Raw genomic sequence first — 113338 nt, forward strand, 5'->3', positions numbered from 1 at the left:
TGGCGTACGGTTACCGGGATAGCGAATTCTTTTTCATGAAGATCAAGAGCGTCTTTCCCGGTAATCCGTGAAGAACCTTTTTTACACCTCCAGTTCGCCCCAATCCCTTGTAGGAGCGAGCTTGCTCGCGAAGGTCTTCAGGACTGCGCGTTTATTCAGAATATTCGCGTTTTCGTTGACGTCCATCGCGAGCAGGCTCGCTCCCACAGGGTTTTGTGGCGGCCTCGATGAAATTGTGGAAAACAAAATTCCCAAGCTCTGAAAGCGCGACATAAAGCCGCTGCAAATAACTGTTTTGTCACGGTTTTGACTTGTCCCCGTTTGCTGTGGAGCTGGCTGTGAATAACGTGGGAGTAGCTGGCTGAACGCCTTTGAATTCGAGGCCTGCAGGCGTGTGGTTGTTTTTTGATCAGGCGTTTTTGCGCAGCGATGAGACCGCTTTGTCAACCTTTTTATTGGCGTCGAAAACCGCTCGAAAAGGCGTGGACAAGCCTGTGGATAAGTCTGTGACTAAACTCTGGAAAGACCCGGATAAAGGCCGTGGTTACAGGCTTGGCGCCATCATCGACTTGACCGCCCGGTCGGGTTGTTTGCCCTTTGGTGCACAGCAGACCAATGAGGGTCAAGTAAAAAAATTTCAAAATCCGTCGCAAAGCCTTGTGGATAGCGGCTTTCAGCTTTTTCCACTTGCCCCCAAAGACTGTGGACCCACCTGTGGATAACATGCGCGCACCTGTCTGCAGGCCACGCTGGTCAAGGGGTTGCAAGGTTTGATCGTTTTTTGTACAGCTTGGGTGGTGGTTGCCGCTGTGGACAAGGCCGGGCATGCTGCCTGCTGATTTTCTATTCCAATGGCTGTCGATCAGCCGAAGCAAGGAGAACACGATGTCCAACACCCTGTTTATTACCGGCGCGACTTCCGGTTTTGGTGAAGCCTGTGCCCGTCGTTTTGCCGAGGCCGGCTGGAAACTGGTGCTGACCGGTCGTCGTGAAGAACGCCTCAACGCGCTGTGCGCCGAACTGTCGAAGCAGACAGAAGTTCATGGCCTGGTCCTCGATGTGCGTGACCGCAAGGCCATGGAAGAGGCTATTGCCAACCTGCCGCCGTCCTTCGCCAAGCTGCGCGGCCTGATCAACAACGCTGGCCTGGCCCTGGGCGTTGACCCGGCACCCAAGTGCGATCTGGATGATTGGGACACCATGGTCGACACCAACATCAAAGGCCTGATGTACAGCACCCGTCTGCTGCTGCCGCGCCTGATCGCCCACGGTCGTGGTGCCGGCATCGTCAACCTGGGTTCCATCGCCGGCAACTACCCGTACCCGGGCAGCCACGTGTATGGCGCGAGCAAGGCGTTCGTCAAACAGTTCTCCCTGAACCTGCGCTGCGATCTGCAAGGCACGGGCGTGCGGGTCAGCAACATCGAACCTGGCCTGTGCGAGAGCGAGTTCTCGCTGGTGCGTTTTGCCGGTGATCAGGAGCGTTACAACGCCACTTACGCCGGTGCCGATCCGATCCAGCCGCAAGACATTGCCGACACCATTTTCTGGGTCCTCAATGCGCCGGCCCATATCAACATCAACAGCCTGGAGCTGATGCCCGTGAGCCAGACCTGGGCCGGGTTTGCCATTGATCGCAGTGGTGGCAAGGCTTAAGACCGCATCGCGGCCAATCGCGAGCAGGCTCGCTCCCACAATGGATCTGCATGCACAGGACCTGGTGTGGGAGCGAGCCTGCTCGCGAAAGCGCTTGAACAGTCAGCGCAGATATTCAGCCAACCCGCGATAACAGGTCGCCAAGTGATAAGGCGTGGTCGACGGCATGTCCCGACGGCTCACTTGTCCCTGCTCGTCACGGCACTCGTACCAGCCTCGCGAGTGCAGCGAATGCTGTTGCAGCGCCTGCAACTGGCGCAGCACCGCGGGCTCGCTGTGCGGACGCAGGGTCAACGCGCGCAGGTATTCGGCCTGGGCCCAGATGCGCTGTGTGGCGTCCCGAGAGCCGCCGTCCGGTCCGAAGTCGAGCATGGCCCGCACCGCACCGGTCTGGTGATCGACCCCCAGTTGCTCGGTGAAGGCAAAGGCGCGTTCCAGGGACGCATGCAGTGTCGAGCCGCGTAGCAGCGGCGATGACTCCAGCAGGAAATACCATTCGAACTGGTGCCCCGGTTCAAACCAGTTATCCACAGACCCCAGCGGTTTTTCCATCAACACCCCATGTTGCGGGTCGATGAAGCGCTTCTGCATGGCTGTGCATAACTCGAGGAGTGCCCGTTGCACGGCGCGGTCTTCGCGGACTGCCAGGGTGGCGAGAAAGGCTTCCGCCAGGTGCATCAACGGGTTTTGCAGCGGCCCGCTGCCCAGGGACGACCAGTTGCGGTCGAGGCTGGCTTCGTAGAGGCCATCACCCGTGGCGAATCGCCGGGCGATCACTTCCAGCGCGGCGTTGAGCACCGACTCCACCAGCGGCTCGCGGACTTTGTCCCAGTAATGGGCGCAAGCGAAGAGGATGAAGGCGTGGGTGTAGAGGTCTTTGCGCTGATCCAGCGGCGCGCCGTGCGGGTCGATGCTGTAGAACCAGCCGCCATGCTCGGCGTCGTGAAAATGCCGCTGCAAAGAGCGGAACAGGGCTGCCGCGCGTTCTTCGGCGGCCGGCACCTGGCCGATCAGGCTGGCAAACAGGTACAGCTGTCGCGCACAGGCCATGGCCCGGTAGCGCTGAGGGGGCAGGGGCTGATGCTCGGCGTCCAGCGCCTCATAGGGCAGCGCCATGTCGGCATTCCAGCCGGGGCCTTGCCAGAGGGGCACGATCACGTCCTGAAAGTGCTGTTGCACCGAGGAAAACAGGGCGGTCAGTTCAGGCTGGGAGGCGGAGCGGGAAACATGCGGCATTGGCTGGCGTCGTCACGGCTGGGGCGATTGCGCGACATGTTAGCAGGCCTGAGCGGTGTGTTGTCTGTCAGGCCGCTTTCGCGAGCAGGCTCGCTCCCACAGGGGTAGGCATTTCATTGTGGGAACGAGCCAGCCCGCGAAGAGGTCATCACAGGCTATGGAGAATCAACCTGCCAGCAACCACGCCCCCGTCGCCGCCGAAGCCGCACCCGCCAGTCGAACCAACGGCGCTGCCGCCCGTGGCAGTACGCGCACCACGGCATAACCCGCCGCATGCAGCGCAGCTGTCGCCACTACAAAACCGGCGGCGTACGTCCAGGGGCTCGACATGTCCGGCAGTTCCAGGCCATGGGCCACGCCATGGAACAGCGCGAACAAGGCTGTTGCAGCCACCGCCATGCTCAACGGCGGACGCACCGCCAGCGCGACGGCCAGGCCCAGCGCCAGCACGGACGCGGCAATCCCGCTTTCCAGCGCCGGCAGGTTCAGCCCTTCAAAGCCCAGCAGCCCGCCCATCAGCAGGGTGCCGACGAAAGTGCACGGCAGCACCCAGCGCGCGGCGCCTTGTTGCTGCGCCGCCCAGAGGCCGACGGCCAGCATCGCCAGCAAGTGATCGAGGCCGCCGAGCGGGTGGCTGATGCCGGCGATCAAGCCGTTGTCGCCGTGCCCGGGGTGGGCGAAGGCGATGGCCGGGGTCAGCAGCAGTGCCAGGGTGCCGAGGATGCGTTTGAGTGTCATGGATAAGCTTCCTTGTTGATAAGTGATGATCAGGCTGCCGTCAGCAGGCCCTGGCGCTCAATGAAGGCGATGATCTCTTCCAGGCCCTGGCCGGTTTTCTGGTTGCTGAAAACGAAAGGCTTGCCGTTGCGCATGCGCGTGGTGTCGCTGTCCATCAAGGTCAGCGATGCCCCCACCAGCGGTGCGAGGTCGATTTTGTTGATCACCAGCAGGTCGGATTTGCAGATCCCCGGCCCGCCCTTGCGCGGCAGCTTGTCGCCGGCCGACACGTCGATCACGTAGATGGTCAGGTCCGACAGTTCCGGACTGAAGGTGGCCGACAGGTTGTCGCCGCCGGACTCCACCAGAATCAGGTCCAGGCCTGGAAAGCGCCGGTTGAGTTGATCCACGGCCTCAAGGTTGATCGAGGCATCTTCGCGAATCGCCGTGTGCGGGCAGCCGCCGGTTTCCACGCCAATGATGCGTTCCGGCGCGAGCGCTTCATTGCGCACCAGAAAGTCGGCGTCTTCGCGGGTGTAGATGTCGTTGGTGACCACCGCCAGGTTGTAGCGGTCGCGAAGGGCCAGGCACAGGGCCAGGGTCAAGGCGGTTTTGCCGGAACCGACCGGGCCGCCGATGCCGACGCGCAGAGGTTGTGTGTTCATGTGACTCTCCAGAATAAAAGGTCCTAGGAACGGAACAGACGGCTGTACTGGCGCTCGTGGGCCATGCACGCCAGGGACAGGCCGAAAGCGGCGCTGCCATAGTGTTCGGGGTTGATTCGCGTAGCGTCCTGCTGGGCTTGCTGCAACAGCGGCAGCAATTCGCTGGTCAGGCGCTGAGCGGCTTGCTGGCCCAGCGGCAGGGTTTTCATCAGCACCGCCAGTTGGTTTTCCAGCCAGCTCCAGAGCCAGGCGGCCAGCGCGTCCTGCGGACTGATCTGCCAGGCCCGAGCGGCCAGCGCCCAGCCCAGGGCCAGGTGCGGTTCGGCGCGTTGTTCGAGGAAGGTGCGAGCCGGTGCATCGAGTTCGGGCAAGCCATTGAGCAGTTGTTGCAGGGAGTAGCCCATTTGCCGGCTTTCCTGATGCAGCTCGCGGGTTTCCCGACTGGCGCGGTGTTCTTCGCAGCGTTGCAGCAGTTCGCTCCAGTTGTCCTCGGCCGCCGCCATGCAATGGGCCAGTAACAGCGGGGCCTCGAAGCGGGCCAGGTTCAACAGCAACTGATCGCTGATCCAGCGCCGAGCGCTGGCAGGGTCATGAACGCGACCGTTCTCCACGGCCATTTCCAGGCCTTGGGAATAGCTGTAGCCGCCAATCGGCAATTGCGGACTGGCCAGACGCAGCAGCGCCCAGGCCGGGTTCATGGGCGTACGCCGAACTGGTGCATTTTGGGCGGGTAGTTGAAGTCTTCATCGCCGTGGCGCGAATGGTGATGGCCTCCGCCGTAAGCCCCGTGTTCCGGCTGGAACGGCGCTTCGATGTGCTCGGTGGTGGCGCCGAGTTGTTCGAGCATGGCCTTGAGCACGTAGTCATCGAGCAGGCGCAACCAGCCGTCGCCGACCTGCAAGGCGACGTGACGGTTGCCCAGGTGATAGGCGGCGCGGGTCAGTTCGAAGGCATTGGCGCAGGTGACGTGCAGCAGTTGTTCGGGGCGGGCGCAAACGCGGACGATGCGCCCGTCTTCGGCCTGCAGGCATTCGCTGTCATAAAGAGGCGACTGACCGCGTTCCAAAAACAAACCGACGTCTTCGCCCTCGGCACTGAAACAGCGCAGCCGGCTTTTGCTCCGGGCTTCGAAGGTCAGGTGCAACTCGGCGGCCCAGACGGGTTGAGGGTCGATTCTGCGGTGAATCACCAGCATCGGAAAGCTTCCAGCAATGGACAATGCTCAGGCTAGAGCAAGGGGCTTGCCAATCGACGCCAATTGTAGGAAATGCCTGTGGGAAAGGTAGGGCGAGGTCAGTCTTGGTGCAGGTTTTGGCTGATTTTGGTGCGTTGTTTTTTTAAGTGCACCGATTTAATGCGCGACGATTTGCTGAGGGAGCGGACCTGCTCGACAGGCTTATTCGGTGCTGCCGAGCCCTTGCCAGTGCTTCAAGCCAATAAAGATGAACCGCAGTTGCTGGGTAATCTTGGCCTGAGGGGTCAGGTGTGCAGGCAGCGCCTCGAGAGGCGGGTCGATAATGTCTGGCAACGTGGCGAACACGCTTTTGACGATCAGGTCCGCCATAACGCTCAGGCCGGCGATGTCCAGGTGTTGCAGCTTCGGCATCAACGACAGGTCGGCGGCCAGGTCCGAGCTGATGTCCTCGCGAAGGCGACCGATGGCCTGGCGCACCGGCAGCGAGCCGCCGTACTGCTCGCGGGCGAGAAACAGAAATTGCGAGTGGTTGGCACTGACGACATCGAGAAAGATCCGCACCGAGGCGTCGATGATGCCGCCCATGACAAACTCGTTGTGCCGCACCAGGCGGATGGTTTCACGGAAGGTCTGACCGACTTCGCTGACCAGCACCAGACCCAGTTCGTCCATGTCGGCGAAGTGCCGGTAAAAACCCGTGGGCACAATCCCGGCGGTTTTCGCCACTTCGCGCAGGCTCAAACTGCCGAATCCTCGGCCGCCTTCCATCAAATGGCGAGCAGCGTCCATGAGGGCAATGCGGGTTTGTTGCTTCTGTTCGGCGCGGGGCAGCATCGCAAGGGCGTTTTCTGGAGAAGGAGAGCGGCGCACTCTAGCAAATAGGCTTTGCTGGCGTCGAACGACGAGAGGAGATCAACTGCACGGAGGTGATTTCGATCAGGTGAATCGCCAGAAAATCAAAAGCCCAATCGAGTGATTGGGCTTTTTTCATGGCCGCCATGGGCTTAGCTCATAGCGCTGTTGCGTTCGATCACACGATCACCACCACCTTCGGCCAGGGTTTGACCAGGAGTGCGGTCAGAACCGTCAGCAGCCAGGGTTTGGCCTGGGGTACGGTCAGAACCATCGGCAGCCAGGGTTTGGCCTGGGGTACGGTCGGAACCGTCGGCAGCCACAGTTTGGCCCTGAGGGGTCTTGTCGTATCCATCTTCGGTGATCAGACCTTTTTCTTTCAGGCGATCGTTACCGCCTTCGGCCAGGGTTTGACCAGGAGTGCGGTCCGAACCGTCAGCGGCGAGGGTGTGGCTGAACACCGAGTGGCTGTCTTTCACTTGTGGAGTGGCTTGGTCGGCGGCCGGCAGTGCGAATGCAGTGCTGGCCAACATAGAGAGTGTCAGGCTAAGCAGAAGTTGGCGTTTCATGTTCGGGTGCTCCGTAGGAGGGCGATAAATTGGGTACGAGGGCAATGCTACTCTCGATAAGTCGATATAAAAGTTCATAAACGCAATGGTAATAATCAACGGAATTGATTGTTCCCTGCAGCCCTTGTAAAACGGGCCTTTGCGGTGCACCGAGGTGGGTATTTTCGACTCACTGGCGCCACGCAAAAGTGCGGGGGAGGTAACGCTGGGGGGCGCAAGAGCGCTGCGTTCGGTGGGGCGATTGCGGCAAAATCGGCTTTTCGATTAAACCTGCGGGCGGTTTTTCAGTCGTAGATTCCATAGCGGGCCGGTTCTGGCCCCGCGTTTCTCATGTGCGTCGCGGTCGGGGCGCTCAGTCGTATCAGGAGCCCTGTGCAATGACGCGCACTCGTAAAATTCTCGCCTGGAGCATCGTCAGCCTGGTTGTTCTGCTGGCGGCCCTGGTTCTGATCATCGTGTTCTTCGATTGGAACCGGATCAAACCACCCCTCAATGCCAAAGTCTCTGAAGAACTGCACCGTCCGTTCGCCATCAACGGCAACCTGGCGGTGGTCTGGCGGCGTGAACTCGATGAGGGCGGCTGGAGGGCGTGGGTGCCCTGGCCGCATGTGGTGGCCGAGGACCTGAGCCTGGGCAACCCGGACTGGTCGAAAACGCCGCAGATGGCCAGTCTCAAGCGTGTTGAACTGCGCATCTCGCCCCTGGCCCTGCTGGCGCAGCGCGTGGTGATCCCGCGCATTGACCTCACTGAGCCCAATGCCGAGTTGCAACGCCTGGCTGACGGTCGCGCCAACTGGACCTTCAAGTTCGACCCCAAGGACCCGAATGCCCAACCGTCTCCGTGGGTGGTGGATATCGGCGCGATCGGCTTCGACAAGGGGCACGTCACCCTGGATGACCAGAGCCTGAAGACCCAACTCGACCTGCTGATCGACCCGCTGGGCAAACCGATTCCCTTCAGCGAGATCGTTGGCGACAAAGCCGCGAAAACCGCGCTAGAAAAGGGCGGCGCCCCCCAGGACTACGCCTTCGCCTTGAAGGTCAAAGGCCAATACCACGGGCAGAAACTCGCGGGTCAGGGCAAGATCGGCGGCTTGCTGGCCTTGCAGGATGCCGCCAGACCGTTTCCGCTGCAGGCACAGGCAACGATTGCCGACACCAGCATCGAACTGGCCGGCACCCTGACCGATCCGCTGAATCTTGGCGCCCTGGATCTGCGTCTGAAACTGGCCGGCACCAGTCTGGGCAATCTCTACCCGCTGACCGGCGTGACCCTGCCGGACACACCGCCTTACGCCACCGACGGTCACTTGATCGCCAAGCTGCACGAGCCGACTGGCGCGGTGTTCCGCTATGAGGACTTCAACGGCAAGATCGGCGCCAGCGACATCCACGGCAGTCTGGCTTACGTCGCCAGCCAGCCTCGACCGAAACTCAGCGGCTCGCTGCTTTCCAATCAACTGCTGTTTGCCGACCTCGCCCCATTGATCGGCGCCGACTCCAACGCCAAGCAAAAGGCCCGGGGTGGTGAGAGCAAGCAACCGGCAGACAAAGTGTTGCCGGTCGAAGCATTCAAGACCGAGCGCTGGCGCGATATGGACGCGGATGTCGAATTCACCGGCAAGCGCATCGTCCACAGCGAAAAACTGCCGTTCAACGATCTTTATACGCACCTGGTGCTCACCGATGGCGTCCTCAGCCTCGAGCCGCTGCGATTCGGCGTGGCGGGCGGCAAACTGGATGCGCAGATTCGCCTGAACGGTCAGACCGAGCCGCTGGAAGGCAAGGCCAAACTCACGGCCCGGGGGTTCAAGCTCAAACAGTTGTTCCCGACCTTCGAACCGATGAAAACCAGTTTCGGTGAACTCAATGGTGATGCCGACATCACCGGTCGCGGCAACTCGGTGGCCAAGTTGCTGGGCAGCGCCAACGGCAATCTGAAGATGCTGATCAATGACGGTGCCATCAGTCGCGAATTGATGGAGCTGGCCGGGTTGAACGTCGGTAATTACGTGGTCGGTCGGATCTTTGGCGACAAGGAGGTGAAGATCAACTGCGCGGCCGCCGACTTCGACATCAAGACCGGCTTGGCCACCACGCGGCTGTTCGTATTCGATACCGAGAACGCGATCATCTACATCGATGGCACGGCGAACATGGCAACCGAGCAACTGGACCTGACCATCACCCCGGAATCCAAGGGCTGGCGCTTGATTTCGTTGCGTTCGCCGCTGTACGTGCGGGGCAAGTTCATCAAGCCTGATGCCGGGGTGAAAGCCGTGCCGTTGATGTTGCGCGGTGCCGGGATGGTCGCATTGGGCGTGATCGCCGCGCCGGCGGCGGGCTTGCTGGCGCTGGTGGCGCCGAGTGGGGGCGAGCCGAATCAGTGTGCGCCGCTGCTGGAGCAGATGAAGTCGGGCAAGGCGCCAAAGGTGGTAAGAGGGACGAACTAGTGTTCGCCTCGTGAACTTGTTTTAGATATTAACAGTGTTGTGAATATTGCATTGTTGGTGGGTGCTTGTTTGGTTTTTAGAGTTTTTGTTTGTGAAAGCCAACTTTGATGATTTGGAAATAAGCTGTCATGCACCCGTTGTAGAAGTTATGGAAGATGGTTGCTAAGTTGGCGTTGTCAGTCAGGTGGCTGATTGAGAGCTTAATAACTATTTATAAGATATGGAAGTTGATATGAGTATTTTAGTGCCAAGTTATGAAGAGAGTCAGTTATTTTTTAGGGCTGCGCAGATAGCACCAATTGTCGAGGTGCCAAAAAGCCGCAGTTTGTCCGATGAAAAAGAAGGTGTCGCTCAGCAGGATCTGCTGGTGGGTAACGAAACGCCCTCCGTGATCGGTTTTGCAGATAACCTTGATGAAGATAAAAGGCAGGCAGCGGCGGACAGCATCCATTTTTCCGAGCGTTATGCAAATTTCAACTCGGACATCAAGGAGAGGCCCGTTGAATGGCATGCGAAATACAGTGAAAGCATGCGGCATTGTGGTTGGACGCTGACCAATAGCAAGTATGTGGACCATGTCAGCAAACAAGTCGATGTGACAATGGAGTCCATTGTCCTGGATATGATTGCAGCGGTTGCTGGCAGGAATGCAAATGCCATGTTGACGCTGTTGCAAGGGGCTTTCGATAAGATCAAGTCGGAAGAGTCATTAATTAATTTGTTTGATAGCAACAGCAAAAAAGGAAAAAATGCAGAGTTTCGGATTGTACCGTGCCTGCAATCATCCGAGGGTGCCGCGATAACAGCGTTCCTGGCTGTCGACTGTGAACTTCAGACACAACAAGGTGGTGCCTGGTTCTGGAAATGGAAACTGTCCAACTTGAAAATGAAAAAAGTGGCGACCATGGTGGAACTGAATATGCTTATGCACGAACGCAGGCGAGATTTCATCTATGAGGCGCTTGATAAGAGCTCTGAGGAGTTCTTTAGTGGTGTCAAACTTAAGTAAGAGTGTAGGGCCGGGTTGCTCAGGGAGCAACCCGCTTTGACTTTCCGGAGTTGTTGAAATGATCAAGGATGATATTTGTCTGGTGGCAGGTAATTTGCTTTTGGTTGCCGGTGGATTTTCGCAACGGTTGCGCGAGGATCTGCTTGACTCCGTACTTTTTTCTCAGTTGTATGCAGGTGCGAAAGTTGTGAAGTGGTCGGATGCCGAAAGCTGGTATACGGAATGCGCCACTGCGATGGAAAGGGTCAAATGGCAGCGTGCAGTCTATAAAAACAGCAGTTTTGAACCAAAAGATGATGCCGGGTTTTCAATACGGGACTCTGTTGTAAACCAGGTGCATTCTCTTTTTGGCAAAAATCTGGTCGAGAAGTTCGAGCAGTTAATCAACTGCATTGAGCATTCGTTCGTCGAGGAGGCGGCTGGCAGGGTATTGCGAGAGCATGCCGTGGCCACTGAAAAGACATCGGATGACGCTGATTTTTCGACTATTGCCCTGCAGATGGGGGTCTTGGGGCCAGGCCCTGTTCTTTATTCCGGGTTTGTATGCTTTAAAACTTCCGAAGAGGTTGAGGTCGACTTTTTGAATCAGTGTTTTTCCGGCACGCATATTGTGGGCGAAGTCAGTATCGACTTTGCGAAGCAACAGCTGGATCGGGCTGCTTTTGAAAGAAGTCGGATGCGGGAAAAAATAATCGCTCAACTCCCTGACTCAAGAGACGGTCTGATTCTTGAGCTCTGCCCAGGATGCATTGGTTGATCTGATTGGATCTGCACGGCGGTTCAAAGGGGCGTGGGCTTTACCTGGTTTTGTAGCCACTGCCCAAAGCGCGGACTCAACGCAAGGCATGGCCCGAAATCCGCGCCTCTTCCTCCAGCCACGCAAAAAACGCCCGCACCGGTGGATGCCGCTCGCGTCCCGGTACGCACAAGGCGCTATAACCAGCGCCATCCACTTGAACCTCCCCCCGATAAGGCACCAGCAACTCGCTGGCCACGCTCTCTGACACCAGGATATTGCTCGCCAGTACCAAACCTTGCCCGGTAATCGCCGCTTGCAGGGCGTAATGCTCTTCGTCGTATTCGCGCATGGCCGGCTGGCCGGCCAGCCAGGGTTCGCCAGACTGTGCGCACCAGGCTTCCCAGCCATGGGAATAGAGCCGGGAGTTGTGCCAGCGCACGCTGATCAGCGTCGGTGCGCGGTGGGAGGCCAACGCCACTTGTTCGGGTGAGCCATATACGCCGAATGACTCGTCGAACAGGCACAGCCCATACAGGTTCGGATAGTCGGCAAGGCTGTAACGCAGCACCAGATCGACGCTGGCGTCCTGATGCAAGTCGATGACTTCGCAATGGGTGTCCAGGCGCAGGTTGATGTTCGGGTGTCGCGCATAAAAGCGTCCCAGGCGCGGCACCAGCCACAGGGCGGCGAAGGCCGCGGTGGTGGATATCGTCAGGCTGCTGCCGCTGCGTTGCGGGCGTAGCGTATCGATGCTTTGCGCCACGTCCAGCAGTGCGCCGTGCAAGCTGTGGAACAGCCGTTCGCCGCATTCGGTCAGACGTACCTGCCGCGGCAGGCGTTCGAACAACGGCACGCCGAGCCAGGTTTCCAGCGAGCGGATCTGATGCGATACCGCTGTCGGCGTCACCGAGAGTTCCTCAGCGGCGGCCTTGAAGCTCAACAGGCGAGAGGCGGATTCAAAGGCCCGCAGGGCGGTCAGTGGTAATGAGGCGAACATCGCGTACTCCATGGATGAAATGGATTCATCCAGACTGATTTTTGCTCATTTGAAGCAGGACAGCTAAGAGCTTCAAGCTGAAAGCCATAAGCAGTTTGAGTTTAAACCTGGAGGATATTCAGATGAGTAAAACTCTTGCGATTCATGCCAGTCCCCGTGGCGAGCGTTCTCACTCCCGGCGCCTGGCCGAGGTTTTTCTATCGGCCTTGCAGGCGCGAAATCCACAATGGCACCTGACCCGCCGCGAAGTCGGGCGGGCGTTGATTCCTCCGGTCAGCGAAGCTTTCGTGGCCGCCGCGTTTTACCCCGAGCCCGAAGCGCGACCGTTGTCGATGCAGGCGGACCTGGCACTCAGCGATGAACTGGTCGGCGAATTGCTGGGCCACGATGTGCTGGTGATCTCCACGCCGATGCACAACTTCAGCGTGCCCAGCGGCTTGAAAGCCTGGATCGATCAGATCGTGCGCCTTGGCCTGACGTTCAATTACACGCTGGACAACGGCGTAGCTCAATACGAACCCCTGGTGCAGGGCAAAAAGGCGCTGATCATCACCAGTCGCGGCGGGTTCGGTTTTGGTCCGGACGGCGAGTTGGCCTCGATGAACCATGCCGATACCTTGCTGCGCACGGTGCTGGGTTTCATCGGTATCACCGACGTCACGGTGGTCGCCGCCGAAGGGGAAGAGTCCGAAGCACGCACTTTCGCGGTGTCCGCCGCCGAGGCTGAACGGCGTCTACTGGCGCTGGTCAGGGCGTTTTAGATGGCCTGGGTGTGTCTGCTGATCGCGGCCGGGTTTGAAGTGACCTTCGCCATGGGCATGAAATACGCCGAGGGCTTCACGCGGCTCTGGCCGTCGCTGGTGACCGTCGTGGCGGCGGTGGGCGGAATCTACTTCCTGACCCTGGCCATGCGCGAGTTGCCGGTGAGTATCGCCTACCCGATCTGGACCGCCATCGGATCACTGGGCACAGTGTTTCTCGGGTTTGCACTGTTGGGCGAAAGCCTGACTCTGATCAAAGTGCTGTCGGTCGGACTGATCGTCGCCGGGGTGCTGGGGCTGAAGTAGGCTGGATGGCATAAACTGTTGTATGAGTTGTCATCTTTGCTGGCGATGCTAGGCGAGTCTTTTACTTTGCGCCTTGCATCAGCTCACTGTTCATCAGGATGTCCGCCCATGTCGCAAGATTCTGCCCCGCGCTACCCGCTGGTGCTGGTCCCGGGAATGCTCGGGTTTGTCCGGTTGCTGCTTTATCCCTATTGGCACGGGATCATTTCCGCGCTGCGTCAGGGTGGGGCGGTGGTGATTGCGGTACAGGTCTCGCCGCTGCACTCCAGCGAAGTGCGCGGCGAGCAACTCCTGGCGCGGATCGACGAGATCCTGCGCGAAACGGGGGCCGAGAAGGTCAACCTGATCGGTCATAGCCAGGGCTCGCTGACCGCCCGATACGCCGCCGCCAAACGCCCCGACCGGGTGGCGTCAGTGACGTCGGTGGCCGGGCCGAATCACGGCTCGGAGCTGGCGGACTACCTGCACGAACACTATCCCCATGACAGCGTCAGAGGGCGGATGCTGAGTAGCCTGCTACGGTGGATCGCGGCGCTGATGAGCCTGCTCGAAACCGGCTATCGCGGGCCTAAGCTGCCGGTGGATATCCATGCGTCCCATCATTCACTCACCAGCGCAGGCGTGGCGTTGTTCAATCAACGTTATCCACAAGGCCTGCCCGAGTGTTGGGGCGGGCACGGACCGGAAGAGGTCAACGGCGTGCGTTATTACTCCTGGTCCGGGACCTTGCAACCGGGCAAGACCGACCGGGGACGCAATCCGCTTGATGGCACCCATCGCAGTTGCCGGTTGTTCGCCAAAACCTTCGTTCGCGAATCCGGGTATTGCGACGGGATGGTCGGGCGCTACAGCTCGCACCTTGGAAGGGTGATTGGCGATGAGTTTCCGCTGAACCATTTCGACATCGTCAATCAGCCCTGGGGGTGGGTGGGCAAGGAGGCCGAGCCGATCCGGCTGTTTGTCGAACATGCGGCCCGGCTGAACGCGGCAGGCCTTTAGACCGCGTTCTTGTTCATTGCGGGCCACATGGCGCGATCCCTGTGGGAGCGTGGTTTGCCCGCGATGAGGCCAGGTCAGGCAACGCTTGTCTTGCGGCCCAACACCGTGGTCCACCGCTCGGACAGAATCACCCCGCCCAAGGTCAACAATCCGCCCACCAGGTGATACAGCGCCAACTGCTCATGCAGTACCACCGCCGCAATCAGCGCGGTGATCAACGGCAGCAAATTGAAAAACAACGTGGTCCGGCTCGGTCCCAGGCGCACCACGGCCTGCATCCACGCCAGGGGGGCGACCATCGAGGCCAGCAGGCAGGCATACAGCACCAGCGGAATGTTCTGCAAAGTCGGTCCGACTTTCGGTGAGGCGAGAAACAGTGGAAACAGCACCACCACCGCGACCAGTACCTGCAAGTACAGCAACACCAAGGGCGGCAAGCGCAGCTGCCATTTTTTCAGCAGCGTGCTGTAGATCGCGTAGGCCAGGGTGGCGATCAGCATCATCCCATCGCCCAGGTTCACACCATGCTCGAGCAGTACACCCAGGCTGCCGGACGAGATCACCACCAACACCCCGGCAAACGACAGCACCGCACCGGCCAGTGCGCCCATGGTCAGGCGCTGGCCGAGGCTGATGATCGCCATGGCCAGTGACATCAAGGGCATCAACGACAGGATGATGCCCATGTTGGTGGCCGAGGTCAGGCCCGCGGCGAAGTAGGCCAGGCTTTGGTAAACCGCCATGCCGAGCACGCCGAGGACAAAGATCTTGCCCAGGTTCGGGCGGATCGCCGGCCAATGGGCGATCACCGGTTTGAGCATGAAGGGGGTGAACAGCAGTCCGGCCAGCAGCCAGCGGTAGAAGCCGATCTCGGCGGGGAAGATCGCCCCGGCCGACATTTTGGTGATCACGGTGTTGCCGGCCCAGATAAAGATGGCCAGCAGGGGATACGCGTATTGCATCAGGGAAAAACCAGAACGTTAATGAAAGGTGATTATCCCCTGTCTGGATACAAGCCTATACTTCGATCCAGACAACCCGCCCCTGATTCCGGACAGCATGAACCGAAAACACATCGACCTGCTGGATTTCAGCGAACTGCCTTCAGCGGTCTACTTCCGCTACGCCGACTTCGATACCCATGAATTCGCCGCGCCGCACCGTCACCCCTGGGGCACGCTGGAGTATGCGGCCCACGGGGTGCTTCACATGGACGTCGACGGCAGCCGTTTCATGTCGCCGCCGCAATATGCGGTGTGGGTGCCGCCGCAAATCGAGCACAGTTTCTATAGTCATCAGCCGATCAATTACCGCGCTGTTTGCCTGGCGCCGACGGTCTGTGCCGATCTGCCACAGCAGGGTTGCACGCTGGCCATCAGCGACATCCTCAAGGCGATCCTCAAGGACTTCGCGACCCGGGATGTGAAGATCCCCGAGCGGGAGGCCGACAAACGCCTGGCCCAGGTATTGGTAGACCAGTTGCAACAGGCGCCGGTGCATGAGTGCTACTTGCCCTACGCCAGCACGCCCGGGCTGCTGAGCATACTCGAAGCGCTGCAAGCCGAACCCGGGGATAACCGGCCACTGGCGGATTGGGCCGGGCAAATTCATGTCAGCGAACGCACCCTGGCGCGGCAGTTTATCCGCGAGCTGGGAATGAGTTTTGGTGAATGGCGCCAGCGTTTACGGTTTTTGTCCGCGATAGAGGCGCTGGACAGCCAGCGCAGCATTCAGGAAATCGCCTTTGATATGGGGTACAGCACCGGATCTGCATTCATTGCGATGTTCCAGCGCCAGGCCGGGTGTACGCCTGACTACTACCGGCGCAACAAGATGTTTTAACGAACTCATCGAGAGGGGGCGTTTATGTCTGGAGGAAGGTGTAACAAGGCTTGACTACACTCCTCGGGGAGGCTGCATCGTTCGATGCGGCGACAAGGAGAAAACTCCATGAAGATAGTGCGTGTCCCGTTGTTGATAATCGGTTTGCTGCTCTGTTCCCAGGGCTTCGCTGCCACTGAGCAACAGAACAAGATGACTACCTGCAATGCCGAAGCTACCGCTAAAAACCTCAAGGGCGATGAGCGCAAAGCCTTCATGAGCAATTGTCTGAAAGCCGCGCCAGCGGCCAACGATGCCGGCAAAGCCCTGACCCCTCAGCAAGAGAAGATGAAAACCTGCAACGCCGACGCCGACGCCACCGCCAAAGCCCTCAAGGGTGACGCGCGCAAGGCGTTCATGAGTGATTGCCTGAAGAAAAAATAAACATTCAGCTGACAGTGTGGGGGCGATGAGGGCCTCTTCGCGAGCAGGCTCGCTCCCACAATGGAACTGAGCACACAGGACAAAATGTGGGAGCGAGCCCGCTCGCGATGGGGCCGGTCAAGGCTCTGCAAAAAAAGCCAGAACTTCCCGACCAAGGCCGTCCCACACAATCTCTAGTGCTGCCACCGGATCGCTGGCAGACTGCCCATCCTTTTACGCCGTTCGTTTTGAGGCTGTATGCCAACGTTTTCTCAGCGTCAAGTGTTGCTGGTCATCAGCTGGGTCATCATTTTCGGCGGGCTGCTGCTGGTGATTCCGCTGCGGTTGCTGCCCAGCCTGCTGGCCGGGTTGCTGGTGTTTGAACTGGTCAACATGCTCACCCCGCAGCTGCAGCGGCTGATCGAAGGGCGGCGCGCGCGCTGGCTGGCCGTGGCGTTGCTGGGGACATTAGTGGTCAGTGTGCTGACGCTGATCTTCGCCGGCGCCATCAGTTTTCTGCTGCACGAGGCGGAAAACCCAGGCGCTTCCCTCGACAAATTCATGCACGTGGTCGACCGCGCTCGCGGACAGCTGCCGCCGTTCATCGACGCTTACCTGCCGGCCAGCGCCGCCGAGTTTCGCGTGGCCATTGGCGAGTGGATGAGCAAGCACCTCAGCGACTTGCAACTGGTGGGCAAAGACGCTGCGCACATGTTTGTGACGCTGCTGATCGGAATGGTGCTGGGCGCGATCATTGCCTTGCAGCGCGTTCCGGATCTGACCAAGCGCAAGCCATTGGCTGCGGCGCTGTTTGATCGCCTGCACCTGCTGGTCCAGGCGTTCCGCAACATCGTGTTCGCGCAGATCAAGATTTCCCTGCTCAATACATTCTTTACCGGGATTTTTCTGGCGGTGATCCTGCCGCTGTTCGGCATCAAGCTGCCGCTGACCAAAACCCTGATCGTGCTGACCTTCCTGCTGGGACTGTTGCCGGTGATCGGCAACCTGATGTCAAACACCCTGATCACCATCGTCGGCTTGTCGCTGTCGATCTGGGTGGCCGTGGCGGCGCTGGGTTATCTGATCTTTATCCACAAGCTCGAATACTTCCTCAACGCGCGCATCGTCGGCGGGCAGATCAGTGCCAAGTCGTGGGAGTTGCTGTTGGCGATGCTGGTGTTCGAGGCCGCGTTCGGCCTGCCGGGGGTGGTGGCAGGGCCGATTTATTACGCGTATCTGAAGAGCGAGCTGAAGCAGGTGGGGATGGTTTGATCGGGAAATGTATTGCCTGATCTGACGTCATCGCTGGCAAGCCAGCTCCCACAGATATGGCGTAGCCGCGAGAACGGCGCTGTACCTGTGGGAGCTGGCTTGCCAGCGATGGAGGCGACTCGGTGTCGGATCAGCCCATCGGGCCGTAGCGTTTTGCAGCCTCGATCGCCAGACCGCTGCCGATGCTGCCAAAGATGTTCCCTTCCACGTGCCGCGCATTCGGCAGCATCGCCGAAACGCTGTTGCGCAGGGCCGGAATTCCGCTCGAACCACCGGTGAAGAACACGGTGTCCACCTGATCGACCCGCACATCGGCGTCCGCCAGCAACCGGGTCACGCTGTCGCGCACGCGCTCGAGCAGGTTCTCGATGGCTGACTCGAACAGTGCACGGCTCAATTCCACGCTCAGGCCCGGTTCGATGCGGTCCAGGGCTACGTGGCGGCTGTCGGCATGGGTCAGCTGGATCTTGGTTTCTTCCACTTCCATGGCCAGCCAGTGTCCGGCACGTTGTTCGATCAACTTGAACAGGCGATCGATGCCACCGGTGTCTTCGATGTCATAACGCATGCTGCCCAGCGCCAGGGTCGACTTTTGCGAGTACACCGAGTTGATGGTGTGCCAGGTCGCCAGGTTCATGTGGTGGCTGGTGGGCATGTAGGCGCCGCTTTTCATCCGGCTGCCGTAGCCGAACAGAGGCATCAGGCCCTGCAGGCTCAGCTGCTTGTCGAAGTCGGTCCCGCCGATGTGCACGCCACCGGTGGCCAGGATGTCGTCGTGACGGTTGTCGTGGTTGCGACGTTCCGGGGACAGACGCACCAGGGAGAAGTCCGAAGTACCACCGCCGATGTCGACAATCAGCACCAACTCTTCTTTTTCGATGGTCGACTCATAGTCGAATGCTGCAGCGATCGGTTCGTACTGGAAGGACACGTCTTTGAAGCCGATGGCGCGGGCCACGTCCACCAGGGTGTTTTCCGCTTCCTGGTCGGCCATTTCATCGTCATCGACAAAGAACACCGGGCGACCCAGCACGACTTCTTCGAATTCCCGACCAGCGGCAGCCTCGGCACGCTTCTTCAGCTGCCCGATGAACAGCCCGAGCAGGTCCTTGAACGGCATCGCCGTGCCCAGCACGCTGGTGTCGTGCTTGATCAGCTTGGAACCCAGCAGGCTCTTGAGCGAGCGCATCAGGCGCCCCTCGTAGCCTTCCAGGTACTCGTGCAGCGCCAGCCGACCGTACACCGGGCGGCGTTCTTCCATGTTGAAGAAGACCACCGAAGGCAGGGTGATCTTGTCGTCCTCCAGCGCGATCAGCGTTTCCATGCCAGGGCGAAGCCAGCCGACGGTGGAGTTGGACGTGCCAAAGTCGATACCGCAGGCACGAGCTGGAGATGCGTTTTTCATGTCTTTCAAGTTCCGGTTAAAAAACGGCCGCGCAGTGTATGTCAGTGCGGCACAGAATCGAAGGCCGACCATCCGCTAAATCTGCCGATCAACCGCTTGAAAGACGCGCGATCACCCCCAAACTACCCTGCATCAACCGGACAGCCGCAGGGCAATCGCAAGAAGTCCCGCCGGCTGCCGATAAACTTATGAAGCGCTGCCCGGTCACAAACTTGAGATCGGTCAAACTCTGTGCGGCAAATAAGGCGCATGCTGTGTCAGGTGGCGCGATTTCGATAACGGATGGTGATTCCCACGATGGACTTCAAAGACTATTACAAGATTCTCGGTGTGGAGCCGACCGCAGACGACAAGGCGATCAAGGCTGCCTATCGCAAGCTGGCGCGCAAATACCACCCCGACGTCAGCAAGGAAAAGGACGCCGAGGCCAAGTTCAAGGATGCCTCCGAGGCCTATGAAGCGTTGAAAAGCGCCGACAAACGCGCCGAATACGACGACTTGCGCCGCTATGGCCAGCATGGTCAACCGTTCCAGGGGCCGCCAGGCTGGCAAAGCCGTGGCGGTTTCGGTGGCGGCGGTCAGGACACTGGCGATTTTTCGGACTTCTTCAGTTCGATCTTCGGTAACCGTGGCCCCGGCTTTGGGGGGGCAGAGTCGCGTCGCAGCAGCGGGCGTCGAGGACAGGACGTGGAAATGGAACTGGCGATTTTCCTGGAGGAAACCCTCTCGAACGAATCGAAGAAGGTCACCTTCCAGGTGCCGCAGTACAACGCCGCCGGCCAGCACGTCAGCAATACCACTAAAAGTCTGAACGTGAAGATCCCCGCCGGCGTGACCGACGGCGAGCGCATTCGCCTCAAGGGCCAGGGCGCGCCGGGTGTCGGTGGCGGCGCCAATGGCGACCTGTACCTGACCATCCGTTTCGCGCCGCACCCGAAATTCGATGTCGAAGGCGAAAACCTGATCATCACGCTGCCGTTGGCCCCGTGGGAATTGGCCCTGGGCACCGAAGTGGCCGTGCCGACCCTGACCGGCAAGATCAACCTCAAGGTGCCGGCCGGCAGCCAGAACGGCCAGCGCATGCGCGCCAAGGGCCATGGCCTGCAGAGCAAGGCCGGCGAGCGTGGTTACCTGTTCGTGCAACTGAAGGCCGTCATGCCGAAAAAATCGGACGATGAGATCAAGGCCCTGTGGCAGGAACTGGCGAAAAAAGCCGCGTTCGACCCGAGAGAAAATTTCTGATCCAAGACCCGGAGTAGCCCGTAATGAGCAGCCCTCTGATCGTTCAACTGGACCTGGCCGAATTCTGTGAGGCGACCGACCTGTCGGACGTCTACGTGATCGAAATCGTCGAACACGGCATCCTCGAACCCCAAGGGGGCACGCCGAAGGATTGGCGCTTCACCGATTACGAACTGACTCTGGCCAAGCGCGCCGCCAAGCTGCGGCGCGATCTGGAACTGGAATGGGAAGGCGTCGCCCTGGCGCTGGACCTGCTCGAAGAGGTGCAGCAACTGCGGGCGGAGAACCGGATGTTGCGGCAGCGGTTGGGGCGGTTGGTGGTGGAGTAATCGGAACACCGAATCTGTGGCGGGGGCGCTTGGTCCCTCGCCACAAAAAGTCCACCGGTCACAACGGCTTTAAAGCTTTCTGGGCAATACCACCGTAAATCGCGTGCCGTCCTCTTCATTCGAGCTGACTTCAATCGTCCCCTGGTGAGCGTTAACCACCTCCTTGACGATAAACAACCCCAATCCCAGGCTGGTTGAAGGCTGACCCAGTTGTTCGTCGGCGCTGCGCACCAGCGGGTCGAAGATGGTGGCGATGGCGTCTTCGGAAATAGGCGATCCGTGATTGTGCACCGTTAGACAAACGGCGTCCGGCTCGCCCTTGAGGGTCACCGTCACGTCGCGTTTGTTCGAGCCATGCTGCAAGGCGTTGCCGATCAGATTCTGCAACAACTGAGCGATGCGCCCCGGATCCCAGTTACCACGAACGTCGCCCAGTACTTCCAGGGTCGGATCAGACTCCGGATTGCCCGCACAGGCCTCGGCAATCACCGCATGCGCCGCTTCGGCCATGTCCATGGGGGCGGGTTCGATCGGCAGGCTCCGGCCCAGGCGGCTGCGCACCAGTTCCAGCAAATCGCTGACCATCACCGTCATATGGCGCGTGCCACGCTGGATGTGGGTCACGCAGGCCAGGGCATCGCCCTCGAGTGCGGTTTTGCGCAACAGCAATTCAGTGGACATGCTCACCGCTTGCAGCGGCGCGCGCAGGTCGTGGCCGAGGATCGCCAGAAAGAGGTCCCGTGAACGATTGACCTGCTCGGCATAAGCGGCGGTGGACTCGGCCAGGGCTTCGTCGATGGCTTCGTTGAAACGGATCATGTCCTGGAAGTAGGCCATGTCGGGGGACACGAGGCTGGCGACCCACAGGCGGATCACACAGGCGCGCAAATGGCGAAATTCGCTGGTCATCTGCACCAGGTCGAAACCGACGTTGTGACGCAACTCGCCGTGGCTGGCGCCGGCCTGGTCCAGGCTCGGGGTTTTTTCCGGGCCTTCGCCCTTGGCCTTGGCCGCTTGTTCACCGGGCGTTTGAGGCTTGGTCATGTCCCGCGCGGCGGCCAGCAGGATCGCCTTTGCATGATCGCGTAACGCGGCACTGTCCATGAGCTCGGCGGCAGGGGTGATGGTTTCGGCGAACAGCTCCCATTCATCGACGATGCGATCGACATGTAACACGATGAATTCGGATAGACGCATGGCAGGTACCTGAGCATGAAACATGGAAGATCGACTCGAATAGTAGCCCCTTTGGCGAGAAATACACGACCGCTCATTCAGTGGCATGGCCGGCCACTTTTGTGGCGGTACATACCTATTGAAGGCTCCTTGATTTTCGAAGCGTGCAGGCCATTTCAGCGCCTTGGCCCAACAGTTATTTGGTCTTTTTTTTCGAGGGAGGATCAATAAGCTGTTGATTCCTATCCTGTCATCAAGGTGATTGAACAGTGTCTGATTTGCATGGAAGCAACTCGCGGGCAACGCCCGCCGAAAACAAGGGTGTGCATTACGGTCGTGTACTCGACGTGATACCTGGCGCGATCAAACAGGCGTCGATGTCGAGATTGAAAAGCCTTGAAACACTGAGGCCGGAGCCCCCCCAGTGGTACAGCGCTGCACGGGAAACAGACCGCCAATACCTCAAGCAATTGATCGAAGAGCAGGGGTGCCTGCAAGGCGTACTGGACAAGACCCTGGGCGATTTGCAGCACGACATCCAGGCCTTCGCCGAACCTCTGCTCAGTGCGTCGATGCAGGCGAACTTCAATGGCGTGAAGAACATCGACGCCTTGAACGTGCAACTTGAAGTTGCCGACAAAATTGCCTTTGTCATCGACACCGGGGCCACTCGCGTTCGGCAGTCCACGCTACTGGAAGCGGCGCTGCACAATTTCGAGGAATCAGAAACCGCTGAAGACGCCTGGCGCACCAGCTCCGGCCTCTATCGCAAGGACGAGCGCGGCGTACTTGCGCTTGAGTCCGCGATTTCCTTGCCCCGGTTTGCATCGATGTGCCGCAACCTCGACATCGGCGGACAGTACCAGCGACATATCAAATCCATCCTGCTGCCGGCGACCGCCGAGGCCCGGCGCGCCTTGCAGGACGCATCGGTGGCCAGTGAAAAAGCCACTTTTCAGGTGGCGTCACTGGTCGCCCGCTTGAAGGGCGATATCAGCGACCATGCCTATGGCAAGCTCATGCAAATACGCCAGAGCGAGGCCAATACCACGCTGTACGACCGGCCATTGCACTGCCACCGATTGTCGCTGATGGGCTTTCGGTTGACCGGCATCGTGCTGTTCAGTGCCGTCAGCGATCCGTCGAAGGTCAAGCAGGCGATTGATGCCTTGACCCCCGAATGGGTGAAATTCTGGAGCGAGTGGTCGCAGCGCATCCCGGTATTGCCCGGCGCGGAGTACGAGCGGTTCAAACTGCTGCAGGCGTTTTTCGCCAACGGCCCCCAGGGCCTCAACGATGAGCTTTTGCGCCGCGACGACATCTACCATCAGAGCCGTTTGTCCGGCCCTGTGATCGCCTATGTGCCGGATGATCCGGAACATCCGCTCAAGGAATACCCGTCGCTGACCGCATTCATGAAAACCTTGCTCGGGCAGCTGCGCGACACGCAATACCAGGCGTTTTTCAGCCGGTTCGTGGCGCAAAAGGACAAGGGAGTGTTTTTCAGCCGGGTCAACGAACGCCTCAAGACGGTGACCTGGCAGCAACGCGAACCGCTGGACATGGGGCCGTGGTGGCGTGAAACGGCGGTCGAGAATCCCGATGCAGAACCCATTACCAATCAGATCACCGGCGATCTGTGGGCGACACTGTTCATTGAGCGCCGCGACAAGGCCATCGCCGATGCCCGACGCATCGCGGTGCCGACCGACGACGAAGACGCCAACGCCCGCTTCAAGCGCCTGACCAGTTACCTGGACATCGGCTGGAACCTGTTCAATTTCGCCGCCATGCTGGTGCCCGGCCTGGGCGAGGCGATGCTGGGCATCATGATTGCGCAGATGCTCGCCGAGGTGGCCGAAGGTATCGAAGACTGGAGCAAAGGCGACAAGGAAGAGGCCTCGGCCTACTTCAATGGCGTACTGATCAACTTTGCGCAGTTGGCGCTGATGGGCGCCGGTCATGCATTGCCAACCGGCCAGCTGACGCCGATCAAGGTCTCGCCCTTCGTCGAAGGGCTCAAGCCTGTGGAGGTCGCTGGCAAGCCGCGTTTATGGAACCCGGACCTGACGCCGTATGAGCAATCGGTGACCCTGCCCAAGGAGGGTGTCGTCGGTGAAAAAGGCTTGTACCGGCATCAGGAGCAAGACCTGCTGCGCCTCGACGACAAATACTACGAAGTCAAACAGGACCCCAGTACCGGCCAGCATCGCCTGCAACACCCCACCCGTGCCGACGCCTATCAGCCCTTGCTGGCGCACAACGATGCCGGCCTGTGGAAGACCGAACTCGATCAACCGCTGGAGTGGGATCGGCGCCAATTACTGCAACGCTTGGGCGCCCCGGTGGATGGGCTCACGGATGAAACCCTGGAGCAGGTTCTGACCGTCAGTGGCGTTCACGAAAATGCATTGCGCCGGCTGCACGTGGAACACGAAACCCTGCCCGCGCTGCTGACCGATACCTTCAAGCGCTTCAAGGCCTACGCCGATGCCGAAGCCTGTGCAGACCTGATACTGGACGGTCGGATCGGCCAGGAGTGGGCTGATTATGTCGTGCGCTTCATGACCGAACTGCCGGGCTGGCCCGAGGGCAAAGCCATCGAAGTGTTCGAGGGGCCGGGCCTGTCGGGGGCGGCGATCAAGGAGGGCTATGCCGAGGCGTTGCCGGCCGACACCTTGCAGATAACCTGGCAGGATTTGCTGGCCGGTGCGCTGCCGAAACGCGTGGTCGGGTTCCTGGATGAACAGGCCCTTCGCGAAATGCTGGGGCAGTGGTATGCGGGGGATTCAAAGGCGCGCGTCAAGGCCTTGCGCGATCGCCTGGCCGATCAGGCGCGGAGCAGTAAAAGGCGTTTGTTCGACAAACTGTACGAGCGCCGCGAGCGTACGGACGATTCCCGTGTGAGCTTGCTCAAGGGGCACGAGTCGTCGTTGTCGACCAGCGTGGCGCAAGCGCTGGTGGATCACGCACACCCCTCGGACCTGCAACATCTGGCCGAGAAAAAACGCGTGCCCTTGAGGCTTTCCCAGCAGGCCGGGGAAGCGGCGCACCAGCTGCGAGTGGCACGAGCCTATGAAGGCCTGTACCTCGGCGAACTGCACACCACGGACACTGAGCGTCTGGAGCTGCACTCTCTGGCAGCCCTGCCTGGCTGGCCTGCGGACCTGCGTCTGGAAATTCGCGACTATTCATTTTCGGGCTCGCTGCACGACAGCCTTGGCCCGCAGGACGCGCCGATCCGCAAGGTGCTGATCCGGGGCGATGATGGCCGCTATGAAGCTCGGGACGCGCTCGATCAACACCTGCACGGTGCGGACACGCTCTATGCCGCCGTACTGCACGCATTACCCGACCCACAGCGCATCGACCTGGGTTTTGAAATCCATGATGCCGCCGGGCTTGAGCAAGCGATAAAGACAACACCACGGGATCGATCGTTGTTCGAGCCTGTGCTGCGGGAAAACCCCGTGCTCAAACCGTCCTACGACCCCAGCGTCATGCGCTTGCGCGGCGGCATGCCAGGTTATGCGCAGGTCCCGCGAGGCATGGGACTGCGGCGGCGGGCTCGCTCGCTGTATCCGGGCTTTAGCACTGAAGAAGTCGAAACAATGCTCAGCAAGTTCAATCAGAACGGTGGTTCGGCCCATGAACGACTGACCGCGTTGGAGGCCGAGTTCAATCAGTTGAATCGCACGATGCAAAACTGGATGAACTTACCGACCCGGTCTTTTCGTTTCACGCCGTCAGGGATTGCCGAGTGGCGCGCGCGCGACCGCCTCTACAAAGCCATAAGGCAGTGCTGGCAGCGAACCGGGTCCGAGGGCGTGCAAGTGGCGGGTGCCGTGCATACGCAATGGCTGAATCTGGACGACCTGCCTTTGCTTCCTCGGCTCCTCGAGACGCTACCGAAACTGGAGGCCAACTTCGATCATGTCACCAGCCTGAGTCTGCGCAGCGGCGAATTGCGCAACGAGCACATGACCTTTCTCGCCTCGTTTCGCCAGGTGCGTTATCTCAACCTGCAAGACAACCTGCTGACCGCCCTTCCCGAGGCGATCGGTGAGATGAGTCATCTGAGTGACCTGTCCCTCAATGACAATCGCATAGAGCTGGATGCATCGGCAGTGGATCGCCTGAAAAATCGGGTTCATCTGCGCTCGCTGGGCTTGCGTGGCAACCCCTTGAAGCTCGTGCCGAACATCAGCCGGATGCCGCAGTTGCAGGTGATTTTGCTCGACGAAACGGGCCTGGACACTTGGCCTGTCGGGCTGTTTTCCCAGTCGCGGCCGCGCAGTATTTACCTCGATCTGCGACGCAACCCGATCACCCTCATTCCTGAGGTCGCACCGGGGTCGTTTCGTGCCGAGTTGTTGGCGCGCACGGTGATCAGCCGTGAGCCGCGCTGGATTTCGCCAGAGAACCTCGACACCCTCAGGTCCTATATTGAATCGGTCGGCATGGACCCGGACCGGCCGTACCCGCCACGCGGCACGCTGGACAGCGCCGACTGGGCGGCAGGCATGACCGAGCGGCAGTGGCAGCAGAAGCAGGAAATCTGGAACGAGGTCGAGGATGAGTTCGACTCGGTGCCGTTCTTCAATGAAATCCGCAAACTCACCCAATCGGCCGACTTCACGGCGGGCGACGCCTATAAGACGGACCTGACCGCCAAGGTCTGGCGCATGCTCGAGGCCATGGCCAAAGACAGCGAACTGCGGATCAAACTGTTCAACGAGGCCGCAACGCCCACCGCCTGTGTAGATGGCGGCACGCAACTGTTCAACGCCATGGGCCTGCAGGTGCTGATTCATGAGGCCCACGCCCTCGCCAGCGCGGACCTGATCGAGACTCGGCTGCTGGAGCTGGCCCAGGGCAAATCCAGGCTCGATGAACTGGGCGCCATCGCCCGTCAACGGGTCGCGTCACGATTGGCGGCAGGGGAGCGGTTCCGGCGACTCGACGGGCAGGGCAATGTCATCGGCACCATTGATGAAGTGGAGGTTCACCTGGCGTACATGACCGATCTGGCTGAGCGCCTGAACCTGCCATGGCAGGCCCGGGGCATGCAGTTTCGCAAGATCGCCGGGGTGACCAAGGAGATGATCGACGCGGCGTTCCGGCGAATCGTGGCGCTGGAGGAGGGCGATTTGCTCACGGATCGAATCCTTGAACAGCCCTTGTGGAAAACCTGGCTGGAGTCTTCCAACGCTAAAGAACTGGACAGTTTGAAGCGACAGATCGACGCGACCACGGAGTTGCAGGATGCGTTGCAGCGTCGGTCCGAGACGGTGGAACCGGCCGCCAGGGCGGATATGGACGTGGAGATCAAGGCGCTTTGCCGCGAGTTGAACCGCGACGAAAACGCCTTCAGCGAAGGGCAGGTCATGAGTGATGAGGACTACACCCAGGCATTGACCGACATCGACGGGCAGATCCGGCAAACGCTGAAATCGATCACTCGACAAGCGATCAAGCGTGCCCGGTTACCGCGGCTTGAGCTTCCATCCGCTCAATAACCGCGAACCCGACAACAATCAGTAACCTGTGGCGAGCGAGCGTGCTCGCCACAGGTTTTTTGTATTCACGCGCGATTGTCCAGGACCCGGTTCACCGCCAGCTCACTGAGCATGATCACCTGCTGAAGCGCCAGCATGGCGTTGCGGTTCGCACCGTCCAGCATCCCGGCAAACTCGCTCGCCATCACGCTCGCCGACGCCAATGACTCACAGGCATGGGCCAACAGGGTTTCGTTGTCGACATCAGGTGCAACGACAAAAATGGTCCGGGCCGTACGCGTGGCGGCCGTCACCGGGACGTTGGGTTTGAGGTAATAGTCCAGTGCGCGGTCGACGGCGGGGTGGAGCTTTCTTGACGGCGTGCAGAGGTGCGCATCGGTGCTTTGAGGTTCTGATCCAGCGGGTGTGTCGGTGACGTTGGGCATGGTGAGTCTCCGTGGTAGGTCTGGAGGTGCCACGCTACCCCCCTGACTTCCGACGGCCAACCCTAAAAAAGCGTCAGACGCGTCCTCGATTTTTCAAGGTTTTTCATCGTTTCTAAACGTTTCCTTTTCGCCGGTTAAACGGTGCTCGATGGGTTTGTTTAAGCGCTGTCAGCATGACTTCATTCAGGCTACAAAAGCTTGTGCCGTTGCCTACAGTTGCGCCAGAAACCGCCGGCTTGTGCGCCTTGGTGCGGGTCTCTATTGTTTTGCGGCCACTGCCCATCAGTGGTCGGGTTTAGCAGCCCGTTGATGTCAAGACGCACACGTCTCTGTCAGTCAGGTATCCCATCCCTGCACTTGATGGCGGCTGTGCGCAGGGCGCTTCGGCGCGCCGATTTCTTGGCTCATCGGTCTGCTAACCTGCGCGCAGCTGCGTCCCTATCGTTTAGCAGCGAACGGGTTGCGGCCTCACTCTTGCGAGGACCAGCTGACCCGTACGGCAGAAAAAGCAAACCCGATGGCGGTCGCCCTCCATCGGGTTTTTCTTTGGACGAGCGGCTCGCACTCAGAACAGGAAATACCGCTGCGCCATCGGCAACACATCCGCCGGTTCACACCACAACAACACGCCGTCGGCCTTGACCTGATAGGTCTGCGGGTCGACGTCGATGTTCGGCAGGTAGTCGTTGTGGATCAGGTCGGTTTTCTGCACTTCGCGACAGCCTTTGACCACGGCGATTTTCTTCTTCAGGCCCAGGGCTTCGGGCAGGCCGGCCTCCTGTGCGGCCTGGCTGATGAAGGTCATGCTGGTGGCGTGCAACGAGCCGCCGTAGCTTGCGAACATCGGGCGGTAGTGCACCGGTTGCGGCGTCGGAATCGAAGCGTTGGCATCACCCATCAGGCTGGCGGCGATGGCGCCACCCTTGAGGATCAGCGTCGGTTTGACCCCGAAGAACGCCGGGCGCCAGAGCACCAGGTCGGCCCATTTGCCGACTTCCACCGAGCCCACTTCATGGCTGATGCCGTGGGTGATCGCCGGGTTGATGGTGTACTTGGCGATGTAGCGTTTGGCGCGGAAGTTATCGTTGCCTTCACCGTCGCCGGGCAGCGGGCCGCGCTGCTTTTTCATCTTGTCGGCGGTTTGCCAGGTGCGGGTAATGACTTCGCCAACCCGGCCCATGGCCTGGCTGTCGGAGCTGATCATCGAGAACGCGCCGAGGTCGTGGAGGATGTCTTCGGCGGCAATCGTCTCGCGGCGGATTCGGCTTTCAGCGAAGGCCACGTCTTCGGCAATGCTCGGGTCCAGGTGATGGCAGACCATCAGCATGTCGAGGTGTTCGTCGATGGTGTTGCGGGTGAACGGCCGGGTCGGGTTGGTGGAACTCGGCAGCACGTTGGCGAAACCGCAGGCCTTGATGATGTCCGGGGCATGACCACCGCCCGCGCCTTCGGTGTGGTAGGTGTGGATGGTGCGGCCCTTGAAGGCGGCGAGGGTGGTTTCGACGAAGCCGGATTCGTTGAGGGTGTCGGTGTGGATCGCCACCTGCACATCGTACTGGTCGGCGACGTTCAGGCAGTTGTCGATGCTCGCGGGCGTGGTGCCCCAGTCCTCGTGGAGTTTGAGGCCGATGGCACCCGCCATGACCTGTTCGATCAACGGCCCCGGCAGGCTGGCGTTGCCTTTGCCGGTCAGGCCGATGTTCATCGGGAAGGCATCGGCGGCTTGAAGCATCCGCGCCAGATGCCATGGGCCGGATGTGCAAGTGGTGGCATTGGTGCCGGTGGCCGGGCCGGTGCCGCCGCCGATCATGGTGGTGACGCCGCTCATCAGCGCTTCTTCGATCTGCTGCGGGCAGATGAAGTGGATGTGGGTGTCGATGCCGCCGGCGGTGAGGATCATGCCTTCGCCGGCGATGACTTCGGTGCCGGCGCCAATGGCGATGGTGACATCGGGCTGGACATCCGGGTTGCCGGCCTTGCCGATCGCGGCGATGCGCCCGTCCTTGAGGCCGACGTCAGCCTTGACGATGCCCCAGTGGTCGATGATCAGCGCGTTGGTGATCAGGGTGTCGACCACGTCGGCGGCGGGCAACTGGCTCTGGCCCTGGCCATCGCGGATCACTTTGCCGCCGCCGAACTTCACTTCTTCGCCGTAGGTGGTGAAGTCTTTTTCCACTTCGATCCACAGGTCGGTGTCGGCCAGGCGCACCTTGTCGCCGACGGTGGGGCCGAACATGTCGGCGTAGGCCTGACGGGAGATTTTCATTCGTTTGCCTTGAGATTCAATTGAATTTGAAATCGTTCGCTGCGCTCACTTTCGCGAGCAGGCTCGCTCCCACAGTTGATCGCATTCCCCTGTGGGAGCGAGCCTGCTCGCGAAGGGACCGGAACAGACACTGCCTTGATCAGAGATTCCCCATGATCCGCCCGGCAAACCCGAACACCCGCCGATGCCCGGCCAGGTCGACCAGTTCGACCTCACGGCTCTGCCCCGGCTCGAAGCGCACGGCGGTGCCGGCGGGAATATTCAGGCGCATGCCACGGCTGGCGGCGCGGTCGAACGTCAGGGCGTCGTTGGTTTCAAAGAAGTGGTAATGCGAGCCGACCTGGATCGGCCGGTCGCCGCTGTTGGCCACCGTCAAGCTCAGGGTGCGACGGCCAGCGTTGAGTTCGATGTCGCCGGGCTGGATCTGGTATTCACCGGGAATCATCAATGGGCTCCTTGCAGAATCTTGTAGTAGAGGGCGGTCGGCTTGTAGCGCCCGCTCGGGTCGCAGGCGTAGTCGGGGATTTCGCCGGCGCGGGTGTAACCCAGGGCCTTGTAGAAATCTTCCGCCGCAGAGCCTGCTTCGGTATCGAGGTAGAGCATGCCGCGCTTGTGCTGCAGGGCCGCCTGTTCCAGTGCGCTCATCAACTGTTGGCCCAGCCCACGGCGGCGTGCGTGTTCGCGCACCAGCAGTTTTTGCACTTCGGCACGGTTCAGGCCGTTGGCTTTCTGGCACAGGGTCAGTTGTACGCTGGCCTGCACTTGTTCGTCCTTGACCACCACCCACAGCAGCACATGGCCCTTGTTCAGGTTTTCCTGGACTTCATCGAAATACGCGCGGGCCTGGGTCGCGTCGAGGTCGGCCATGAAACCGACGCTGGCGCCATAACCCACGGCGTCCAGAAGCAGATCAATCAAGCCCTGACGATAGTGCGCAAAACTCTCAACATTGACGCGTCGCAGTTGGGCGGGGTTCATGGGGTATCACTCCTTGTTGGCGCTCGGTGGTTGCGCGCCAGGATTGAGGGTCAGTTGCATAAAGGTCAGGTCCAGCCAGCGCCCGAACTTGGTGCCCACCTGAGGCATTTGCCCGGTGGTCACGAAGCCGATGCGCTCATGCAGGCGAATGGACGCGGTGTTGCCGCTTTCGATGGCGGCGACCATCACGTGTTTGCCGCCACTCTTTGCGCGTTCGATCAGTACCTCCATCAACCGAGGACCGAGGCCATTGCCGCGCTGGTCGCTGCGTACGTAAACCGAGTGTTCGACGGTGTGACGGAAGCCATCAAAAGGCCGCCAGTCGCCGAATGAAGCGTAGCCCAGCACCTGGTTTTCGGCGTCGACGATCACCAGGATCGGGTACGCCTGGGATTGCCGGGCGCTGAACCAGGCCTGGCGATTGCCCAGGTCCACCGCCTGTTCGTTCCAGATGGCCGTGGTGTTGAGCACGGCGTCGTTGTAGATATCGCGGATGGCTGGCAGGTCGGCATGTACCGCATCGCGGATGTGGTAAGTCATGGCGTGGCCTCAGGCAATCGGTTGATGGACGGTGACCAGTTTGGTGCCGTCGGGGAAAGTGGCTTCGACCTGAATCTCCGGGATCATTTCCGGGATGCCTTCCATCACTTGTTCGCGGCTGAGCAGGGTGGTGCCGTAGTGCATCAACTCGGCCACGGTCTGGCCATCGCGGGCACCTTCGAGCAGCGCCGCGGAGATGTAGGCCATGGCCTCCGGGTAATTGAGTTTTACGCCGCGCGCCAAACGCCGCTCGGCCACCAGGCCTGCGGTGAAGATCAGCAGCTTGTCTTTTTCGCGTGGGGTCAGGTCCATTGGTGCAATCCATCAGGGCAGATTAAAAAAGGTATTCGGGTACATAAACACAACCCCTGTGGGAGCTGGCTTGCCAGCGATGGGGACCTCAAGGCCGCCAAAAGCATCGCTGGCAAGCCAGCTCCCACAGGGATCGGTGTTCAGGTGTTCCAGATTCGCGGTGGCATGGCTTCGCGGCCAAGCAGTGCCGGGCGCAGCAACCTCCACACATCAATCAGCCAGCCGCGCGCCAACAGTGCTTCGCTGGCCAGGCACCGGGCGACCATTAGCCCCGGCAATTGCGTCAGATCCCCGCGCACGGCATGGGGCAGCGAGCGACAACGCTCCAGCAAATCGCTATCGATTTCCCCGGTCACCAACAGGGTGGCGAACACCGGTTGCCCGTCCAGGCCAATCGGTGAGTCGAGCAAACCGTCAGCCCCGACAATGCGCTGGCGTTCGTGCCAGAGCAACTGGCCGTCGCGGCGAATATCCAGTTGCGCCTGAAAGTGTCCGAGGTCGAAACGCTCGCCGCTGGCCGGGCGACCCAGGGCGACGACGTCCCAGTAGAACAGCCGCGCATCGCCTTCAAGGTCGATGGCGGTGCTGAGTTCAGCCTGCGCCGCGCTGAAGATGATCGTTTCCTGTGGCAACCACTCCAGTGTCGCACCGGCCGCCACCTGCAATTTCAATTGCTGATAAGCGGGGCCGGCGGCGCGATACCACTTGGCCGCGCCGGGGCTGGTGATCTGTGCCCAGGCATCGCGGCCGACGCTGGCCGAGATGTTCAGGCGATCACCGCCGGCGATTCCGCCCGGCGGGTGGACGATGATGTGCTGGCAGACCTGCGGCCCTTCGGCGTACAGGTGCTTCTGCACCCGCAACGGGCCCAGGTGGCGGCGCTGAACCGGACGTGTGCTGTCACCGAAACGGGCGTAAGCCAGTTCGAGTTCGGCATGCCAACTGGGCGTGAACAACGGCGAGGCGGGTAGATTCATGATGTCTAATTATCGTTAGGCTGCTACGGATCAGATCGCAACTTTAGATGGTAACCAGGCCGCGCACACCCTCGGCTTCCATATTTTCACCGCGACCCTGTTGCACGATCTCGCCCCGCGACATCACCAGGTATTGATCGGCCAGTTCGGCGGCGAAGTCGTAGAACTGTTCCACCAGCAAAATCGCCATGTCACCACGGGCCGCGAGCTTCTTGATCACTGCACCGATCTCCTTGATCACCGACGGCTGGATGCCTTCGGTGGGCTCGTCGAGAATCAACAGGCGTGGACGGCTGGCCAGGGCGCGGCCGATGGCGAGCTGCTGTTGCTGGCCGCCGGACAGGTCGCCGCCGCGTCGGTGCTTCATTTGCAGCAGCACCGGGAACAACTCGTAGATGAACGCCGGCACTTCCTTGGCTTCGGAGCCGGGAAAGCGCGACAGGCCCATCAGCAGGTTTTCTTCCACGGTCAGGCGCCCGAAAATTTCCCGGCCCTGGGGCACGTAGGCGATGCCGGCATGCACCCGCTGATGCGGCTTGAACGTGGTGATCGGCTTGCCTTCCCAGTTCACCGCGCCCTCTTTGGCCGGCAGCAGGCCCATCAGGCATTTGAGCAGCGTGGTCTTGCCTACGCCGTTACGCCCGAGCAGGCAGGTGACTTCGCCGACCTTCACGTCAAACGTCAGGCCGCGCAGGATGTGGCTTCCGCCGTAGTACTGGTGCAGTTTTTCAACGTGCAACATTCTCAAATACCCCTTAAATCCCTTGTGGGAGCGAGCCTGCTCGCGATCGCGGTGGGTCAGGCGGCAAGTTTTTTTTCAGATAGACCGCCATCGCGAGCAGGCTCGCTCCCACAATTAAATAGTGTTCAGCCCTCATCGACCGAGATACACCTCGATCACCCGCTCATCGGCCTGCACCTGCTCCAGTGACCCTTCGGCCAGCACGCTGCCCTGGTGCAACACGGTGACGTGGTCGGCGATCGAGCCGACGAAGCCCATGTCGTGTTCCACCACCATCAGCGAATGCTTGCCGGCCAGGCGCTTGAACAGCTCGGCGGTGAATTCGGTTTCGGCGTCGGTCATGCCGGCCACCGGTTCGTCGAGCAACAGCAGTTGCGGGTCCTGCATCAGCAACATGCCGATTTCCAGGAACTGCTTCTGGCCGTGGGACAGCAACCCGGCGGGGCGATTGACCGAAGGGGTCAGGCGGATGGTGTCGAGCACTTCGGCGATGCGATCCTTCTGCTCGCCGCTGAGCCGTGCCCGCAGGCTGGCCCATACCGACTTGTCGGTTTTCTGCGCCAGTTCCAGGTTCTCGAACACGCTCAGCGCCTCGAATACGGTGGGCTTCTGGAACTTGCGACCAATGCCGGCCTGGGCGATCTGCACTTCACTCATCTGCGTCAGGTCCAGGGTTTCGCCGAACCAGGCATTGCCGTGGCTGGGGCGGGTCTTGCCGGTGATCACGTCCATCAGCGTGGTCTTGCCCGCGCCGTTGGGGCCGATGATGCAGCGCAACTCGCCGACGCCGATGTACAGGTTCAGGTTGTTCAGTGCGCGGAAGCCATCGAAGCTGACGCTGATGTCTTCCAGGGTCAGGATGGTGCCGTGCCGTGTGTTGAGGCCTTTGCCGGCGCGCTGGCCGAGGCCGATCGTGTCGCGGCTGGTGCCGGCGTCCTTGTTGGGCTCCACGGGGAAAAACGCCGGTTCGAGCATGAATTCAGCCGTCGCAGTGACTCTCATTGTTCACCTCTTTTCTTCAGCAAACCGATCACGCCCTTGGGCAGGTACAGGGTCACAACGATGAACAGCGCGCCGAGGAAGAACAGCCAGTACTCCGGGAACGCCACGGTGAACCAGCTCTTCATGCCGTTGACCACGCCCGCGCCGAGCAGCGGGCCGATCAGCGTGCCGCGACCGCCCAGCGCCACCCAGACTGCCGCTTCGATGGAGTTGGTCGGCGACATTTCACTGGGGTTGATGATGCCCACTTGCGGCACGTACAGCGCACCCGCGAGGCCACACAACACCGCGCTGAGCACCCACACGAACAGCTTGAAGCCCCGTGGGTCGTAGCCGCAGAACATCAAGCGGTTTTCCGCATCGCGCAACGCGGTCAGCACCCGGCCGAACTTGCTTTGCGCCAGGCGCCAGCCGATGTACAGGCTCGCCACCAGCAACAGCACGGTGGCGAAAAACAGCACGGCGCGGGTGCCCGGTTCGGTGATGCCGAAGCCGAGGATCGTGCGGAAGTTGGTGAAGCCATTGTTGCCGCCAAACCCGGTTTCGTTGCGGAAGAACAACAGCATGCCGGCGAAGGTCAGGGCCTGGGTCATGATCGAGAAGTACACGCCCTTGATCCGCGAGCGGAAGGCGAAGAAACCGAACACCAGCGCCAGTAGCCCCGGGGCCAGGACGACCAGGCACAGGGTCCAGAGAAAGCTGCTGGTGCCGGTCCAGAACCAGGGCAGTTCGGTCCATGACAGGAAGGTCATGAACGCCGGCAGGCCATCGCCCGAAGCCTGGCGCATCAGGTACATGCCCATCGCATAACCGCCCAGGGCGAAGAACAAACCGTGACCGAGGGACAGCAACCCGGCATAGCCCCAGACCAGATCCAGCGCCAGGGCGACGATGGCGTAGCAAAGAATCTTCCCCACCAGGGTCAGGGTGTAGGCCGAGACGTGAAAGGCACTGTCCGCCGATAACAGCGACAGCAACGGCAATGCCAGCAGCAGGATCAGGATGACTGCACCCACGGCAATCGTGACTTTGGGGCCGGCTTTTTGTGTGGCGGTAACGAGCAGGGGCTGGTTCATCAGTCGATCACCCGTCCTTTCAGTGCGAAGAGGCCTTGCGGACGTTTCTGGATGAACAGAATGATCAGCGCGAGGATGAGGATCTTGCCGAGCACGGCACCGATTTGCGGTTCGAGAATCTTGTTGGCAATGCCTAAGCCAAACGCCGCCAGCACGCTACCGGCCAATTGCCCGACGCCGCCGAGCACCACCACCAGGAACGAATCGATGATGTAGCTCTGGCCGAGGTCCGGGCCGACGTTGCCGATCTGGCTCAGGGCCACACCACCGAGGCCGGCGATGCCCGAGCCGAGGCCGAAGGCGAGCATGTCCACGCGTCCGGTGGGCACGCCGCAGCAGGCGGCCATGTTGCGGTTTTGGGTGACGGCGCGCACGTTCAGGCCCAGACGGGTCTTGTTCAGCAGCAGCCAGGTCAGCACCACCACAAACAGCGCGAAGGCGATGATGACGATGCGGTTGTACGGCAGCACCAGATTGGGCAGCACTTGAATCCCGCCCGACAGCCAGGCCGGGTTGGCCACTTCGACGTTCTGCGCGCCGAACACCAATCGAACAAGTTGAATCAGCATCAGGCTGATGCCCCAGGTGGCGAGCAGGGTTTCCAGCGGGCGGCCATAGAGGTGACGAATCACCGTGCGCTCCAGGGCCATGCCGATGGCCGCGGTGACGAAAAATGCCACCGGCAAGGCGATCAGCGGATAGAACTCGATGGCCTGCGGGGCAAAGCGCTGGAACATCAACTGCACCACGTAGGTCGAGTAGGCGCCGAGCATCAGCATCTCGCCGTGGGCCATGTTGATCACGCCGAGCAGGCCGAAGGTGATCGCCAGGCCAAGCGCCGCCAACAACAGGATCGAGCCCAGTGACATGCCGCTGAAGGCCTGTCCAAGTAATTCGCCGACCAGCAGTTTGCGTTTGACTTGAGCCAGGCTGGTTTCGGCGGCGGTGCGCACGCCGGCATCGGTTTCGACGCCCGGTTCCAGCAGACTTTCGAGGCGGGTGCGGGCCAGCGGATCGCCGGTTTCGCCCAGCAGTCGCACTGCGGCGAGGCGCACGGCCGGGGCGGTGTCGACCAATTGCAGATTGGCCAGTGCCAGGCTGAGGGCGGCGTGAACGGTTTCGTCCTTTTCGCCAGCCAGTTGCTGGTCGAGGAATTTCAGTTGCGCGGGTTTGGCACTTTTCTGCAATTGCTGCGCGGCGCCGAGACGGATTTTGGCGTCGGCGGCGAGCAGTTGGTGGCTGGCCAGCGCGGTGTCGATCAGCCCCCGCAGGCGGTTGTTCAGGCGCAGGGTTTTCGGCTGGCCGTCGATGCTCAACTCACCTTGTTGCAGGGCGTTGATCAGTTCGATGCGGGCCGGATCGGGCTGCGCGGCCCAGGCTTCCAGCAGTTTGGCCTGCTGCACGGGATTGGCGGCGACGAAGTCTTCGGCGTTGCCGGCGTAGGTGGCCATTGGCAGCAAGAGTGCGATGGCCAGAACAAGTCGGTAAAGGGCAGTGGGCATAAAGAGTCGCCTTGACGCGGACATTGTGGGAGCGAGCCTGCTCGCGATAGCAATGGGTCAGTCACAGAGATCTTGAATGTGCTGCCGTCATCGCGAGCAGGCTCGCTCCCACAGGGATTTGTGTCGGGCCCGAATGCCCGGGCCCGACCTCCAGTGGCTTAGTTGCTCTTCACCGCATAGTCCGGCTTCTTGTCGTTGCCCGGAATGAACGGGCTCCACGGTTGGGCGCGGATCGGGCCTTCGGTCTGCCAGACCACGTTGAACTGACCATCGGCCTGGATCTCGCCGATCATGACCGGCTTGTGCAGGTGGTGGTTGGTCTTGTCCATGGTCAGGGTGTAGCCGGACGGCGCAGCGAACGTCTGGCCGGCGAGGGCTTCGCGGACTTTGTCGACGTCGGTGGACTTGGCTTTTTCAGCGGCCTGGGCCCACATGTGGATGCCGACGTAAGTGGCTTCCATCGGGTCGTTGGTCACCGCTTTGTCGGCGCCCGGCAGGTTGTGTTTCTTGGCGTAGGCCTTCCAGTCAGCGACGAACTTCTTGTTCACCGGGTTCTCCACCGATTCGAAGTAGTTCCACGCCGCGAGGTTGCCCACCAACGGTTTGGTGTCGATGCCGCGCAGTTCTTCTTCGCCCACCGAGAACGCCACGACCGGTACGTCGGTGGCTTTCAGGCCCTGGTTGGCCAGTTCTTTATAGAACGGCACGTTGGAGTCGCCGTTGACGGTCGAGATAACGGCTGTCTTGCCGCCGGCGGAGAATTTCTTGATGTTGGCGACGATGGTCTGGTAATCGCTGTGACCGAACGGGGTGTAGACCTCTTCGATGTCCTTGTCCGCCACGCCTTTGGAGTGCAGGAACGAGCGCAGGATTTTGTTGGTGGTGCGTGGGTAGACGTAGTCGGTGCCGAGCAGGAAGTAACGCTTGGCGCTGCCGCCTTCTTCGCTCATCAGGTATTCCACTGCGGGGATCGCTTGCTGGTTCGGCGCGGCGCCGGTGTAGAACACGTTCGGCGACATCTCTTCGCCTTCGTACTGCACCGGGTAGAACAGCAGGCCGTTGAGTTCTTCGAACACCGGCAATACCGATTTGCGCGACACCGACGTCCAGCAACCGAACACCACGGCGACCTTGTCCTGGGTCAGCAACTGGCGGCCTTTTTCGGCGAACAGCGGCCAGTTCGATGCCGGGTCGACCACCACCGGCTCCAGCATCTTGCCGTTCACGCCGCCCTTGGCGTTGATTTCGTCAATGGTCATCAGCGCCATGTCTTTGAGCGATGTTTCGGAGATCGCCATGGTCCCGGACAACGAATGCAAAATACCCACCTTGATGGTCTCGGCGGCCTGGACGGTCCAGGTCATGCCCATCGCGGCAATCGATGCCGAGAGTGTGAAAGCCTTGATCAAGCTACGACGCTTCATTGTGCGATCTCCATGAACTTATGAATTTTTCTGGTTGGCAGATGCGGACTACTGAAGGGTCTTTAGCAAGGGCTGTGCCCGGTCGGGAAAAGGCAGGGAAATGTCGGTTTGGCGCGGTTGCGCGAGTGGCTGGCGCACCATGAAGGATCGTGTCCGGCACCTTGGTGCGCAGGGGTGCGCCAGATTGGGGCGGATGCAGTGTTCATCTGTGGGAGCGAGTCTGCCCGCGCCCACATTGATCGGTGTTCAAGCGATGACTTGGCGGAACGTTAATGTCGAAGTCAGTGTTTGACGCACGTTTCCATGCCGTGACCGCCGCCTTGATACTGCGGAGCGTAATAGTACTTGGTGAAGGACACTTTCCCTTCAGGGGTTGAAACCACTTTGGCAATACCCACGCCATAATCTTTCGGCGCTGGATCGGTGTAGGCGAAATAGATGGCCAGCGAGTTCAGATGGGCTGCGGCAAAACCGTTATATCGAGCGTTGTCCGCCAGGGTCAGGGTGAAGTTGTAGGCGCCATACTCCCCGGTACTTTGTTCGGGATTGAGTTTCAAATCGACGACGCCTTCATAGTCGCCGATATGACTGTCCTTGCCGGTGCACACGTAGTGGCCGCTGTAGTCGGTGCCGGTGAAGGGCGGTTGAGCGGCCCAGGCTGGTGCTGAAATGAACGCAATCGACACGATGATTTTTTTCAACATGGGATTCTCTTTTCGCTCTTGTAGGATCTTGTTGTTTAAGTTGTAGGAATAAACTCTGTACAAAGTGCGAGGTTTATTGGTTGCTCAGCTCGCGACCCAGCGGATTATGAGTTTTGTTTTGCTGTTGTTCAGGTTCAACTTAAAACAAGATCTTTCAAAGTAACGTCAGCGCGTAAAGTGTTGCTCCGTTAATAGAGCGCTGTATTAGCGACGACGCATCAAACCGATGAAGAACAGGCCACCAATTGCCGCGGTGGCGACGCCGATGGGCAGGTCCTCCGGCGCGATCATCGTCCGGGCGGCAACATCGACCCACACCAGAAATACGCTGCCGAGCAACACGCACACCGGCAGCAACCGCCGATGCTCGGCCCCCACCAGTCGCCGCGCAATGTGCGGCACCATCAGCCCGACAAAGCCGATGGAGCCGCTGATGGACACCAGCACCCCGGTCATCAGCGAGGCAATCACAAACACCCGCAGCCGGACTGTTCGTGCATTCAGCCCCAGCGTCACGGCCGTTTGTTCACCGGCCATCAGCGCGTTTAACGGCCGGGCCATGCCGAGCAGCAACAGCAACCCCAGCAGAACGCTGGCAGCCGGCACCGCGAGCAATTCCCAGCGCGCCAGGCCGAGCCCGCCGAGCATCCAGAACATCACCGCCGAACTGGCGCGGTGATCACCCATAAACAGCAGCAGATTGGCCATCGCCATCATCACGAACGACACCGCGACGCCACACAGCAGCAGGCGATCGCTGTCCAGCCGACCGTTGCGGTTGGCGATCATCAGCACCAGCAGCATGCTCGACAAGGCGCCGACAAACGCCGCGATGGGCAACGTCAGCAGGCCGACGATTTCACCCACATGCAACACCACGATCACCGCACCCAGGGTGGCGCCCGAGGTCACGCCGAGCAGATGCGGGTCGGCCAGCGGATTGCGCGTCACCGCCTGGAGCGTTGCGCCGATCAACGCCAACCCGGCACCGACCAGTGCACCGAGCAACATCCGTGGCACGCGGATCAGCCAGACGATGTGTTCCTGCCCGGGGCTCCAGTCGGGTAAGCCGAGACCGAGGAGTTTGTGCAGCAGAATCCGCCAGACGACGTCCAGCGGCACCCGCGCCGGGCCGAAGCCCAGTGACACCACAGCCGACGTCAGCAACAGCGTGCCGAGCGCGATCAGCAACCAGGGGTAGCGACGGTTGATCATTCGCCGTGAAAACCCTTGGCCAGGGTGGCGACCGCGAGCACGTTATCGATCCCCGGCGTGGCCTGCACGTAGGGAATGACGATGAAGCGCTTATGCTTGATTGCGTCTACCGATTGCAGCGCTTGGTTGTTCAGCAAGAATTGAATCTTCTGATCAGCGGTGATTTCGCTGTAGTCGACGATCACGATCACCTGTGGATTGCGTTCAACCACGGTTTCCCAGTTGACCCTCGTCCAGCTTGCCTCGACATTGTCCAGCACATTTCGCCCGCCAGCGGCGTCGATCAGGGCTTGCGGCATACCGAGGCGGCCCGAGGTCATGGCCCGGTCTTCACCGCTGTCGTACAGGAACACGCGCGGTTTTTCGGCGGGCAGACCCTTGCGGATCTCGGCGACTCGCGCCTGCATGGCGTCGATCAAGGCATTGGCGCGATCCTGCACATCGAAGATTCTGCCGAGGTTGCGCAGGTCGTTGTAGGTGTCCTCCAGCGTGGCCGGCGGGCGCTTCATCACGAAGGCGCAGGACTCGGTCAGCTCATAGACATTGATGCCCAAAGGCTGCAGGGTTTGCGGCGTGAGGTCGCCACCCACGCGCATGCCGTAATCCCAGCCGGCGAAGAAGAAATCGACGTTGGCATTGAGCAGGGTTTCCACCGACGGGTACTTCGCCGCCAGTTCCGGCAAGCCATCAAGAAGGGGCTGCATGTCAGGCGTCACCGCCTTCCACCCGGACACACCGCTGTACCCGGCCATCTGTGGCTTGAGGCCGAGGGCGAGCATCATCTGGGTCATGTTGATGTCATGGCTGACCGCGTGTTTTGGCGCCTGCTGGAAGGTCACCTCGCGGTTGCAGCTCTGAATGGTCAGCGGGTAATGCGTGGCCTCGGCCAAGGCGTGGGCGCTGCCCAGCAGTAAAACGAGGGTGAAACTGCGGCGCAGCAGGGAGCGCAAAATCATGGTCGGGTTATCCAGGTCATTCGTGGGTAGCCGTGCAAGGGGTGTTCATCGATCAGCGCTTCGACGCCGAAGACGTTACGCAACAGCGCGGCGTTGAGGACTTCTTTGGGCGTGCCGCTGGCAACGATGCGGCCGTGGTCGATCACGTACAGCCGATCGCAAAATGCGGCGGCCAGATTGAGGTCGTGGATGCTGGCCAGCGTGCCGATCTTCAGGCGCTTGACCAACCTCAACAGCTCAAGCTGATAGCGCGGGTCGAGGTGGTTGGTCGGCTCGTCGAGGATCAGCAATTGCGGCTGCTGGGCCAGGGCTCGGGCGAGGATCACACGTTGTTTTTCACCGCCGGAGAGGGTGGAGAAGGCATGGTCCTCGAAGCCCTTGAGGCCGACTGACTCCAGGGCCTGGGTCGCGAGATTCCGGTCTTCGAGGGAGTCGCCATCGAACAGGCCTTTGTGGGGCGTACGGCCCATGGCGACCACTTCGTTCACGGTCAGGCCGAACGCCTCGGGGAATTCCTGCAGGACCACGGCGATGCGTTGCGCGCACCAGCGTGAGGATTGCTTCCAGACGTTGTGATGCTCGAGCCGGACTTCGCCGCCCTGCGGTTTGCTGAAGCGCCAGGCGCAACGCAACAGGCTGGTCTTGCCGCTGCCATTGGGGCCGATCAAGCCGACGAACTCACCGGCAGCCACGTGCAGCGAGGCATCACGCAGCTGGAATTGGTGATGACAGTGGCCGTGGCCCAGGGGCGACCAGGTGATGTTGTTGAGGTGAAGCGAGGTCATGCCGCTACTCTTGAGGCGAAGCTTATGGCCTCTTCGCTGGCAAGCCAGCTCCCACAGGTGTTGTGCAAATTCTGTGGGAGCTGGCTTGCCAGCGAAGGGGCCCGAAAGAAAACCCGGAACTGCCAGGGTGATGCGCGGGGCAGTCTACAGTGCTGACAATCCCGCGCATCTCGCCTGTCTCAAGATGAAGATGAGGCCGACTCAGTTTGCCGGTTCAAGCGCGAAAACAGCACACGATCGAGCACCCAGATCACCACCAGCGAGGCACCCACCAACGGAAACACCACGGCCAACGCGAACATGATGACCATCGCGGTTTTCCATTTCGGCAGGTCGTGACGCAGCGGCGGAACGCCGAACTTGCCTTGTGGGCGACGCTTCCACCAGATCACCACGCCACTGACGGCGCTGAGCAGGATCATCAGACAGATCAGCAGCACAATGATCTGATTGAACACCCCGAACATCTTGCCTTCGTGCAGCATCACGCCGATTTCCGTGGCGCGGGCAACGGTGCCGTATTGTTCAAAACGCACGTCGGCGAGGACCTTGCCGGTGTACTGATCGACATGCAGGGTGGCGTCATTGCGCGGGTCATCGGCGAACACGGCGATGGTGAACACCCCCGTGGCGGTGGTCGGCAAGGTGATGCTGTAACCCGGCTCGACCTTGCGTTGCACGGCGATGTCCTGCACGTCTTGCAGGCTGATGGCCGGTGCCGCGGGGCCGGCTTGCGCACCGCCGTGGGCCATGTGCTCGGCATGGTCGCCAGACATCGGCATCGGCGTATTTTCCATGGCCCACGGCACGGTCTGGCGCGCGGCGCTGTTGAGGCTGCGGGCCTCGACGTCGGACTTGGGGACGTCATCCCACATCGCGGCGGGGAACACGTTCCAGACTTCGGCGTATTGCTTGCCCCAGAACCCTGTCCAGGTCAAGCCGCTGAGCAGCATCACCAGGAGCAGCGAGGCGCCCCAGAACCCGGTCACAGCGTGCAGATCGCGCCAAAGCACTCGTCCGCGACTGTTCAGGCGTGGCCACAGAATCCCCGCCGCCTGGCCGCGCGGCCACCACAGGAATACCCCGGAAACCACCAGCACCACGCCCCAACCGGCCGCCAGTTCGATGAGTCGATCACCCACGGTGCCGATCATCAGTTCGCCATGAATCGCACGGGCGATGGCTTGCAGGTTCTTCTTGGCATCTTGCTCGCCGAGGATGTCGCCGTGGTACGGGTCGACGAATACATTCAGTTCGTTGCCGCCCTTGAGCACGACGAACTGGGCACTGCGTTCGGCGTCGACCGGTGGCAGGTACTGCTTGATCGTTCCTTGTGGATACGCGTCTTTCACGCGCTTGAGCAGGTCGTCGGCCGGGACGGTGTGATGGCCGGCGGGAACGTTGAGCAGGCTGCTGTACATCAGTGAATCGAGTTGCGGCTTGAACAGGTAAATGGTGCCAGTCAGGGCCAGCATCACCATGAAGGGGGCCACGAACAGGCCGGCATAGAAGTGCCAGCGCCAGGCCAGGTTGTAGAAATTCACGTTGGGCTGTTTCATCTTGTGTGCTCCGCTTGGCTTGGATCTTTTTTGTTGTCGGGTACGGTTGCTGCGCAACCGATCGCGAGCAAGCTCGCTCCCACAAGGGGAGCGGGTTGCCCTTGAGGGTTAGAAGCTCATATCCACCTTGGTCCAGAACGTGCGCCCGGGCTCCTTGATGGCTTGCGGGTCATTGGCCGGGTAACCGAAACCGGCGTTGCCCGCCAGGTTCAGGTGTTCGGCGTAGGCCTTGCCGAACAGGTTGTCGACGCCAGTACTGACCTTCCAGTTCTGGTTGATCCGGTAGGCGCCGTTGAGCGAGAACACGCCGAACCCCGGGGTCTTGTCGAAGTCCTTGCCGACGACATTGCCTTTGTTCTGGTCGATGCGGTTTTGCGCGGCGACCACTCGCCACAGCGCGCCGGCGCTCCAATTGTCTTCGCTGTAAGTCAGGCCGAAACGTGCGTCCAGCGGCGGCATTTGCGGCAACGCACTGCCATCGCTGCTGTTCTTGCCCCAGGCGTAGGCCAGGGTCGCGTCGGCTTTCCAGCGGTCGGTGAGCTTGTAGGCCGCGCCCAATTCACCGCCCATGATTCGCGCGTCGATGTTCTCGGCTTGCGAGGTGGTGCCCATCATTCCCGGCGTGTAGTCGAACAGAATGTAATCACGCACCTGACCGACATAAGCCGAGGCCCAGGCTTCGAGCGCTTCGGTCTTGTATTGCAGGCCGACGTCGAGTTGGGTGGTTTTCTCCGGTTTGATCGAATCGAAGGCGTTCACCGAACCGGCAGGACCGGAGTTCGGCGAAAACAGCTCCCAGTAATCCGGGAAACGCTGGGTGTGCCCGAGGCCTGCGTACAGCGTGGTCGGGCTGTCAGCCAGATCGTGTTCATAACGAACGAAGCCGCTGGGCAGGGTGTCGGCGCGGGTGTCGTCGGCGGTCGGATTGGGCCGGGTCATCATGCCGGAGCCGGTGGTTTGCCGGTAATCCTTGGCCGAAGCACGGTCCAGGCGCGCGCCGCTGATCAAACGGTCACGCTCGGCGGCATACCAGGTCAGCTCGCCGAACACCCCGTAGTTATGGAAGTCGGCGTCCTTGGTGTAGGGCAGGTTCTGGTAGGTGTCGACACCCATGGCGCTGCGTTGGCGGTGTTCGTTGGTCTGCGCATCGATGCCACTGATCAGCTGCACATCGGCCCAGTGCCAGGTGGCCTTGATGCGGGCGCCGAGGGTGCGGCGGTCGACGTTGGAGGCCATGGGGCCGGCCATCATGCCGGTGCCGGACGGCGTGCGCAGGGTGTAGTTGTCCATCACGTGGTCGGCGTAGTTGTAGTAGACCTGCGCCTCGAGCTTGTCCAGGACGTCACTGATGTTGGACTTCTCGAAGCGCAGGCCGAGGCTTTCGCGCTTGAACTGCGAACCGTCCATGCTGCGCCCGGCGTAACGGGCCTCGCCGTCGCCCTTGCCTGCGGTCAGTTCCAGCAAGGTATCGGCGTCCGGGGTCCAGCCGACAGCGACGTCGCCGTTCCATTTGTCGTAGCGCGACGCGACGGTGTCGTTGTTGCCGTCTCGATAATCATCGGAGTGCGCGGTGTTGCCGATGACGCGCACATACCCCAGCGGCCCGCCGGCAGCGGCGTCCACCAGCTTGTCGAACCGGCCGTGGGAGCCGACCAGCACGCTGGCATTCACCCGGGTGCCGAGTTCGCCGAAACGTTCCGGTTCACGGTCGAACAGGATGGTGCCGGCCGATGCGCCAGGCCCCCAGAGCACGGTTTGCGGGCCTTTGATGACGGTCAGCTTGTCGTAGGTTTGCGGTGAAATGTACGAGGTGGGCGCATCCATCCGGCCGGGGCAGGCGCCGAGCATCATGCCGCCATCGGTGAGGATGTTCAGCCGTGAGCCGAACATGCCGCGCAGGACCGGGTCGCCGTTGGTGCCGCCATTGCGCACCATGGCGAATCCTGGGATGGTTTTCAGGTAGTCGGCACCGTCGCTGGCCGGCACCGGTTGGCGCGGCTCCTTGGGGTCGGTGACGATGGTCAGCGGCGAACTCGGCGCAACGGCGGTGATGACCGTCGGGCTCAGTTCTTCAACATGATTGGCGTGTTCATCGGCCAGCGCCACCGGCGCCAGAAGGGCACCGCAAAGGATGGCGGTGGCGTGCCTGAAACGAATGCTGGCTTCGTTCAGGGCAAAAGAGGCTTGGGCAGGGCTCAAGCGTGAGTCAGCAGAAAACCTGGACATGACAATTTCCATCGAACAGTCGTAAACGACACGGCCGACAACCTGCGCAATCCCTGTGGGACCGAGCTGTGGTTGTCTTGCGGACCGTGTGAAATCAGTGGTGGGTGTTTACGCGAGGACGGGCGGGGCGCGGGTGCGAGCACCGGGGAAGAAGGTTTGCCGGGCATGGCCCAGGCGTGGGGAGAGTGCGATGAAAGTATTGACCGGCGGAGTGTCGAATGCGGTGAATGACACGCCACCGGTGAGCGCCGGGCAGTTGAACAGCAGGCTGCAATAGCCGCATTTTTCCCAGAGGACATGATGCCCGGCTTGTGGCGGGCAGTGCTCGGCGGCGGGTTGCGCACCGTGGTCGGCGTGCTCCATTGCCGACATGTCCATGCTCATGTCCATCGACATGTTCATGGACATGGCCGCACGCGAATCCATCGGCATCGACTGAGATATCAGCGGACCGATGAAAATCATCAGCATGGCGAACAGGCTGATCCAGCTGCCGCGTGTCAGGCTCAATGGCTGACGACGTGACCTGGATGACCTGGCGCTAAGCGAGCGCATGGGCGTTTTCAGCTCAGGCGATTACGGGGTATGCGCGTGTGCTGGCATGCCGTCCGGCGCCTGCTTCTGCACCGCGACGTCGACCTTCACGTCACCGGCCTTCTCGAAGTGCAGGGTCATCGGGAACCGTTTGCCGTCAGTGAGCAGGCTGCGGTCTTTCAGGTTCAGGAGCATCACGTGATAGGCCATCGGTGCAAAAGTGACCTCGCCGCCAGCGGGGATCTCCACGCTCGGTACGTGCTGCATTTTCATCATGTCGTTTTGCATGACGTGCTCATGCAACTGGGCTTCGCCGGCAATGGGGGTATCGGCGCTGAGCAGGCGGTCGGCGGTTTTGCCTTGGTTGTGAATCACGAAGTACGCCGCAACGGTCGGCGCATTGGGCGGCAACTCTTGCGACCAGGGGTGGGCGATCTCCAGTTCGCCAACCTTGTATTCGTGGGCATTGGCAAAACAGGCAGGCAGCAGCAACGCGGCCAGAACGAGGAATTTGTTCAACATGGCAGTTCTCCGGAACGATTCAAAACGCAGTTCAATTGCGAGAAGGAATCACACCAGAGGGGACGCGCGGGGATTGAGACTTGGCCATTGCTGGCGCGGAGTCGGGGTGTTGAGGGACGACGGAGGCAAGCTGCGATTGGATTCGAAACTGGCGAAATACAGCTGCGGTTCATGCCCTGGCAGCGCCACCAGCGGCGCGGAACCGGAGCAACACCAGCAATGCTGCATATTGGAGTGTTCGTCGTTTTGCGGTGCCTTCTGCTCAATCTTGCCCAGAGAAATCGCCACCATTTTGGTGCCGCTGGATGAACAGAAACTGCCCCACAACACTTGTTCGGCAGGCGCTTTGGCCGTCTGCGCCATCGCTCCGGACATCGGCATGGCGAGCATGTTGAACAGCACTGCGAAGCAGGCTATCCAGGCAATTGCGAGCCGTTGTCGGGACATGGAAAAAATCCGTTTGGGTGGGCGATCAGGCGCGGGCTATTTAGCCTGATCAAGGCCGATAAGTAAAAAGGCTGCGTGCGGTTTGGTGTCGCAGTGCGATCAGATCGCAATGGCATGCAAACGCATACCCAACGCTTTCATGACCTTCATGATAGTCGCGAATTCTGGATTGCCAGTGCTGCTCAACGCCTTGTATAGGCTCTCACGACCTAACCCCGCGTCACGGGCAACTTGTGTCATGCCTTGCGCGCGGGCTATGTCGTTGAGCGCCGCGCGGATCAGAACACCGTCACCTGCATCTTCTTCAAAGCAGGCATCCAGATAGGCAGCCATTTCTTCCGGAGACTTGAGAAATTCCGCTGCATCGAAACGGGTGAATTGTTCGGTCATGATTTACTCCTCATTACCGATGTTTTGCGCCATTTGAATGGCACGTTTGATATCTCGTTTTTGAGTCGATTTATCACCGCCTACCAGTAGTAAATAAACCACTTGGTCCCTACGGGCGAAGTAGATCCTGTAACCGGGACCCTGGTGTACGCGCATTTCATAAACTGCCGCGCCTATTGGCATGCAATCACCAAAGTTTCCATGCTGAGCCGCCCGGAGTCTTGCAATGATGCGAGCCTTGCCGATGGTGTCTTTCAATGAGTCGAGCCAATCGGCAAACGCTCGGGATCGTTCAAAGTCGATCATGTCGGGGATCGTATTCCTTGGGATACAAGTTGGCAAGCAGCGCTTTTCTGAGGATGAATCCAGGTTTCCTCTTGAATGGCTAATCTGTTGACTTGATCGATTTAGCGGAATCCGAATATAGGGGGGAAGCCGTTTAGATTAACAGCCAGCTTCTTCTTGGAGTTTTGCCGGCAAATTCGCGGATTTTTGCAGGTCTTAAGAATGGTCTGACAGCGACAAGGCTTCAAGTAATTGCCTGACCGAATCAAACTCCCGCTCAACCCCCGGCAACGCCGGCCGCTTCAACACCAGCACCGGCACCCCGCGCTCCCGCGCCACTTCCAGCTTCGGTTCGGTGGCGGCGCTGCCGCTGTTTTTGCTGATCAGCACGTCGATCTGCCGGCGTTCGAACAGCACACGCTCATCCTCGATCAGGAACGGCCCGCGTGCACCGATCACTTCGCAGCGCTCGTTGCCGGGGTAAACGTCCAGTGCGCGCAGGGTCCAGAATTGATCCGGCGGGATTTCATCCAGGTGCTGCAGGGGCTCGCGCCCGAGGGTAAACAGCGGTCGCCGGAAGGGTTTGAGTGCCTGGATCAATTCAGCCCAGTCGCTGACTTCGCGCCAGTCATCCCCGGGCTGTGGTTGCCACGCCGGACGCCGCAGCGCCCAGCAGGCGATGCCACTCAAGCGGGCGGCGGTCGCGGCGTTTTGACTGATTCGGGCGGCGTAGGGATGGGTGGCGTCGAGCAGCAGATCGATTCTTTCATCGCGGATGAACTGCGCCAGGCCTTCGGCACCGCCATAGCCGCCAACACGAACCTGGCAAGTCAGATCCGTCGGCACCCGACCGACACCGGCCAGGCTGTAGATGTGTTGTGGCCCCAGGGTTCGGGCAATCGCCAGGGCCTCGGTGACGCCACCGAGCAACAGCAGGCGTTTCATTGGAAGGCTCCTGCATGGCCGACGATCCCGCCCTGGCGATCGATGGCGAACACTTCGACCTGAACCTGCGCCGGTACCACGCTGCGGGCAAAGTCCAGGGCGTGCCGGCACACTGCATCGCCGAGGGCGATCCCGGCAGCGCTGGCCATGGCTAACGCTTGCTGACTGGTGTTGGCTTCGCGGATGCCTTGCTGCAACGCCGCGTCGGCGCCAACCGCTGCCGCCCATTCGGCCAGTTGTGGCAGGTCGATGCTCGAATGCCGACTGTGCAAGTCCATGTGCCCGGCCGCCAGCTTGCTGATCTTGCCGAAGCCGCCACAAAGACTGAGTTTTTCCACCGGCACTTTGCGCAGGTGCTTGAGCACGGCGCCGACGAAGTCACCCATTTCGATCAGGGCAATTTCCGGCAGGTTGTAGACCCGACGCATGGTGTCTTCGCTGGCATTGCCGGTGCACGCGGCGATGTGCAGGTAACCGTTGGTCCTGGCGACATCGATACCCTGGTGAATCGACGCAATGTACGCCGCGCAGGAAAATGGCCGGACGATGCCGCTGGTGCCAAGAATCGACAGACCGCCGAGAATTCCCAGGCGCGGGTTCATGGTTTTCAGCGCCAGTTCCTCGCCACCCTCGACGTTCACCGTGACCTCGAAACCGCCGCCGTAGCCGAATTCATCGGCCAGTCGGGTCAGGTGATCGGTGATCATTTTGCGCGGCACCGGGTTGATCGCCGGTTCGCCGACGCCCAGCACCAGCCCTGGCCGGGTGACGGTGCCGACACCGCGACCGGCCTTGAAGCTGACACCCGGCTCGCCGACAAGTCGGACCCGGGAAAAGAGCAAGGCGCCGTGGGTCACGTCAGGATCATCGCCCGCGTCCTTGAGGGTGCCCGCCTCGGCGCCGTCCTCGGTCGTGCGGCAAAACTCCAGGCGCATCTGCACCTGTTTGCCTTTGGGCAAGATGATCTCCACGGCATCCGAGCTCACCCCGCTGAGCAGCAGGCGAGCCGCCGCAAGGCTGGTTGCTGTCGCGCAACTGCCCGTGGTCAGGCCACTGCGCAGGGGGGCGGGTTGTTCGGCGGTTTCGTCACGCATCGATAGGCTTCGTTACATCCAGCAAGGTAATCGGCAACGCCTGGCGCCAGGTATCGAAGTCGCCCAGCGGTTGCGCCTGAGCGATATGAATCCGCGTCAGGTCTCCACCGTGCCGGTCGCGCCAGGCCATCAGGGTCATTTCACTTTGCAGCGTGACCGCATTGGCGATCAGCCGGCCGCCGGGTTTGAGGGCCGCCCAGCAGGTGTCGAGGACACCTTCGCGCGTCACGCCGCCTCCGATGAAAATCGCGTCAGGCCGCTCCAGTCCGGTCAAGGCTTGCGGGGCACTGCCGCGAATCAGTTGCAGGCCGGGCACGCCCAGGGCATCGCGGTTGTGTTCGATCAACTGCTGCCGCCCGGCATCGGCCTCGATGGCCAATGCCCGGCAACTTGGATGGGCGCGCATCCACTCGATGCCGATCGAACCGCTGCCGGCGCCGACGTCCCACAAGAGTTCACCGGGAACCGGGGCCAGGCGTGCGAGCGTGACCGCGCGTACATCACGCTTGGTCAGTTGGCCGTCATGCTTGAACGCCGAGTCCGGCAAACCGGCCAATCGAGACAGGCGCGGCGTATGGGGTTCGGCGATGCAGTCGATGGCGATCAGGTTCAAGTCGGCAATCGCGGGATCGGTCCAATCGCTGGCAATGCCGTCGATCCGCCGTTCTGCGGCACCGCCCAAGTGCTCCAGCACGGTGAGGCGACTCGGGCCGAATCCGCGATCACGCAGCAGCGCGGCGATGGCGGCGGGGCTGCCCCCATCGTTGCTCAAGACCAACAAGCGCACGCCGCTGAACAATTGCGCATTGAGGGCGGCGACGGGGCGGGCCACCACCGATAACGTCACGACCTCCTGCAAGGGCCAGCCCATTCGGGCGGCGGCGAGCGAGCAGGAGGAGGGCGCTGGCAGAATTTGCAGGTCGTCGCTGGCCAGTTGTCGGCTGAGACTGGCGCCGACCCCGAAAAACATCGGATCGCCACTGGCGAGCACGCAGACGGGCTCACCTTGCAGGGCCAGCACGGGGGCGATGGAAAACGGGCTCGGCCAGCTCTGGCGCTCGCCCCGAATGCACGCCGGCAACAGGTCCAGGTGCCGCTGACCGCCGAAGATCCGTGAGGCATGCAACAGGGCGTGCCGGGCGTTCTTGCCCAGGCCTTTGAAACCGTCTTCACCGATGCCTACTACCGTCAGCCAGGGGGCCATGCCGTTCCTCTTCTGTAAACCGAAGCCAAATCACTCTGCGCAACCTGCGTCGACTCACGCAGGTTGCGCATCATAACGCGGCGGCGAATGCATTCGCCTGTGGCAGCGTGCGAAATCGTTGTTGACGGTGATAGAGCTGTTAATGGGGGCGGTGGATTTAATTTTATTGATGACGCTTTCTCAGATCGAATCTCTTCATTCTGATTTCGAGGCGCTTTTTCTCGATCATTGATCTTTTGCTTTCAAGTATTCTTTTATCCAGTTTAAGGCTGGCTCGATGCTGGATGATTTTTGCGGGCTGTTCTTCCCAGCTCCAGAATATAAAACTGTTCTTTTTGGCGTTGGCTACCAATTCCAGATTGAACACTGCAACTTCAAGAAAGCCTTTTGAGTCATACCGCACAGGGATAACCTGAAAGCGCTTGCCATTAAGACTCTCCTTATCCAGTGAGGCGATCGCCGGATTGTCCGGCTTCAACGCGTCGAGGGTATCGATCATGGCGTTCCCTTGTCGGGAGTCGGGCATGCTCTGTGCGCTCTGAACCAGAAAATCCGCGATGCTCGTCGAGATGTCGTATCGCGTGCGAGTGAAGATGGCGTCCTGAAAGACAGACCAGCCAAAAAAATTCAGCGTCACTACATACTCATGTAGCCATTTTTCCGAATCTGTAAAGCGGCTGCTGACCAGGTCCGCGGAATGGGTGGCTATTTGTGTGCAATAGGTAAAGTCATCGTAATCCGCTGGTGAGAGTTCACTGATGCATGAAATAAGATTGGGGCCGGTTAATGTTCCGGAGGGTTTTTCCATAACCATACACTGCTCCTTGTATGTGGTGTTTGTGTTGTGATGCATGTTTTTAATGGTTGATGAAACTACAAAGAATCATCGGTAGTTGAAATGATGGCGGGTTATAAATTTGATTCTTGCTGTTAAGCGTTTTCGTGGCGTTATTGCCTGATTGAATTGCCCCTGTGCAATACAGGCTCGAACAGCGCAAAGCGGCCCCGGGATCGCTTTTCGTCGTCAATCTGCGCGGGCTTTTCATCCGGCCAGACAAAGCAGGCATAATGCTGCCCTTCATTTCGTACCGGTCATTCCTGTGAATCCACATCAGAAACCCACCCTTTTGCGCCCTTCGGCCTGTCCCGGGTTGTTGCGGGTCGTCCAGGCATTGGACGGTGGTATCTGCCGGATCAAACTCAGCGGTGGCTCGATCAAGGCCCGGCAGGCGATCACCGTGGCAGAGGGCGCCGAACGATATGCCACCGGGGTGATCGAGGCGACCAACCGTGCCAACCTGCAGATTCGCGGGATTGGCAGCGAAACGGCGGCGTTGATCGACAGCTTGCTCGCCGCTGGATTGGGGCCGAGGCATGCCGAGGGCGATGATGTCCGCAATCTGATGCTCAGCCCGGCTGCCGGGATAGACCCTCAGATGTTGTTCGACACCCGCGCACTGGCGGAACAGGTGCTGGACACGCTGCAAACTCATGCGCGCTTCCACGATCTGAGCGCCAAGTTTGCCGTGCAAATCGATGGCGGCGAAGCGCTGGCGATGCTGGAACACCCGCATGATCTGTGGCTGAGCGCGACAGAGCAGGATGGCACCCATTGGCTCGTCTTCGGCCTGGCCGGCACCCCCATGGAGGCTGCGCTCGGTGCGGTGAGGCTGGACGATGGTCACGCATTGGTGGTGGCGGTGCTGGAGTTGTTTCTTGAACTCGCACGACCGGATCAGACGCGAATGCGCCACTTGTTGGCCGAATACCCGGTCGCCACGTTCCTCGCCCGGCTGCAGGCGCAGTTGCCAATCAACCCCGTTGTTGGCTGGCAACGCCGCGTGAGCCCGGACTTTCTGCACATTGGCGCGCACCCACAGGCACAGGCGAGCCTGGTGTACATCGGCGCCGTGCCGCCGCTGGGCCGACTGACCCCGGATATGCTCCGAGGCGCGTCGCAACTGGCGCAAGCGTTCGGCGATTCGAGCCTGCGTTTCACCCCTTGGCAGAGTTTGCTGTTGCCCAATATCCATGAGGAAAACGCCGCTGAAGTCATCCGGCGCCTGGAGTCATTGGGCTTGCTATGCGGAAACGCTCAGCCATTGTCCCGGTTGATCGCCTGTACCGGATCCAGCGGCTGCGGCAAAGGCCTGGCCGACACCAAGGCGGACGCGTTGCAACTGGCTGCTTTGCTGCAACGCCATGGGCATGCATTGAAGGTGCACTTGAGCGGTTGCTCACGATCCTGTGCTGCCGCGCATATTGCTCCGGTCACTTTGCTGGCCGTTTCTCCCGGTCATTACGACCTCTATTTTCGCGATGCAGCGCAGCCGGGATTCGGCGCCCTGCACGCACGCAACCTTACTATCGACGCGGTCGGCGCCTTGCTCGACGCCCGCTCACGGAGCCCCCTAGATGCTTGATTACATCCGCGACGGTCAGGAGATCTATCGCAATTCCTTCGCGATCATTCGCGCCGAGGCCAACCTCGCGCGAATCCCGGCCGATCTGGAAAAACTCGCGGTGAGGGTGATTCACGCCTGCGGGATGGTCGATGCCATCGACGGTTTGCAGTTTTCCGAAGGCGCGGGCAAGGCCGGACGCGATGCGCTGGCGGCCGGTGCGCCGATCCTGTGTGATGCGCGGATGGTCTCCGAAGGCGTGACCCGCGCGCGCTTGCCGGCGAACAACCCGGTGATTTGCACCCTGCGCGATGAAAGCGTGCCTGAGCTGGCCCGTGAGTTGGGCAACACCCGCTCCGCCGCCGCGCTGGAGTTGTGGCGCCCGCATCTGGAAGGCAGCGTGGTGGTGATCGGTAATGCGCCGACCGCGCTGTTCTATCTGCTGGAAATGCTCGACGCCGGGGCACCGAAACCGGCGCTGATCCTTGGCTTCCCGGTGGGCTTCGTCGGGGCCGCCGAATCGAAGGCAGCGCTTGCCGCCGACAGCCGTGGCGTGCCCTTCGTCATCATGCAAGGCCGGCTGGGCGGTAGCGCCATGGCCGCGGCCGCCGTCAATGCCCTCGCCACGGAGATCGAATGATGCAGCAACCAGGACGTTTGATCGGCCTCGGCGTCGGCCCGGGTGATCCTGAACTGATTACCGTCAAAGCCCTGCGCCTGTTGCGTGAATCGCCGGTGGTGGCGTACTTCGTCGCCAAGGGAAAAAAGGGCAACGCCTTCGGCATCATCGAGGCCCATTTGCAGGATGCACAAACCCTGCTGCCGCTGGTTTACCCGGTGACCACCGAGGCACTGCCCGCGCCGCTGTCGTATGAGCAAGTGATCAGCGATTTCTACGATACCGCTGGCGAACAACTGGCCGCGCACCTGGATGCCGGTCGGGACGTGGCGGTGATCTGCGAAGGTGATCCGTTCTTCTACGGCTCTTACATGTACCTGCACGATCGCCTGGCCGACCGCTATGACGCCGAAGTCGTGCCGGGCGTGTGCTCGATGCTCGGCGGTGCTTCGGTACTCGGGGCGCCGCTGGTGTATCGCAATCAGAGCCTGTCGGTGTTGTCCGGTGTATTGCCGCACGATGAGCTCAAGCGTCGCCTGGCCGATGCAGACGCGGCGGTGATCATGAAGCTGGGGCGCAACTTCCCCAAGGTCCGCCAGGTTCTGGAAGAGCTCGGGCTGGCCGAGCGCGCGCTGTATGTCGAGCGCGCGACCATGGCCAATCAGAAAATCGTGCCGCTGGATGAGGTCGAGCCGATGTCTTCGCCGTATTTCTCGCTGATCATCGTTCCCGGCGAAAGGTGGCAAGGCTGATGCCCCGTCCAGTTCCGGCGATTGTCATACTCGGCAATGGCAGCCTTGCGACCGCGCGCAAGATTCAACAACTCTACCCGGATGCGCTGATCTACGGTCTGGCCGAACGGGTTGAGGGTGCGGACTGTCTCTATCGTGAGTTCGGTGCGACGTTGCGCGATCTATATCGGCAAGACACGCCGATCATTGCATTGTGCGCGGCCGGGATCGTGATTCGCACACTGGCGCCGCTGCTACTGGAAAAGGGCAGCGAGCCGCCGGTGCTGGCCGTGGCCGAAGACGGCAGCGCAGTGGTGCCGCTGCTCGGCGGCCTGGGGGGGGTGAACGTGTTGGCGCGAGAGATCGCCGCTCATCTCGAGGTGGCGCCTGCGATCACCACCAGTGGCGAACTGCGTTTTGGCACTTGCCTGCTCAATCCACCCAGCGGTTATGCCTTGGGCGACCTGGAGCTGGGCAAGCGTTTCGTCTCCGATTTGCTGGCCGGTGAAACGGTGCGCATCGAAGGTTCGGCGCCCTGGCTGGCGCAGGCGCAGTTGCCTGAGGATGAGCAGGCGCGGTTGACCGTTCATGTCGGCCATGCCGAGCGAGCGGTTGCGGCCAATGAGCTGCTGATCTATCCGCGTTGCGTGGTGGTCGCGGTAAGACCCGGCGTTGCGGATTTGCCGAAGGTGATTGGTGATGTTTTGCATCAGGCCAATATTGCCCGGCAATCGCTGGCCTGCCTGTTGGCTGCCGACACGGAAATGGCTGACCCGGCTCTGCGTGAAGCCGCACTCGAATTGGGCGTACCCCTGCGTTTTTCCAGCGCGGTTGGAACGCTCGGCGAGCTGGCCCGCGATGCCATCGGGCAGGCTGTTTCCATCGCTGGCGATGAAACCGTCAGCGTAGCGGTCGCCGAACAGCCAGTGGACCCGCTGCAGATCGGCCGACCTCGCGGGCGCCTGGCAGTGATCGGTCTGGGGCCCGGTGCGGCCGAGCTGATGGTCCCGGCGGTGAAGGCCGAACTGGCTCGCGCCAATGATGTGTTGGGTTACGAAACCTACGTACGCATGGCCGGGCCATTCCGGGCTGATCAAGTGCTGCATTGCACCGACAACCGTGAAGAAATGCAGCGTGCGCGCCATGCTTTTGAACTGGCGGCCCAAGGGCGGTCTGTGGTGGTGGTGTCGTCTGGCGATCCGGGTGTCTTTGCCATGGCTGCCGCCGTGCTGGAAGCGCTCGACGAGTCCACGGACGTCCATTGGCACAACGTCGATCTCGAGATCCTGCCGGGCGTTTCCGCGTCGCTGGCAACTGCCGCACAAGCAGGCGCACCGCTGGGTCATGACTTCTGCGTGTTGTCGCTGTCGGACAACCTCAAGCCCTGGTCGATCATCGAAAAGCGCCTGGATCTGTCGGCCCAGGCGGACCTGGCCCTGGCGTTCTACAACCCGATCTCGCGCTCGCGCCCGTGGCAGCTGGGGCAGGCGCTGGACATCGTCGCCAGGCATCGCACAGCTGAAACGCCAGTCGTGCTGGGGCGTGATATCGGTCGCCCGGGTCAGACCTTGCGGGTGACGACACTCGGGCAATTGACTGCCGATCAGGTGGACATGCGAACGATGGTGCTCATTGGCTCGTCGACGACTCGTGTGATTCCTCGCCCGGACGGTAGTACCTGGGTGTACACGCCACGTAGCTACGGCGATAAGCTCAATCCCGCCCGATAGTAACTGCTTCATTTTTTGTATCGAATAACCCCGGATCGCCCGAACTATTGTTCGGTGGCGGTCCGGTTGGTTTCGTGCACTTTTTGTTGTGGTCGTAATTGTGTGCATGATTGTTTTGTGCACGCTACATAAGTTGTATTTAGTTGTGGTTGTTGGTTGAGTTTGGTCGAGTTAGATTTGATTCGCTCCGGGAGGGAGCGGTGTTTAATAAATAAAAGGATATTATTGTGAGTGAATTTGAAAGTTCTTTAAGCGTTTCTGACAGTATCAATTTGGTAAGGGCGCGCGTTGAAAGGCGCAAAAAGGCCGGGGCAGGCAACCGGCTGAAAAGGTCGGTGCCGTCGACGGTTGCAACGGGTCCAACAAAAGAGCTGGATGCGCTGGTGCTCGGCAATAGCCTGATTGGCTATGGTGACAAGATAAGCATTGAGAACATGGCGATTATCGAAAATTTGATCACCATGTCGAAAATGGAGGCCAGTTACGAAGTTCCAGGGAATAAAGATCCCAAGGCCTGGTATCACGCCTTTACGACGTGCATGGAAGATCTGGGATGTTTTGTTCCAGATAAAGGCTACTCGAAATACAGCGCAACTTCGCTGAAGCTGGAAATCGATAATGTCATGGTTGATATTGTCCGGGCTGCCGTTGAGGCGGCCAAAGCTGCCTTGCCAGGCGCCGCGGTGCTTAGTGCGGTCGCGAACTCTACATTGGACGCCCTAAAGAAAGAGCCTGAAGCCATCAACTTGCTGAATATAGGGGCGAAGAGTGCTGAGGGCGTACGCTTGTCCACGATTCCCTGCGAACAAATGTCGAATGGAATTATCCTGGTTGCGATAGCCGCTGTTGATCATCAAGGTGGAGGCCGTGAGGGGGGGGTGCTGTTTGTCGACTGGAAAACTTCCTCGCTGGATATTTTTCACGGGAAGTCGTACGTAACCTTCAATCCTGCCCGATATGCGGAAATAAGGGCGGACATCGAAGAGTATCTTGGCGAGCATCGAAAGGAAATTTTGGTCAAGCGTTTCAGGCGTCGCAAGTAACACGAAAGGGTCAGAGGCGTCTGCTGCCTCTGGCCCGTCTGAAAATTGGCTCGTTGATTGATGCTGGAGTTATCCCTTCCGAGTGAAGTCTCGGAGAGGGCGGTGCCGGTCAAGGAATCAGATAGCCCTTGACCCCGGTGAAAATAATCTGCGCCGCCAACGCACACACGAACAACCCCATCAATCGGCTGACGATCTGCAATCCCTGGTCGCCAAGAATGCGCTCGATATGATTGGCCAGGTACAGCACCACGCCGACCGTGAAACTGGCCAGGGCAATACTGAGGATTGCGGTGAGCTTGTCGTCCCAGTGCGGCTGGCTCACACCCATGACCAGCAAGGCACCGATGGTGCCGGGGCCGACCGTAAGCGGGATGGTCAGCGGGACGATGGTCACGTCCTGTTGCACGTTGTCGGTTTGCACTGCCGACTTGCCTTGCGCCATGCCGAGTGCCGAGATGAACAGCACGCTACCGGCACCGATGCGGAACGCATCCACAGTGATGCCGAAGACGCTGAAAATCACTCTCCCGAACAGGTACAGCAAGACGCTTGAAACCAGCGTGGCGATTGCCACTTTCCAGGCCAGGCGACGCTGTTCCTTGCGCGAGTAACCGCGGGTCAGACTGATGAAGCAGGACAATACGAAGAACGGGCTGTAGAGCACCAGCATCTTCAGGTAAACACTGAACAACACGTGAAGCATGGTGCAGGCTCACTGGCGAGGGAAGTCGAGGAGGGGAGTCTATCAGGCGTTGCCGGGTCTGTCGGCTCAGGACGTTGGGGTCGTGGCGCGGTTTTGCTGATCACGCTGGGCAACCCAGTGTTCGATCAGTTCGCGCAGTTGCGACAATTCGACGGGTTTGGCCATGTGTCCGTCCATGCCGGCCTGGCGCGCGCGCTCCTTGTGCTCGGCGAGAATGTGCGCGGTCAATGCCACCACGGGGGTGCGAGTGCGCTGGTTGCCGACTTCCCAGGCACGCAATTGCTGGGTGGCCGAGAAGCCATCGAGGACCGGCATCTCGCAATCCATCAGTACCAGGTCATAACGCTGGGCCTTCATGGCCTGGAGGGCTTCTTCGCCATTGCTGGCGGTGTCCGGTTGCAGGTTGAGCTTGCCCAACATGCCGCGGATGACCTTGGTCGAGATGCTGTTGTCTTCGGCCACCAGAATGCGGAAGTCGCTGGGGACCTTGATCGGCAGAGGTGGACCCAATGGCTGCTGCATCACGGCGAGGCCCTTGTTGCGCTGGGTCAACTCGTCGGCCAGGGTTGTCTTGAGGGTGTAACCGGCCACGGGTTTGGCGAGGATGCGCTTGATTCCGGAGTTGCGTGCGATGATCTTGCTCGGCGCATTGCTGATGCCGGTGAGCATGATCAACAGGATGTCGTGGTTCAGGCTCGGGTCTTCCTTGATCTTGGCGGCCAGTTGCATGCCGGTCATGCCGGGCATGTTCTGGTCCAGCAGGACCACGTCGAAGTAGTCGCGCAGGTGCGCCTTGGTGCGCAGTAATGCCAGCGCCTCCTTGCCGGAGGGTACGGCGCTGACGTTCAGGCCCCAGGCGCTGCATTGCTGCACCAGCACTTTGCGGCAGGTGTCGTTGTCGTCCACCACCAACACCCGTGCGCCCTGCAACGGACCGTCGAGGTCGGAAGTCGGGTGTTCGAGACGGTCAGGGTCCAGCGGCAAGGTCAACCACAGTGTGCTGCCCTGGTTGTTGCCACTCTTGATGCCGAACTCGCCGTGCATCAGGCGAATCAACTGACGGGCGATGACAAGGCCCAGATTGCCGCCCAGCCGGTTGGTCGAGAGGAAATGCTTGCTGTGCAATTCGGCGTGCATCAGCGCGTCGCGCTCTTCAGCGTCCATAGGCTCGCCGCTGTCCTGCACGGCAATGCGCAGGCGCGGTTTGGGGCTTCGTTCGTCGAGCGCGACGACGATCAGGATTTCGCCTTCATCGGATTTTTTAAGGGCGTTTTCAACCAGGCTCAACAGGGTCTGGCGCAAACGTGTCGGATCACCGCTGATGACCCGTGGCACTTGCGGCTGGATGAAGCTGATCAATTCGACGTTCTGCTGTTCGGCCTTGGCGCGGAAGATGCTCAGGCAGTCTTCGATCAGGGCGTTGAGGTCGAATTGCACATCGTCCAGTTCGATCTGTCCGGATTCGAGCTTGGAGATGTCGAGAATTTCGTTGATCAGCGTCAGCAGTTCGTTGCCGGCGCTATGGATCGTCTGCACGTAGTCGCGCTGCTTGACCGAGAGTGGCGTGCCCAGCAACAGCTCGGTCATCCCCAGTACGCCGTTCATCGGGGTGCGGATCTCATGGCTGATCTTCGCCAGAAATTCAGCCTTGGCGTTGATTTCGGCGTTGCTGGCGGCCAGGTCGCGACTGATGCTGAAGCGGTCTTCGGTGATGCTGCGCTGGCGCTCGCTCAAGGCGATGCTCATCAGCAGGCCGCTGATGCAAATGAATGCCAGCAGGGTGGTGATCAGGCCATGGGGTTCGATGTGGGTCAGCCCCAGCAGGGCAGGCAGGATGATCAGTATGCCGAGGTTGAACACCACCATGGCGGCCACGAACAGCCGCGCCGGGCGATAGCCTTTCTGCCAGTGGAAGGCGCTGACGAACAGCATCGTCAAGCCAGCAAGGGCCACCAGTCCGTAGGTGATGAAGTTCAACGGCAGCGTGTTGACGAACAGCAGTAGCAACCCTGAGATCGTGATCAACAGAATTTCGCCCACGATCACTTTGTTCAGCGGGTGGAAACCGAGGGGGGCGAAGAAGCGTAGCGCGAACATCAGGCCGCAGGGTGCCGTCAGCAACAAGGCGAGGTACGCGCCTGGGGTTTGCACCGCTTGCCACTCCGCAAGCCAGGGGCCGGCCAGATTCAACAGCAGGACCAGGCTGAGCATCAGGCAGCCTTCGGATGCCGCCAGCCACAGGCTGCTGCGTGAGCGGGTGTAGGCGTAACGGATGAGGTTGTGCAGGATCAGCATGCCAATGCAGCCCAACAGCAGGCCGTAGATCAGCGTCTGGCTCTGGTTGGCTGCGGTCATGACCGCTGATTGCAAGGTGATGTAAGGGCGTAGCTGGTGTTCGGAAACCAGCCGCAGGTAAACATCGAGAGGCTTGTCGCTTTGCGGCAACGGCAGCATCAGGTCGCTGCTGGGCAAAGGTCGATCGGTACTGGTTTGTTCGCTGCCTGTCTTCGATTGCTCGATCAGCTTGTCGCCGTCCAGCACATACATATTGAGGTGCAACAAATCGGGTGCGAACACCCGGAGCAACTGTTCATGCTTGCCGGGAGCAAGCCGGAACCGCAGCCAGAGTGCGCCTTCGGGCTCGGCGGCGGTGAGCTCGTCGAGTTCGATAGGGCTGAATTGATTGGTATAGCGTGTGGAACGGATGTCGCTCAACTGCAGGTCGCCCTGTTCGTCGAGCAAAACGGACCAGCCGCTGCCTTGTGCGGCCTGAGCCGGAAGCATGCAGAGCAAGGTCAGCAGAGTGACGGTAAAACCTATGGCAATCCTGAGCCAGCGCACGGCGAAATCCCTTCGTAGGTTGATGCCAGAATATAACTATGCGCGGCGCCGGAATAGTCAGGCAAGGGCTCGAAGCCCTTGCCCGGCTGAATGGATAGCTTATTCCTGATTTTCGCCACGCTCGCGGGCAATGGCACGGTAGCCAATGTCCTTGCGATAGAAACAGCCTTCCCAATCAATTTTGGCTGCCAGCTTGTATGCCTGCTGTTGAGCGGCATCGACGCTTGCGCCCATGGCGGTGGCGCACAGCACCCGACCGCCGGCCGTCACGACTTGTCCGTCCTTGAGTGCAGTACCGGCGTGGAAGACTTTGCCTTCCAGTGTCGCGGCTGCATCCAGACCCTTGATGGCCGCGCCTTTGGCATAGTCACCAGGATAGCCGCCAGCGGCCAGAACGATACCGACGCTCGGACGTGGATCCCATTGCGCTTCAACTTTGTCCAGCGCCTGGGCCAGGGCTGCTTCGACCAGCAGTACCAGGCTCGACTGCAGGCGCAGCATGACCGGCTGGGTCTCAGGGTCGCCGAAACGGCAATTGAATTCGATCACTTTTGGGTTACCAGCCTTGTCGATCATCAGACCGGCGTACAGGAAACCAGTGTAGACGTTACCTTCCTCGGCCATGCCGCGAACCGTCGGCCAGATTACCAGGTCCATGACGCGCTGATGCACTTCATTGGTGACCACCGGAGCAGGCGAGTAGGCACCCATGCCGCCGGTGTTCGGGCCGGTATCGCCGTCACCGACGCGTTTGTGGTCCTGGCTGGTGGCCATCGGCAAGACGTTCTTGCCGTCAACCATGACGATGAAGCTGGCTTCTTCGCCGTCCAGGAACTCCTCGATCACCACGCGGGAACCGGCGTCGCCGAAAGCGTTGCCGGCCAGCATGTCGCGCACGGCGTCTTCGGCTTCGGCCAGGGTCATGGCGACGATCACGCCTTTACCGGCGGCAAGACCATCGGCCTTGATCACGATTGGCGCGCCTTTTTCACGCAGATAAGCCAGGGCCGGCTCGATCTCGGTGAAGTTCTGATAGTCGGCGGTCGGGATCTTGTGGCGAGCCAGGAAGTCCTTGGTGAACGCTTTCGAACCTTCCAGTTGAGCGGCGCCGGCGGTCGGGCCGAAGCAGTCGAGGCCGCGGGAGCGGAACAGATCGACGACACCCGCGACCAGCGGCACTTCAGGGCCGACGATGGTCAGGGAAACGTTTTTCTCGGCAAAGTCTGCAAGTTGCTCAAGCGCCAGCACATCGATGGCGACGTTCTCGCACTTGGCTTCAATGGCGGTGCCGGCGTTGCCCGGAGCCACGAAAACCTTCTGCACACGCGGATCCTGAGCCACTTTCCAGGCCAGGGCGTGTTCACGGCCACCGCTGCCAATGATCAAAACATTCATTTCAAAAACCTCGGATGACGCTAATTCTGTGGGCAGCGCTGAAGCTGCTTTTCTGTGGGAGCGAGCCTGCTCGCGAAAGCGGTGCTTCAGGCACATCGCCATTGAATGTGCCGCCGTCTTCGCGAGCAGGCTCGCTCCCACATTTGATCGTCGTACTTAATGACGGAAGTGGCGCATGCCGGTGAATACCATTGCGATGCCGGCTTCATCCGCCGCAGCAATCACTTCAGCATCACGCATCGAGCCGCCTGGCTGGATCACAGCCGTCACGCCCGCCTTGGCCGCATTGTCCAGGCCGTCACGGAACGGGAAGAATGCGTCGGAAGCCATCACCGAACCCGCTACCTGCAGGCCGGCATGTTCCGCCTTGATCGCGGCGATACGTGCCGAGTTCACGCGGCTCATCTGGCCAGCGCCGACACCGATGGTCTGACGGTTCTTGGCGTAGACGATGGCGTTGGATTTAACGTACTTGGCGACTTTCCAGGCGAAGATCAGGTCATGGATTTCCTGTTCGGTCGGTGCGCGTTTGGTCACGACTTTCAGGTCGTCGGCGCTGATCATGCCGATGTCGCGGCTCTGCACCAGCAGGCCACCGTTGACGCGTTTGTAGTCCCAGGCCGCCGCGCGGTCAGCCGACCACTCGCCGCAGGCCAGCAGACGTACGTTGGCTTTGGCGGCCACGATGGCGCGGGCTTCTTCGCTGACGCTTGGGGCGATGATGACTTCGACGAACTGGCGCTCGACGATGGCTTTGGCGGTTTCAGCATCCAGCTCGCGGTTGAACGCGATGATGCCGCCAAAAGCGGATTCGGTGTCGGTGGCGTAGGCCAGGTCGTAGGCCTTGCGGATACCGCCTTCGGCGTCCGGGCTGACGGCCACGCCACACGGGTTGGCATGCTTGACGATCACGCAGGCTGGCTTGACGAAACTCTTCACGCATTCCAGCGCGGCATCGGTGTCGGCCACGTTGTTGTACGACAGTTCCTTGCCTTGCAGCTGGGTCGCGGTGGCGATGCCGACTTCGGCAGGCTTGGCTTCCACGTAGAACGCCGCGCTCTGGTGCGGGTTCTCGCCGTAGCGCATTTCCTGGGCCTTGATGAACTGGCTGTTGAAGGTGCGCGGGAATTCGCTGCGACCTTCAGTGCTGAGGGTGTCAGCGGCCTGGTTCACGGTGCCCATGTAGTTGGCGATCATGCCGTCATAGGCAGCGGTGTGCTCGAAGGCCTTGAGCATCAGGTCGAAACGCTGGGCGTAGGTCAGGCCACCGGCCTTGAGGTTTTCCAGGACGCCGGCGTAATCGCTGGCGTTGACCACGATGGCCACGTCCTTGTGGTTCTTCGCTGCCGAACGCACCATGGTCGGGCCGCCGATGTCGATGTTTTCGATCGCGGTCGGCAGGTCGCAGCCTGGCTTGTTGATGGTGGCTTCGAACGGGTAGAGGTTAACCGCTACCAGGTCGATCGGCTTGATGCCGTGCTCGTTCATGATGGCGTCGTCTATACCGCGACGACCCAGGATCCCGCCGTGGATTTTCGGGTGCAGGGTTTTCACCCGACCGTCCATCATTTCGGCAAAGCCGGTGTAATCAGCGACTTCCACTGCGGCAACGCCGTTGTCCTGCAGCAGCTTGAACGTCCCGCCGGTGGAGAGGATCTCGACGCCCAGTGCTTCAAGTTCTTTGGCGAATTCGAGGATCCCGGTCTTGTCGGAAACGCTGATCAAGGCGCGGCGGATCGGCAGGCGGGTAGTCTGGTCGGTCATTTCAATTTCCATCAAAAGCAAAGGAGTCAGCAAAAAAGGCGACCGGTTTTACGCGGGCGCCTTTCTGGTTTGATTGAATGCTTACAGCAAATCGTACTGCTTGAGTTTCTTGCGCAGCGTGCCTCGGTTCAGCCCGAGCATCTCGCTGGCTTTGGTCTGGTTGCCCTTGACGTAGTTCATCACGCACTCGAGCAGGGGAGCCTCGACTTCGGAGAGCACCAGGTTGTACACATCCGTGACGGCAGCGCCCTCAAGGTGGGCGAAATAATTGTGCAGCGCTTTCTCGACACTCCCGCGAAGGGTCTGGCCTTCTTCACTCGGGGTATTGAGGTGCTGTTTCAAATTCACGTTGTCGCTCACGGGTGTTGTTCCACTCACTAAAGTCTCGGTCATCATCGTCATGCGGCCACCCCCTCTCCGTCCCCTGTCAGGCTCTTGTAACGTTCGGCGAAGAAGCCCTGAACGTTGGCGCATTGTGCTTCCGTATCTTCCAAACGATTGAAGTGGGCGCGAAACTCCCTGGCGCCCGGCAAGGTTGCGAGATACCAGCCCACATGCTTTCGAGCAATGCGTACGCCCATTACGTCTCCGTAGAAGGCGTGAAGCGCAGCCAGATGCTCTAGCAGTATGCGTTCCACTTCGATCAGTTCCAGCGCCGGGAGCTTCTCGCCGGTTCGCAGGAAATGGTCGATCTCGCGAAAAATCCATGGCCGCCCCTGGGCAGCCCGACCAACCAGCAGGCCATCGGCACCGGTCGCATCAAGCACGTATCGGGCCTTCTCTGGCGAGTCGATGTCGCCATTGGCGAAGACCGGCATCGACACCGCCTGCTTGATCGCGGCGATGGTGTCGTACTCGGCTTCACCGGTGTACAGATCGGCACGGGTGCGGCCATGGACCGCCAGCGCCGTAATGCCTGCCTGCTCGGCGATCTTCGCCACGGTCAGGCCGTTCTTGTTGTCCCGGTCCCAGCCGGTACGGATCTTCAGGGTCACCGGCACATCAACCGCAGCCACGACGGCCTGCAGGATCTCGGTAACCAATGCCTCATCCTTCAACAGGGCGGAGCCGGCAGCCTTGTTGCAGACTTTTTTTGCCGGACAGCCCATGTTGATATCAATAATCTGTGCGCCCAGCTCGACGTTGGCCCGGGCCGCATCCGCCAGCATCTGTGCGTCACCACCGGCGATCTGTACCGAGCGTGGCTCGGGATCACCTTCGTGGATCATGCGCATGCGCGACTTGCGGGTGTTCCACAAGCTCATGTCGCTGGTGACCATTTCCGAGACTACTAGCCCCGCGCCCAGTCGCTTGCACAGCTGACGAAAGGGTTGGTCGGTGACGCCCGCCATGGGGGCGAGAATCAAGCCGTTGTGTAATGTGTATGGGCCGATGCGTACCGCCGACATAGGACTTCCCTGTTGTGGGGCCGGATCATGAGAGTTCGAAAAAGGGTTGGCATGATACCCGCTCTCGATGACTGGATAAAGGCTGAATTGAACAAAATCTGAACAGTTATTCCGTTATCGCCAGCGGTTTGGTCCGGGCGGATAAAGTCAGAAAGTTGTCGTCAATTCGGGATCGGTGAACGGTTTCACTCCGGCGAGTGGAAGCTGAGGCTGTAGTTCACCGCTTTGGCGCCTGGATCGAGAATGTCCAGTGCGATGTGGATCGGTGTTTGCGGGGGCATTTCGGCCATGCCTTCGAGGTCGCCGCTCAGGTACTCGGCGGGCTTGAAGCGACGGCTGGCGATCAGATGGCCATTGAGGTCGGCAAAGCGCAGTTCCAGCAACGGGAATGGCTGGGAGAAGGGCGCGCGGTTGTAGATGATCGCGTCGACCACCAGGGCGCCGTTGAATTCCGGGTGACTGCGCACCACCAGGTTGCTGCTTTTGATTTTGGCGATGTCGACTTTGGATGGCACTGTGCAGCCGATTTGCGGGCACAGTTGCTGGAACCACGGACGGTATTGGTCCTGACGTGCCAGTTCATCGAAGTGGTAAGCAACGTACTGGCCGGCGAGCGCACCGGCGCCGAGCACGATCAGCAGTAGCCAGAAGAGTCGGCGACCCCACGGGGAGCGACGTTTTTGCCAGTCGAGTTGCAGCGGATCATCGGTCAGGTCTTGCAACACGTCGGTGCGCACGCCGGGTTCACTGCGTTCGCGTCGCTTGCGCAATGGCTCGATCGAGGGCAGGTCGTCGTCATGTTCGTCGCTTGCAGTGGCCGACAGGCGTTCATGATGAACCGGTGTGTCGAGCGGGTCGTGCAGGCGCAGTTGTGGCGGTGTTGCTTCGTCCTCCGGTTCTACGGGCTCCAGGGACAGTGAAGGTTCGGTGCGCGAGGGTTTGTTCGGGACCTGCTCCGGTTCCGGCAAATCCTCTTCTTCGGTCTGGGCGCGATCGGCAGCCGATTCGCTGAACAGGCTGTCGGACCAGGGCTCTTCGGTCTCGGCGGTGTCGCGACGGGCGCTGAGCGTGTCTTCGCGATGCCGGGTGAACTCCGTGGTCGGCTGGATTTCCCGCTGCTCGAGTCGGGCCAGTTCTTCGTCGAGGTCGAGGCTGTCGAGGTCCAGCTCGGCGGCTGTCCATTGTTTTTGGCTGATGGCGCGCGGTTCTGCGGGTGGCGGTGCTTCGACGGTGGCCGGGACGACCGGTGCGACAGGCTCCTTGCCGGCCTGCTCAAGCAACTGCTTGGCGGCATTGAACACCTGCAGGCATGAGCCGCAGCGAACAACGCCGCGAGCCACGCTCAACTGAGCATGGCTGACGCGGAAGCTGGTTTGGCAATGCGGGCACTGAGTGACGAAGCTGTCGGTCATGCGGCGATCCGGATTATGCAGAGGCTCATTCTAGCGCCGACGACCGGTGATGCGCACCCAGCCATCGCGATTGGCGATCGGATCCAGGTCGAAGTCCTTGGCATAGGCGGCGGCGACTTCTTCGCCTTGCTCGGCGAGGATGCCCGACAGCGCCAGGCGACCGCCCGTCTTGACCAGTCCGGACAGCTGCGGTGCCAGGGACACCAACGGGCCGGCGAGAATGTTGGCAACCAGCACGTCGGCCTGAACCTGCGGCAAATCTTCCGGCAGATACAGCGGGAAGAGCTCTTCGGCAATATTGTTGCGTCCGGCGTTGTCGCGGGAAGCTTCCAGCGCCTGAACGTCGATGTCGGTGCCCACGGCTTCCTTCGCACCCAGCAGGAGGGCGGCAATCGCCAGAATCCCCGAGCCACAGCCGAAGTCCAGCACATTGCAACCTTTCAGGTCCTGGCCGTCGAGCCATTCCAGGCACAGCGCGGTGGTGGGGTGGGTACCGGTGCCGAACGCCAGGCCCGGATCCAGCAACAGGTTGACCGCCTCAGGCTCGGGGGCGGCGTGCCAGCTCGGCACGATCCACAGGCGCTGGCCAAAACGCATCGGCTGGAAGTTATCCATCCAGCTGCGTTCCCAGTCCTGGTCTTCGATCACTTCGCTGTGGTGCTCGGGCAATGGGCTGCCGGTCAGCAGTTCCAGATGGGCCAGTACCGGGCCAGCTTCGGTGCCGCCTTCGAACAGGGCCAGCAGGTGGGTGTGCGACCACAGTGGCGTGGTATTGAGTTCCGGCTCGAAGATCGGCTGATCTTCGGCGTCCATGAAGGTCACCGACACGGCGCCCACTTCAAGGAAAGCGTCTTCGTAGGTTTCGGCTTGTTCTGGGCTGATGGCGAGACGGACTTGCAGCCAAGGCATGGCGGGCACCTTTGAAAAGTATTGATTGCAGCCTAGCGGGCTGCGAGAAGCGCGCAAGTTTACGCGAGCGCGGGGGTTTTGTGGGAGTGGGTTGGTCCGAGCATCAACACATACCCCGTGCGCGCGAGCTTGCTCGCGATGAGGCCGGCACATCCGATATCAATCGTAGACGGATACACCGCTATCGCGGGCAAGCCCGCTCCCACAGGGGCGCTGGTGATTCGTTAAATGAAGTATCCGGAAACAACAAGGCCGCCCGAAGGCGGCCTTGTTGATGAGGTCGAAGCTTAGTGCTTCTCGCCCGCCAGCTTGTGCTCGAGGTAGTGAATGTTCACGCCCCCTTTGCAGAAGCCTTCATCGCGGGTCAGGTCGCGGTGCAGCGGGATGTTGGTCTTGATCCCGTCGACCACGATCTCGTCCAGGGCATTGCGCATGCGTGCCATGGCTTCGTCACGGGTTGCGCCGTAGGTGATCAGCTTGCCGATCAACGAATCGTAGTTCGGCGGAACGGCATAACCACTGTACAGGTGCGAATCGACGCGAACGCCGTTGCCGCCCGGGGCGTGGAAATGCTTGACCGTGCCAGGGCTCGGCATGAAGGTTTTCGGGTCTTCGGCGTTGATCCGGCATTCCAGCGCGTGACCGCGGATGACCACGTCATCCTGGGTGAACGACAGCTTGTTGCCGGCGGCGATGCTCAGCATCTCCTTGACGATGTCGATGCCGGTGACCATTTCCGATACCGGGTGCTCTACCTGGACACGAGTGTTCATCTCGATGAAGTAGAAGCGACCGTTCTCGTACAGGAACTCGAAAGTGCCTGCGCCGCGGTAACCGATGTCGATGCACGCCTTGACGCAGCGGGCGAAGACTTCCTGGCGAGCCTTCTCGTCGATGCCCGGTGCCGGCGCTTCTTCGAGAACTTTCTGGTGACGGCGTTGCAGCGAGCAGTCGCGGTCGCCCAGATGGATGGCGTTGCCCTGGCCGTCGGAAAGTACCTGGACTTCCACGTGGCGCGGGTTGGTCAGGAATTTTTCCAGATAGACCATCGGGTTGCCGAACGCTGCGCCCGCTTCGGAACGGGTCAGTTTCGCCGAGGAAATCAGGTCTTCTTCCTTGTGCACAACGCGCATGCCGCGACCACCACCGCCGCCAGCGGCTTTGATGATCACCGGGTAACCGACTTCACGGCCGATGCGCAGGGCGGTTTCTTCGTCCTCCGGCAGCGGGCCGTCGGAACCCGGAACGGTCGGCACGCCGGCGGCGATCATGGCGTGCTTGGCCGAAACCTTGTCGCCCATCAGGCGGATGGTTTCAGCTTTCGGACCGATGAAGGCGAAGCCGGATTTCTCGACCTGTTCGGCGAAGTCGGCGTTTTCCGCGAGGAAACCGTAGCCCGGGTGAATGGCGGTGGCGCCGGTCACTTCGGCCGCGGCGATGATCGCCGGGATGTGCAGGTAGGATTGGGCGGCCGATGCCGGACCGATGCAGACGGATTCGTCTGCCAGGCCCAGGTGCATCAGTTCCTTGTCAGCCTTGGAATAAACGGCGACGGTCTTGATGCCCATCTCTTTGCAGGCGCGCAGAATCCGCAGTGCGATCTCACCGCGGTTGGCGATCAGAACTTTTTCCAACTTCGCAGTCATCAAAGGCTCTCCGCGGTTCAAACGATGGTGAACAGCGGTTGGTCGTACTCAACCGGCTGGCCGTCTTCGACGAGGATGGATTCGATCACACCGCTGGTTTCAGCTTCGATGTGGTTCATCATCTTCATGGCTTCAACGATGCACAGGGTGTCGCCTTTCTTCACGGTCTGGCCGACTTCAACGAAGGACGGCGAGGTTGGCGAAGACTTGCGATAGAACGTGCCGACCATCGGCGAACGGGCAACGGTGCCGTTCAGCGCTGGTGCGGCCGCAGCAGCAGGGGCTGCAGCGGCAGCCGGAGCAGCGGCAGCGACAGGCGCGGCAGCCGGGGCATGCATTGGAGCCGGTGCGTAGTACTGCTGAGCCGGGGTCTTGCTATGACGGCTGATGCGTACGGACTCTTCGCCTTCCTTGATCTCGAGCTCGTCGATGCCGGACTCTTCCAGCAATTCGATCAGTTTCTTAACTTTACGGATATCCATGAATCATCAACTCCCAAGGGTCGGTCAGGGGCGTTTAACGCTTGTTGTTCAAGCTTTTGCCTGTTTTTCAAGCTGCTCTAGGGCGGCCTCCAGGGCCAGTCGATAACCGCTGGCGCCAAGGCCGCAGATCACTCCCACCGCTACGTCGGAGAAGTAAGAGTGATGGCGGAAAGGTTCGCGTTTGTGCACGTTAGACAAATGCACTTCGATGAATGGGATGCTCACCGCCAGCAACGCGTCACGTAATGCGACACTTGTATGCGTAAAAGCTGCTGGGTTGATCAAAATGAAGTCCACGCCTTCAGTGCGAGCGGCGTGGATGCGGTCGATCAATTCGTACTCGGCATTGCTTTGCAGGTGCAGCAAATGGTGGCCGGCTTCACGGGCCCGGCGCTCCAGGTCCTGGTTGATCTGCGCCAGCGTCGTGGCGCCGTAGGTGCCCGGTTCACGGGTGCCAAGCAAGTTCAGGTTGGGTCCGTGCAGAACCAGTAGGGTCGCCATCGGCTGTTCCTTTGTTATCCGTGTGCAGTTGTCAGAACCCGGCGACTATGCCGCAAAGCCTTTGTGACTGTCCAGTTCTCTGCAATAGGCAGCACGATGACCGATGTTTGCGCGAAATATATGACCGCTTGATTAAATCCGGTCATTCGCCCTGGCGACACGTTCGGCGAAGTCCCGTGCATTGATCTCGCCGATCACCCGTACTTCCGCACGTTCGACGCCGTCCTTGCCGAAAAACATCAGTGCCGGAGGCCCGAACAGTTTGTAGCGGTCGAGCAGGGCGCGTTGCTCGGCATTGCTGGCGGTGATGTCGAAGCGAATCAGCCGGTAGTCCTTGAGCCGTTCCACAACCGTGGAGTCGTTGAGCACTTCGTGTTCGATGACTTTGCAACTGATGCACCAGTCGGCGTACCAGTCCAGCAGGAGTGGAGTGCCCGATGCGCGGGCTTCGGCCAGTGCGCGGTCGAGATCGGCCGGGGTGCTGACGGTCTGCCATGCATTGCTGTTGGGCGCTGGCGGGTTGCCGGCAACCGTGCGCGTCTGACCGATCGGGTTGAACGGATCGGCCTGTCCGCTGAACGCGCCATACCAGCAGGCCAGCGCATAAAACAGAAGAAACAACCCGAGCAATTGCCCCAGGCGTTTTCGAGGGGGTTTGTAGACGAACTCCAGCGCGCCCATGAACAGGCCGACGCCACCGGCCAGCAAACCGATCAACAGCAAGGTGATCTGCCCCGGCATGACACGGCTGAGCAAACCGATCGCCAGCCCCAGCAGCAATACGCCAATCGCGTTTTTCACGTAGACCAGCCATGGCCCGCTTTTCGGCAACCAGGCGGCACCCCCCGTGGCCACCAACAGCAACGGTGCCCCCATGCCGAGGCCGAGCATGAACAGTTTCAGGCCGCCGCCCAAGGCATCGCCGCTGGCACTGATGTATAGCAGCGCGCCGGCCAGAGGTGCCGAGACGCAAGGTGAAACCAGCAGGCTCGAGACCACGCCCAGCACGGCGGCGCCCCACAATGAACCGCCTTCGGTGCGTCCGGCGATGCGATCGAGTCGGCTGCTGATCGCGTGTGGCAACTTGAGTTCGAACACGCCGAACATCGCCAGCGCGAACACGGCAAAAAACATCGCGAACGGCACCAGCACCCAGGCTGATTGCAGGCGTGCCTGCAAGTTGAGCTGCGCGCCGAACAATCCCATCAAGGCACCGAGCAGGGCGAAGCAGATGGCCATCGGCAGTACATAGGCCAACGACAGATTGAACCCGCGCCAGCCACCGACCTGACCGCGCAACACCACGCCGGAAAGAATCGGCAGCATGGGCAGTACGCAGGGCGTAAAGGTCAGGCCCAGTCCGGCGAGAAAGAACAACACCAGTTCGCGCCAGCCCCAGTCACGGGCTGGCGTTGCGCCGTCGCCGTTGATGCTCAGGCGTTCGGTCTCGGGTGGATAGCACAGGCCTTTGTCCGCACAGCCCTGATAGGTCACGGCCAGGGTAAAGGCGCGTTGATCGGTGCGCGGCAGTTCCACGTCGAGAATGCCGTGGTAGACCTCGACGTCGCCAAAGTACTCGTCATGCTTCTTTTGCCCGTCCGGCAGTCTTGCCGTGCCGAGGACGACATCGGCTGGATCGGCGCGGAACTGAAAGCGGTGACGGTAGAGGTAATAACCTTCGGTGGCGACGAAGCGCAGCTTGATCGATTGCGGCGTGCTTTCCACCAGACTCAGTTGGAAGGCTTCGCGCACCGGCAGGAAATCGGCGCTGTTGTTGATCGAGCCCAGCGTCGAACTGGGCCGACTCTCCAGCAGCCCGGTGGCGGTGGCCGGCAGGGCGAGCACTAAAAGCAGCAGGCAGAGCAAACGGCGCATGACAATCTCGCGTATCGGAATTGGGGGCATGATAGCGGACGGCGGACGGGTATGCAGGGCCAAGGATGGGGAGTGAGTGAACTGACGCTATCGCGAGCAGGCTCGCTCCCACAGGGGGATCTGCGGCGTACACAAATCAAATGTGGGAGCGAGCCAGCTCGCGATGGCAATCTGTCAGACGCGGAACGCCTGAACGGCCGTATGCAGTTGCCCGCCCAACACCAGCAGGTTTTCCCCTTGCTCTCGCCCTTCGCCAATGCGCAGCAAGTTATCCCCACCCAGTTGGTGAATCCGCTCGCTGTGATCGCGGATCTCGCTGACAGCGCCACTCTGCTGGGCGGTGACATCGGCAATGCGCACGGCTGTCTCGGAAATGGTCTGGATCGCTCCGACGATTTTATCCAGTGCACCGTCGGCCGCCTGGGCCTGATTGGCGGTGGCTTCGGCGTGTTCGACCTGGGCGCGCATGCCTTCGACCGATTGCCGCGCGGCCGTTTGCAGGCCGGCGATCAGGGTCTGGATTTCTCCCGTGGCGCCGGCGGTGCGTTGTGCCAGGGAGCGCACTTCTTCCGCCACCACGGCAAAACCGCGCCCCATTTCCCCGGCGCGTGCGGCTTCGATGGCCGCGTTCAGGGCCAACAGGTTGGTCTGGTCGGCAATCGAGCGGATCACCGTCAACACACCGCCGATGGTGGCCGATTCCTCGGCCAGGTGTTCGATCATCTGCGCATTGCCTTGCACTTCACCCACCAGCGCATGCAGGCCGGTGAGGCTCAGGCCGATGACTTGCTGCCCGTGCGCGACGGCCTGGCCCGCGTGGCGGCTGGCATCGGCAGCCTGACTGGCATCGCCGGCCACTTGTTGAATGGTCGCTTCCAGTTCGCTGAGCGAATCACGGATCATGGCCGTGTCACCGGCCTGATGTTCGGCGCCGCTGTGCAGGTCGTTGCTCAAATCTGCCAGGGTTCGGCTGCTGCCGGCGACCTGCTCGGCGTTGAGGCGAATGGTGCCCACCAGGTCCACCAGATAGGCGCGCAGGCGATTGAGCGAGGCTTCGATGTCTTGCAGTTCGCGGTTGGTTTTGCCCAATTGAATGTCGCGACTGAAATCGCCTTCGGCCCAGGTGGACAGGGCCGGAGCGAGGTTGGTCAGGGTTCGGGCCAGCTTGCGTTGCAGGGTGTCGATGAGCAGGGCGATCAGCAAAATCAGGCCGATCATCACGCCTTGCATCAATCGCACTTCGCTCTGGATCTGTCCGTGTTGGGCGCGTACCACGGGCTCAAGACCGGCGATCACTTGCTGCACGGCGGTGATTTTCAGGTGGGTCGCGGCACTGAGGTCGGCGCGTTTCTGGATCTGCTCGCGGGTACGCGCCAGTTCCGCCGGGTAGCGGGTGAGGAGGCTGTTCAGTTCTCGCTTGAGGCCGACGCCGGCATCTTCCGCAACGGCTTTTTCAGTGTTTTCCAGCCCCATCATGGCGGCGAAATCATCCGTATTCGATTCAGCGCTGACGGCCACGCCCAGCAGTGGCAGGGTATCCAGCTGCTCAGCCTGGGCACGGATGTTGGCGACTTCGCGCTCGACATCGGCAGCCAGTTCGCTGCGGCCGCTGCTGACCAGTTTGTCCCGGGCCAGGGAAAGTTTGCCCAGGTGCTGGGCGGCGGCGAGCAATGGTGTCAGGTACGCCGCGTTGCCGCTGGCGTACTGGCTGAGTTGGTCAAGGCTGGCGCCGAGTTCCCGTTCGGCTTGCAGCAACAGGGCTTGCGGGTCTCCCGCGAGTTTGCCGGCGGCCAGCAGGTCGGTTTTGCTGAATTCGTCCAGGGTCGACAGGCTGGGGCGCAAGGTTTCGGCCAGGGCCGGCGGCAATTCGCCGAGCTCTTTTTGCAGGCCGTCGATGGCCTGGCTGGCGCTGCTCAAGCGCAGGGCATCGCCGCTGGCGAGATAGTCTTCGACGTTGCGCGCGACTTCATTTTGAAACCGCTGGGACAGGCCGAGGTATCGCTCCATCAACAGATAGGGGCGTTCGAGGGCCTTTTGCGACCACCAGAGTGTCGCGCCAAGGGCGACGCAGACGGCGACTAAAAGAAGGGTATTGAGATTGGTCAGCAGCTTCAGGCGCATCGTGTCTACCAACGGCAGAGTGGTAAGCGCCTGAATTTATTGCGTTTCTGTTACAGGGTTATGACGGATGGAGTGATTTGCGATGAAAAAGTGGCACTTTGCTTTGACGTCCTGGCCGCCTGTACGCGATTGCGCCCGGCGTCTTTGGCCCGATAGAGCGCCTCGTCCGCCTGGCTGGCCATCAACAGGCTGTCCGAGTGTTCGCACAACTCGACCACCCCGGCACTGAAGGTGCACCAAAGATCGTGGGGTTGAGCGGGGTAATGAATTTCGGCAAACCGCTGACGTATTTCATCGAGGACCCGGTAGGCCGCCTCAAGGTCTGTGTCGGGCATGACGATGGCGAACTCTTCGCCGCCGTAACGGCCGATAAAGTCGGTCTTGCGCAGTCGTTGCTTGAGGAATAGAGCCAGGCTCTTGATCACGCGGTCGCCCATGGGGTGGCCGTGGCTGTCATTGACCCGTTTGAAGTGGTCGATGTCGAGCATCGCAAAGCTCAGCGGCTTGTTCTCGCGACGGGCGCGGAACGAGCAGTCTTCGAGCAATTGCAGAATGTGGGTGTGGTTGTACAACCCGGTGAGGCTGTCGCGGACCATCCGTGCCTTGAGGTTGCGTGCCCGTGCCGCGCGGTTGCGCACGGTGGTGATCAGGTGCCGAGGCTTGATCGGCTTGGTCAGGAAGTCGTCGCCGCCTTCGCTCATGGCGTCGAGTTGCTTGTCCAGATCATCTTCGGCCGACAGGTAAATGATCGGCACGCTGACGTAACGGTCGTTGTGGCGAATGACCTTGGCCAGTTCCGTACCGGTGCACGCCGGCATGTACATGTCGAGGATGATCAGGTCCGGTTGAAAGTCAGCCAGCTCGGCCATGGCCTGGATCGGCTCGATCAAGGTCCGGGTGACGATCCCTGCGCTATTAAGGAGGCGTTCGGTGTGCAGGGCCTGGGCGCGGGAGTCGTCGATGATCAGCACTTTATAAGGTTCGTACTGGGCGACGCAGGTCAGGACTTCGATTTTCTCCAGCAGGCTCGAGGCTTCGAGGGTGCCGGTGAGAAACTCCTGACCACCGGCCCGCACGGCGGCCAGGCGGGTCGGGGTGTCGGTTTCGTGCAGGCTGAAGAACAACAACGGTAAACGTTGATCGAGGCCTGCCTGGGCTTCGGCGGCCAGTTGCAGGCCGATGCCGGGGCCGCTGAAATCCACGTCCATGACGATCGCCGCCGGCAGGCGCTCGACCATCGAGGAACGAAACGCCGCCACGCTGTCCAGGGACTGGGCGCTGAGGCCAAAGAACTCAAGTTGTTTGGCCAGGCGTTCGCCACGGTCATGGTCCTGCAGCATCACGTAGATCGGCTTGCGCAGGGGTGGCAGGAAGGTTTGGTCGAGCTGATCGCCATGACGCAGGCCGGTGCGCGACAGGCGCTGCATCAAGCGATTGAGGTCGGTGATCAGGCCGCTGCTCAGTCGTCCGCGATTGGCGTCGACAGCTTCCAGCGACTGGCTGATATGGCGTGCCAGTTGCGTGTGTTCCGGTTGCTCGAAACGTTCGGCGAAGCGCAGCAGGCGCAGATTGGCCTCGCTCAGTTCCGACAGATCATTGGTCGACCACTCGCTGCGCTGCAGGCGCTGCCATATCTCAAGAATCTGACGTGCTTGATGAATTACCCGCTGGGCAAAGTGATGCTTGAGGCGCTCGCGGCTGGGGTCTTCTGGCTCGGTCATATCCTGACTACTAGTTAGGGTGCACGCTGAGGGTCGACTGGTGGCTCTATGCTAGCACCTCTTTTCGATTGCATGAGTGTTGTCAGTTAATAATCTGTAAAGCGCCTTCATTCAGTTTGTGACTGAGCGGTCTTTAATTGGATGGTTGTTCTTTGGAGGGCCTTTTAGATCGGGGGCTTTCAGGGTTTTTCTGGTTTGGCAGGGTGCCGATTCTGGTGGTTTTCCAGCCTTGCCCGGCAACGGTTCGCGGCGTTTTGACGGGATGGATTGGCGACGATTTTCGTTTTTTTGGGGGTAGGGGAATCCCCTATAGGCTTTCTGTCAGACCCTGAGCCGTCGTCGCAAAAAACAACCGATCAATACCGGCACTGACAGTCAGCAGCCGGCAACCCCGGGTTTTTTTGCGAACGAGGCGACTAATTTTCAGCATCAACCCAACGGCGGGTGCCGGGCCAAGGCACGTTGTTGTATGGTTGTGGTCGAACCGATGAACCCAAGTGATTGAAAGGATATCGCCATGCTGGACTGGAAGAACCGCGCCGGTAGCGCGCCTGAACGTGCCGCTGAACCGAAGTCGGCTACCCGCAGTTATCTGGGCGGCCTGTTGTTCAGTCGGGCGCTGCTCACACTGCTCGTGATCTACCTGGTGGTCACGAGCATTCTGGGCTGGTACTGGAGCCAGGAGCCATCGCTGTTTCCGGTGCAGCAAAATGCCCAAATGGCGGCCGAGAAAGAAGGCAAGCAGATGGTGGTCGGCTATACCACGGTCGAAACCCTCAAGACTGTGGCCGGTACATTGCTGAGCAAGCCAGGCGGCTACATTTCCAACGACCGTTTCCCGCCGGGCCTGTGGATGGACAACATGCCGAGCTGGGAATATGGCGTGCTGGTCCAGGTGCGTGATCTGAGTCGTGCGATGCGCAAGGACTTCGCCCGTTCGCAATCGCAGTCCACTGAAGACGCCGATCTGGCCAAGGCCGAGCCGCGTTTCAACTTCGACAATAAAAGCTGGGTGTTGCCGTCCAGTGAGTCCGAGTATCAGGAAGGCATCAATTCCCTGAGTCGCTATCAGGCGCGCCTGTCGGATCCGAACCAGAAGACGGCCCTGTTCTATGCCCGTGCCGACAACCTGAACAACTGGCTGGGTGACGTCGGGACTCGCCTGGGGTCGCTGTCGCAACGCCTGTCGGCCAGTGTCGGCCGAGTCAAGCTCAACACGGCGTTGAAAACCGAAGTCGTGGCACCGGGTGTGGCGCCGCAGGTTGACGAAGAAATCGTCGAAACCCCGTGGATGCAGATCGACAACGTGTTCTATGAGGCACGCGGTCAGGCCTGGGCCCTGTCGCACTTGCTGCGCGCTATCGAGGTCGATTTCGCCGATGTGCTGGCGAAGAAGAACGCCACGGTCAGCGTGCGCCAGATCATCCGTGAACTGGAAGCTTCGCAGGAACCGGTATGGAGCCCGATGATCCTCAATGGCAGCGGCTTCGGCGTGCTGGCCAACCACTCGCTGGTCATGGCCAACTACATCTCCCGCGCCAATGCGGCGGTGATCGATTTGCGTCAACTGCTGAATCAGGGCTGAGTCATGGTCGATAGTGCCAAAGAGGCTGCCCACCGGGCGGCTTCGGATGCTGAACAGATCGCCTGGGTCGACGAGCAGGACAACCCGCTCGGAGCCCTGGTGCGTGCCGATCTGCGCGAGCGCGGGCTGATCGGACGGGGCACCTACATCATGCTGTTCAATTCCGTCGGTGAGCTTTGCGTGCACCGTCGAACCCTGAGCAAAGCGATTTATCCCGGATATTGGGACGTGGCGGCGGGCGGCATGGTGCTGGCCGACGAAACCTATGCCGAGTCGGCGGCCCGCGAGCTGGAAGAAGAGCTTGGCGTGAGCGGTGTGGAATTGACCGCCCATGACCATTTTTTCTTCGAAGACACCGGCAACCGGCTCTGGTGTTCAGCGTTTTCGGCGGTGTGGGACGGTCCGTTGGTCCTGCAACCGGAGGAGGTGCTTGAAGCGCGTTTTCTGCCCATCGACGAAGTGCTTCGGGAAATCGACGAAAAGCCTTATTGCCCGGACTCATTGGCCGCGCTGAAACGCTATCTCAGGGCCCGCGGCGGCGACGTCGCAAAAGAGCTGTAAATTGGCGCCGATTGGCTCTTAGCAATCGGCGTTTTTGCCGTTACACTGCGCGACCTTTTGTAGGAGCGAGCCTGCTCGCGAAAAACGCAAGGACGACGCGTGCTGCCGAGTGCCGCGCGTTATCGTTGATGTCCATCGCTGCGATGCGGCGACCCGACAAGCCAGCTCCTGCAGTGATGTACTGTTTCACTAGCGCTGCCCCTGCCTGAGTGGGGTTTCGCGGTCGATAGCCTTTCCCAAGTGCTGCGACCAGTCTTTGTCCTCCCAAGAGGATTGCCGGTGGCCAAAAAAGCCGCATCCTTCGCCGCCCTCGGTGGCCTGGTATTTTCCACCGACGCAGGTCGTCATTGCCCGGATTGCAGTAAACCGGTGGACGCCTGTATCTGCAAACAGACCGTTATTCCGGCCGGCGACGGCATCGCTCGCGTGCGTCGCGAAAGCAAGGGCCGTGGCGGCAAGACGGTGACGACCATCACCGGCGTGCCGCTGGCTGAAGACGCGCTCAAGGAGCTGGCCACGACGTTGAAAAAACGTTGCGGCACCGGTGGGGCGTTGAAAGACGGGATCATTGAAATCCAGGGCGACCATGTCGAGCTACTCTTGGCCGAGTTGACCAAACACGGTTTCAAAGCGAAGAAATCCGGCGGCTAGCAGCCTCTGTGAAAACCACCCGTGGCTTGACCCGGTCCTGATGAACGTCAGGTCTGGCGTCGTCATCATGGTTTTCACAGAGCCTGTTCATGACCGGTTTCTAAACTCACTGCCGTCGACGGGGTCTACCCCTCGTTGACGAACCGTCATTTTCATTCTTTAGACTGCGCCGGCCTGAATCCAGGCGACGCACTATGACTTCTTTATAGGGGACTTCGATGTCCGTACGACGCACACGCAAAGACGATGGCAGCCAATGGACAGTTGCGGACAGCCGCAGTGTTTACGGGATTCGCCATTGGGGGGCCGGGTATTTCGCGATCAACGACGCCGGTCGCGTCGAAGTTCGTCCGAACGGCCCGAGCAGCGCGCCGATCGACCTGTTCGAGCAAGTCGACCAGTTGCGTAAAAGCGGCTTGTCCTTGCCGCTGCTGGTCCGTTTCCCGGACATTCTGCAAGACCGCGTGCGTCAGTTGACCGGTGCGTTCGACGCCAACATCGAACGCCTGGAATACCAAAGCAAATACACCGCGTTGTACCCGATCAAGGTCAACCAGCAGGAAGCGGTGATCGAAAACATCATCGCTACCCAGAACGTCTCCATCGGCCTGGAAGCCGGCTCCAAGCCTGAACTGCTGGCGGTACTGGCACTGGCGCCGAAGGGCGGCACCATTGTCTGCAACGGTTACAAGGACCGTGAGTTCATCCGTCTGGCGCTGATGGGCCAGAAGCTCGGCCACAACGTGTTCATCGTGATCGAGAAAGAGTCCGAAGTCGGCCTGGTGATCGAAGAAGCGGCGTCGCTCAAGGTCAAGCCCCAGGTCGGTCTGCGCGTGCGTCTGTCCTCCCTGGCGTCGAGCAAGTGGGCGGACACCGGTGGCGAAAAATCCAAGTTTGGTCTGTCGGCGGCGCAATTGCTGTCGGTGGTCGAGCGTTTCCGTGCTGCCGGACTGGATCAAGGCATTCGCCTGCTGCACTTCCATATGGGGTCGCAGATCGCCAACCTGGCGGACTACCAACACGGTTTCAAGGAAGCGATTCGCTACTACGGCGAACTGCGCAACCTCGGCCTGCCGGTGGATCACATCGACGTCGGCGGTGGCCTGGGCGTCGACTACGACGGTACGCACTCGCGTAACGCCAGCTCGATCAACTACGACATGGACGATTACGCGGGTGTCGTGGTCGGCATGCTCAAAGAGTTCTGCGACGCGCAGAGCCTGCCGCACCCGAACATTTTCTCCGAGAGCGGCCGTTCCCTGACGGCGCACCACGCCATGCTGGTGGTGCAGGTCACCGACGTCGAGAAACACAACGACGACGTGCCGCAGATCGAGAATAAGGAAGCGCTGCCGGAAACCGTGCAGTGGCTGGTGGACCTGCTGGGTCCGACCGACATCGAGATGGTCACCGAGACCTACTGGCGCGCCACGCACTACATGAGCGATGTGGCCTCGCAGTACGCCGACGGCAAGCTGACCCTGGCGGAAAAAGCCCTGGCCGAGCAATGCTACTTCGCCGTGTGCCGTCGCCTGCACAACTCGTTGAAGGCGCGCCAGCGCTCCCACCGCCAGGTGCTCGACGAACTCAATGACAAGCTGGCCGACAAGTACATCTGCAACTTCTCGGTATTCCAGAGCCTGCCGGACACCTGGGCCATCGGCCAGGTTTTGCCGATCCTGCCGCTGCACCGCCTCGACGAGGAGCCGCTGCGTCGCGCCGTGCTGCAGGACCTGACCTGTGACTCGGACGGAAAGATCAAGCAGTACGTCGACGAACAGAGCATCGAAACCAGTCTGCCGGTGCACGCGCTGAAGGACGGTGAAGACTACCTGCTGGGCATCTTCCTGGTTGGCGCCTATCAGGAAATTCTCGGCGACATGCACAACCTGTTCGGTGACACCGACTCGGTGAACATCTATCAGAACGCCGACGGCAGTGTGTATCACGCGGGTATCGAAACCCACGATACCATCGAAGACATGCTGCGTTACGTGCACCTGTCGCCAGAAGAACTGATGACCCACTACCGCGACAAGTGCGCCAGTGCCCGCATCAGTGCCAGCGAGCGCACCCAGTTCCTCGATGCCCTGCGTCTGGGCCTGACCCGTTCGTCTTACCTGTCTTCTTGAGGTAAGCCCCGCTCTCATCAGGTTGTCTGAAAATTTACCGTACGCTGCGGAAATTTCAGATGACCTGGTGCGACACCTCTCTTTCTCTAAGCGAAACGACCTACGTCCTCGGCCATCCAGGCCATTTAGTCCTCTTTTCGCGTAGGTCATTTCCTAAGTTGTACTTCGCCTCTCTACTCGGCCATGTCTCTCGGCGAGAATCCCCGGCCGCCCCTCCTGTAGAGAATCGCCGATGTTCGATCCAGTCAACGAACCCGCATTTCGTCTGGACGTAGCTGGTCTGTCCGACACCTTCGAGGTCCTGGCCTTTACCGGTAGAGAATCCATCAGCGAGCCATTCGTCTTTGACCTGGAGTTGCTGATCGATGACCTGAGCCTTGACCTCTCCAGCCTGATGTACCGTTCGGCCTCTCTGCACTTCGGGCCAGCGGGAAACCGAGTGCATGGACAGCTGCATGAACTGGTCCAGCGCGACCATGGGCCGCTGGCCAGGCTCTGCCATGTTCGCCTCGGCCCACGGTTGGCTTGCCTTTCCCAGCGTTTCAGCCAACGCATCTTCAGCGCCCGCTCGGTGCCGCAAATCCTCGATCAGGTGCTCAAGGAGCACGGCATCGTCGGTCCGAACCGGCGCTTCGAACTGGACGCTGATTACCCGCCTCGTGATTTCTGTACGCAGTACCGGGAATCGGATCTGCAATTCGTCCAGCGCCTGTGTGCCCAGGAACGGCTGCACTACCACTTCGAACATCGGCCGCGAGGACACTGCGTGGTGTTTTCCGATGGTCAGGGGTGTTTTTCTCGTGGCGAAAGGGCGCTGTTCAACAGCGATGGCGAACAACCGGCGGTGCGTCGTTTTGAGGTTCGACAATGCGCGCAGAGTGAGGTACAGCGTGCGCAATGTCACACGGACCTGCCGACACTGCGCAGCGGGCAGATGATGCCGCTCGCCGAACATCCGGTGACCGAGTGGAATCGATCGTGGTTGCTCACCCATGTCGAGCATCAGGGCAGTCAGGACCTGGACGCTCCCTACAGCAACCAGGTGCGTGCGATGCGTTGGGAGGCGTCGTTCGAGTCGCCTCATTCTGCACGCAAACCGGTCATGCACAGCCTGCAACGGGCCTGGATTGTTGAGGTCGATGAGCCCCGGCCCGATCCGTCCAGGCCCGTGGCGGTGCAATTTGACTGGCTTTATCAAGGCGAGGGGGCAGCCCCCAGTCACTGTTGGCTGCCGATATCACCGGAGCTGGAAGCGGCAAACGTCGCTCGCTTGAGTGAAGGCACGGAAGTGGTGGTGAGTTTCATCGAAGGCGATCCGGATCAACCATTGATTATCGGCGTGCTTCACCCGACGCAGATGCCCGAAGCGGTCGAGACACCCGGTTCGTTCTCCATCGACGACGATCCGCCCGAAGGTATTCAGGGCTGGCTGTGCTCTGGAGAGCCCTTGTTGTTGCTGTGCCTGCTTCCGGGGGGCGGCAGTTTCAATCATTGTGAACAGGCTTTTTGTACCTGTCGGGCGGCGTTGCGGCTTGGCCAGAGTGGTGCGGCATGATCGCCGTCGAGATGCCTGAATCGACCCCGCTCTGGTTTTTGCTGGATACACCGGGTGTGCCACAAGCGGGGGCCGCCCTGCCGCAACGGTTTGCGCATGCGCGGTGGTTCTGGCTGTTCGAAGGCACGGAGTGGCATGCGCTGCGTGAGCAAGGCCCGGCCCTGATCGATCTGCGGAGCTGCCCGATTCTGGCCCGGGCTTGCCAGCGCGATGCGCGGTACTGGCGTGGCCTGCTGTTGATCAGCGAGACATCGGCATCGGCCTTGCTGGCGCACTTGCGGCGCATGCTCACGGTCGGTTTCGGCGCGCATCACCGCGCCTTGCTGAGTTACTACAACCCTTGCACCGCCAGTTACTTCTTCGATGCCTGCGACGCCGGGGAGCTGAGTCGCTGGCTGGGGCCGATCAGCCAGTTGCGCTGGTTCGGTGGCACCTGGGCGGACCGGGCCAACGGCAGCCAGGGCTGGCAACGGCTGCTCAATCCGGGGCTTGCCGTCAGCCCGCTGGCGATCGAAGAAGCACTCAGTCCCCATCAGAAGGCAAGGCTGCAAACCTGCCTGCTGGAGCACCACACCTGGCAATGGTTCAAATCCACCGGCACCGATTACCGCACGCTGTGGTCCCATCTCCAGGAAGGGCTGACATTGGGGTTCAGCGAGCGAACGGTGCTCGATGGCTGGTTATGGCTACGCTTGCAGCACCCGGAGGCCGTGCCCGACCTGCCGTTGCCGGGCGCCACTCAGAAAGAGCGCCTCGATTTCCTGCGCAACCGTTGGCAGAACCCTCAACCCTGAATCTGCACGAACCAGCCATCGTTGCGCCGCAGACGCCAGGCAATCGCGCCCAGGGTCAGGCTGCGCAACACCATGAACAACAGGAAGGTTATCCACAGGCCATGGTTGCCGAAACCTCGCAACGCCCAACCGAACGGCACCAGCAACGCCACTGTCAGCAGCATGCCGTTGCGCATTTCCCGGGCGCGGGTCGCGCCGATGAACAGCCCGTCGAGCAGGTAGCTCCAGACCGCGATCAACGGCAGCGCTGCGAGATAAGGCAGATAGATGAACGCGGTGTCGCGCACGCTTTGAATATCGGTCTGCATCTCGATGAACAGATGCCCGGCAAACAGGAACAACGCGGCAAAACCGAGACTCGCCAGCAGCGACCAGCCGCAGGCGACCACCAATGAGCGGCGCAGGGCCTCGCGGTCACGAGCCCCGATGGCATGGCCGCAGAGGGCTTCGACGGCGTGGGCCAGACCATCCAGTGCATGGGCGGTCAGCAGCAGGCCGTTGAGCAACAGGGCGTTGGCGGCGACGGTGGCATCCCCCAGTCGTGCACCTTGCACCGTGATCAGAAAAAACACCGATTGCAGGGCCAGGCTGCGGATGAAGATGTCGCGATTGACCGCCAGCAGAGGCCGCCAGCTCTGCCACAGCGCCAGTGCGGCCCAGGCGATGTGGCCAGGATAGGCGCGCAGGGCCTGGCGGGTCATCAGCAGGCCGATCAGGGCGCCGGTCCACTCGGCGATGACTGATGCGCGGGCGGCACCGACCACGCCCCATTCCAGGCCGAGGACAAACCAGAGATTCAGCGCAATGTTGACCAGGTTGGTGCTCAGCAGAATCACCAACGGTGCGCGGGCGTTCTGCGTGCCGAGGAACCAGCCGACCAGTGCATAACTGGCCAGCGCCGCTGGCAGGCCGAACAGCCGCGTGTGGAAAAACTCGCGGGTCATTTGGTCCAGTTCCGCCGACGGCTGCATGAAATGCAGGGCGACGCCACTCAACGGCACGCCCAGCGCACCCAACACCACGGCCAGTCCCATGGCCAACAGCAACCCTTGCAATAAAATCTGTCGCAGAGCCGCGCCATCGCCACGCCCGGCCGCCTGGGCCGCGAATCCGGTGGAGCCCATGCGCAGAAATCCCATGGCCCAGGCGAGAAAGGTGTACAGGCTGGCCCCGACCGCCACGGCACCGAGCTGATGGGCGTGGGGCAGGTGGCCGATGACGGTGCTGTCGACCAGCGCCACCAGGGGGACGGAAATGTTCGAGAGGATCATCGGCGCAGCCAGCGCCCAGACCCGGCGATGGGTCGGGCGGTCGCGCCAGTCGGCAATCAGGTTGGACATGCAGGCTCCTTGAGGAGCGGGCATTGTAGCGACACATTTTGGATTGCCGCGATCCATTGTAGGAGCGAGGGTGTTAGTGAACCACCCAGCTCAACAACCAGAGCCCCAGCATCAACCAGATGATCCCCATGATGAACGAGGCGTTCATGAAGGCGCGGATCGCCGACCACAACACCACCAATCCCAGGATCAGCGTGGCGATGCTGATGATCGACGTGTCCATGCCCAGGGCGCGGGACAAGCCTTCGACAAAATTGCTGCTGGCGCGGCTCATCATCTGGAACAGGCCGCTGAGGCCATCAACGATGAAACGGATGACGGAACCGAGGGCCTGGCCGAGCCATTCGAAAAAACCTTCTACCTGCATGGAATGAGCGTCCTGATAATGAAAGGCGGGGTTGCCGGACTTGAGCCTTGGGCTGTCGATTGCGGCGCCGAGTTCCCCACAAGCATAGAGGGTTGTCTTGCGGCTGTGGGAACGACCCCGTGACCACGACTCACCTCTGCCGCTTGCCTTCATCCGCCATCCCCCCGAAGCTATACGCCTTCAGGAGAACCCGATGAACCTTGTTGAACTGACCGAACGCCTGCACGCCATCCGTGACCGCAATGACTGGCGGCCATTTCACAGCCCGAAAAACCTGGCCATGGCCGCGAGCGTCGAAATGTCCGAGCTGGTGGAGATTTTCCAGTGGCTGACCGAAGACCAGTCACGCCAGTTGCCGGCGGACAAATTGGCCCACGCCGGGCAGGAAGTTGGCGATATCGTCCTCTATCTATTGCTGTTGTGCAGCGAGTTGGGTCTGGACATGAATGAAGTGGTGCGCAGCAAACTGGCGGACAGCGAACGGAGATTCAGCTGATGAGCGACCGTCATTTCGACCAGTTGGCGACCCGCTTCGCCGAGAAAATCTACGGCGGCGCCAAAGGTGCGATCCGGCTTGCAGTGCTGCAGGCGGATCTGGCCGAAACCTTGCCGGATCGCCCGCTGCGCGTACTGGACATCGGTGCCGGCCTTGGCCACATGTCGCTGTGGCTGGCACAACGCGGCCATCAGGTGACGCTGGCCGAGCCCGCCGAGCCCATGCTCGAAGGCGCCCGCCAGCGCTTCGCCGAGGCCGGGCAAGCGGCAACGTTCATTCAGGCGCCCTGGCAGGATCTGCTCGGCCAACTCAATGAACCTTACGATCTGGTGCTTTGTCATGCGGTGCTGGAATGGCTGGCCGAACCCCACGCGATCCTGCCGGTGCTGCATCAACTGACCAGGGCAGACGGCTGGCTATCCCTGGCCTTTTATAACCGTGATGCGCTGATCTACCGCAACTTGCTCAAGGGCCATTTCCGCAAGATGCGCAAGAACGACATGGCCGGAGAGAAGCAAAGCCTGACCCCGCAACAGCCCCTTGATCCACGGGAGTTGGCGGCGCAACTTGAAGGTCTGTGGCAAGTCGAAACCCAGAGTGGCGTTCGGGTTTTTCACGATTACATGCCGGTGGAATTCCAGGCCCGCGCCGAGCTGGTGGACTTGCTGGAAATGGAATTGGCCCATCGTCGTCACCCAAGCTTTGCCGGGCTTGGGCGTTATTTGCACTGGATTTGTCGGCCGGTCTGATCGGAGTATGAAATGAGCAGTCGTTCAGGGTTGTTAGTTCTGTGTCTGGGGTTGGCGGCTTGTCAGGGCAGCAACCCGTATGTGGCAACCTCCAACCCTTTGCCACCGGCGCCGCCTCAGGCAGCCAACACCTTCGATCGCAGCGCTTACCCGGCTGCGCCACGTGATTACGGTCGCTACCGCAGTTGGGCCTGGCTCAATGGGCAACTGCCGCCGGGCAGCGCATGGGCCGACTCGGCGCAGGTCGCCGAAGCGGTCAGCAATGCCCTCGATCAGCGCGGTTTGCGCCCGCTGCATGACAATCGCCCGGCGGACCTGTTTGTCAGCGCCAACCTGCGCCTGGAAACCCGCCTGCGCCAGGTCCAGGACGACTATGGCTATTACGGCGGCGGCTACTACGGCGGTCACGGTGGTTATGGCAACGGCGTTGGCATGTACAACACGGTGCCGATCGTCCGCACTTATCAGGAACAGGTCGTGGTGGTTCAGGTGGATATGTTCGACGCACAAAGCGGTCAGCCGGTCTGGAGCTCCAGCGCCGAAACCCTGCGCAAGGGCACGCAGATGGAGCAGGCCGATGCGATTCGGGAGGCTGTGGAAAAGGCAATGTCGGCGTATCCTCCGAGTTAGCTTCTGTCGTTATGGAGCGTTTCGCAGGTTCATGCCTTCTACCGGAGAATCATCATGTTCCGCCGTTTCGTTTTACTGGCAGTGGCCGCGCTGCTCAGTGCCTGCGCCGCCAACCAGGTCAATCATGACTACGACGCCAGCCGCGACTTCTCCGCCTATCGCAGCTGGAGCTGGAAAGAACCTGCCCTGCAATATCGCCCCGATGACCCGCGGATCAAGAGTGACCTGACCGAACAGCGCGTGCGCCAGTCGGTCACCGATCAATTGGATCAGCGTGGCCTGCGCCCGGCTGCCGCCGGCGCCAAGGGCGATTTGAACGTGCAGACCTACCTGATTGTCGAGGAACGCCAGCAGCAGATCACCACCAACTATGGCGGCGGTTGGGGCAACCCCTGGAACGGCTATTGGGGCGCGCCGATGTACAACGAAACCCGCGTGGTCCCCTACAAGGTCGCCACCCTCCAGATCGATCTGTTCGATGGCAAGGACGGCAAACTGGTGTGGCGCGGCAGTGACGAGCAGATACTCAGCCGCACACCGAACCCTTCGGACCGCAGCGACGCGATACGCGAAACGGTCACCCGGATACTTTCCAACTATCCCCCACGATAATTGCAAGACGGCACTGGCGAGTTGCCAGCAGTCTTGCCAAGCCATGTCTACACTGCTTCACACCAACGGAGGTAGCGCTCGGCAGTGCGCCGGCAAAGGAGTGCTCGATGTCTCCCTGCTTGCAGTTTCGCGGTCCGGCCCGGCAACGGGGGGCGATTGGTTTGATGGCTGCCGGTACGCTGGCGCTGGCGCTGGGTTTCATGCTGTTGGTGATCGATAGCGGCAGGCTTTACCTGGAGCAGCGCAAACTGCAGCGCGTAGCAGACACCGCCGCACTGGAGGCGGTGACCCGCGATGGCAACTGCTTGTCCGGGGCGAGTGCCACCGCTTACGCCACCCAAAGCGCTACCCGTAACGGTTTTACCGTCAACGCCGACAATACGCTGACCGTCAGTTGCGGCACCTTGCAGATCGGCGCCGATCACTTGCGCGCGTTCAGCGCCGACCCGAAGAAGTCCGCTGCCGTCCAGGTCATCGCCACCCGCACGGTGGCCACCAGCGTCGCGGCCGGTATCGGCGCGTTGCTCTCCGGTGGGCCGGCCAGCCTCACGACCCGGCTCAGCGCCACGGCCGTCGCCGCCGAGCCCAAGATCTCACTGGCGCAATTGAGCATCCGCAGCACCCTGTTGGGCGTCGATAGCTCACAGTCCAGCCTCTTGAATCCGCTGTTCTCGACGCTGCTGGGGGGCAATGTCAACCTGACCGTTGGCGGCTGGGATGGCTTGGTCAAGACCGATATCAACCTGCTCAAATTCATGGACCAACTCGCCATCGAACTGGGCGTGTCGGCCGGCAACTACACCACACTGTTGAACACGCAAGGCAACGTCACCCAGTTCATCAAGGCCGCGGCCACCGTGGTGAACCTCAACGGCGCCACGGCGGCCGTCACCACCGCGTTGGCCAACTTGCAGGTAGCGGCCACCAGCGCTTCGCCCATCAAACTGGGTGATTTGCTTCAGCTGCAAACCGGAACGCAGGCGGCAGGGCTGGACGCTACGGTGCAGTTGTTTCAATTGATTCAGGGGTTCGTTCAACTGGCCAACAAGAACAGCGCGGTGACTGCTGTGTTGCCAGTCAATGTATTGGGACTGGCGGGCGTGACCACCCGCATCAAGGTCATTCAACCGCCGCAATTCTCGGCGGTCGGCGACCCGGCGCTGGCGAAAGCAGCGCCGCTGGGCGTGAACAGAATCTACGTGCGCACTGCGCAGGTTCGCATCCTGGTGTCGGTGGACCTGTCGGTGATCAATGCCGTGCTGCAGTTGGTCAACTCGCTGTTGAGCCCGGTGGTGGGGCTGGTCAACACACTGCTGGCGCCCGGTTGTCTCCTGGGCAATTGCACCCAGACCGACCTGCAGATACTGCCCAATGGGCTCAACCTCGATCTGGGCATTGAAGCCGGCACGGGCAGCAGTTACGTCACGGACTATTCCTGCGCCAGCCCGACCAACAAAAGCCTCACCGCCACCACCAACATTTCCGCAGTGCAGGTCAAGGTCGGCCAGATCGACGACGCCATCTGGCTATCGTCGTCGCCGGCTCAAAGCCTGTCGCCGCTGACGCTGGTCGATATCGGTTCGAAAACCTGCAATTTCTCAGGGTGTGGCGCACGAACCCCTTTCGGCGGTGGCGGCAGCGAAATCATGATCGACAGCCCGGTCGCCGGCACCACCGAGCCCAATTACACCTTTGCCAACCCCCATGAGATCAATGTGTCTCCGGACCCGACGCACCCGGTGATGGTCTCGGGTGTGGTCGGCAGTCTGAAGGGCACGCTCGGCGGGATCACGCTGATTCAACACACGCCCACCATCGGCAGTCTGTTGGGCAGTTTGTTGAGTACGTTGCTGTCGACGCTGTCCGACGTCGTCGCGCTTTTGGCATCGGCCATCGGTGGCCTGTTGGCGCCGCTGGTCGACCCGATCGTGAACAGCCTGCTGATGAACCTGGGGATCGACATCAACAAGGTTGACGTCGGCTTCAACCTGACCTGCGGCGAGAAAGGCAAAGCCTACCTGGTGATCTGATCCTCCTGCACAACCGGCAACTCGATACAGAACCGCGCACCCTCGGTGGAGTTGCGCACGCTCAGTTTGCCCCCCATGTTTTCGACGATGCCGTAGCTCACCGACAGGCCGAGTCCGGTGCCGATGCCGACCGGTTTGGTGGTGAAGAACGGCTCGAAAATCCGTTCCAGCAGTCGCGGGTCGATGCCGCCGCCGTTGTCCTCGACCCACAGGCGCACCGACTGCGGGTCCCGTTCGGCGTACACCGCGATCCACGGTTTGAATTCGGGGTGGGTTTCGCGCTTGCTCAGCAATGCATCCCGGGCGTTGACCATCAGGTTGATCAATACCTGCTCGAGCTGATCGACGTAACCGCGCACCTGCACCTCGAACCCGGTTTCGCTGATGCGCAGTTCCACCCCTTTGCCACGCATGCCTTCGGCCAACAGCGACAGCGTGCCTTCGATGGCCTGGGCCGGATTGAACGGTTGTTGCTCGATCTCCGAGCGGCGGCCGAACACCCGCATGTGATCGACTACCCGAGCGGCGCGCTGTACCTGCGCATCGATGCGATTGAGTTTGTCGGTCAGGTAATCGACCTGCACGTCACCGTTGCCCAGGCGCTTGAGCACATTGATGATCGCCATGCGCATCACGTTCAGAGGCTGGTTGATTTCGTGGGCCAGGCCGGTGGCCATTTCGCCGAGGGTGGCCATTTTTGCGCTTTGGGTCAGTTGCTGCTGGGAACGCCGGACTTCGGTGTTGTCGCGGCCCACGGCCTGAATCTCCTGCAACTGGCCCTGTTCGTCGAACACCCCGCGATCCGACCAGACCCACCAGGCATGCTCTCGACCCGGCAATTGCAGGTTGATTTCCGCGGTGCTGACCGGGAACTCCGGGCTGAGGCGGGTCAGGCGCTGGAGGAAGGATTCGCGCTGTTGCGCCGACATCCAGTTGCCCAGGTTCAGCCCCGGCAGTTGCTCGGGCGTGCACTCCAGATACGCCGCCAGTGGCCGGTTGCCGAAGGTCAGTGACAGGTCCGGGCGATATCGGCAGATCATCGCCGGGGAGTCTTCCACCAGAATCCGATAGCGCTCTTCGCTTTGCTTGACCTGTTCGGCCGCCACGGTCGCTTCGGTGACATCCAGCCACAGGCCCACGGCTTCCACCGGCAGTCCCAGGTCATCGCGCAAAAGCTTGGCCTCATCGAGCAACCAGTGGTAATCGCCACGACTGTCACGCAGTCGATAGCGGGCGCGCACCGAGCCTTCGCGTAGCAGTTGCCGGGTGCGCTCGAAATAACGATCACGGTCTTCGGGGTGAACCCGATCCACCAACGCAGTCGTGGCGCAATCGGTGAGCGTCCAGCCGAGCAACGGCAGCAGGCTGTCGCTGAAGAACGTCGGTTGCAGCGCGCCTTCCCCATAGCGCTGCACGTAAATCACCGCGGGCGAACTGGCGATCAGATTGTCCAGGCGTGCGTGCGCGGCGGCGGCGTGTTGTTCCTGGTTTTTGATGTCGCTGATGTCGAGCATGAAGCCCACCAGGCGCCGATGGCGGCCGACACCCAGGGCCTGGCCTTGCAAGCGATACCAGCTCGGCGGCAGTGCGGCGTCGGGGCGATACGAACGCACGCACAGCAGTAACGGCGTGCCTTCGTCCAGCAGGTCTTGCAAGCGACTGCGCAGTTCTTCGCGGTCGGCGGGATGCACCTGATCGAGCCAGTCGTTCAGCGGTAAACGCCCGCTGGCAAGGTTCAGGGTGTTGGCCAGCGAGGGCGCCAGTTGCACCTCGGCCCTGTCGCTGAACACTTCCCACCAGCCGGTGCCGAGCAAAGCCTGCAGTGATTCCAGGCGCTCCATTTGCAGGTGGTGCCGTTGCTCGCGCGAGCGTTCCAACAAGGGACCGGCGAGCGCTGAGGCGAACTGCAGCCAATCGCGCTCGCTGACATCGGGCGCCCGTTGCTGCACCGGATAGCAACCACACAGCAACCAGGCTGCCACGCCTTGAGCATCGTGATACGGCACGACGAACCCTTCGGCATTGCCAAAGATGACTTGCAGACGGGGGTGTTCGACAGGGTTCAGGTGCTGCGGTGCCGAGCCGTTCAGGCTGTCCAGGCCGGTCCCCAGCCGCTGTCCGGTGTGCCACAGTTGCGGCGCATCGAAGCCTGCAAAGTGCTGGTGAATCTGCCAGCCCTGTTCTTGTTCGTCGAGCAATGCCAGGGCGATGCAGGGGACGTGAAAACGCTGGGCCAGGCTTTGCAGTTGATCGGACAGGACTTCGGGCAAGCGCGTCAGGCTGCACAGGCGCAACTGCTCGCCAATCTGCACCGCGAGCAATCGGCATTGTTCGCTCACCCGCGATTGCCGGCGCTCGAGCAGCAGATCGCCGATGTCCAGCAATTGCAGGAGCCAGGCATCGGCCAACGGCTGGACCCAGCCGCGCAGGTGCAGGGTTTGACCACTGAGTGTGTAGAAGTCCAGGTCCAGGGCCTGGCCCTGCCAATCGGCGGGGGAGCCTTCGACGACGAGGCCACAGTGCGGGAGCAAAAAGTCGAGCAGATGCGGGGGCCGGGCGCCGGGTACCTGCTGGGCCAGCGCGTGTCGCAGCGGTCCGGTCAGGTGTAACACGCGACCTTCGGTGTCCAGATGCATCTGTAAGCCGACACCGGGCATGCTCGGCGCTTGCAGGGCCTCCAGGGGCGGAGGCGGGTGGCGGTTGAGCAAACGCCCGAAGAGTTTATCCCCGGCACTCAAAATTGCAGGCTCGAACTGGCGGTGAGGGTCGCGGGCAAATCAGGCACTTGACCTATTCCCGGCAGGTTCAGAAACGGAATGACGGCATTCAATTTAGTGGTGGGGTAGTTGATGCTCACCTTCAGGACTCCGCCGACATAGGTGGTGGTGGCGTCAGTAGCAACGTCGAAGTTCAGTCCCGCAGGAATCCACGCCAGTTGCCGGGTCAGTTCCTGCGTGGCGGTGGACTTCAACTGGGCTTCGTAACCGGGAGTATTCGGGTCCAGTGCCACGCTCCGGCGCACGGCTTCGGCCGTCGACTGGTTGAACGACTGCATCAGCAGCAGCGGCAGGCTGTAAGTGACAATCGCGTAAAACACGCCGAAAAAGATGACGAAGACCAAGGCGAACTCAATCGCTGCGGCTCCTTTTTGCTTGCGGGGGAAGCTGGTTTTCATGAGTGCGTCTACCCTGACATCACTAGGTAATGTCAGCATAGAATCATTCAGCCAAAACGGACGTTTTTTACCGGATGCAGAGCCTTGTCCTACTGATCTGGCTGACGCTATGCGCAGCGCAGGATGCCCGGGAGCGGCACATCGCCAATGGCTTGACCCTTGGCGCAGGGGCGTTGGCCCTGGCATGGATGCTGTGGAGCGCAACCACCTGGGTGGGAGCACCCGCCGAGCAGGGCGGCTGGGCAGCCCTGTTGGCGCTGGCATTCACCCTGCCCGGTTATGCGTTACGACGCCTGGGCGCCGGGGATGTGAAACTCATGACCGCCCTGGGTCTGGCGACCGATGGTCGGCATGTGCTGGGCGTGTTCATCGGTGCCGGACTGGCCAGTGTGTGCTGGCTGCTGCTGGCGCCAAGCGTCTGGCTCCATGTCGGTCAAAGGCTTAGAGGACGCCTTCGCTATCTGCAGCCTGGAATGTCAAAAAAACAACCCTTCGCGCCGTTTTTGCTCGTGGGCTTGTTGCTGACATTGGCTGTGTTTCGTTTTTTTACAGAGTCGGAAAGTGCGACTACTTTCATTCAGTAGTTGTACAGCCCTGAGCTGTGATTGGAAGTACGGTCAGCCTTTGACCTGGCAGGGAGTTGCACGTGAGCAAGCGTACCTCGGCAGTAAAAGTCCTTGTGGTCGACGATCAGCCATTCATCGTTGAAGAACTCTGCGAATTTCTTGAGAGCCGCGGCTACCGTTCCGTTGCCTGCGGGTCCAGCCATCAAGCCATCGAACGCTTCAACGAAGACCCTGATATCGGCCTGGTGCTTTGTGATTTGCACATGCCGGGTCTGGACGGCATTCAACTGGTTCTGGAGCTGCAACGGCTGTCGGGCAAACACCGCGCGTTCGAGGCGATCATGCTGACCGGGCATGCGGACAAGCAGGATGTGATCAAGGCGTTGCGTGCCGGTTTTGCCGATTACTACCAGAAGCCGATTGATCTGACGGAGCTGCTCGAAGGCTTGCAGCGGCAGGAACTGGTCTTGCAGGAACGGCACAAGGCACTGCAACTGGGACACCTGGATCAGAAGCTGCAGTACCTGTCCGAGTCGATCGAGGACCTGTATCAGGACCTGGACAAGGTTCGCCGGACTCCGCTTTCGTCGGGTTCGGTGGAGTCGGGCGATGAGGCCGTCAGCGAAGCGGATCGGGTAGAGATCCCGGCGATTTTCAATCAGTTGTCGCCCAGGCAACTGGATGTGGCGCGGCTGGTGGGCAAAGGGCTGACCAATTATCAGATTGCCTGTGAGTTGGGGATCACCGAGAACACGGTGAAGCTGTATGTGTCCCAGGTGCTGCGGTTGACCCATATGCATAATCGGACGCAGTTGGCGTTGGCGCTTTCGCCGAGCGGTTCCGGGTTGCGGCAGCGGGTTACGGCGCACTGAATATGCCATCGGTTTTTTGGATAGCGTACATATCCGTTTCCGCGGTAACGGCGACTTATGGTTTCGCCCTTACGGCGACTCACTTTTTTACAAGCGCCTAAAAAAAGTAAGCAAAAAACGCTCGCCCTGATGAGTGGTGAAGGGCGACCACGATCCCCTGTGGGAGCTGGCTTGCCAGCGAAGAGGACCTCAAGCGCGATGCACGACTCAAGGACGGCTTCGCCGGCAAGCCGGCTATACAGGAATGCGCCCGTTCCTCAACCGCAAACAACCAGCACTAATTCCCCGATCCGCTACTCACCTTCCCGCCCGCATCCTGATCAAAGAACTGCGGGATCTCGTGCTGATAGGTTTTCAGCCAGCGTTGCATCGTCAGTTCCCGTTCGGTTGCGGTAGCGGTTTGCAGTTTTTGCGAGGCGGCGTTCTTGCTGCTTTGCAGTTGCAGCCAGCCTTCGGTTTCCTGTTGTTGTGGCGAGTTCGGGCCGGGGTCGATGGCGTGGCTGGTGAGGGGCAGGGCCAGCAGGCCGAGGCAGCAGAGGGTGGTCGGTTTCATCCTGGGTTCTCCCTACTGAAGGGCGGGTGCGGTGGCGACGGCGACTTGCGCGGCGACGGTCGGGGCGGACTTGGCTGGCGCCTTGAGTCTTTGCGCGCGGGCCTGGGCCTCGGTGACCTGGGCGGGGCTCAGGCCGAGACGGCTGACCAGTTCGGCGGCGCGGCTCCAGTCGTCCTGATAGATCAGCAACGTCACCAGGTTCAGGCCTGCCAATGTGTTGTTTTGCTTGAGTTCAAGGGCGGTGAGGAATTCGAACCGGGCGTCTTCGACACGCAATTGATTGAGGTACACCACACCGAGGTCGTTGCGGATTTTTTCGTCGGTGGGCGCCAGGCGTGCCGCCCGTTGCAGGTGGGACTGGGCCTGGCCGTTGTCGCCCCGTGCGGCAGCAAGTTGACCCAGGCCATGTTCGGCCTCGGCCGCCTTGCAGCCGCCAAGCAGGCTGCGGTACAGCGGCTCGGCTTCGTTGCGGCCCAGCAGTCGATAGACCTTGGCCTTGCGCAAGCGCACATCGGCCAGGTTGTCCGGCAGGTTCTGCAGATTGGCCAGGCTGGCGTGCAGCTTGCCGTCATTGGCCATGTCGTCCGCAAGGTTCAGCGACAGCTGTTCTTCGGAACTCAACTTGCCGCAACTGGCGGAGTCGGTCAGGGCGTTCCAGGGTGTCTGGCCGTTGCTCGCGCAGCCGCCCAGCAACAGCAGACTCAAACCGGCAATCACTACTTTCATCACGATCCCTCTAGGAAGCAAAGGCCCGGGTCAGGGCGGTGAGGCCCGGGCCGGCCAGTACGATCAATAACGCCGGGAAGAGGAACAGCATCATCACGACGGACATTTTGGCGGACATCTTGGAAATGTATTCCTGCAAGCGCGTCAGGCGCCGGTCATCGAGCAACAGCTTGAGCGCCAGCAGCGACTTCATCGCACCGCCGCCCTGATGGATCAGCTGTTGCAGAATCACGCAGGTGTCGGTGAACTCATCCACCCCCAGCAAGCGGCTCGCCTTGTTCAGTTCATCGCCCAGCTCCAGGCCGGAATCGACCCGGGCCAACACCAGGCGCAGTTCATGGGTGAGCGTTGGCATCAGCTGTTTGCCGTCGTTGCTCAACACACGCAGCGATTGCTCCACGGCCATGCCTGATTCGAACAGGATGCGCAGCAACGGAATGAAGGTGGAAATCTCGATCGCCAGTTTTTTCTTCCGATGCTGCGCAGCCGCCGCCAGCAGGCGTTTGGGCAGCAGATAGCCCATGCCGGTGGCAAACGTCGGCGCGACCCAGCGATTGGCGACGTGCGCAAAGAACAGCTCTTGAATCAGCACACTCAGGGCCAGTGCCAGCACCGGCACGCCGACCTGGAACGCCGCATACAGGGCGCGTTTGCGCGCGGTGCGCCAGCCGAGGCCGTTGAGCAGTGTCTGGGTTTCGTTATCGAGTTTGACCGACTGCTGGCCCAGCCGACTGGCGCCCAGGGCCAGCAGCCACTGGCTCAAGCGTGGCTCGCTCGGCGCCTTGCCGTCCAGTCGTCGCACCACTTGCCGCGCACGCCGACGCAGTTCCAGCACGACGCTGAACAACAGCAGCGATGCCAACAGAAACAGCAGTGAGCTCAGCAACATGGACAGGTTCATAGGCTACGCAACATCCGCCACAGTGCCAGACAGCCGAACACCTGCAAGACGAGCGCGCTCACCAGCATCCATTGCCCGGAGCCGTCGTTCCACATGCTGAGCAGGTACCTCGGGTTGGAGATCAGAAAGTAGCCGGCGACGGTGACCGGCAGCAGTGCCAGTACCAGCGCCGTGACGCGGGTTTCGCCGGTCATGGCGCTCAATTGACGAGCCGCTTGCTCGCGTTCGCGGATCAACTTGATCAGGTTTTCCAGCAGCTCGCTGGCGTTGCCGCCGTAGCGGTGGTTGACCTTCAGGCCCAGGGCGAACAGGCGCAGTTCGTCTTTGTCGTACAGCTCGGCGAAGTCCGAGGCGGCGTCGGGCAGGCTGACGCCCAACTGCACACTGCGTTGCACCCGGCCCAGGGCGTTTTTCAGCGGGTCTTCGGCAACGTTGATGGCGCCCAGTACCGCATCGGCCAGGGTGCGTCCGGACTTCAGGCTGCGCACCGCATGGTCAAGCAGTGTCGGCAATTGCTCGATCATGCGCTTGAGCCGGCGTTGATAGCGCCAATCGATGTACAAACGCAGAAACAGGGGCGGCAGCAGCAACGGAATGAAAAGACCGACCCAGCCGCCCGCCGCGACCCCGAGCAAAACCGCCAGCCCCCAAAGCGTCAGCCATAGCCCCAGGCGCTCCGTGGGTCGTCCGAGGCCTGCACGCAAAAAGGCGCGATCCAGTGCCACCCAGGACGATTTCTGCACCACCGGCTCCGGTTGTCCCTGGGTCAGGCGCTCCAGCACGCGCTGGGTGCCGGGCTGGCGCAACCCGCGGTAAAGCAGGCGAGCCGACAGGCCGAGCAAGGCCAGGCAAACGAGGATGAGCAGCAGCGATTTGAGCATGCTGTAACCTTCAGTACGCCGAGGGAGAGAGCGCCGATTCGCGACGCAGTTTGTCACCGGCAGGGTTGACCGCTTCGCGCATGAAACCGAAGCCGCTGCGACGGTCGAGGCGGAACAGCGTATTGGTCACATACACATCTTCACGGATGCCGATCACCTCCACGACCTCGCTGACGCAGCGACGGCCATCGGGCAAGCGCGTCAACTGGATCACCACGTCCAGCGCCGCGCAGATCATTTGCCGCAAGGTGCGTTCGGCGATGCTGCGGCCCGTCAGGCCGACCAGGGTTTCCAGGCGCAGCAGCGCATCCTGGGCATTGTTGGCGTGCACGGTGCTCATGGAACCGTCGTGCCCGGTGTTCATGGCGGTGAGCACATCGACCACTTCAACGCCGCGGATCTCGCCGAGGATGATGCGGTCCGGGCGCATCCGCAGGGCGTTGCGAATCAGGTCGCTGGACTTCACTTCGCCGTGGCCCTCGGCATTCGGCGGACGGGTCTCCAGGCGCACCACATGAGGGTGGTCCAGTTGCAGTTCGGCAATGTCCTCGATGGTCACCAGCCGTTCGTGGGGATTGATCAACTGGCTGAGAATGTTCAACAGCGTGGTCTTGCCGGTGCCGGTGCCGCCGCTGATCAGAATGTTGCAGCGCTTGCCCACGGCCTCCTTGAGGAAGTCGTAGATCGCCTGGTCGATGGTCTGCATGGTCATCAGGTCGGTGCTGTTGAGCATGTCCTGGCGGAACTTGCGGATCGACAGGCACGGGCCATCGAGGGCAATCGGTGGAATGATCGCATTGACCCGGCTGCCGTCCGGCAGGCGCGCATCGACCATCGGCGACGACTCGTCGAGCCGCCGACCCAGGGGGGCGAGAATGCGCTGGATAACGCGTTCGACGTGGTGCGCATCGATGAAGCGCAAATCACTCTGGTGCAGCAAACCGTCGCGCTCGATGAACACCCGGTGCGGGCCGTTGACCAGAATTTCGGTCACCGCCGAATCTCGCAACAACACTTCCAGCGGGCCGAAACCGGTGAGCTCGTCGACGATCTCTTCGGCCAGGCGCTCCATCTCATAACGGGAAATCGCCAGGTGCAGGCGCGCGATGTATTCGGCCACTTTGTCGATGACGAATTGCGACAGCGCCTGCCGCGATCCTTCCAGGAGGTTTTTGCCCGACTCTTCGATGGCATCGATGATGTAGCGGTGCAGCACCAGTTTCAGGCCTTCATGGTCGGTGTTGCCGGCCACGCTGCGTTGCGCCACACCGAACAGTTTTTCGCCGCTCATTGCGCACCTCTCAAACGGCTGAACCAGGACTTGGGCTTGGCCAGGTTTTCGGAACGCTTGGCCAGGCATTCACCGAGGGTGCGCAGGCTTTGCGTAAGGACTTCCCGTGGCGCCAGTTCGAACAGGGTCACGCCCTGATTCTTGGCGTTCAGGCGCACTTCAGGGCTGTAGGCGAGGGTGGCGATGACCTCCATGCCGAAGCTTTTGCCCAGGGCGTCGGAGTCCGGCGCGACGGCGCGCAAGTAGCGATCCACCAACAGCCGCGCGTGATCGAGCTTCATGCCTTTTTCGCGCCACAGATTGAGCACTTCGAGGTTGCGACGGCAGTCGAGCACGTTCTGGTCGGTGTACCACAACAACTTGTCGCAATGGCTGACGAAGGTGCGCAGGGCTTCGCTGTCCGGTTGCCCGGTGAGGTTGACCACGATGTGCTGGAAGTGTTGGCGCAGGGCGCTGAGCAGCATGTACAACTCGGCGGCGCTGGTGTGTTCCAGCGGCTCATCGTGGCTGGCGTAGGCGAGGATTCGCACCCCGACTTCGCAACGGGTGAAGGCACTGTCGATCAGTGTCGCGTCGAGGCGGCGCAAATGCCGCAAGGCATCGCCGAAGTGAAACGAACTCTCCAGCCCGAGCAAGGCCAGGCTGTCGCCACGTGGCAGACCCAGGTCGAGCAAGAGGGTTTGCTGTCCGCTCTTCTGCACCACCTGCGCCATGTGATTGGCCAGCAGCGCGCCGTCGGCATTGCTCTGCACGCCATACAGCACGGTCAGGCCACCCAGTTGGGTGCTCGGCGTCACGGCCGGAAGGCGTTTGCTCAGGCGGCGTACCAGCCCGGCGACTTCACTGGAGCGCGAACCATACGAAACGAAATCCCGCGCCCCGGCGCGCATGGCATTGAGCACGAGCTGGTTGTCCATGCCGTCGCCCAGGGCGACGATCGCCAGCATCGGCTTGGCTTCCAGGGCGCCCTCGATCAACGCGCATTGGGCCACCACGTGTTCGCGGTCGAGACCGACGAACACCAGGCTGGCGAAGGTCACGTCCACCAGCGCCAGCAGTTCGTCGAGACTGCCGGAGCCGGCACTGACCACTTGGCCCAGCGGCGCGAGGGCGCCCTGCAGCCACTCAAGGTCAGTGTGGTTACGCGTGATCGCGAGGAAGGTCTGGCTCAGGTTCTGGCTCATTGCGATAACCCGCTGCGTTTATCGAAGTCGCCGTTTTCGAGGAAGTACAGGCGATACCAGTTGGGGTCGTAGTTGCGCAGTTTCTCCCCGGGCAACGACGGCAGCTGCGCGTTGGCGGCCAACGGCTGGACCAGGTGCGGGGTGACGATCATCAGCAGCTCGCGCTCTTCACGGCTGATCGAAGAGCTGCGGAAAAACGCGCCGAGAATCGGAATGTCACCCAGGCCCGGAAACTTGCTGACTTGCGAGCCGTTTTGCGTGCTGATCAAACCACTGATGACAAAGCTCTCGCCGTCGGCCAGGGAGATGCTGGTGTCCGTGCGGCGAATGGTGAACGCCGGCACCGTGGTGCCGCCGATGGTCACGGCATTGTTGTAGTCCAGTTCGCTGACCTCGGGGGCGACCTTGAGGGCGATCTGATCGTTGCTGACCACCGTCGGCGTGAGCGTGAGGCGGATGCCGAACTCCTTGTACTCGATGGAATAGCTGTTGCTGTTGGCGCTGGGAATCGGGATCGGGATTTCACCGCCGGCGAGAAAGCTTGCACTCTGCCCGCTGAGGGCGACCAGGCTCGGGCGTGCCAGGGTGTAGGCGAAGCCGCTGCTTTCCATGGCATTGATGATGGCGAGGAAGTTACCGCCACCGGCGACGATATTGAACACGTCGTTGGCCAGGGGAATGCTGGGTGTGGCGATGCGCGGATCGATGTTGCGCAGCGGGAGCACGCGGGGCGTCACCCCGGTATTGGGCACTGTGCCAGGGGAGCCGAACAGGAAATTCGAGTTTTTGCCATAGATCGAGGTGCTGGCTTCCTTGAGTTTGGTCCGGCTGACTTCGACGAAACGGATGTCGGTCTGCACCTGTGACGGCAGCGACGGATCATCCGATGGCAGCCGCGCGGCCCTGGTCATGGCCGCGGTGGCGCGCCCCTGGACGAACACCATGCTTTGGCGCGGTGCACTGGCGCAGGCGGTCCAGACCATCAGGCTGGTGGTGCCGGGGGCCATCCCGGTGAGCAGGAACGCCTGGTTGCCATTGACCCGAACGTCGGCGATCTTCGGGTCCCCTACGGCCAGGCGCGTGATGGGAACAGGCGATTGCAGCTCCTGTTGCTGCCCTTCGCCGATTTCCACGGTGGCGGGTAACGGGCCCAGCGCGGCACAGTTGCCGCCTGCCGCGACGGCGGCTGTCAACGGCATGCCGCCGATCAAGATGGCCCAGATCAAACCGTTGAATAACGGAATAATTCGTCTGCGCATGGAAAGGCGTCCTTGCTCGATTCAGGGGGTCTGTTGAGTGAGTTCATTGCCGCGAATGACTTCCACGCCCGATTTTTTCGGTGCGACGGGGGCACTGGCGACGACGGGTTTGGGCGGTGCGGTCATGGCCAGTTGATTGAACTGAATCAACTCGCGATTGGCGTTGGCGAGGTTGGTCGCAGAATCGCTCTCACCGGCCCAATAACGGGCCAGGCGTTTCTCATCCGCACTGCGAACTGCCAGGCGCAACACCCCGGCCTGGGTGGCGAGGAGCAGGCGACTCAACAGCGGCGCGGGAACGGCGAGCAGGACGGTACGGGCGCTGGCACGCTGTTGTTCCTGCTTGAGCTTTTCATCATTGCTGTAGGCCGGGCTGGTGGGTTGGCCATCGTTGGTCAGGCCCAACTGTTCGCCCACCCCCAGCACGCGCAATGCCGGAACCACCAATTGTGCCGAGGGTTGGGGATTGATGGCGTCCATGCGCAAAAACAGCAAGACGTCGACATAGTCCCCCGGTGCCAGTTGGCCGCCGGCATTGATGACTTCGTCTACGGATACGGCGAGCGCGCGTTCGTCAGAACGAATCATCCGCGCCAGTTTGCTGCCGGCTTCGAAGCTTTCATCACTGAGCCAGGTTCCGGCGCGCAGGCTGCGCCAGGGCGTGCGACCGATCGCCTGATCGAGACGGGTGAGGCTGCCGGCAGGGGCGGTGCGGAGTTTTTCCACGGCCACGTCGGCGGCAGTGATTTGCACGAACGGCGCGACGTCATGCAGCAGCACGACGACGGGTTGGCGGGTGTCTTCTTCCTGTGGCGCCGCTGCCTGGGGAGTGGCGGCTGTCGGGGTGACGATCCCGGTCTGTGCAACCACAGGGGCGGCGGCCGGTTGCCGGCTCAGGGTGAAGCCCCAGTAACCGGCAATGACAGCGCCCACCAGAGACAGTCCGGCAAGACCCAGAATGGCACGACTGTTCATGACGGCTCTCCCTTTCCTGCTGCGCAAAAATTTCGTATCAGAGAACGAGAAAAATTTGCAATAAGGCAGCTATGAACATTGAACTATTTCGCTATTTGACCCTAGCGCAGCTAGTGCAAAATGCCATTACCGGCACGGAAATATCTGATAAAAGTGAACGACTAACGTGAAATGTCAGGTTCTTTGACGCCAACCAAATGACTAATACTTTCGTATTAATGCGTTCTTACAGTTGTTGACCGGGTAAATGCCGACAATGCTGGTGCTGGCATAGGGGAATCATGTTGCGTTGATGCAACACCCGTGGTCATCAAGGAGAACGTCATGTCTGTTGCCAAGGTTGTTCAGAAGATCAAATCCGAGATCGATTTCTATAAAAGTCTGGCCAAAGATACCGAAGGGGCTTCAGGTATTGAGTACGCCATTGTGGCGGCGATGGTGGCGGTGGTGATTGCCGGACTCAGTACTGGTATGGGCACTTCGATCACCACCATTTTTGGAAAAATCAAAACTGCGCTGGGTTGAGTATTGGCAAGTCGCCAGGCCTAAAAACGGACGCTAATGTCAGCGCTAACCCATTCCAGGTGTTTCCTATGAACGCTCCTGTGCTTTCGCGCCAGCAACTTCTACTGGTCGACGATGAGGAAGATGCGTTACTTGAGTTGGCCGAGTTGCTGGAGGGCGAAGGCTTTATTTGCTTTACCGCGACGTCGGTGAAACTGGCGTTGCAGCATTTGACACTCCATCCGGATATTGCATTGGTCATCACCGACCTGCGCATGCCGGAGGAGAGTGGCATGTCGCTGATCAAGCGCTTGCGCGAGCATACGTCGCGCCAGCATCTGCCGGTGATTGTGATGTCCGGGCATGCGGGCATGGAGGACGTGAGTGACATGTTGCGGTTGCAGGTGCTGGACCTGTTTCGCAAGCCGATCTATCACGTACGGCTGTTGGAGACGTTGAACAACCTGTTTCCACTGCCGCGGCTTCAGTTGGTTTATCCCTGAATGTCGCTGTCTGGGTCTGGCGATCTGTCGACGGCTGGCTGACCGGCGAAGGCGGCGAGTAGAACACGACTCCCTGCAACGTCCTTCGCCAGCACTGCGTCTTCTTCAGACGTTGTCAGGCGAGCGGCCGCCAATGCCCAGTCATGTGCTCCAGCTCTCCGGCGCCGATCAAGCGCAGATCGCCACTCGACCCCGCCGCACTGGCGAGCAACGTCACCTCGCTGGGCAGGCGTACCGGTTTCTGGAATTGCACCATGATCTCGAGGTTCGCCGTCGACAGGTGATCGGCCAGCGCGGCCAGGGTGCGCGCCTTGTTCCACAAACCATGGGCGATGGCCGAAGGAAACCCGAACAGTTTGGCGCTGGCGGCACTCAGGTGAATCGGGTTGTAGTCGCCGGACACCTTGGCGTACTGCCGGCCGATATCCGCGGGCGCTTTCCAGTGCGCGACTTCGCTCAGCGGCAGTGTCGAGGCCAACACCTGCTCGACGGGCTCACCCTCCAGCTTGACGCCGCGACAGAGCATCCGGCTTTCAGCTTCCCACAGCGACCCGAGTTGATCGTCGAGGGTGGTCACCAGGTCGAAGGTCGCACCCTTGGCGTGGGGTTGCAGGTTCTGCACTTGCACGCTGACCCGGACCCGATTGACCCCGCCCAGCGGCCGCAGTATGCGTATGCGATTGCTCAGATGAATCAGCCCCAGCAACGGAAACGGAAAGTCCTTGGCGGTCAGCAATTGCATCTGCAAGGCGAACGCGAGGATGTGCGGATAAGTCGGTGGCAGCAAACCATCGTCGGCGAACCCGCAGACCTTGCGATAGGCCGCCAGGTGTTGCGGATCGACATTGATCCAGCAGCGCAAACCGGCATCGGGCAGGGTGGTGCCGCTGATTTTGCGTCGCGTCGCCGCACGTAGATACAGCCCCGGCAGGCTCGGCTCGCGGTTGAGTGTGTGCCAGTCAGTGATCATGCCTATGCCCCCAAAACGCTTTGCCCACAGACGCGCAAGGCCTGCCCGGTGAATGCGCCCGTGCCCGGCTGCGCCAGCCACGCCACCGCTTCGGCGACGTCCTGAGGCAGGCCGCCCTGGCCCAGGGAACTCATGCGTCGCCCGGCTTCGCGCAGGCCGAATGGAATGTGTGCGGTCATCTGGGTTTCGATAAACCCCGGTGCCACGGCATTGATGCTGATGCCCCTGGCCTGCAACAGCGGCGCCCAGGCCTGCGCCAGGCCGATCAGCCCGGCCTTGCTCGCCGCATAGTTGGTTTGTCCGCGATTGCCGGCGATGCCGCTGATCGACGCCAGCAGGATGACCCGGCCGTGGTCACGCAAGGTGCCGTTATCGAGCAAGGCCCTGGTCAGGACTTGCGGGGCATTGAGGTTGACCGCGAGCACGGCGTCCCAGAATTCCGGGGTCATGTTGGCCAGGGTTTTGTCGCGGGTGATGCCGGCGTTGTGCACCACGATATCGATGCCGTCGGGTAGCGCTTCGACCAGTTGCGTGGCGGCGTCCTCGGCGCAGATGTCGAGGGTGATGCTGCGCCCGCCCAGGCGTGCGGCGAGGGCGTCGAGATCGGTTTTGGCCGGTGGCACGTCGAGCAGAATGACGTCGGCGCCGTCACGGGCCAGGGTTTCGGCGATGGAAGCACCAATGCCGCGCGCCGCGCCGGTGACCAGCGCCTTGCGCCCGGACAGCGGACGGGTCCAGTCGGTCACCGGGGTGTCGCAGGCGTTCAGGCGAATGACTTGCCCGGAGACGAAAGCGCTTTTCGGCGAAAGGAAAAACCGCAGCGGGCCTTCCAGTTGATCGTCAGCGCCTTCGCCGACATGGATCAGCTGCAAGGTGCCGCCGCTGCGCAGTTCCTTGGCCAGCGAACGACTGAACCCCTCAATCGCCCGTTGGGCGCTGGAGGCGAACGGGTCGCTCAAGGTCTGCGGCTCACGCCCGAGAATGACCAGGTGAGCGCAGTGGTCGAGGTTCTTCATCAAGGGCTGGAAGAATTCGCGCAGCTGTTTGAGCTGATCGGTCTGCACCAGGTGAGTGGCATCGAACACCACGGCCTTGAGTTTCGGGCCATGGCCGGGAATCCACGCCGTGGCCAGCGAAGGATCGGTGGCGTAGCTGTAGATGGCATCGGTCAGGCGATTGGCGAAGGCGCTGACGTTTTCCGCCAGCGGCCCGCCGCCGATCAGCAACGCGCCTTCGATAGGACGCAAGCGGCCCGCTTGCCAACGCTCCAGGCGCACCGGCGAAGGCAGGCCCAAGGCCCCGACCAGGCGATGGCCGATGGAGGAATTGGCGAAGTCGATATAGCGGTCAGACATGGAACGCGCTCCAGCAGCTGAGGTTCAAAGTGTGGACCATGAATGGCGATCAGTCGTTCGATCCACGAGATAAGGCCTACGCTTGACCAGACTGTAGGAGCGAGCCTGCTCGCGATGGTGTATCAGTCGAAGTCAATGTAGCTGACACACCATCGCGAGCAAGCTCGCTCCCACAGGGGCGGTTTTAACTTTCAAATGTTGATAGGGAGCTTTTCATGACTCAGCTGCGCCGCGTCGCGATCATCGGCGGTAACCGGATTCCCTTCGCCCGCTCCAATGGCGCATACGCCACCGCCAGTAACCAGGCCATGCTCACGGCTGCCCTCGAAGGCTTGATCGAGCGCTACAACCTGCATGGCCTGCGCATCGGGGAGGTGGTTGCCGGGGCGGTGCTCAAGCTGTCGCGGGACATGAACCTGACCCGCGAATGCGTGCTCGGCTCGCGGCTGTCACCCATGACCCCGGCCTATGACATCCAGCAAGCCTGCGGCACCGGACTGGAAGCGGCGTTGCTGGTGGCGAACAAGATTGCCCTGGGCCAGATCGACTGCGGCATTGCCGGTGGGGTCGATACCACGTCTGACGCGCCGATCAGTGTCAGTGAAGGCCTGCGCAAGATTCTGCTGCAAGCCAACCGCGCCAAAACCACTGGCGACAAGCTGAAAACCTTTCTGCAGTTGCGGCCCCGTGACCTGATTCCCGAGTTCCCGCGCAACGGCGAACCGCGAACCGGCTTGTCCATGGGGCAGCACTGCGAGCTGATGGCGCAGACCTGGAGCATTCCCCGCGAAGCACAGGATCAACTGGCCCTGGAGAGCCATCAAAAACTGGCCGCGTCCTATGCCGAAGGCTGGTACAACGATTTGATGACGCCGTTCCTCGGCCTCACCCGCGACAACAACCTGCGTGCGGATTCGACGCTGGAAAAGCTGGCCGCACTCAAACCAGCCTATGAAAAAAGTGCCAAGGGCACGCTGACGGCGGGCAACTCCACGCCGCTGACCGATGGCGCGTCGCTGGTGCTGCTGGGCAGCGAAGCGTGGGCCAAGGAGCGCGGCTTGCCGATTCTGGCGTACCTGCGCGACGGCGAGGCGGCGGCGGTGGACTTCGTCAACGGCGCCGAAGGGCTGTTGATGGCACCGGTGTATGCGGTGCCGCGCTTGCTGGCGCGCAACGGCCTGACCTTGCAGGACTTCGATTACTACGAAATCCACGAAGCTTTCGCCGCGCAAGTGCTTTGCACCTTGAAGGCCTGGGAGGACCCGGACTATTGCAAGACCCATCTCGGCCTTGATGCACCCTTGGGTTCAATCGATCGTAGCCGGCTCAACGTCAAAGGCAGCTCGCTGGCGGCCGGGCACCCGTTTGCCGCGACGGGCGGGCGCATCGTGGCCAACCTGGCGAAGTTGTTGGCGGCGGCCGGGCAGGGGCGAGGGCTGATTTCGATTTGCGCTGCGGGAGGGCAGGGCGTCACCGCCATCATCGAGCGCTGATTTTTGAAGGCAGCGAAAAACTGTGGGAGCGGGCTTGCCCGCGATGGGGGCCGCACATTCACCATCGCTGTTGCCTGACACATCGCTATCGCGGGCAAGCCCGCTCCCACAAGAACCACCGGTGTTGAATCGATGTGTGACATGGCCTAACGTCGGCCGCATCAGCCGTCTTGCAACATAAGGTCAGTCAATGCCGACTAACGGACAAATCACCCTCGAACGCAGCATTCCTCCCCTCAAGACGTTGCCGCGTCCGCTGTATGCGCGGGTGGAGAGCCTCAATGCCGGTTCATGGACGCCGTCCCATCGCCACGACTGGGTGCAGTTTTCCTACGCGATCAGTGGCGTACTTGGCGTGCACACCGCTGAAGGCAGTTTCTTCGCACCGCCCCAGTGGGGGATCTGGATTCCGGCGGATCTGGAGCATCAGGTGGTGACCTCGATGCGTGCCGAGATGCGCAGCCTCTACGTGCGTCGCGAGGATTGCCAGTGGGCGGACGGGCGTTGCCGGGTGCTGGAAGTGACGCCACTGGCCCGTGAACTGATCAAGAGTTTTTGCCTGCTGCCGGTGGAGTATCCGCAGGGCGATAGCCCGCAGGCGCGGCTGGTGAGTGTGCTGCTGGATCAATTGGCGACGTTGCCGGAAGTCGGGTTTTCCCTGCCGTTGCCTCGGCATGAACGGTTGCTGGGGTTGTGCAACGAACTGATCGAAAATCCCGAGCTCAACGTGACTTTGCAGGCGTGGGCTGAGCGCTTGGGCATTTCGGAGAAAACCCTGATGCGCTTGTTTCAGCGCGAAACGGGGTTGAGTTTCCGTGGCTGGCGCCAGCGCATGCGGCTGTTGTCATCGCTGAGCTTGCTGGAGGAGGGCGACAGCGTGACCAATGCCGCGCTGGCCTGTGGGTATGACTCGACGTCGGCGTTCATTGCGGCGTTCAAGGGTTTGTTCGGTTTTACGCCGGGAGAGTTGTTTCGGCAGTGATGAAGCCTTCGCTGGCAAGCCAGCTCCCACAGTGTGACGCAAATCTTGTGGGAGCTGGCTTGCCAGCGATCGACCGCGAAGCGGTCTTCGGTCAGGTGCGGAAGCGGCGCACCAACCCGTCCAGCTCATTCGACAAACCGGCCAGGCTCTGGGAATCCAGGCGCGCCGAGTTCGCCAGCTCTGCCACCAACTGCGCATCGCCATGGATGTGGCTGATGTGCCGGTTGATGTCTTCGGCCACTTGATGCTGTTGCTCGGCCGCCGTGGCGATCTGGGTGTTCATGTCGCGGATCACGTCCACCGACTCGCGAATCTGCCCGAAGCTGCTGCGCGCTTCACCGATGCGTATGACCGATTGCTGCGACACTTCCAGGCTCGCATGCATCTGCTGGGTCACCTGGCTGGTGCGTTTGGCCAGGTTGCCCAGCAGCCCGTCGATTTCCGCCGTGGAGTCGGCCGTGCGTTTGGCCAGGGCTCGCACTTCGTCAGCGACCACCGCGAAACCACGGCCTTGTTCACCGGCACGTGCGGCCTCGATGGCGGCGTTCAGAGCCAACAGGTTGGTCTGCTCGGCAATCGAACGAATGGTCCCGAGAATCGACTGAATGTCGTTGCTGTCGCGCTCCAGTTGTTGCATCGACTGGGCCGACTGTTCGATTTCCTGGCTCAGGCGATCGACGCTGGTCACGGCGGCGTCAATCTGTTGTTGGCCTTCGCGGGCCTGGCGCTGGCCACTGTCGGCCGATTCGGCGGCCTGGCTGCAAGAGCGGGCCACTTCGTTGGCGGTGGCGACCATTTCGTGGAACGCGGTGGACACCATGTCCACGGCTTCACGTTGACGACCGGCCGCTTCGGCCATGTCGTGGGAGACCTGGGTCGAGCTCTTGGAGGTGTCGAGGATTTTGCTCGCGGCGCCGCCAATGCTCTGGATCAGGTTGCGGATCGCCGCCAGGAACTGGTTGAACCAGTTGGCCAGTTGCGCGGTTTCATCGCGACCACGGATTTGCAGGTTCTGGGTCAGGTCGCCTTCACCCTGGGCGATGCCTTCCAGCCCGCTGGCCACGCTGCGGATCGGGCGCACGATAAGGCTGGCGAAACTGGCGCCGACGACGGCGAAGAGCACCGCCAGCACGGCGGCGATGATGGCGATCAACCAGGTCAGTTGGGTTGCCGAACTCATGACTTCGCTTTGCTTGATCAGGCCGATGAAGGTCCAGCCCAGTTGCTCCGACGGCCAGACGTTGGCCATGTAGCGCTCGCCGTTGAGCTCGACTTCGACCAGACCTTTACCGGCCTTGGCCAATTGCGCGTAACCGTCGCCGAGGCTGCTCAGGGCTTTGAAGTTATGTTCCGGTTGTTTCGGGTCCACCAGCACGGTGCCGGTGTTTTCCATCAGCATCAGGTAGCCGGACTCACCCAGTTTGATCTGTTTGACGATTTCGGTGAGCTGCTTGAGCGACACGTCGATGTTGACCACGCCACCCTGGGCACCCAGTTGGTTGGCCACGGCGCGCACGGTACTCACCAGCACGGCGTCATCGCCGGCCCAGTAATAGGCTTCGGTGCGCACAGTCTTGCCCGGGTTGGCCATCGCCGTTTTGTACCAGGGACGAACGCGCGGATCGTAGTTGGCCATTTTGGCGTCGCCAGGCCAGAACGCATAACCACCACTGGCCAGGCCGTAGGACACGTAGGAGTAAGCCGGATGACTGGCGGCCAGGGCCGCAAACAAATCAAACAGCTTGGTGTCGATCTCGGTGTCTGGAATTTTCGCGGCGTCAGCGCTGACGCGGCTTTTCACGCTGGCGTCGGCTGTCTTGACCAAGGGCTGGTTGGCCAGGTACTCGACGTTCTGGCTGATGCCGTCGAAAAACAGCTGCATGGCGTTGCTGACCTGACGAATCTCGCGTCCGCTGCCGTCGATGAAATTGTCCTTGGCATCGCCGCGCAGGTTCAGCACCACAAGGGTGGCGACCAGTACCACGGGCAAGCAGGCGATGATTGCAAACGCCCACGTCAACTTCTGTTTGATATTCATCCGCGCTCCATATTTTGTTGTAACCCACGTAGTGCAGAGGACTCGCGGAATTTAATGGCAGACATAAACTGAGTTGTTGATCCCGTTCCTGGGAAAGTCGTCGTCTTCTATCGAAACGAGCGTCGGACAATTCGCTTTGTTACTGATGACTTCGGCTGCTCTCGTGGGAAATTGAGGGCTGTTGGAAAAAAATCCTACGAAAATAGTCGGACGGTATGTCGGATTTTGTCGTCAATCCTCTTACATCCCTTCTCCAACAAGTGCTGCGGGCTCGGCTATGATTCTTGGCGGTCGATGAACATCGGCGGAATTTGTCAGGTTTTTCGGCACATTGTGTGCATCGGCAGCGTTCATAGGTCGGCAACCCCTCCCGTCAAGGAGAGGATTGCCGTATAACGAATGACTTTCGCGTGTTTGGTAATAAAGGACCCACAATAAAAGCTGATGAAGACTCCAAAACGCATTGAACCCCTGATCGAGGACGGTCTGGTCGACGAAGTGCTGCGCCCACTCATGAGTGGTAAAGAAGCAGCTGTTTATGTGGTGCGCTGCGGTAACCAGTTACGTTGCGCGAAGGTCTACAAGGAGGCGAATAAACGCAGTTTTCGTCAGGCGGCCGAGTACCAGGAAGGCCGCAAGGTGCGCAACAGCCGTCAGGCCCGGGCCATGGCCAAGGGCTCCAAGTTTGGCCGCAAGGAAACCGAGGACGCCTGGCAGAACGCCGAAGTGGCGGCGCTGTTCCGTCTGGCCAATGCCGGTGTGCGAGTGCCCAAGCCGTACGACTTCCTCGAAGGCGTGCTGTTGATGGAGTTGGTGGCCGATGAGTACGGTGATGCCGCGCCGCGTCTGAACGACGTGGTGCTGGAACCGGATCAGGCACGCGAGTATCACGCCTTTCTGATTTCGCAGATCGTGCTGATGCTGTGTACCGGTCTGGTGCACGGTGACCTGTCGGAGTTCAACGTATTGCTGACCCCGACCGGTCCGGTGATCATCGACCTGCCCCAAGCGGTGGACGCAGCGGGCAACAACCACGCGTTCAGCATGCTGGAGCGCGATGTGGGCAACATGGCGTCCTACTTCGGGCGGTTCGCGCCGGAGCTGAAAAAGACCCGGTACGCCAAGGAAATGTGGGCCTTGTACGAGGCCGGCACCTTGCACCCGGCCAGCGTCTTGACCGGCGAGTTCGACGAACCGGAAGAGTTGGCTGACGTGGGCGGCATCATGCGCGAGATCGAGGCTGCACGCCTGGATGAAGAGCGCAAGCAGGCTGCACGTGCCGCTGATGACGCGCCACCGGGCAAGGCCGAAGAACCGCCTCCGCCGTGGATGCAGTGATCGGCTAAAGAAAAACCCGGCTTCGGCCGGTTTTTTTGCAGGGTTACAGATTCAATATGGATGTCGCCTCATCGTCCGCCTTCGCGGGCTTGCCCGCGAAGGCGTCAGTACATTCAGCATCAAGGTGTCAGGCAGAAACAGGTTCAGCACAGCACCCCGATTCCAGGTTCTTGAGAATCGGACAGTCCGGCCGATGATCCCCTTGGCAGTGCTCAACCAGGTCCTGGAGGGTATCGCGCAACTGGCCCAGTTCACGGATCTTCTGGTTCAACTCCTCGATATGCTGACGGGCCAGGGCTTTGACATCGGCGCTGGCGCGCTGGCGGTCTTGCCAGAGGGCCAGCAATTTGCCGACTTCTTCCAGGGAAAAGCCCAAATCCCGGGAGCGCTTGATAAACGCCAGGGTATGCAAATCCTCGTCACTGTAGATCCGATAACCGCTGTCGGTGCGATGGGCGGCCTTGAGCAGGCCGATGGACTCGTAATACCGGATCATCTTGGCGCTCAGGCCACTGTGGCGCGCTGCTTGGCCGATGTTCATCGGTTGTCCTCCAGGTCCTTGGGTTTCCAGGTTTTCAACAGCAGCGCGTTACTCACGACGCTGACACTCGACAACGCCATGGCCGCGCCGGCCAGCACCGGGTTGAGGAAGCCGAACGCCGCCAATGGAATGCCGACCAAGTTGTAGACGAAGGCCCAGAACAGGTTTTGCCGGATCTTCGCGTAAGTCTTGCGGCTGATCTCCAGCGCGGCGGGCACCAGTCGTGGATCGCCGCGCATCAGGGTGATGCCGGCGGCGTGCATGGCTACGTCTGTGCCGCCACCCATGGCGATGCCAATGTCTGCGGCAGCGAGGGCCGGCGCATCATTGATGCCGTCACCGACCATCGCCACCACACCGGTTTTCTTCAGCGCGGTGACCGTGGCGGCTTTGTCGGCTGGCAGCACTTCGGCATGCACGTCGCTGATGCCCAGCGCTTCAGCCACCACTTTGGCGCTGCCACGGTTGTCACCGGTCAGCAAGTGACTGCTGATGTGCCGTGCGCTCAGTTGTTGCACCGCTTGCAGTGCGCCGGGCTTGAGGGTGTCACCAAAGGCGAACAGGCCCAGCACCCGTGGCTCCGGGCTTTGCTCGATGAGCCAGGACAAGGTCCGGCCTTCGGTTTCCCAGGCGCTTGCCGAATCGGCCAAGGGACCCAAGCTCAAGCCGCTCTCGTCCAGCAAGCGCCGATTGCCCAGGGCCAGCCGCCGGCCTTCGAGGCTGCCAGCAATGCCGCGTCCGGTCAGGGACTGGCTGTCGCTGACATCGGCCACGGTCAGGCCACGTTCGCTGCAGGCATCCAGTACCGCCTTGGCCAGCGGGTGTTCGCTGCCGCGTTGCAGGGCGCCGGCCATTTGCAGCAGCGCGGCTTCGTCGCCGTCGATGGCGCTCAAATGGGCGATACGCGGAGCGCCCGAGGTCAGGGTGCCGGTCTTGTCGAACACCACCGCGCTGACTTCATGGGCTCGCTC

107 protein-coding genes (1 of these 107 cut by a window edge) are annotated in these 113338 nt (G+C 61.0%); 37 read left to right on the forward strand and 70 right to left on the reverse strand.

Annotation, left to right across the window (positions count from 1 at the left end):
- The first annotated feature begins 398 nt into the window (after positions 1 to 398).
- Both JQF37_RS31415 and JQF37_RS15605 read left to right on the forward strand, forming a co-directional pair.
- The gene (locus JQF37_RS31415) at positions 399 to 722 is read left to right on the forward strand and encodes a hypothetical protein (protein ID WP_239142523.1); all 324 of its coding nucleotides are present in this window, start codon (positions 399 to 401) and stop codon (positions 720 to 722) included.
- A gap of 163 nt (positions 723 to 885) precedes the next feature.
- On the forward strand, positions 886 to 1656 hold the full coding sequence (locus JQF37_RS15605; RefSeq protein WP_090328573.1) for an SDR family oxidoreductase: 771 nt from the start codon (positions 886 to 888) through the stop codon (positions 1654 to 1656).
- 102 nt (positions 1657 to 1758) lie between these two features.
- Here the strand turns inward: JQF37_RS15605 and JQF37_RS15610 are convergent, their stop codons facing one another.
- The 8 genes from JQF37_RS15610 to JQF37_RS15640 all read right to left on the reverse strand — a co-directional run bounded on the left by JQF37_RS15610 (position 1759) and on the right by JQF37_RS15640 (position 6890).
- Complete coding sequence (locus tag JQF37_RS15610) at positions 1759 to 2892, reverse strand: AGE family epimerase/isomerase (RefSeq protein ID WP_130206304.1); 1134 nt, start codon at positions 2890 to 2892, stop codon at positions 1759 to 1761.
- A 165-nt stretch (positions 2893 to 3057) separates the two neighbouring features.
- Complete coding sequence (locus tag JQF37_RS15615; RefSeq protein WP_130206306.1) at positions 3058 to 3630, reverse strand: HupE/UreJ family protein; 573 nt, start codon at positions 3628 to 3630, stop codon at positions 3058 to 3060.
- Between the two features lie 29 nt (positions 3631 to 3659).
- Entirely contained in the window at positions 3660 to 4274 is a 615-nt protein-coding gene (gene ureG, locus JQF37_RS15620; RefSeq protein ID WP_047536839.1) for an urease accessory protein UreG, read from the reverse strand.
- A 23-nt stretch (positions 4275 to 4297) separates the two neighbouring features.
- Positions 4298 to 4972 carry an urease accessory protein UreF gene (locus JQF37_RS15625; protein ID WP_130206308.1) on the reverse strand — a complete coding sequence of 225 codons (675 nt, stop codon included), beginning with the start codon at positions 4970 to 4972 and terminating at the stop codon, positions 4298 to 4300.
- Entirely contained in the window at positions 4969 to 5469 is a 501-nt protein-coding gene (ureE, locus tag JQF37_RS15630; RefSeq protein WP_130206310.1) for an urease accessory protein UreE, read from the reverse strand. The genes JQF37_RS15625 and ureE overlap by 4 nt, the downstream gene beginning before the upstream one ends.
- Before the next feature lie 201 nt (positions 5470 to 5670).
- Positions 5671 to 6303 carry a TetR family transcriptional regulator gene (locus JQF37_RS15635; RefSeq protein ID WP_130206312.1) on the reverse strand — a complete coding sequence of 211 codons (633 nt, stop codon included), beginning with the start codon at positions 6301 to 6303 and terminating at the stop codon, positions 5671 to 5673.
- A gap of 37 nt (positions 6304 to 6340) precedes the next feature.
- On the reverse strand, positions 6341 to 6469 hold the full coding sequence (locus tag JQF37_RS31720; protein WP_262984241.1) for a hypothetical protein: 129 nt from the start codon (positions 6467 to 6469) through the stop codon (positions 6341 to 6343).
- Positions 6470 to 6473: 4 nt separating this feature from the next.
- A complete protein-coding gene (locus JQF37_RS15640) occupies positions 6474 to 6890 on the reverse strand; it encodes a hypothetical protein (RefSeq protein WP_130206314.1) in 417 nt (138 codons plus the stop codon).
- 377 nt (positions 6891 to 7267) lie between these two features.
- On the opposite strand from JQF37_RS15640, the gene JQF37_RS15645 reads away from it, so the two are divergent.
- The 3 genes from JQF37_RS15645 (at position 7268) to JQF37_RS15655 (ending at position 11109) form a co-directional block, all read left to right on the forward strand.
- Positions 7268 to 9343: an AsmA family protein gene (locus JQF37_RS15645; RefSeq protein WP_130206316.1), complete on the forward strand. Its 2076-nt coding sequence runs from the start codon at positions 7268 to 7270 to the stop codon at positions 9341 to 9343.
- A gap of 232 nt (positions 9344 to 9575) precedes the next feature.
- The gene (locus JQF37_RS15650) at positions 9576 to 10352 is read left to right on the forward strand and encodes a hypothetical protein (protein WP_130206318.1); all 777 of its coding nucleotides are present in this window, start codon (positions 9576 to 9578) and stop codon (positions 10350 to 10352) included.
- A gap of 58 nt (positions 10353 to 10410) precedes the next feature.
- Positions 10411 to 11109 carry a hypothetical protein gene (locus JQF37_RS15655; protein WP_130206320.1) on the forward strand — a complete coding sequence of 233 codons (699 nt, stop codon included), beginning with the start codon at positions 10411 to 10413 and terminating at the stop codon, positions 11107 to 11109.
- A gap of 76 nt (positions 11110 to 11185) precedes the next feature.
- Here JQF37_RS15655 and JQF37_RS15660 read toward each other — a convergent pair whose 3' ends face one another.
- On the reverse strand, positions 11186 to 12100 hold the full coding sequence (locus JQF37_RS15660) for a LysR substrate-binding domain-containing protein (RefSeq protein WP_189340370.1): 915 nt from the start codon (positions 12098 to 12100) through the stop codon (positions 11186 to 11188).
- 110 nt (positions 12101 to 12210) lie between these two features.
- On the opposite strand from JQF37_RS15660, the gene JQF37_RS15665 reads away from it, so the two are divergent.
- From JQF37_RS15665 to JQF37_RS15675, 3 genes are all read left to right on the forward strand, one after another.
- Positions 12211 to 12849, forward strand: coding sequence for an NAD(P)H-dependent oxidoreductase (locus JQF37_RS15665; protein ID WP_130206324.1), 639 nt, complete (start codon positions 12211 to 12213; stop codon positions 12847 to 12849).
- Positions 12850 to 13155, forward strand: coding sequence for a multidrug efflux SMR transporter (locus JQF37_RS15670; RefSeq protein ID WP_130206326.1), 306 nt, complete (start codon positions 12850 to 12852; stop codon positions 13153 to 13155). It abuts the gene before it with no gap.
- A 108-nt stretch (positions 13156 to 13263) separates the two neighbouring features.
- Entirely contained in the window at positions 13264 to 14154 is an 891-nt protein-coding gene (locus JQF37_RS15675) for a triacylglycerol lipase (protein WP_130206328.1), read from the forward strand.
- A 74-nt stretch (positions 14155 to 14228) separates the two neighbouring features.
- Here JQF37_RS15675 and JQF37_RS15680 read toward each other — a convergent pair whose 3' ends face one another.
- On the reverse strand, positions 14229 to 15116 hold the full coding sequence (locus tag JQF37_RS15680; protein ID WP_130206330.1) for a DMT family transporter: 888 nt from the start codon (positions 15114 to 15116) through the stop codon (positions 14229 to 14231).
- Positions 15117 to 15213: 97 nt separating this feature from the next.
- On the opposite strand from JQF37_RS15680, the gene JQF37_RS15685 reads away from it, so the two are divergent.
- The 3 genes from JQF37_RS15685 to JQF37_RS15695 all read left to right on the forward strand — a co-directional run bounded on the left by JQF37_RS15685 (position 15214) and on the right by JQF37_RS15695 (position 17670).
- Complete coding sequence (locus JQF37_RS15685; RefSeq protein WP_130206332.1) at positions 15214 to 15996, forward strand: helix-turn-helix transcriptional regulator; 783 nt, start codon at positions 15214 to 15216, stop codon at positions 15994 to 15996.
- Between the two features lie 108 nt (positions 15997 to 16104).
- A complete protein-coding gene (locus JQF37_RS15690; protein ID WP_130206334.1) occupies positions 16105 to 16419 on the forward strand; it encodes a PsiF family protein in 315 nt (104 codons plus the stop codon).
- A 237-nt stretch (positions 16420 to 16656) separates the two neighbouring features.
- The gene (locus JQF37_RS15695) at positions 16657 to 17670 is read left to right on the forward strand and encodes an AI-2E family transporter (protein ID WP_047536867.1); all 1014 of its coding nucleotides are present in this window, start codon (positions 16657 to 16659) and stop codon (positions 17668 to 17670) included.
- A 130-nt stretch (positions 17671 to 17800) separates the two neighbouring features.
- Here JQF37_RS15695 and JQF37_RS15700 read toward each other — a convergent pair whose 3' ends face one another.
- Positions 17801 to 19075, reverse strand: coding sequence for an Hsp70 family protein (locus JQF37_RS15700; RefSeq protein WP_130206336.1), 1275 nt, complete (start codon positions 19073 to 19075; stop codon positions 17801 to 17803).
- A gap of 297 nt (positions 19076 to 19372) precedes the next feature.
- Here JQF37_RS15700 and JQF37_RS15705 point away from each other — a divergent pair, with 297 nt between their 5' ends.
- Both JQF37_RS15705 and JQF37_RS15710 read left to right on the forward strand, forming a co-directional pair.
- Complete coding sequence (locus JQF37_RS15705) at positions 19373 to 20317, forward strand: DnaJ C-terminal domain-containing protein (RefSeq protein WP_130206338.1); 945 nt, start codon at positions 19373 to 19375, stop codon at positions 20315 to 20317.
- A 23-nt stretch (positions 20318 to 20340) separates the two neighbouring features.
- Positions 20341 to 20646, forward strand: coding sequence for a chaperone modulator CbpM (locus JQF37_RS15710; RefSeq protein WP_130206340.1), 306 nt, complete (start codon positions 20341 to 20343; stop codon positions 20644 to 20646).
- A 69-nt stretch (positions 20647 to 20715) separates the two neighbouring features.
- On the opposite strand, the gene JQF37_RS15715 is transcribed toward JQF37_RS15710, so the two are convergent.
- The gene (locus JQF37_RS15715; RefSeq protein WP_130206342.1) at positions 20716 to 21843 is read right to left on the reverse strand and encodes a HAMP domain-containing sensor histidine kinase; all 1128 of its coding nucleotides are present in this window, start codon (positions 21841 to 21843) and stop codon (positions 20716 to 20718) included.
- A gap of 248 nt (positions 21844 to 22091) precedes the next feature.
- Here JQF37_RS15715 and JQF37_RS15720 point away from each other — a divergent pair, with 248 nt between their 5' ends.
- Positions 22092 to 27341, forward strand: a complete 5250-nt coding sequence (locus JQF37_RS15720) for a DUF6543 domain-containing protein (protein ID WP_130206344.1) — start codon at positions 22092 to 22094, stop codon at positions 27339 to 27341.
- A 65-nt stretch (positions 27342 to 27406) separates the two neighbouring features.
- Here the strand turns inward: JQF37_RS15720 and JQF37_RS15725 are convergent, their stop codons facing one another.
- From JQF37_RS15725 to JQF37_RS15855, 27 genes are all read right to left on the reverse strand, one after another.
- A complete protein-coding gene (locus tag JQF37_RS15725) occupies positions 27407 to 27766 on the reverse strand; it encodes a DUF6124 family protein (protein ID WP_130206346.1) in 360 nt (119 codons plus the stop codon).
- A gap of 565 nt (positions 27767 to 28331) precedes the next feature.
- The gene (gene ureC / locus JQF37_RS15730; RefSeq protein WP_130206348.1) at positions 28332 to 30032 is read right to left on the reverse strand and encodes an urease subunit alpha; all 1701 of its coding nucleotides are present in this window, start codon (positions 30030 to 30032) and stop codon (positions 28332 to 28334) included.
- 139 nt (positions 30033 to 30171) lie between these two features.
- Positions 30172 to 30477, reverse strand: coding sequence for an urease subunit beta (locus JQF37_RS15735; RefSeq protein ID WP_090465355.1), 306 nt, complete (start codon positions 30475 to 30477; stop codon positions 30172 to 30174).
- A complete protein-coding gene (locus JQF37_RS15740) occupies positions 30477 to 31010 on the reverse strand; it encodes a GNAT family N-acetyltransferase (protein WP_130206350.1) in 534 nt (177 codons plus the stop codon). The genes JQF37_RS15735 and JQF37_RS15740 overlap by 1 nt, the downstream gene beginning before the upstream one ends.
- Positions 31011 to 31016: 6 nt before the next feature.
- Positions 31017 to 31550: a GNAT family N-acetyltransferase gene (locus tag JQF37_RS15745; RefSeq protein WP_130206352.1), complete on the reverse strand. Its 534-nt coding sequence runs from the start codon at positions 31548 to 31550 to the stop codon at positions 31017 to 31019.
- Positions 31551 to 31559: 9 nt separating this feature from the next.
- Positions 31560 to 31862, reverse strand: coding sequence for an urease subunit gamma (ureA, locus tag JQF37_RS15750; protein WP_007937143.1), 303 nt, complete (start codon positions 31860 to 31862; stop codon positions 31560 to 31562).
- Between the two features lie 140 nt (positions 31863 to 32002).
- Entirely contained in the window at positions 32003 to 32839 is an 837-nt protein-coding gene (locus JQF37_RS15755) for an urease accessory protein UreD (protein ID WP_130206354.1), read from the reverse strand.
- 43 nt (positions 32840 to 32882) lie between these two features.
- Entirely contained in the window at positions 32883 to 33581 is a 699-nt protein-coding gene (urtE, locus tag JQF37_RS15760; RefSeq protein WP_130206356.1) for an urea ABC transporter ATP-binding subunit UrtE, read from the reverse strand.
- A gap of 132 nt (positions 33582 to 33713) precedes the next feature.
- Positions 33714 to 34583: an urea ABC transporter ATP-binding protein UrtD gene (gene urtD / locus JQF37_RS15765; protein WP_130206360.1), complete on the reverse strand. Its 870-nt coding sequence runs from the start codon at positions 34581 to 34583 to the stop codon at positions 33714 to 33716.
- On the reverse strand, positions 34580 to 35659 hold the full coding sequence (gene urtC, locus JQF37_RS15770; protein WP_130206362.1) for an urea ABC transporter permease subunit UrtC: 1080 nt from the start codon (positions 35657 to 35659) through the stop codon (positions 34580 to 34582). Before urtC ends, urtD begins: the two co-directional genes overlap by 4 nt.
- Positions 35659 to 37161, reverse strand: a complete 1503-nt coding sequence (gene urtB, locus JQF37_RS15775) for an urea ABC transporter permease subunit UrtB (RefSeq protein WP_130206364.1) — start codon at positions 37159 to 37161, stop codon at positions 35659 to 35661. Before urtB ends, urtC begins: the two co-directional genes overlap by 1 nt.
- Positions 37162 to 37319: 158 nt before the next feature.
- Positions 37320 to 38585: an urea ABC transporter substrate-binding protein gene (gene urtA, locus JQF37_RS15780; RefSeq protein ID WP_130206366.1), complete on the reverse strand. Its 1266-nt coding sequence runs from the start codon at positions 38583 to 38585 to the stop codon at positions 37320 to 37322.
- Positions 38586 to 38866: 281 nt separating this feature from the next.
- Positions 38867 to 39289, reverse strand: coding sequence for a hypothetical protein (locus JQF37_RS15785; protein ID WP_130206368.1), 423 nt, complete (start codon positions 39287 to 39289; stop codon positions 38867 to 38869).
- 204 nt (positions 39290 to 39493) lie between these two features.
- The gene (locus JQF37_RS15790; RefSeq protein WP_130206370.1) at positions 39494 to 40504 is read right to left on the reverse strand and encodes an iron ABC transporter permease; all 1011 of its coding nucleotides are present in this window, start codon (positions 40502 to 40504) and stop codon (positions 39494 to 39496) included.
- Positions 40501 to 41460: an ABC transporter substrate-binding protein gene (locus tag JQF37_RS15795; RefSeq protein WP_130206372.1), complete on the reverse strand. Its 960-nt coding sequence runs from the start codon at positions 41458 to 41460 to the stop codon at positions 40501 to 40503. The genes JQF37_RS15790 and JQF37_RS15795 overlap by 4 nt, the downstream gene beginning before the upstream one ends.
- A complete protein-coding gene (locus tag JQF37_RS15800; protein WP_130206374.1) occupies positions 41457 to 42245 on the reverse strand; it encodes an ABC transporter ATP-binding protein in 789 nt (262 codons plus the stop codon). The genes JQF37_RS15795 and JQF37_RS15800 overlap by 4 nt, the downstream gene beginning before the upstream one ends.
- Positions 42246 to 42424: 179 nt before the next feature.
- The gene (locus JQF37_RS15805) at positions 42425 to 43804 is read right to left on the reverse strand and encodes a PepSY domain-containing protein (RefSeq protein WP_130206376.1); all 1380 of its coding nucleotides are present in this window, start codon (positions 43802 to 43804) and stop codon (positions 42425 to 42427) included.
- Positions 43805 to 43912: 108 nt separating this feature from the next.
- Positions 43913 to 46030 (reverse strand): TonB-dependent copper receptor, encoded by a 2118-nt coding sequence (locus tag JQF37_RS15810; protein ID WP_130206378.1) that lies wholly within the window; start codon positions 46028 to 46030, stop codon positions 43913 to 43915.
- A 108-nt stretch (positions 46031 to 46138) separates the two neighbouring features.
- Positions 46139 to 46585: a DUF2946 domain-containing protein gene (locus JQF37_RS15815; RefSeq protein ID WP_130206380.1), complete on the reverse strand. Its 447-nt coding sequence runs from the start codon at positions 46583 to 46585 to the stop codon at positions 46139 to 46141.
- Positions 46586 to 46606: 21 nt separating this feature from the next.
- Positions 46607 to 47086 carry a copper chaperone PCu(A)C gene (locus JQF37_RS15820; RefSeq protein WP_130206382.1) on the reverse strand — a complete coding sequence of 160 codons (480 nt, stop codon included), beginning with the start codon at positions 47084 to 47086 and terminating at the stop codon, positions 46607 to 46609.
- A 48-nt stretch (positions 47087 to 47134) separates the two neighbouring features.
- The gene (locus tag JQF37_RS15825) at positions 47135 to 47533 is read right to left on the reverse strand and encodes a DUF2946 domain-containing protein (protein ID WP_130206384.1); all 399 of its coding nucleotides are present in this window, start codon (positions 47531 to 47533) and stop codon (positions 47135 to 47137) included.
- A gap of 99 nt (positions 47534 to 47632) precedes the next feature.
- A complete protein-coding gene (locus JQF37_RS15830; RefSeq protein WP_130206386.1) occupies positions 47633 to 47923 on the reverse strand; it encodes an addiction module antidote protein in 291 nt (96 codons plus the stop codon).
- A gap of 3 nt (positions 47924 to 47926) precedes the next feature.
- A complete protein-coding gene (locus JQF37_RS15835; protein WP_130206388.1) occupies positions 47927 to 48229 on the reverse strand; it encodes a type II toxin-antitoxin system RelE/ParE family toxin in 303 nt (100 codons plus the stop codon).
- A gap of 195 nt (positions 48230 to 48424) precedes the next feature.
- A complete protein-coding gene (locus JQF37_RS15840; RefSeq protein WP_130206390.1) occupies positions 48425 to 49153 on the reverse strand; it encodes a cobalt-precorrin-6A reductase in 729 nt (242 codons plus the stop codon).
- Positions 49150 to 50247, reverse strand: a complete 1098-nt coding sequence (locus JQF37_RS15845) for a cobalt-precorrin-5B (C(1))-methyltransferase (protein WP_130206392.1) — start codon at positions 50245 to 50247, stop codon at positions 49150 to 49152. Before JQF37_RS15845 ends, JQF37_RS15840 begins: the two co-directional genes overlap by 4 nt.
- Complete coding sequence (cbiE, locus tag JQF37_RS15850; protein ID WP_130206394.1) at positions 50240 to 51451, reverse strand: precorrin-6y C5,15-methyltransferase (decarboxylating) subunit CbiE; 1212 nt, start codon at positions 51449 to 51451, stop codon at positions 50240 to 50242. Before cbiE ends, JQF37_RS15845 begins: the two co-directional genes overlap by 8 nt.
- A 163-nt stretch (positions 51452 to 51614) precedes the next feature.
- Positions 51615 to 52265 carry a hypothetical protein gene (locus JQF37_RS15855; RefSeq protein ID WP_130206396.1) on the reverse strand — a complete coding sequence of 217 codons (651 nt, stop codon included), beginning with the start codon at positions 52263 to 52265 and terminating at the stop codon, positions 51615 to 51617.
- Between the two features lie 286 nt (positions 52266 to 52551).
- Here JQF37_RS15855 and cobG point away from each other — a divergent pair, with 286 nt between their 5' ends.
- The 5 genes from cobG (at position 52552) to JQF37_RS15880 (ending at position 57976) form a co-directional block, all read left to right on the forward strand.
- The gene (gene cobG / locus JQF37_RS15860; RefSeq protein WP_130206398.1) at positions 52552 to 53874 is read left to right on the forward strand and encodes a precorrin-3B synthase; all 1323 of its coding nucleotides are present in this window, start codon (positions 52552 to 52554) and stop codon (positions 53872 to 53874) included.
- Positions 53867 to 54493, forward strand: coding sequence for a precorrin-8X methylmutase (locus JQF37_RS15865; protein ID WP_047536952.1), 627 nt, complete (start codon positions 53867 to 53869; stop codon positions 54491 to 54493). The genes cobG and JQF37_RS15865 overlap by 8 nt, the downstream gene beginning before the upstream one ends.
- Positions 54493 to 55224, forward strand: a complete 732-nt coding sequence (locus JQF37_RS15870; RefSeq protein ID WP_189340373.1) for a precorrin-2 C(20)-methyltransferase — start codon at positions 54493 to 54495, stop codon at positions 55222 to 55224. The genes JQF37_RS15865 and JQF37_RS15870 overlap by 1 nt, the downstream gene beginning before the upstream one ends.
- Positions 55224 to 56933 (forward strand): precorrin-3B C(17)-methyltransferase, encoded by a 1710-nt coding sequence (cobJ, locus tag JQF37_RS15875; protein ID WP_130206402.1) that lies wholly within the window; start codon positions 55224 to 55226, stop codon positions 56931 to 56933. Before JQF37_RS15870 ends, cobJ begins: the two co-directional genes overlap by 1 nt.
- A gap of 227 nt (positions 56934 to 57160) precedes the next feature.
- The gene (locus tag JQF37_RS15880) at positions 57161 to 57976 is read left to right on the forward strand and encodes a hypothetical protein (RefSeq protein ID WP_223272665.1); all 816 of its coding nucleotides are present in this window, start codon (positions 57161 to 57163) and stop codon (positions 57974 to 57976) included.
- Positions 57977 to 58085: 109 nt separating this feature from the next.
- On the opposite strand, the gene JQF37_RS15885 is transcribed toward JQF37_RS15880, so the two are convergent.
- From JQF37_RS15885 to gcbA, 14 genes are all read right to left on the reverse strand, one after another.
- A complete protein-coding gene (locus JQF37_RS15885) occupies positions 58086 to 58682 on the reverse strand; it encodes a MarC family protein (RefSeq protein ID WP_047536956.1) in 597 nt (198 codons plus the stop codon).
- A gap of 66 nt (positions 58683 to 58748) precedes the next feature.
- A complete protein-coding gene (locus JQF37_RS15890) occupies positions 58749 to 61523 on the reverse strand; it encodes a hybrid sensor histidine kinase/response regulator (RefSeq protein ID WP_130206404.1) in 2775 nt (924 codons plus the stop codon).
- A gap of 99 nt (positions 61524 to 61622) precedes the next feature.
- On the reverse strand, positions 61623 to 62918 hold the full coding sequence (gene purD / locus JQF37_RS15895; protein ID WP_047536961.1) for a phosphoribosylamine--glycine ligase: 1296 nt from the start codon (positions 62916 to 62918) through the stop codon (positions 61623 to 61625).
- A 156-nt stretch (positions 62919 to 63074) separates the two neighbouring features.
- Positions 63075 to 64682, reverse strand: coding sequence for a bifunctional phosphoribosylaminoimidazolecarboxamide formyltransferase/IMP cyclohydrolase (gene purH, locus JQF37_RS15900; protein WP_130206406.1), 1608 nt, complete (start codon positions 64680 to 64682; stop codon positions 63075 to 63077).
- A gap of 81 nt (positions 64683 to 64763) precedes the next feature.
- Entirely contained in the window at positions 64764 to 65084 is a 321-nt protein-coding gene (gene fis, locus JQF37_RS15905; RefSeq protein WP_015093301.1) for a DNA-binding transcriptional regulator Fis, read from the reverse strand.
- Complete coding sequence (gene dusB, locus JQF37_RS15910) at positions 65081 to 66091, reverse strand: tRNA dihydrouridine synthase DusB (protein WP_056852460.1); 1011 nt, start codon at positions 66089 to 66091, stop codon at positions 65081 to 65083. Before dusB ends, fis begins: the two co-directional genes overlap by 4 nt.
- 185 nt (positions 66092 to 66276) lie before the next feature.
- The gene (locus JQF37_RS15915; protein ID WP_130206408.1) at positions 66277 to 67503 is read right to left on the reverse strand and encodes a DUF3426 domain-containing protein; all 1227 of its coding nucleotides are present in this window, start codon (positions 67501 to 67503) and stop codon (positions 66277 to 66279) included.
- Positions 67504 to 67533: 30 nt separating this feature from the next.
- Positions 67534 to 68412 carry a 50S ribosomal protein L11 methyltransferase gene (gene prmA, locus JQF37_RS15920; RefSeq protein ID WP_130206410.1) on the reverse strand — a complete coding sequence of 293 codons (879 nt, stop codon included), beginning with the start codon at positions 68410 to 68412 and terminating at the stop codon, positions 67534 to 67536.
- 287 nt (positions 68413 to 68699) lie between these two features.
- Positions 68700 to 70058 (reverse strand): acetyl-CoA carboxylase biotin carboxylase subunit, encoded by a 1359-nt coding sequence (accC, locus tag JQF37_RS15925; RefSeq protein ID WP_130206412.1) that lies wholly within the window; start codon positions 70056 to 70058, stop codon positions 68700 to 68702.
- Between the two features lie 17 nt (positions 70059 to 70075).
- On the reverse strand, positions 70076 to 70540 hold the full coding sequence (accB, locus tag JQF37_RS15930) for an acetyl-CoA carboxylase biotin carboxyl carrier protein (protein WP_095964766.1): 465 nt from the start codon (positions 70538 to 70540) through the stop codon (positions 70076 to 70078).
- 48 nt (positions 70541 to 70588) lie between these two features.
- Positions 70589 to 71041, reverse strand: a complete 453-nt coding sequence (gene aroQ / locus JQF37_RS15935) for a type II 3-dehydroquinate dehydratase (RefSeq protein WP_130206414.1) — start codon at positions 71039 to 71041, stop codon at positions 70589 to 70591.
- A gap of 132 nt (positions 71042 to 71173) precedes the next feature.
- Entirely contained in the window at positions 71174 to 72916 is a 1743-nt protein-coding gene (locus JQF37_RS15940) for a protein-disulfide reductase DsbD (RefSeq protein WP_130206416.1), read from the reverse strand.
- Between the two features lie 174 nt (positions 72917 to 73090).
- A complete protein-coding gene (locus tag JQF37_RS15945; protein WP_130206418.1) occupies positions 73091 to 75037 on the reverse strand; it encodes a methyl-accepting chemotaxis protein in 1947 nt (648 codons plus the stop codon).
- Between the two features lie 50 nt (positions 75038 to 75087).
- Positions 75088 to 76758: a diguanylate cyclase GcbA gene (gcbA, locus tag JQF37_RS15950; protein ID WP_130206420.1), complete on the reverse strand. Its 1671-nt coding sequence runs from the start codon at positions 76756 to 76758 to the stop codon at positions 75088 to 75090.
- Positions 76759 to 77275: 517 nt separating this feature from the next.
- On the opposite strand from gcbA, the gene JQF37_RS15955 reads away from it, so the two are divergent.
- The 6 genes from JQF37_RS15955 (at position 77276) to JQF37_RS15980 (ending at position 84036) form a co-directional block, all read left to right on the forward strand.
- Entirely contained in the window at positions 77276 to 78343 is a 1068-nt protein-coding gene (locus JQF37_RS15955; protein ID WP_130206422.1) for a DUF2333 family protein, read from the forward strand.
- Between the two features lie 3 nt (positions 78344 to 78346).
- Positions 78347 to 78904 (forward strand): NUDIX hydrolase, encoded by a 558-nt coding sequence (locus JQF37_RS15960; RefSeq protein ID WP_130206424.1) that lies wholly within the window; start codon positions 78347 to 78349, stop codon positions 78902 to 78904.
- Positions 78905 to 79183: 279 nt separating this feature from the next.
- Positions 79184 to 79555, forward strand: coding sequence for a translation initiation factor Sui1 (locus JQF37_RS15965; protein WP_103403260.1), 372 nt, complete (start codon positions 79184 to 79186; stop codon positions 79553 to 79555).
- Between the two features lie 218 nt (positions 79556 to 79773).
- Positions 79774 to 81687, forward strand: coding sequence for an arginine decarboxylase (gene speA / locus JQF37_RS15970; RefSeq protein ID WP_047536999.1), 1914 nt, complete (start codon positions 79774 to 79776; stop codon positions 81685 to 81687).
- A 232-nt stretch (positions 81688 to 81919) separates the two neighbouring features.
- Positions 81920 to 83242, forward strand: coding sequence for a contractile injection system protein, VgrG/Pvc8 family (locus JQF37_RS15975; protein WP_130206426.1), 1323 nt, complete (start codon positions 81920 to 81922; stop codon positions 83240 to 83242).
- Positions 83239 to 84036 carry a DUF4123 domain-containing protein gene (locus tag JQF37_RS15980; RefSeq protein WP_130206428.1) on the forward strand — a complete coding sequence of 266 codons (798 nt, stop codon included), beginning with the start codon at positions 83239 to 83241 and terminating at the stop codon, positions 84034 to 84036. The genes JQF37_RS15975 and JQF37_RS15980 overlap by 4 nt, the downstream gene beginning before the upstream one ends.
- On the opposite strand, the gene JQF37_RS15985 is transcribed toward JQF37_RS15980, so the two are convergent.
- Both JQF37_RS15985 and JQF37_RS15990 read right to left on the reverse strand, forming a co-directional pair.
- Positions 84027 to 85376 carry an MATE family efflux transporter gene (locus tag JQF37_RS15985; protein ID WP_130206430.1) on the reverse strand — a complete coding sequence of 450 codons (1350 nt, stop codon included), beginning with the start codon at positions 85374 to 85376 and terminating at the stop codon, positions 84027 to 84029. The genes JQF37_RS15980 and JQF37_RS15985 overlap by 10 nt on opposite strands.
- A gap of 73 nt (positions 85377 to 85449) precedes the next feature.
- Positions 85450 to 85743, reverse strand: coding sequence for a hypothetical protein (locus tag JQF37_RS15990; protein ID WP_103403256.1), 294 nt, complete (start codon positions 85741 to 85743; stop codon positions 85450 to 85452).
- Positions 85744 to 85936: 193 nt separating this feature from the next.
- Here JQF37_RS15990 and JQF37_RS15995 point away from each other — a divergent pair, with 193 nt between their 5' ends.
- The 5 genes from JQF37_RS15995 to JQF37_RS16015 all read left to right on the forward strand — a co-directional run bounded on the left by JQF37_RS15995 (position 85937) and on the right by JQF37_RS16015 (position 90260).
- Positions 85937 to 86239: a MazG-like family protein gene (locus JQF37_RS15995; protein ID WP_130206432.1), complete on the forward strand. Its 303-nt coding sequence runs from the start codon at positions 85937 to 85939 to the stop codon at positions 86237 to 86239.
- The gene (locus JQF37_RS16000) at positions 86239 to 86988 is read left to right on the forward strand and encodes a methyltransferase domain-containing protein (protein ID WP_130206434.1); all 750 of its coding nucleotides are present in this window, start codon (positions 86239 to 86241) and stop codon (positions 86986 to 86988) included. Before JQF37_RS15995 ends, JQF37_RS16000 begins: the two co-directional genes overlap by 1 nt.
- A 12-nt stretch (positions 86989 to 87000) precedes the next feature.
- Positions 87001 to 87618, forward strand: coding sequence for a DUF4136 domain-containing protein (locus tag JQF37_RS16005; protein ID WP_103403254.1), 618 nt, complete (start codon positions 87001 to 87003; stop codon positions 87616 to 87618).
- A gap of 54 nt (positions 87619 to 87672) precedes the next feature.
- Complete coding sequence (locus JQF37_RS16010; protein WP_130206436.1) at positions 87673 to 88230, forward strand: DUF4136 domain-containing protein; 558 nt, start codon at positions 87673 to 87675, stop codon at positions 88228 to 88230.
- A gap of 107 nt (positions 88231 to 88337) precedes the next feature.
- Positions 88338 to 90260: a pilus assembly protein TadG-related protein gene (locus JQF37_RS16015; RefSeq protein WP_130206438.1), complete on the forward strand. Its 1923-nt coding sequence runs from the start codon at positions 88338 to 88340 to the stop codon at positions 90258 to 90260.
- On the opposite strand, the gene JQF37_RS16020 is transcribed toward JQF37_RS16015, so the two are convergent.
- Both JQF37_RS16020 and JQF37_RS16025 read right to left on the reverse strand, forming a co-directional pair.
- Complete coding sequence (locus JQF37_RS16020) at positions 90245 to 92998, reverse strand: ATP-binding protein (protein WP_130206440.1); 2754 nt, start codon at positions 92996 to 92998, stop codon at positions 90245 to 90247. The genes JQF37_RS16015 and JQF37_RS16020 overlap by 16 nt on opposite strands.
- On the reverse strand, positions 92995 to 93435 hold the full coding sequence (locus JQF37_RS16025) for a TadE/TadG family type IV pilus assembly protein (protein WP_130206442.1): 441 nt from the start codon (positions 93433 to 93435) through the stop codon (positions 92995 to 92997). Before JQF37_RS16025 ends, JQF37_RS16020 begins: the two co-directional genes overlap by 4 nt.
- Before the next feature lie 74 nt (positions 93436 to 93509).
- On the opposite strand from JQF37_RS16025, the gene JQF37_RS16030 reads away from it, so the two are divergent.
- The gene (locus JQF37_RS16030; protein WP_130206444.1) at positions 93510 to 94019 is read left to right on the forward strand and encodes an A24 family peptidase; all 510 of its coding nucleotides are present in this window, start codon (positions 93510 to 93512) and stop codon (positions 94017 to 94019) included.
- Positions 94020 to 94081: 62 nt separating this feature from the next.
- Positions 94082 to 94873: a response regulator transcription factor gene (locus tag JQF37_RS16035; RefSeq protein ID WP_130206446.1), complete on the forward strand. Its 792-nt coding sequence runs from the start codon at positions 94082 to 94084 to the stop codon at positions 94871 to 94873.
- 277 nt (positions 94874 to 95150) lie between these two features.
- On the opposite strand, the gene JQF37_RS16040 is transcribed toward JQF37_RS16035, so the two are convergent.
- The 8 genes from JQF37_RS16040 to cpaB are packed head-to-tail and all read right to left on the reverse strand — an operon-like array spanning position 95151 to position 102643.
- Positions 95151 to 95426, reverse strand: a complete 276-nt coding sequence (locus JQF37_RS16040; RefSeq protein ID WP_130206448.1) for a DUF3613 domain-containing protein — start codon at positions 95424 to 95426, stop codon at positions 95151 to 95153.
- A gap of 12 nt (positions 95427 to 95438) precedes the next feature.
- On the reverse strand, positions 95439 to 96152 hold the full coding sequence (locus tag JQF37_RS16045; RefSeq protein WP_130206450.1) for a tetratricopeptide repeat protein: 714 nt from the start codon (positions 96150 to 96152) through the stop codon (positions 95439 to 95441).
- A 10-nt stretch (positions 96153 to 96162) separates the two neighbouring features.
- Positions 96163 to 97053: a type II secretion system F family protein gene (locus JQF37_RS16050; RefSeq protein ID WP_130206452.1), complete on the reverse strand. Its 891-nt coding sequence runs from the start codon at positions 97051 to 97053 to the stop codon at positions 96163 to 96165.
- Positions 97050 to 97934: a type II secretion system F family protein gene (locus JQF37_RS16055; RefSeq protein WP_130206454.1), complete on the reverse strand. Its 885-nt coding sequence runs from the start codon at positions 97932 to 97934 to the stop codon at positions 97050 to 97052. The genes JQF37_RS16050 and JQF37_RS16055 overlap by 4 nt, the downstream gene beginning before the upstream one ends.
- Before the next feature lie 10 nt (positions 97935 to 97944).
- Positions 97945 to 99225, reverse strand: a complete 1281-nt coding sequence (locus JQF37_RS16060) for a CpaF family protein (RefSeq protein WP_130206456.1) — start codon at positions 99223 to 99225, stop codon at positions 97945 to 97947.
- A complete protein-coding gene (locus tag JQF37_RS16065; RefSeq protein WP_130206458.1) occupies positions 99222 to 100409 on the reverse strand; it encodes a pilus assembly protein in 1188 nt (395 codons plus the stop codon). Before JQF37_RS16065 ends, JQF37_RS16060 begins: the two co-directional genes overlap by 4 nt.
- Positions 100406 to 101668, reverse strand: coding sequence for a type II and III secretion system protein family protein (locus JQF37_RS16070; protein WP_130206460.1), 1263 nt, complete (start codon positions 101666 to 101668; stop codon positions 100406 to 100408). The genes JQF37_RS16065 and JQF37_RS16070 overlap by 4 nt, the downstream gene beginning before the upstream one ends.
- A gap of 21 nt (positions 101669 to 101689) precedes the next feature.
- The gene (gene cpaB, locus JQF37_RS16075; RefSeq protein ID WP_130206462.1) at positions 101690 to 102643 is read right to left on the reverse strand and encodes a Flp pilus assembly protein CpaB; all 954 of its coding nucleotides are present in this window, start codon (positions 102641 to 102643) and stop codon (positions 101690 to 101692) included.
- 324 nt (positions 102644 to 102967) lie between these two features.
- Between cpaB and JQF37_RS16080 the strand changes: the two genes are divergently transcribed.
- Together JQF37_RS16080 and JQF37_RS16085 are read left to right on the forward strand one after the other, a co-directional pair.
- Positions 102968 to 103168 (forward strand): Flp family type IVb pilin, encoded by a 201-nt coding sequence (locus JQF37_RS16080; RefSeq protein ID WP_130206464.1) that lies wholly within the window; start codon positions 102968 to 102970, stop codon positions 103166 to 103168.
- A 68-nt stretch (positions 103169 to 103236) separates the two neighbouring features.
- Positions 103237 to 103650 carry a response regulator gene (locus JQF37_RS16085; RefSeq protein ID WP_130206466.1) on the forward strand — a complete coding sequence of 138 codons (414 nt, stop codon included), beginning with the start codon at positions 103237 to 103239 and terminating at the stop codon, positions 103648 to 103650.
- Positions 103651 to 103765: 115 nt separating this feature from the next.
- Here JQF37_RS16085 and JQF37_RS16090 read toward each other — a convergent pair whose 3' ends face one another.
- Together JQF37_RS16090 and JQF37_RS16095 are read right to left on the reverse strand one after the other, a co-directional pair.
- Complete coding sequence (locus JQF37_RS16090) at positions 103766 to 104620, reverse strand: MaoC/PaaZ C-terminal domain-containing protein (protein WP_204149694.1); 855 nt, start codon at positions 104618 to 104620, stop codon at positions 103766 to 103768.
- Between the two features lie 2 nt (positions 104621 to 104622).
- Positions 104623 to 105975, reverse strand: coding sequence for a 3-oxoacyl-ACP reductase (locus JQF37_RS16095; protein ID WP_130206470.1), 1353 nt, complete (start codon positions 105973 to 105975; stop codon positions 104623 to 104625).
- A gap of 215 nt (positions 105976 to 106190) precedes the next feature.
- Between JQF37_RS16095 and JQF37_RS16100 the strand changes: the two genes are divergently transcribed.
- Together JQF37_RS16100 and JQF37_RS16105 are read left to right on the forward strand one after the other, a co-directional pair.
- Positions 106191 to 107468, forward strand: a complete 1278-nt coding sequence (locus tag JQF37_RS16100) for an acetyl-CoA C-acetyltransferase (protein WP_130206472.1) — start codon at positions 106191 to 106193, stop codon at positions 107466 to 107468.
- A gap of 190 nt (positions 107469 to 107658) precedes the next feature.
- A complete protein-coding gene (locus JQF37_RS16105) occupies positions 107659 to 108450 on the forward strand; it encodes a helix-turn-helix transcriptional regulator (protein ID WP_130206474.1) in 792 nt (263 codons plus the stop codon).
- Positions 108451 to 108541: 91 nt separating this feature from the next.
- Here JQF37_RS16105 and JQF37_RS16110 read toward each other — a convergent pair whose 3' ends face one another.
- Positions 108542 to 110488: a methyl-accepting chemotaxis protein gene (locus JQF37_RS16110; RefSeq protein WP_130206476.1), complete on the reverse strand. Its 1947-nt coding sequence runs from the start codon at positions 110486 to 110488 to the stop codon at positions 108542 to 108544.
- 444 nt (positions 110489 to 110932) lie between these two features.
- Here JQF37_RS16110 and JQF37_RS16115 point away from each other — a divergent pair, with 444 nt between their 5' ends.
- A complete protein-coding gene (locus tag JQF37_RS16115; protein WP_103403233.1) occupies positions 110933 to 111826 on the forward strand; it encodes a PA4780 family RIO1-like protein kinase in 894 nt (297 codons plus the stop codon).
- 127 nt (positions 111827 to 111953) lie between these two features.
- Here JQF37_RS16115 and cueR read toward each other — a convergent pair whose 3' ends face one another.
- Together cueR and JQF37_RS16125 are read right to left on the reverse strand one after the other, a co-directional pair.
- On the reverse strand, positions 111954 to 112367 hold the full coding sequence (gene cueR, locus JQF37_RS16120; protein WP_130206478.1) for a Cu(I)-responsive transcriptional regulator: 414 nt from the start codon (positions 112365 to 112367) through the stop codon (positions 111954 to 111956).
- Positions 112364 to 113338: the end of a heavy metal translocating P-type ATPase gene (locus JQF37_RS16125; protein ID WP_130206480.1), read on the reverse strand. 1419 nt of this gene lie beyond the right edge of the window; 975 of the gene's 2394 nt are visible here — the last part of the coding sequence; its start codon lies beyond the right edge, outside the window; its stop codon occupies positions 112364 to 112366. Before JQF37_RS16125 ends, cueR begins: the two co-directional genes overlap by 4 nt.

It is taken from the genome of Pseudomonas sp. MIL9, assembly GCF_016887925.1.
GTDB lineage: Bacteria > Pseudomonadota > Gammaproteobacteria > Pseudomonadales > Pseudomonadaceae > Aquipseudomonas > Aquipseudomonas mohnii.

Bases quoted from the DNA above. Each gene is read 5' to 3' on its own strand.
- JQF37_RS15605 (WP_090328573.1), top strand. From the start codon at position 886: ATGTCCAACACCCTGTTTATTACCGGCGCGACTTCCGGTTTTGGTGAA.
- JQF37_RS15610 (WP_130206304.1), bottom strand. From the start codon at position 2,892: ATGCCGCATGTTTCCCGCTCCGCCTCCCAGCCTGAACTGACCGCCCTG.
- JQF37_RS15615 (WP_130206306.1), bottom strand. From the start codon at position 3,630: ATGACACTCAAACGCATCCTCGGCACCCTGGCACTGCTGCTGACCCCG.
- ureG (WP_047536839.1), bottom strand. From the start codon at position 4,274: ATGAACACACAACCTCTGCGCGTCGGCATCGGCGGCCCGGTCGGTTCC.
- JQF37_RS15625 (WP_130206308.1), bottom strand. From the start codon at position 4,972: ATGAACCCGGCCTGGGCGCTGCTGCGTCTGGCCAGTCCGCAATTGCCG.
- ureE (WP_130206310.1), bottom strand. From the start codon at position 5,469: ATGCTGGTGATTCACCGCAGAATCGACCCTCAACCCGTCTGGGCCGCC.
- JQF37_RS15635 (WP_130206312.1), bottom strand. From the start codon at position 6,303: ATGCTGCCCCGCGCCGAACAGAAGCAACAAACCCGCATTGCCCTCATG.
- JQF37_RS31720 (WP_262984241.1), bottom strand. From the start codon at position 6,469: ATGGCGGCCATGAAAAAAGCCCAATCACTCGATTGGGCTTTTGATTTT.
- JQF37_RS15640 (WP_130206314.1), bottom strand. From the start codon at position 6,890: ATGAAACGCCAACTTCTGCTTAGCCTGACACTCTCTATGTTGGCCAGC.
- JQF37_RS15645 (WP_130206316.1), top strand. From the start codon at position 7,268: ATGACGCGCACTCGTAAAATTCTCGCCTGGAGCATCGTCAGCCTGGTT.
- JQF37_RS15650 (WP_130206318.1), top strand. From the start codon at position 9,576: ATGAGTATTTTAGTGCCAAGTTATGAAGAGAGTCAGTTATTTTTTAGG.
- JQF37_RS15655 (WP_130206320.1), top strand. From the start codon at position 10,411: ATGATCAAGGATGATATTTGTCTGGTGGCAGGTAATTTGCTTTTGGTT.
- JQF37_RS15660 (WP_189340370.1), bottom strand. From the start codon at position 12,100: ATGGAGTACGCGATGTTCGCCTCATTACCACTGACCGCCCTGCGGGCC.
- JQF37_RS15665 (WP_130206324.1), top strand. From the start codon at position 12,211: ATGAGTAAAACTCTTGCGATTCATGCCAGTCCCCGTGGCGAGCGTTCT.
- JQF37_RS15670 (WP_130206326.1), top strand. From the start codon at position 12,850: ATGGCCTGGGTGTGTCTGCTGATCGCGGCCGGGTTTGAAGTGACCTTC.
- JQF37_RS15675 (WP_130206328.1), top strand. From the start codon at position 13,264: ATGTCGCAAGATTCTGCCCCGCGCTACCCGCTGGTGCTGGTCCCGGGA.
- JQF37_RS15680 (WP_130206330.1), bottom strand. From the start codon at position 15,116: ATGCAATACGCGTATCCCCTGCTGGCCATCTTTATCTGGGCCGGCAAC.
- JQF37_RS15685 (WP_130206332.1), top strand. From the start codon at position 15,214: ATGAACCGAAAACACATCGACCTGCTGGATTTCAGCGAACTGCCTTCA.
- JQF37_RS15690 (WP_130206334.1), top strand. From the start codon at position 16,105: ATGAAGATAGTGCGTGTCCCGTTGTTGATAATCGGTTTGCTGCTCTGT.
- JQF37_RS15695 (WP_047536867.1), top strand. From the start codon at position 16,657: ATGCCAACGTTTTCTCAGCGTCAAGTGTTGCTGGTCATCAGCTGGGTC.
- JQF37_RS15700 (WP_130206336.1), bottom strand. From the start codon at position 19,075: ATGAAAAACGCATCTCCAGCTCGTGCCTGCGGTATCGACTTTGGCACG.
- JQF37_RS15705 (WP_130206338.1), top strand. From the start codon at position 19,373: ATGGACTTCAAAGACTATTACAAGATTCTCGGTGTGGAGCCGACCGCA.
- JQF37_RS15710 (WP_130206340.1), top strand. From the start codon at position 20,341: ATGAGCAGCCCTCTGATCGTTCAACTGGACCTGGCCGAATTCTGTGAG.
- JQF37_RS15715 (WP_130206342.1), bottom strand. From the start codon at position 21,843: ATGCGTCTATCCGAATTCATCGTGTTACATGTCGATCGCATCGTCGAT.
- JQF37_RS15725 (WP_130206346.1), bottom strand. From the start codon at position 27,766: ATGCCCAACGTCACCGACACACCCGCTGGATCAGAACCTCAAAGCACC.
- ureC (WP_130206348.1), bottom strand. From the start codon at position 30,032: ATGAAAATCTCCCGTCAGGCCTACGCCGACATGTTCGGCCCCACCGTC.
- JQF37_RS15735 (WP_090465355.1), bottom strand. From the start codon at position 30,477: ATGATTCCCGGTGAATACCAGATCCAGCCCGGCGACATCGAACTCAAC.
- JQF37_RS15740 (WP_130206350.1), bottom strand. From the start codon at position 31,010: ATGAACCCCGCCCAACTGCGACGCGTCAATGTTGAGAGTTTTGCGCAC.
- JQF37_RS15745 (WP_130206352.1), bottom strand. From the start codon at position 31,550: ATGACTTACCACATCCGCGATGCGGTACATGCCGACCTGCCAGCCATC.
- ureA (WP_007937143.1), bottom strand. From the start codon at position 31,862: ATGGACCTGACCCCACGCGAAAAAGACAAGCTGCTGATCTTCACCGCA.
- JQF37_RS15755 (WP_130206354.1), bottom strand. From the start codon at position 32,839: ATGAATCTACCCGCCTCGCCGTTGTTCACGCCCAGTTGGCATGCCGAA.
- urtE (WP_130206356.1), bottom strand. From the start codon at position 33,581: ATGTTGCACGTTGAAAAACTGCACCAGTACTACGGCGGAAGCCACATC.
- urtD (WP_130206360.1), bottom strand. From the start codon at position 34,583: ATGAGAGTCACTGCGACGGCTGAATTCATGCTCGAACCGGCGTTTTTC.
- urtC (WP_130206362.1), bottom strand. From the start codon at position 35,659: ATGAACCAGCCCCTGCTCGTTACCGCCACACAAAAAGCCGGCCCCAAA.
- urtB (WP_130206364.1), bottom strand. From the start codon at position 37,161: ATGCCCACTGCCCTTTACCGACTTGTTCTGGCCATCGCACTCTTGCTG.
- urtA (WP_130206366.1), bottom strand. From the start codon at position 38,585: ATGAAGCGTCGTAGCTTGATCAAGGCTTTCACACTCTCGGCATCGATT.
- JQF37_RS15785 (WP_130206368.1), bottom strand. From the start codon at position 39,289: ATGTTGAAAAAAATCATCGTGTCGATTGCGTTCATTTCAGCACCAGCC.
- JQF37_RS15790 (WP_130206370.1), bottom strand. From the start codon at position 40,504: ATGATCAACCGTCGCTACCCCTGGTTGCTGATCGCGCTCGGCACGCTG.
- JQF37_RS15795 (WP_130206372.1), bottom strand. From the start codon at position 41,460: ATGATTTTGCGCTCCCTGCTGCGCCGCAGTTTCACCCTCGTTTTACTG.
- JQF37_RS15800 (WP_130206374.1), bottom strand. From the start codon at position 42,245: ATGACCTCGCTTCACCTCAACAACATCACCTGGTCGCCCCTGGGCCAC.
- JQF37_RS15805 (WP_130206376.1), bottom strand. From the start codon at position 43,804: ATGAAACAGCCCAACGTGAATTTCTACAACCTGGCCTGGCGCTGGCAC.
- JQF37_RS15810 (WP_130206378.1), bottom strand. From the start codon at position 46,030: ATGTCCAGGTTTTCTGCTGACTCACGCTTGAGCCCTGCCCAAGCCTCT.
- JQF37_RS15815 (WP_130206380.1), bottom strand. From the start codon at position 46,585: ATGCGCTCGCTTAGCGCCAGGTCATCCAGGTCACGTCGTCAGCCATTG.
- JQF37_RS15820 (WP_130206382.1), bottom strand. From the start codon at position 47,086: ATGTTGAACAAATTCCTCGTTCTGGCCGCGTTGCTGCTGCCTGCCTGT.
- JQF37_RS15825 (WP_130206384.1), bottom strand. From the start codon at position 47,533: ATGTCCCGACAACGGCTCGCAATTGCCTGGATAGCCTGCTTCGCAGTG.
- JQF37_RS15830 (WP_130206386.1), bottom strand. From the start codon at position 47,923: ATGACCGAACAATTCACCCGTTTCGATGCAGCGGAATTTCTCAAGTCT.
- JQF37_RS15835 (WP_130206388.1), bottom strand. From the start codon at position 48,229: ATGATCGACTTTGAACGATCCCGAGCGTTTGCCGATTGGCTCGACTCA.
- JQF37_RS15840 (WP_130206390.1), bottom strand. From the start codon at position 49,153: ATGAAACGCCTGCTGTTGCTCGGTGGCGTCACCGAGGCCCTGGCGATT.
- JQF37_RS15845 (WP_130206392.1), bottom strand. From the start codon at position 50,247: ATGCGTGACGAAACCGCCGAACAACCCGCCCCCCTGCGCAGTGGCCTG.
- cbiE (WP_130206394.1), bottom strand. From the start codon at position 51,451: ATGGCCCCCTGGCTGACGGTAGTAGGCATCGGTGAAGACGGTTTCAAA.
- JQF37_RS15855 (WP_130206396.1), bottom strand. From the start codon at position 52,265: ATGGTTATGGAAAAACCCTCCGGAACATTAACCGGCCCCAATCTTATT.
- JQF37_RS15865 (WP_047536952.1), top strand. From the start codon at position 53,867: ATGCTTGATTACATCCGCGACGGTCAGGAGATCTATCGCAATTCCTTC.
- JQF37_RS15870 (WP_189340373.1), top strand. From the start codon at position 54,493: ATGCAGCAACCAGGACGTTTGATCGGCCTCGGCGTCGGCCCGGGTGAT.
- cobJ (WP_130206402.1), top strand. From the start codon at position 55,224: ATGCCCCGTCCAGTTCCGGCGATTGTCATACTCGGCAATGGCAGCCTT.
- JQF37_RS15885 (WP_047536956.1), bottom strand. From the start codon at position 58,682: ATGCTTCACGTGTTGTTCAGTGTTTACCTGAAGATGCTGGTGCTCTAC.
- purD (WP_047536961.1), bottom strand. From the start codon at position 62,918: ATGAATGTTTTGATCATTGGCAGCGGTGGCCGTGAACACGCCCTGGCC.
- purH (WP_130206406.1), bottom strand. From the start codon at position 64,682: ATGACCGACCAGACTACCCGCCTGCCGATCCGCCGCGCCTTGATCAGC.
- fis (WP_015093301.1), bottom strand. From the start codon at position 65,084: ATGACGATGATGACCGAGACTTTAGTGAGTGGAACAACACCCGTGAGC.
- dusB (WP_056852460.1), bottom strand. From the start codon at position 66,091: ATGTCGGCGGTACGCATCGGCCCATACACATTACACAACGGCTTGATT.
- JQF37_RS15915 (WP_130206408.1), bottom strand. From the start codon at position 67,503: ATGACCGACAGCTTCGTCACTCAGTGCCCGCATTGCCAAACCAGCTTC.
- prmA (WP_130206410.1), bottom strand. From the start codon at position 68,412: ATGCCTTGGCTGCAAGTCCGTCTCGCCATCAGCCCAGAACAAGCCGAA.
- accC (WP_130206412.1), bottom strand. From the start codon at position 70,058: ATGACTGCGAAGTTGGAAAAAGTTCTGATCGCCAACCGCGGTGAGATC.
- accB (WP_095964766.1), bottom strand. From the start codon at position 70,540: ATGGATATCCGTAAAGTTAAGAAACTGATCGAATTGCTGGAAGAGTCC.
- aroQ (WP_130206414.1), bottom strand. From the start codon at position 71,041: ATGGCGACCCTACTGGTTCTGCACGGACCCAACCTGAACTTGCTTGGC.
- JQF37_RS15940 (WP_130206416.1), bottom strand. From the start codon at position 72,916: ATGCGCCGTTTGCTCTGCCTGCTGCTTTTAGTGCTCGCCCTGCCGGCC.
- JQF37_RS15945 (WP_130206418.1), bottom strand. From the start codon at position 75,037: ATGCGCCTGAAGCTGCTGACCAATCTCAATACCCTTCTTTTAGTCGCC.
- gcbA (WP_130206420.1), bottom strand. From the start codon at position 76,758: ATGACCGAGCCAGAAGACCCCAGCCGCGAGCGCCTCAAGCATCACTTT.
- JQF37_RS15955 (WP_130206422.1), top strand. From the start codon at position 77,276: ATGCTGGACTGGAAGAACCGCGCCGGTAGCGCGCCTGAACGTGCCGCT.
- JQF37_RS15960 (WP_130206424.1), top strand. From the start codon at position 78,347: ATGGTCGATAGTGCCAAAGAGGCTGCCCACCGGGCGGCTTCGGATGCT.
- speA (WP_047536999.1), top strand. From the start codon at position 79,774: ATGTCCGTACGACGCACACGCAAAGACGATGGCAGCCAATGGACAGTT.
- JQF37_RS15975 (WP_130206426.1), top strand. From the start codon at position 81,920: ATGTTCGATCCAGTCAACGAACCCGCATTTCGTCTGGACGTAGCTGGT.
- JQF37_RS15980 (WP_130206428.1), top strand. From the start codon at position 83,239: ATGATCGCCGTCGAGATGCCTGAATCGACCCCGCTCTGGTTTTTGCTG.
- JQF37_RS15985 (WP_130206430.1), bottom strand. From the start codon at position 85,376: ATGTCCAACCTGATTGCCGACTGGCGCGACCGCCCGACCCATCGCCGG.
- JQF37_RS15990 (WP_103403256.1), bottom strand. From the start codon at position 85,743: ATGCAGGTAGAAGGTTTTTTCGAATGGCTCGGCCAGGCCCTCGGTTCC.
- JQF37_RS15995 (WP_130206432.1), top strand. From the start codon at position 85,937: ATGAACCTTGTTGAACTGACCGAACGCCTGCACGCCATCCGTGACCGC.
- JQF37_RS16000 (WP_130206434.1), top strand. From the start codon at position 86,239: ATGAGCGACCGTCATTTCGACCAGTTGGCGACCCGCTTCGCCGAGAAA.
- JQF37_RS16005 (WP_103403254.1), top strand. From the start codon at position 87,001: ATGAGCAGTCGTTCAGGGTTGTTAGTTCTGTGTCTGGGGTTGGCGGCT.
- JQF37_RS16010 (WP_130206436.1), top strand. From the start codon at position 87,673: ATGTTCCGCCGTTTCGTTTTACTGGCAGTGGCCGCGCTGCTCAGTGCC.
- JQF37_RS16015 (WP_130206438.1), top strand. From the start codon at position 88,338: ATGTCTCCCTGCTTGCAGTTTCGCGGTCCGGCCCGGCAACGGGGGGCG.
- JQF37_RS16025 (WP_130206442.1), bottom strand. From the start codon at position 93,435: ATGAAAACCAGCTTCCCCCGCAAGCAAAAAGGAGCCGCAGCGATTGAG.
- JQF37_RS16030 (WP_130206444.1), top strand. From the start codon at position 93,510: ATGCAGAGCCTTGTCCTACTGATCTGGCTGACGCTATGCGCAGCGCAG.
- JQF37_RS16040 (WP_130206448.1), bottom strand. From the start codon at position 95,426: ATGAAACCGACCACCCTCTGCTGCCTCGGCCTGCTGGCCCTGCCCCTC.
- JQF37_RS16045 (WP_130206450.1), bottom strand. From the start codon at position 96,152: ATGAAAGTAGTGATTGCCGGTTTGAGTCTGCTGTTGCTGGGCGGCTGC.
- JQF37_RS16050 (WP_130206452.1), bottom strand. From the start codon at position 97,053: ATGAACCTGTCCATGTTGCTGAGCTCACTGCTGTTTCTGTTGGCATCG.
- JQF37_RS16055 (WP_130206454.1), bottom strand. From the start codon at position 97,934: ATGCTCAAATCGCTGCTGCTCATCCTCGTTTGCCTGGCCTTGCTCGGC.
- JQF37_RS16060 (WP_130206456.1), bottom strand. From the start codon at position 99,225: ATGAGCGGCGAAAAACTGTTCGGTGTGGCGCAACGCAGCGTGGCCGGC.
- JQF37_RS16065 (WP_130206458.1), bottom strand. From the start codon at position 100,409: ATGAGCCAGAACCTGAGCCAGACCTTCCTCGCGATCACGCGTAACCAC.
- JQF37_RS16070 (WP_130206460.1), bottom strand. From the start codon at position 101,668: ATGCGCAGACGAATTATTCCGTTATTCAACGGTTTGATCTGGGCCATC.
- cpaB (WP_130206462.1), bottom strand. From the start codon at position 102,643: ATGAACAGTCGTGCCATTCTGGGTCTTGCCGGACTGTCTCTGGTGGGC.
- JQF37_RS16080 (WP_130206464.1), top strand. From the start codon at position 102,968: ATGTCTGTTGCCAAGGTTGTTCAGAAGATCAAATCCGAGATCGATTTC.
- JQF37_RS16085 (WP_130206466.1), top strand. From the start codon at position 103,237: ATGAACGCTCCTGTGCTTTCGCGCCAGCAACTTCTACTGGTCGACGAT.
- JQF37_RS16090 (WP_204149694.1), bottom strand. From the start codon at position 104,620: ATGATCACTGACTGGCACACACTCAACCGCGAGCCGAGCCTGCCGGGG.
- JQF37_RS16095 (WP_130206470.1), bottom strand. From the start codon at position 105,975: ATGTCTGACCGCTATATCGACTTCGCCAATTCCTCCATCGGCCATCGC.
- JQF37_RS16100 (WP_130206472.1), top strand. From the start codon at position 106,191: ATGACTCAGCTGCGCCGCGTCGCGATCATCGGCGGTAACCGGATTCCC.
- JQF37_RS16105 (WP_130206474.1), top strand. From the start codon at position 107,659: ATGCCGACTAACGGACAAATCACCCTCGAACGCAGCATTCCTCCCCTC.
- JQF37_RS16110 (WP_130206476.1), bottom strand. From the start codon at position 110,488: ATGAATATCAAACAGAAGTTGACGTGGGCGTTTGCAATCATCGCCTGC.
- JQF37_RS16115 (WP_103403233.1), top strand. From the start codon at position 110,933: ATGAAGACTCCAAAACGCATTGAACCCCTGATCGAGGACGGTCTGGTC.
- cueR (WP_130206478.1), bottom strand. From the start codon at position 112,367: ATGAACATCGGCCAAGCAGCGCGCCACAGTGGCCTGAGCGCCAAGATG.